The organism is Sphingomonas sp. M1A8_2b (assembly GCF_053345535.1).
Window position 1 is genome coordinate 109,257 of the sequence record NZ_JBKFAH010000001.1, and the last position, 111,592, is coordinate 220,848.

Consider the following 111,592-nt stretch of genomic DNA (forward strand, 5'->3'; position numbering starts at 1 on the left):
TTACGCAACCTACCGAACCGACGTTTTCTGATGGCTGGAATGATCACGCCCGAACGCATTGGCGAACTGATTGCCGAGGCTCCTGCATGGGCCAAGATCGGTCTGACGATGCCCAATGAACGCCTGCGCGAAGATGCACAGCGAGAGCTAGCGCAGCACGTTTACAGCGCGCTTTACCAACCCCTCAACACCGATACTCAGCAGCTTCGGCTACCGCTTTGACGTGGGCAACGTCCGTTTCCGATCGCTGAACGAGTTCAGCCGCGCCAGCGCGAATGTCGGGTGCATCTGCGGCTCGTGTGGTCACAAGGGGGTTGTTCACCGTGACTTGTTCGCCCGGTGGGCCTTCCTCAAGCGGGCGAATGTCTCGATAGAAAATCTGCCGGGATATTTACGTTGCACGAAATGCGGTGCGCGCCCGAGTCGTTTGGCCCCAACGCCTTTGCCTCCGACCGTGCCATCGTGGGGGACTGACGACTATTTCAAACGACTTCAACGACGATTGCGTGGGTAGGCCGACCGGCGCATGATCTTCGCATGAGCAAGGACCATACAGACGAACAGCACGCGCTAGAGTGCCAAGACCGCATAGAGACGATGACCGATGACGAGATACGTCGGGCTTACCTAGCTACCGACGGTGTTCCGGGACAGCAGTGGGTCGACCTTCTCACGGCAGCGATGGAAGCGCGCGGGATAGACGAGTAACCTACTGCAAATGCTGCACATTCTGAGCGTGTAATCTACCGCATGCTTGATCCGCGAAGGCGCCACGCTGGTGCAATCGGCCGCCGACATCCTCGAACAGATCCGCCCGTTCGACCCGCGCTCGGTCCGCTCGCCGATCGACGGCTACGCCTCGGCCCCTCCCGAAGACGCATCCGACGCCGACCGCCGCAGGATCGTCGACCTGCTCGGCCCCGTCCCGGTCACGATCGACGAACTCCTCCGCCAGTCGCATCTGAGTCCGGCCGTGGTCCAGACGGTCCTGCTCGAACTCGAGCTCGGCGGCCGGTTGGAACGTCATGCCGGCGGGCGGGTGAGTCTGACCTGAAGGTCACCTTTCGTCATGCCGTTTTTCACCCGCCCGTCACGCCCATGACAGGGAAGCGCTGCTAGCCGATCGCGCTGCTAGCCGATCACCAGGGCCAGCGCCGTGGATGAGCAGATGACCGATGCCCAAGGCGATCTTCTAGGCAGCGCTATCGTGCTTCTCAGCACGGCCCTGCTGCTCGTCGCGGTACACTTCGCCAGCACCGCCCAGGACAAGCGAAAAGTCCGATGGCTCACGACGCTGAGCATCATCCTGTCGATCGCAGGCGTGGCCATCGTGATCGTTACCTGACGACCGCTTTGGGAAGGTTTGCAGCCTGACCGCTTCCGGCGCTAAGTTCGCAACAGCGGACATCCCTGAGGCAGCTATGCGGCGTGAAATTTGGTTCTACAAAGTGCCGTGGAGTTACATTCCCTGCCATTGGAAAGGCTGGGCGGTCATCGTGGCCTGTGTTCTACCCGTGGGCCTCGGATCGAGCCTCGGAGTGTCGGCTCTCGATCATTTCGGCTACCCCGAAGCGGATTGGGTGCCGTTTCTGCTTCTGTTTTTGCCAGCTTGGATTTCGCTCCTCGTGATCGCGAAACGGCATAGCTGAACAAACGGCAGCTACTTGGAATGTGCCGAGGCGTGCCGACAGGTATCAATTGGGCGCTTTCGCCATACCTGCCATTCCCGAAATTCGATCGGATTCCGGGAATGGCCGGGTTTGGTGGGGAGCGGACATTCGCTTCTAGGCGAAGCACCCGTCAATAAGCAGGGCGAGAACGGGGCCATTGCCAACTTCCCGCCGCCGATAATTTACAAAGGCAGTGAAATCGATCAGCGCATCAAACTGCTCGGGACAGCGTCGCTTGAACTCTGCCGTGTCTACGATCGATAGAGTAAGTAGGTCGCCACTCGCAACCGGATTGGCAACCATCCCGCTCTCGGCGTCGTCCGCATAGGTGAGACAGTCGATCCACGCATTCATGTTGCGACCGTAGAATTGCGGAAACCCCAAAGCCTCATCAAACACGTCGTGAAAGGACTCCCAGTCTACAATTCGACTGGCAGGAATGATTACAATTTGGGTCTGTACCGCGCTGTCCATGCCAGCCGCTATACCTGGCCCAACCTTCGTCCGCTATTGGGCGGTAGCTGCCGTTAGACCGGACGCAGCTTGAGTGCCAAGGTGATCAGCAGCAATGATGCGCCGAGAAGCACGCCGACGACGACGCCTCTCACTACATCGGAAACTGCGGCCATCTGTAGGGTCGGAAGCGCGATGGGTACCATAGCCGCCGGAAAGATCGCTGCGATTGCGAGCCCCGGCCTCGCTGTCTTCTTCATAAAACAACTCCCTCGATGCAAAGCAACATGCGCCTGACGAGGAGTTGAAGTCCAGGGCCGGCTTATGACTGTTTGTGGGCGGACTCGGCCTCCGCCCCGCGCTGTCCTACACGAGCATTGCCGTTCATAGCGCGGAATACCCGGTCGCCCCGCTTCGGCCCTGATGCCGCTGCTACCAACGATCGGCAAACGCGCTTATTCGCAGGAGGACGCAAACCTGAAAGTCGCTCACGACCGCGCAGCCGGAAACGCGCCGCTTCGACTCGGCCGAGAAGCCGAGCATACTGCACGTACCCCTGGAAATCCCGCACCAGCGTCTGCACTTTCTGCACTTCACTCTGAACCAACCCCGGGTTGACGGCACCGCCCCTTCGTCCCCACCCTCGTACGCGTACACGTAAGGACCCCGGTTTCCCCATGCAGCTTGTCATCGTCGAATCGCCCGCCAAGGCCAAAACCATCGAGAAGTATCTGGGCAGCGATTACCGCGTCCTGGCCAGCTACGGCCATGTCCGCGATCTGCCACCCAAGGACGGTTCGGTCGATCCCGACGACGCCTTCGCGATGACGTGGGAGAATTACGCGGACAAATCGAAGCAGTTGAAGGCGATCACCGATCTCGCCAAGGTCGCCGACCGCCTGATCCTCGCGACCGATCCGGATCGCGAGGGCGAGGCGATCTCGTGGCACGTCCGCGAGGTCCTGCGGGCGCGGAAGGCGCTGCCCAAGGAAGTCGAGCGAGTCACCTTCAACGCGATCACCAAGGCGACCGTCACCGAGGCGATGAAGAACCCGCGCGAGCTCGACGACGATCTGATCGACGCCTACCGCGCCCGCCGCGCGCTCGATTATCTGGTCGGCTTCACGCTCTCGCCGGTGCTGTGGCGCAAGCTGCCCGGCGCCAAGTCCGCTGGCCGCGTCCAGTCCGTGTCGCTCCGTCTCATCGTCCAGCGCGAGCGCGAGATCGACGTCTTCAAGCCGCAGGAATATTGGTCGGTGACGGCCGAGATGGAGCATGACGGCACCGCGTTCACGTCGCGGCTGACGCAGTTCGAGGGTAACAAGCTCGACCGGCTCTCGATCGGCAACGAAGGCGATGCCCTGCGCGCCAAGCAGGCGGTGCTCGACGGCAATTTCTCGGTCCAGTCGGTCGAGACCAAGCCCGCCGGTCGCAACCCGCCGCCGCCGTTCACCACCTCGACGCTCCAGCAGGAGGCCTCGCGGAAGCTCGGCTTCTCGGCCGATCACACGATGCGGATCGCGCAGGGCCTCTACGAGGACGGCGCGATCACCTACATGCGTACCGACGGCGTGCAGATGGATTCGAGCGCGATTTCGGCAGCGCGTCTGGCCGTCGCGAACCGCTTCGACGCGAGCTATGTCCCCGACAAGCCTCGGCAATACCAGTCGAAGGCGAAGAACGCACAGGAAGCGCATGAAGCGATCCGCCCGACCGACTTCGGCAAGGACAAGGCCGGCGGCGGCGATCACGCGCGCCTCTACGACCTGATCTTCAAGCGCGCGCTGGCGAGCCAGATGGCGTCCGCGCGGATGGAGCGCACGACGGTCGAGATGGCCGACGGCACCGGCCGCAACATCCTGCGCGCCACCGGCCAAGTGGTGCTCTTCCCCGGCTATCTCGCGCTGTACGAAGAAGGCTCGGACGACTCCGCCGACGAGGACGCTCGCCGCCTGCCGCGGATGCGCGAAGGCGATGCGCCCGCCAAGAAGAAGGTCGACGCCGAGCAGCATTTCACCCAGCCGCCGCCGCGCTTTTCCGAAGCCTCGCTGGTCAAGCGAATGGAGGAACTCGGCATCGGCCGCCCTTCCACCTACGCCTCGATCATCAAGACGCTCAAGGACCGCGCCTACGTCCGCATCGAGAAGAATCGCTTCTTCGCCGAGGAGAGCGGGCGCCTCGTGACAGCATTCCTTGAGCGCTTCTTCGAGAAATACGTCGGCTACGACTACACCGCCGAGCTGGAGGAAGAACTCGACGACGTCTCCGGCGGCCGCGCGCAGTGGCAGTCGGTGCTCGACGCGTTCTGGCGCGATTTCAAGCCGCGCACCAACGAGGTGATGGAGCAGCAGCCGTCGGCGATCACCGCCGAGCTCGACACCTTCCTCGCGCCGTATTTGTTCCCGGCCAAGGCGGACGGCGGCGATCCCCGCCTGTGCCCGAACTGCGGCGAGGGCCAGCTTGCGCTGCGCGGCGGCAAGTTCGGCGCGTTCATCGCCTGCTCGAACTATCCCGAGTGCAAATACACGCGCCGCTTCGCACAGCCCGGCGGCGATGCCGAGGCGGATGCCGGCCCGTCGACTCTCGGCGTAGACCCGGAGACGAACCTGCCGGTCGAGCGCAAGTCGGGGCGATTCGGCCCATACATCCAGATCGGCGAGGGTGAGGCGCGCAAGATGGCGTCGATCCCGAAGGATATCGGCGAACTCGATCTCGAATGGGCGCTGAAACTGCTGTCGCTGCCGCGGACCATCGGCACGCATCCCGAGACCGGCGAGCCGATCACCGCGGCGATCGGCCGCTATGGTCCGTATCTCAAGCACGCGGGCAAATATGCACGGCTAACTTCGACCGCGGACGTGTTCGAAACGGGGATGAACGCGGCTGTGGTGAAGCTCGCCGAAGCCGCGGCTGGTGGTGGTCGCCAGCAGCGCGGCGCGCAGGCCCCGCTGAAAATCCTCGGCAATCACCCGCGCACCGAGGCCGAGATCAAGCTGATGGAGGGACGTTACGGTCCTTACGTCACCGACGGCACGACCAACGCGACGCTGCCCAAGTCGATCGAGAAGGACCAGCTGACGCTCGAGGAAGCGGCCTCCTTGATCGACGCGCGAGCGGCGGCGGCTCCGGCCCCGAAGAAGAAGAAAGCGCCCGCCAAGAAGCCGGCGGCGAAAAAGGCACCGGCCAAGGATGCGGCCGAGGCGAAGGCTCCAGTGAAGAAGGCACCGGCTAAAAAGGCACCCGCCAAGAAAGCCGCGCCAAAGAAGAAAGCGGAAGCCTAATTCCCCTCCCGCTCGCGGGAGGGGCTAGGGGAGGGACTGAAATACCCCACGAACGCGTCGTTCGCGGTGATCCCCTCCCCCAACCCCTCCCGCAAGCGGGAGGGGAGCCCTAGAATTAAGCAGCCCGCCGTTGCGTCAACTGCATCCAATCCCGCGCCGCGCGCTGCGCCACCGAGATCTCCCGCGCGGTCATGTCCTCGGCGATCTCCGCGCGACATTCCTGCGCCGCGATGTTCCCCGACACCGCCGCCAGGTTGAACCACTTGTGCGCCTCGATCAGGTCGAGGACGACACCCGACGTCCCCGTCGAATACACCATCCCTAGGTCGTAACACGCCCGGTCGTCGCCGCGCGCGGCATCCGCCAGTCGCCGTTCGATCAGAAAATTCGCGCTCTTGAGACTGCTACCCATGGTCTGCCCCCAATGTTCGTTGGGCAACCTTGCGGTGATTCTGGCTACGAATTGGTTAATGGGTTAATGTCGTTATTTTACAAACCGATCGCTCTATTCAATCGCGATGTTATCGATCAGCCGGGTGGCCCCCATCCGCGCCGCCGCGAGCAACCGTCGCGGGCGATCAGCCGCCGGGTTCTCGGTCAGCGTTTCGGCATCGGCTAGCGCGACGTAATCGATCGTGAACCCCGCGCCGACGAGCGTCGCGCGCGCATCCTCGAGCACCGAGTCAACGTCCTCGCCCTTTGAAATCGCCCGCGCCGCCACACCGAGCGCGCGCGGCAAGGCGATCGCCTGTTTGCGCTGCTCGTCGTCTAGATAGATGTTACGCGACGACATCGCCAAGCCGTCGTCGTCGCGCTGCGTCGGCACCCCGACGATATCGATCGCGAAATCGAGATCGGCGACGAACCGCCGGACGACGGCCAGCTGCTGGTAATCCTTCTCGCCGAAATACGCCGCGTCGGGCCCGACCTGGTTGAACAGCTTCGACACGACCGTCGCGACGCCGTCGAAATGGCCGGGCCGCGAGGCGCCGTCGAAGCCGTCGCTCACGCCCGAGACCCGCACGGTCGTCGCGAACCCGTCGGGATACATCGTCTCGACGGACGGCAGCCAGAGCAGGTCGCACCCGGCTTCGTTAAGCATCCGGATATCCGCCATCTCGCGCCGCGGGTAACGCGACAAATCCTCGTTCGGCCCGAACTGCGTCGGGTTGACGAAGATCGACGCGACGACTTTCGTCCCCGGTCGCTTCGCCGCCTCGATCAGCGCTACATGGCCGGCGTGAAGCGCGCCCATCGTCGGGACGAGCGCGACGCGCTGCCCCGCCGCACGGAAGGCGGCGACGCTTTCGCGCAACGCATTAAGGTCCCGGACGGTGTCCACGTGAAACTCCTACTCGATAAGTGCGGTCGCGGCTTCTATGAAGGGTGACAGTCTCGATCAATAAGGAAACGCGCGTTGGCCATGGGCCCTGACTCACCCCTAGCTTCGCCGCACGTGATCGTGTTCGCCAACGAGAAGGGCGGCACCGGCAAGTCGACGACCGCGGTTCACGTCGCGATCGCGCTCGCGGCCAAGGGTGCGCGCGTCGCGTGTCTCGATCTGGATCACCGCCAGCGCACCGTCGGCCGCTATCTCGACAACCGCGCCGAGACGATGAAGCGCAATGGCTCGGTCCTGCCGATGCCGCGCCACGCGACGCTGTCCGCGCAGACCGAGGACCAGTTCGAGGACCTGTGGCACTCGCTCAGCGAGGGCGCCGACTTCTTGGTGGTCGACACGCCGGGCCGCGACGATCCGTTCGCGCGCACCGCCGCCGCACTCGCGAACACGCTGGTCACGCCGATGAACGACAGCTTCGTCGACTTCGATTTGATCGGCCAGGTCGATCCCGAGACATATCAGGTGACCCGTCCGAGCTTCTATTCCGAACTGATCTGGGACGCGCGGAAACAGCGCGCACGCGCCGATGGCACGACGATCGACTGGGTCGTGCTGCGCAACCGCCTCCAGCACATCGAGGCGCGCAACATGCGCCGCGTGTCGGATGCACTCGCGCAACTGGCCAAGCGCGTCGGCTTCCGGATCATCCCGGGCCTCGGCGAGCGCGTGATCTACCGCGAGATGTTCCCCGCCGGCCTGACGATGATCGATGCGAAGGCGTTCGGCAGCATGGGCCTCGCGCATGTCGCCGCGCGCCAGGAACTGCGCGAGATGATGGCCGCGCTGCAGCTACCCGAGGTGGTCGCCGAGCGCGCACCGGACGTCGCTGCGTGAAGTGGATCGTCGCCGCGCTCTTCATATGGCTGGCATGGCATTACCTCCGGCCCAAGCCGAAACAGCGCGTGGTGACGGATGAAGCCGAAGCCCGCTCGATCCTCGGCATCGACAGCGGCGCAAACGCCGACGCGATCCGCAGCGCACACCGCCGCCTGATCGCCTCGGTTCACCCCGACCGCGGCGGCTCGACCGACCTGACCCGCCGAGTGAACGCAGCGCGCGACCTGCTGCTGAAGCGCGCGCGCTAAGCCGTTCTCCTGCGAACGCAGGAGCCCAGGGTCACGAACGCTATAACTTTTGGCTCTTGGGCCCCCGCTTTCGCGCGGGAACCGCAGTGAGACATAATCGTCGAGAGGCCCATGACCCACCAGTTCGATCCGACCTCGCTCCGCGAATACGACATCCGCGGGATCGTCGGCACAGCGCTCGGCCCCGCCGATGCCGTCGCAATCGGCCGAGGCTTCGCCACCCGCATCCGCGCCGCTGGCGGCCACCGCGTCGCGGTAGGTTATGACGGCCGCAACTCCTCGCCAGACCTCGAAGCCGCGCTCGTGTCCGGCCTCGTCGCAGGCGGGGTCGACGTCGTCCGGATCGGCCTCAGCACCTCGCCGATGCTGTATTTCGCCGAAGCGACGCTAGAGGTGGATGGCGGCATTCAGGTAACCGGCAGCCACAATCCCCCCGAGTATAACGGCTTCAAGATGGTGCACGCGCACGCGCCATTTTTCGGCGACGATATCCAGGGCCTGGCGGCGCTCGCGGCGTCGGGCGCCTGGAGCGAAGGGGCCGGCGACGTCACGACCGCAGACGTGCTCGACGCGTATGTCGACCGGCTGATGGCGGGATACGAGGGCGGCGCGTACCGGGTCGGCTGGGACACGGGAAACGGCGCCGCCGGCCCGGTCGTGGAGAAGCTCGTGCAGCGCCTGCCGGGTGAGCATCATGTGATCTTCGCCGAAGTCGACGGCAATTTTCCCAATCATCATCCCGATCCTACCGAAGAAGCGAACCTCGCCGATCTCAAGCGACTGGTCGCGGAGAAGCAGCTCGATTTCGGACTGGCCTTCGACGGCGATGGTGACCGGATCGGCGCGGTCGACGGCTCGGGACGCGTGATCTGGGGCGATCAGATTCTCTCCATTCTGGTCGAACCTGCGCTGCGCGAGCACCCCGGCGCGCCGATCGTCGCCGACGTGAAGTCCTCGCAGGCCTTGTTCGACCGAATCGCCGAGCTCGGCGGCGAGCCGGTGATGGCCGCGACCGGCCACAGCCTGATGAAACAGGCGATGACCCGCACCGGCGCGCCCTTGGGGGGAGAACTCAGCGGGCATCTGTTCTTCGCGGGCGACTATTACGGCTTCGATGATGCGCAGTACGCTGCGGTACGGTTGATTCGCGCGGTGCATCTGTCGGGCCGTTCGCTGACCGAGCTGCGCGATGCGATGCCGATGCTGGTAGCCACGCCGGACCTGCGGTTCGCAGTCGACGACGCACGGAAGTTCGCGGTGGTGGACGCGGTGATCGCGCGGCTGGAAGCCGAAGGTGTGGACCTGGACCTCACCGATGGGGCGAGGGTGACGACCGCCGACGGGTGGTGGCTCCTCCGCGCCTCGAACACGCAGGCGATGCTGACGGTGCGGGCTGAGGCGAAGGATCACGCGGCGCTCGATACGCTTCTGGCAGAGGTCGACGCGCAACTCGCGGCCAGCGGCGTTGTGAGATCGGTACCGTAACAAGGCCGCCACCCCGGCGAAGGCCGGGGCCCAGTTGGAAAGGTGGACATAACGAAGCGCTTCGCTCAGTTAGTTACGTTTCCCAACTGGGCCTCGGCCTCCGCCGGGGTGGTGTGCGTGACCAGGCTACACGCAAAACAGATGCATGACGCGAAACTCGCGACAAGCCGCGTAACGCAAACTAACCGTTCCCCCGCGACGGCGGGGGTCCAGGAATCCCAAACGCCGTCGCCTGGAACCCTGGACTCCCGCCTTTGCGGGAGAACGGGAGGGCGATTGACTCACCACCCCTCTCGCCTACCGTCGCGCCACCATCCCAAGGAGTCCCCACGTGGAGCGCCCAGTCGACGAATTCCGCTCCAGCACGCGGCGCTGGCTGCTCGGCAGCTTTGCCGGCTGGGGAACGCTGCTCGCGTGTCTGATCGGCGTCGGCTTCGTCCTGATCGGCGTCCGCTGGCTCAAGAACCGAAGCGCCTCCTACGAGATCACCGACCAGCGCCTGATCATCAAGCGCGGCATCCTGTTCAAGACGATCGACGAGATCGAACTCTACCGGATCAAGGACGTCCGGCTCGGCTATTCGCTGCTCAACCAGATGACCGACATCGGCACGATCATCCTCACCTCGACCGACCGCACGACGGCGGCCGGCGAGTTCACGTTGCGCGATATCCCGATGGCGCGCGATCGCCGCGAAGGCCTGCGCAAGCTCGTCGACCGCGCCCGCCAGCGCCGCGGCGTCCGCGAACTCGATATCGACCACGAGGACGCATACGCGCTGGATTAAGCGCGCTTTTGTCCCCACATGGCGGTCATGGCGCCCCCCTACCCCAAGCCCAAACCGCAACCGCAGATGATCCGGGTCGTCGACCTGGAGACCACCGGTTCGGCCCCGCCCGCGCATGGCGTCTGCGAGATCGGCTGGCAGGACGTCGCGCTCGGCGAGGACGGCCGCTGGGAGATCCACGGCGAGGGCGGCAGCCTGCTCGTCAATCCCGGCCGGCCGATCCCGCCCGTCACGCAGGCGATCCACCACATTCTCGACGAGCACGTCGCCGACGCTCCCTGGTGGCACGACTGCGCACGTCAGGTGCTCGACCCGTGGCCGCGTCGTTTGGCACTCGCCGCACACCGCGCGGATTTCGAACAGAAGTTCTGCACCCCCGCGCTCACCCGCGATGCCGAGTGGATCTGCACCTGGAAATGCGCGCTCCGGCTCTGGCCCGACAGCCCGAGCTTCTCGAACCAGGTCCTGCGCTATTGGCGCAAGCCGCACGGCATGGAGCATGAACGCGGCCTGCCCGCGCACCGCGCGTTTCCCGACGCGTACGTCACCGCATTCCATCTGCGCGACATGCTCAACGAGGCGAGTTTCGCGCAACTGGTCGAATGGTCGCGCGATCCGGGTCTTATCCCGCGCGTCCGCTACGGTCCCGATCGCGGCAAGGAATGGTCCGAGCTCGACCACGAGACGCTGATGGCGTTCCTGACCGATCGCGATCCTGACATCCGCTTCACCGCCAACCACGAGGCGGACCGGCGCAGCGGCGGGGGTCGCGTCGGCAAGGCCAGCGCGCAGGATCTGCTGCTGTAGATTAATATTATTCTGCTGGCTTTGTCGGGCAGTGTCACTGGCGTAACGATCCGGCCTCACCTACACGAAAATTCATGGTCGCCGTTCGCCTGAAACTGCCCTCGGAGGGGCGCGTCGCGCGCTGGCTGGTCGCGTTTATGACGCTCGGCTTCATCGCGCTCGCCGCCGCGGCGATCGCGATCGGCTGGATCACGGTCCGCAATCGCACCTTCACCGCGCAGATCCTGCACACGCAGGATGTCCGTCAGGCGATCGCCACGCTTCAGGTCCAGATGGAGCAGTCCGAAACTGCCCGCCGCGGTTATGTCCTGACCGGCATGCCACTGTTCGCGGCATCCTATGCGCGAACCTCGGGGCTGCTCGGTCCGTCGATCGACGGCCTGCGCTATCAGACCCGCGACAACCCACGCCAGACGCAGCGGATCGACCTGATTCGGCGTCGGCTCGATCGATTGCGCGCGTTGCGCGCCGAATCCATCGCGCTCGTCGCCGCCGGACGGATTGCGGAAGCGCAGCGCCGGTTCGCGGTCGACGCCAGCGTGCCGCTGATGCGTGGCATCCGCTATCGATTGCAGGCGATGGCGGCGGACGAAGTGCGCCTGCTCGCGATCCGCAGCGAACGCCAGCAACGCACCAGCGCGCTGTTCCTGTCCGTCGCCGGGGCCGCCGCAGTCCTGCTGCTGATCGTCGCGATCCTCGCGATCCTCGTGATCCGCCGCTACACCTCGGATCTCGGCACCTCGCGCGACAAACTGCGCGATCTCAACGAGACGCTCGAGGAACAGGTCGCGACGCGCACCGCCGATCTCAGCCTCGCGAACGAGGAAATCCAGCGCTTCGCCTATATCGTCAGCCACGATCTGCGCAGCCCGCTGGTCAATGTGATGGGCTTCACCGCCGAACTCGCGACCGCCGCGACACCGCTCGCCGAACTGATCGACCGGGTCGAGGCCGACGCACCGCATTTGCTGACCGAGGACGCGAAGCTGGCAGCGCGCGAGGACCTGCCCGAGGCGATCGGCTTCATCCGCACCTCGACGCAGAAGATGGACCGGCTGATCAACGCCATCCTGAAGCTGTCGCGCGAAGGTCGTCGCACGATCACCCCCGAATTGATCGATCCGGCGCAACTGGTCGACTCGATCATCGGCTCGATCCAGCACGTCATCGACGATCGCGGCGCGGTGGTGCGCGTCGAACGGCCATTCCCGTCGCTAGTCTCCGACCGACTGGCGCTCGAACAGATCCTGTCGAACCTGATCGAGAACGCGACCAAGTATCTGAAACCCGGTCGTCCCGGCGAGATCGTCGTCAGCGGTATCACCCAACGCGGCCGCGTCATCCTGTCGGTGGTCGACAATGGCCGCGGCATCGATCCCCGCGATCATCAGCGCATCTTCGACCTGTTCCGCCGGTCGGGCGCGCAGGATCAGCCCGGTGAAGGCATCGGCCTCGCGCATGTCCGCGCGCTGGCCTATCGTATCGGCGGCACTATCGACGTGCAGTCGACCCTGGGCGACGGTGCCACCTTCCGACTGAACCTTCCCACCGAATTGACGACGCAGGATATCAAGGCATGAACCAGCATCAGACCGTCGGCATCGTCATGATCGAGGACGACGAGGGCCATGCCCGCCTGATCGAAAAGAATATCCGGCGTGCCGGTATCCTCAACGACATCAAGCACTTCACCGACGGCACCAGCGCGCTCGACTTCCTGTTCAACGCCGCCGATGGTCCCGCGAAGAGCGGCCCGGCGATGATCCTGCTCGATCTCAACCTGCCCGACATGAGCGGCACCGACATTCTCGCGCGGATCAAGGCGGAGGGCAGCCCGTTGCGGCGTACGCCCGTCGTGGTGCTCACCACGACCGACGACAAGATCGAGATCGAGCGGTGCTACGACCTCGGCTGCAACGTCTACATCACCAAGCCGGTGAACTATGAGAGCTTCGCGCAGGCGATCCGACAGCTCGGCCTGTTCCTGTCGGTGATCCAGGTTCCCGACGTCGAGAGCTGATGCCGACGTCCGCCGCCTTGCCCACGAGTGTTCTCTACATCGACGATGACGCCGGTATCCGGCGGCTGGCGGCGCGCGCGCTCGAACGTCGCGGCTACCGGATGACGGTCGCCGAGACCGGCGCAGAGGGCGTGGTCAAGGCCGCCGCCGAGCGCTTCGACCTGATCGCGGTCGATCACTACATGCCCGGCATGGACGGCCTCGAAACGCTCGACGCGCTGCGTCGGCTGCCGGATCCGCCCCCCGTCGTCTACGTCACCGGCTCGGAGGAAGGCCGCATCGCGGTCGCCGCGCTGAAGGCCGGTGCCGCCGATTATGTCGTGAAGACCGTGGGCGAGGACTTCTTCGACCTGCTCGCCGCATCGTTCGAACAGGTCCGCGCCCGGTCGCTGCTCGAACAGGCAAAGGCCTCCGCCGAAGCCGATTTACGCGCCAGCAACGCGCGGCTCGAGGCGTTACTCGGCGAGGTGAACCACCGCGTCGCCAACTCGCTGCAACTCGTCTCGGCGATGGTGCGGCTCCAGGCGACCGCGCTCACCGACCCGTCCGCACGCGAGGCACTAGAGGATACGCAGCGCCGCATCCAGGCGATCGCGCAGGTCCACCGCCGACTCTACACCAGCAACGATGTCGAGAGTGTCGACATGCAGGAATATCTGGGCGCGCTGGTCGACGAGCTTGCCGAGACCTGGTCGACCGAAGCCTTGCCGCGCGCGCTCAGCCTTGCCGCCGAGCCGATCCGCTTGCCCACCGACCGTGCCGTCTCGCTGGGCGTGATCGTCACCGAGCTCGTCACCAACGCGTGCAAATACGCCTACCCGACCGGCGGCGGCGAAGTCCGCGTGGCGCTGCGCCGGGTCGACGACGACGCGTTCCTGCTGGCGGTCGAGGACGATGGCTGCGGCCTGCCCGAAGACGCGACGCCGCGCGGCACCGGCCTCGGCACGAAGCTCATCCGGGCGATGGCGCAGAGCCTCCAGTCCATCGTCGAGTACGACCCGGCCCACATCGGAGTCCGCGCCACCCTCCGCGCGGCCGTCAACTAACGCCGGTTCGCTGCGGCGCTTAGTTCGCGGGCTCCGACAGCGGAGCGAATCGTGCCACCTGATGGCCGACCAGACGCAGCTGCTCGATCACCGCGGGATCGTTCGCGCCGCCTTCGTCGTCGAACTTGGTGATCTGCGTGTTGATCGCGGCGGCGAACGGCGTCGGCCAGCCCCGCAGCGCGTGGACGATCGAGCGCAGCGCGGCGATCGTGCTCCCGGTCGCCTGCCAGCCATACGCCGTCGCGATCAGCCCGACCGGCATGTCCGCCAGATACGATCGCTCGGGATCGCGCGCGGTTTCCTCGAGCAGGTCGAGCGCGTTCTTCACCACGCCGGAAATGCTGCCGTGATAGCCTGGGCTCGCGATGATCACCGCCGACGCCTCGCGGATCGCCGCGACGAACGCCTGCTCGTCGGGGGTGCGCGTCGCCGCCTTCGGATCGTAGAGTGGCAGGCGCGCCATGTCGGCGCCGCCAAACATCCGCGTCCGATACCCCTGCTTCTCGACCGCATCGAGTGCGATCCGCAACGCACGCTCGGTCGACGAGACGCCGCCGATCGTGCCGCCGATGCCGACGACCAGCGGCAGGACGGGCGGAAGAGTTTCGGGAGCGGCCACGGTTTCATCCTGTTCGAACGTCATCGACACGCTCTTCCCCGTTTCGCCGCGCGATGACAACCGGGCTTGGCGAGTCTACGCGTGTTCGCCACGCGCTGCTGTCGGTCAGCGCGCAGACAGGTTAAGCTTGTACAGAGACTTGCCCGAACTGTCGTATGATTATAATACACTTGATGTCCGCCCGCTTGGCCGACCCGCTGGAACGTCCCGATGCGCCCCGACCCCTTCGACCCCAACCGTTCCAGCCAAAACTCGGGCAGCGACCGCGAGCCCTATGCCTATGAGCGCGAACGGCTGATCACCGAGCGCGAACGCCTGCGCCAGAAATACGAGCGCGATCGACTCGACGACGATCCCGAGCCTTATGATCGCGATCCTGCCGCCGGTTACGTCGCGCCGCGCATACCGCGCCGCCGCCGCCCGATCGGTCGCTGGATCCTGCGCGGCCTGGGCATCGGCATCGTCCTGCTGGTGATCGCGATCATCTGGCTGGCGATCACCGCACCGCTGTCGAAGTCGCTGCAGCCGCCGACCCCGCCCTCGATCACGCTGACCGCGGATGACGGCACGCCGATCGCGCGGCGCGGCGCGATCATCGGCAAGCCGGTCGATGCGGCCAAGCTCCCGCCGCACGTCACGCAGGCGTTCCTCGCCATCGAGGACCGGCGTTTCTATTCGCACTGGGGCATCGACCCCCGCGGCATTGCGCGTGCGGCTTGGGCGAACATGGGCTCGGGCGGCGTCCGCCAGGGCGGCTCGACGATCACGCAACAGCTCGCGAAGAACGCGTTCCTCGATTCGGATCGTACCGCGACGCGGAAGATCCGCGAGGCGATGATCGCCTTCTGGCTCGAGGCATGGCTGTCGAAGGACGAGATCCTGTCGCGCTATCTCTCGAACGTCTATTTCGGCGACAACACCTACGGAATCACCGCGGCGGCCAAGCATTATTTCGGCCGCACCCCCGACAAGCTGAACGTGGGGCAAGCGGCGATGCTCGCCGGCCTGGTCAAGGCACCCTCACGCCTAGCGCCGACCTCCAATCTTGAAGGCGCACGCAAGCGCGAGGCGGTCGTCGTCGGCGCGATGGTCGACGCGGGCTTCCTCACCAAGGCGGAGGGCGACGCGGTCCAGCCGCAGCGCGTGCTCGGCAGCCGCCCGTCGCAGCTCCCCAATGGCACGTACTTCGCCGACTGGATCCTGCCCGAAGCGCGCGACCAGGCCGGCGAGGTCAAGACCGAGGCGACCGTCCAGACCACGCTCGACCCGCGGTTACAGCGCGCAGCAGAACGCACCGTAGCGCGCGCGGGTCTGCGTCAGGCACAGGTCGCGCTCGTAGCGATGCGTCCCGATGGCCGCGTGGTCGCGATGATCGGCGGCAAGAACTACGCGAAAAGCCCGTTCAACCGCGCCACGCAGGCCCGCCGCCAGCCCGGCTCGACCTTCAAGCTGTTCGTCTACCTCGCCGCGATGCGCCAGGGGATGACGCCCGATTCGACGATCGAGGACCGCCCGGTGACGATCGGCGACTGGACCCCGAAGAACAGCGACGGCCGCTATCAGGGCACGATCACGCTGCGCCAGGCGTTCGCGCGCTCGTCCAACGTCGCCGCCGCACGGCTGACGCAACAGGTCGGCGTCAAGGCAGTGATCAAGGCGGCGCGCGATCTCGGCATCTCGACGCCGATCCCGAGCGAGGCGACGATCGGCCTCGGCACCTCGACCGTATCGCTGCTCGAACTGACCGCCGCCTATGCCGCGATCGCGCGCGAGCAATATCCGGTCCAGCCGCGCGGGCTCGCCGACGTGCGCGAGAAGGGCTGGTACCAGTCGCTGACCGGCGGCGCGACCGAGATGCCCTCGAAGATCCACGACGAGATGCTCGACCTGCTGGCGGCCTCGATCCGCACCGGCACCGGACGGCAAGCAAATCTGACGGTCGACGCGTTCGGCAAGACCGGCACGACGTCGGACAACAAGGACGCGCTGTTCGTCGGCTTCGCACGCGACCTGGTGGTCGGGGTGTGGGTCGGCAACGACGACAATTCGTCCAACCCGGGGCTATCGGGCGGCGGTATCCCCGCACGGATCTGGCGCGACTTCATGCAGTCCGCGCTGGGCATCGCACCGATCGCGGCGCCTGCTCCGGCGGTCGAGGAAGTCGATCCGGATGCGCTGCCGGCGGACGAGCAGGAGAATTCCATTCTGCCGTTGGGGGGCGAGATCGAGGGCCTCGGCTTCAACCTGAAGATGGGCGAGGACGGCACGATCTCGGTCGGCCCTTCCCGCCGCGACCGCGAAGAAGGCCCGCCGCCACGCGATGATCGCAGGCCGCCGGAACAAGAGCCTGGAGCTTACGAGGGGCAGTAGTCCGGCGATCGTGTGCTCACCACCACCCCGGCGAAGGCCGGGGCCCAATTGGAGAGGTTGCGGTAACGAGGCGCAGTCCTTCGCCATCTAAGGCCCCCAATTGGGCCCCGGCCTTCGCCGGGGCGGAAGAGTGGAGTCGTAGCCTCAGCCCAGCCCCCCGTTGACGCCACCACCGCAGCGCAGCATGTCCTCCCCATGCGCTTCTTCTCCGACAACGCCGCCACGATCCACCCGCACGTCATGGCCGCGATCGCTGCCGCCGACACGCTCGACACCGCCTATGCCGGCGACGCGTGGAGCCAGCAGCTCGACGGCCGCCTGTCGGAACTGTTCGAGACCCGAGTCGCCGTCCTCTGGGTCCCCACCGGCACCGCCGCCAACTGCCTCGCGCTCGCCGCGCTCTGCCCCCCGCACGGCGGCATCGTCTGCCACCGCGACGCGCACATCCAGAACGATGAGGGCGGCGCCCCCGAATTCTACACGCATGGCGCCAAGCTGTTCCTCGCCGACGGCGACGGCGCGAAGATGACGCCGGACACCATCCGCACCGTCATCGACGCGATCGCCGACGACGTCCACCGCGTCCAGCCGCACGCGATCTCGATCACCAACGCCACCGAATATGGCCGGGTCTACCAGCCGCACGAAGTCGCGGAGATCGGCGCGCTGGCCAAGGAGCGCGGGCTCGGCTTCCACATGGACGGCGCGCGGTTCGCCAATGCGATGGCGCGCGTCGGCTGCTCGCCCGCCGACATGACGTGGCGCGCCGGCGTCGACGCGCTGAGCTTCGGCTTCGTCAAGAACGGCGCGATGAGCGCGGAGGCGCTGGTCTTCTTCAAGCCCGACCTCGCCGCCGTCACGCAATACCGCCGCAAGCGCGCAGGGCTATTGTTGTCGAAGGGCCGCTACCTCGCCGCACAGATCCTGGCCATGCTCGACGACGATCTCTGGCTCGCCAACGCCAAGGTCGCCAACGACGCCGCCGCCAAGCTCGCCACCGCCGCAGGCAACCGCCTCGTCCACCCGGTCGAGGCGAACGAAGTCTTCCTCCGCGCGACGCCGGAAGAAGCTGCAGCCCTCCGCGCGAAGGGCTTCGACTTCTACGACTGGGCAGCCGGCGAAATCCGGCTCGTTACCGCGTGGGACAGCCCGGCGGACGCAGTCGGCCTGCTCGCCGACGCGATCCGGGAATTATGACCCCCGGCCCAACCGATCCTCCCCAGTCGACTCGTGCGGCGGTGCTGATCCCGTTCGGCATCGTTACGCTGATCTGGGGTTCGACCTGGCTCGTCATCCGCGACCAGATCGCGGTGGTGCCTCCGAGCTGGTCGATCAGCTACCGATTCCTCGTCGCCAGCATCGCGATGGCGATCTACGCGGGCGTAAAGCGCGAGAGCTTCCGATTCGACGCGCGCGGCTACGCGTTCGCGGCGGTGATCGGCATCGCGCTGTTCACGTTCAACTTCAACTTCGTCTACCGCGCCGAGCATTACGTGACCTCCGGCCTAGTCGCGGTGGTGTTCGCGCTCCTGCTCGTCCCCAACGCGATCTTCGGCCGCATCTTCCTCAAGCAGCGCCTCGGGCGACAGTTGATGGTCGGGTGCGCGGTGGCGATGGCGGGCGTCGCGTTGCTGTTCGTCAACGAGGCGCGGGTCGATCCGCACGGGCCGCGCTCGGCGACGATCGGCATCGTCCTGACGCTGTGCGGCGTGATGGCCGCGTCGGTCGCCAACGTCATCCAGGGCAGCGCGTTCGCCAAACGCTATCCGATGGCCCCGACGCTCGCGATGGCGATGCTGATCGGCGCGAGCCTCGACGCGGCGTTCGCCTGGATCACCACCGGGCCGCCGGTATTCGAGCCGCGCTTCGGCTATGTCGCGGGCATCCTCTATCTCGGCGTGTTCGCCTCCGCGCTCGCCTTCCCGCTCTATTTCAACGTCATCCGCGCGATCGGCCCGGCCAAGGCGGCCTATTCGGGCGTCATCGTACCGGTGATCGCGATGCTGCTATCGACGATCTTCGAGCGCTATCACTGGTCGACGCTGGCGGTCGCCGGCGCAATATTGTCCGGCATCGGCCTCGTCATAGCCCTCAGCGCGCGCAGACCGGCACGGTAGTCGGGCCAGGCAGGCGTCCAGCCGAGCACGCGCTTCGCCTTGCCGTTCGCCACCCGCCGGTTCTCCTTGTAGAAACCGCGCCCCATCGCCGACAATTGCTCGAGCGTGACGAACGCCGGCGCGGGCATGCCGAGCAGCATCGCGGCATACGTCACCACGTCGTTCTGCGAGGCGGGCACATCGTCCGCCAAGTTATACGCCCCCTCCGGCGCATCGAACCCGGCAATCACGCCCGCGCCGATATCGTCGACATGCGCGCGGCTGAACACCTGCCCCGGCTGCTCGATCCGGTGTGCCTTACCGTCTCGCACCCGGTCGAGCGGCGAGCGACCCGGACCGTAGATCCCCGGCAGCCGAAACACCCGCGCGCCGATCGCCAGCCAGTCCGCATCCGCTGCCGCGCGGGCGCTCCGCCGGCCACCACCGGTCGGCGCGGTCTCGTCGACCCAGGCACCTTGAGCATCGCCGTACACTCCGGTCGACGACAGGTATCCGAGCCACGCCCGCGTCCGCAGCAACAGTGAGCCGTAGCCGACGAGCACCGGATCGACCTCGTCCACCGGCGGCACCGAAGACAGGATATGCGTCGCCGCCGCGATCTCCGCCGTCACCGCATCCGTATCGTCGAACCGAAGCGTACCGCCGCGACCGTCGCGCGTGGTGCCGACGACATGCCAGCCGTCAGCGGACAACCGCTCCGCGATCCGCGACGCGGTGTAGCCGAGACCAAAGACCAGCAACCGGCTCATCGCGCCACCGCCGCGCCAGCCATCGGCCCCTTATACAACGTCCCGAAATAATCGCCGGCATTCCATACCGGCCGCTGCGCCCCATCGGCGATCTCGCGCGCGATGCGGTAGTTCGCGTCGACGAACCGCACGCCCTGATCCCACAGGATCGGCTGCGTCAAATCGTCCGACGGCTTGTGGTAATTGTTCGCCATGAAATACGCGACCGCGGCCTTGCCCGGCCCCTTCTGACCCGGCCACAGGAAGACCGACGGGATCCCCTTCTGGACGAAGCGGAAGTGATCCGAGCGGACGAAGATGCCCTCCTCCGGCATCGGATCGGGCGACAGGCCGACGCCGATCGCCGCCACCGCCTTCTGCACGATCGGACCGATCGTCGAGCGCTCGGCACCGAACACCACCATGTCCTCGAACTTGTACGTCAGGATCGGCATATCGAGGTTCACGTCCGCGACGATCGAGGTCAGCGGCACGGTCGGGTGATTGGTGAAGTAATCGCTGCCGACCAGTCCCTTCTCCTCGCCGGTGACCGCCAGGAACATGATGGTGCGCTTGGGCGCCTGCCCGCTGGCCGTGAAGCGCTTGGCCTCCTCGATCAGGCTGGCGATGCCGATCGCGTTGTCGAGCGCGCCGTTGTTGAGCGCGTCGCCCTTCACGGGCTTCGTGATGCCGATGTGATCGAGATGCGCGGAGAGCACGACGACCTCCTTGCCGACCACCGGATCGCTGCCCGGGATCACGCCGACGACGTTGCTGCTCGCGGCAGGCACGAAGCTCGTCTTGGTCGCGACGGTCAGCGTACCGACCAGCGGCACCGCCTTGAACTTCGCGTTGTCGCGGTCCGCCTGCTTCACGATCCGGCTCCACGGCGTCTTCGCACCCGCGAACAGCTTGGCCGCGCCGGCCATGCTGACCGTCCCGAGCGACGGCGCGCCGGGCGCTTCGACCCTGCCGGTGCCGTCGGGGTTCGCCCACGTCATCCGCGGCGTCGCATAGGAGTCGGCCAGCTTGGCGAAGGTCCGCACCTTGGCCGAGCGCGGGCTCTCCAGCGTGATCACACCGACCGCGCCCTTTGCCTGCGCGATCGCCGCCTTGGTGCCGCCCGAGCCGAAGAACGCGCGTTCCTCGCCGCCGAACCGCGCGGGCGATCCGCCAAAATACGCCACGATCTTGCCGCGCACGTCGACGCCCTTGTAGTCGTCCTGACCATATTGCGGCGCGTCGATGCCGTAGCCGACGAACACGACGGGCGCCGACACGCTGGTCTCCGCCTTCGCGCCGTTCGCGGCGGGCACGTAATCCTCACCGAACACGAGCGGCTGCGCAGGCCCGCGACCGGTCCAGACGAAATCGCCCTTGCTCGCCGCCTTGTACGACACGAGCGGCACGGTCTGGAGATACCCGCCCAGATCGCCACCGGGACGAAGCCCCGCCGCATAGAATTGCGCGGCGACATACTGCGCAGCGATGTCGAACTCGGGGCTGCCAGCCTCGCGCCCCTTCATCGCATCCGACGCGAGAAACATCACATGCGCCTTCATCGATGCCTGATCCGCCGGCAGCGGCGCGGCGAGCTTGGCGTTCAACTCGGCCGTATTCGGCGCGGTCACCGGAACCGGCGCGGGGGCAGCCTGGGGCGCAGTCTGTGCAAGGGCAGAGGTAGAAAGCGCGAGCACCGCGAGCGCGCCGATAGGACGATACATCCGGAAATCCTTGCAAAGGGAACGTGTTGCAGCGGCGTAGCATCCACCGTCACCCGCGCAAGCTTTGGGGCATGGAGCAAAGACCTTCTCTGCAGAGAAGTACCACCCCGGCGTAGGCCGGGGTCCAGTTGGGAAACGGTGCTGACGCAGGATGCGTTCCATTACTGCAACCTCACCAACTGGACCCCGGCCTCCGCCGGGGAGGTGCAAGTGATCGAACCGCACGGCCCAAGCTTTGGCTAGCGGTGGGCGGGCACGGCCCTATATTCGCAGACATATGCTCGACATCCAGAACAGTCTCGCCCACCCGCTCGTCATTCGCCGCGAGGACTATACCCCGCCCGAGTGGCTGGTCCCAGAGACGAAACTGGATTTCGACCTCGATCCGTCAACCACGCGTGTAACGGCAACGCTGTCGGTGACGCGCAACGGCGATCACGCCGCACCGCTCCGGCTCGACGGCGCCGGGCAAAAGCCGCTGTCGGTCACGGTCGACGGCGTCGCGATCAACGACTGGCGCATAGACGGCGAACAGCTCGTCATCCCACTCACCGGCGCCGCGCATATCGTCGAGACGCAGGTCGAGATCGCACCTGATCGCAATACCCAGCTGATGGGACTCTACGCCTCGGGCGGTAACCTCTGCACCCAATGCGAGGCGGAAGGCTTTCGCCGGATCACCTATTTCCCCGACCGCCCCGACGTGCTCAGTGTCTATTCGGTCAAGATGACCGCCGACAGGAAGCACTTCCCCGTGCTGCTCGCGAACGGCGACCCGATCGCACAGGGCGATCTCGACGACGGCCGCCACTGGGCGACCTGGCACGACCCCTTCCCCAAACCCTCCTATCTGTTCGCACTGGTCGCCGGCGATCTCGCGGTGAACCGCAGCAGCTTCACGACGATGTCGGGCCGCGAGGTGTCGCTCGGCATCTGGGTACGCGAGGCCGACCTGCCCAAGACCGACCACGCGTTGAAGGCGCTCGAACTCGCGATGGCGTGGGACGAGACCACCTATGGCCGCGAATACGACCTTGACGTGTTCAACATCGTCGCGGTCGACGATTTCAACTTCGGCGCGATGGAGAACAAGGGCCTCAACATCTTCAATTCGCGCTACATCCTGGCCGACCCGGATACCGCGACCGACTACGACTACGACGCGATCGCCGCGGTCGTCGCGCACGAATATTTCCACAACTGGTCGGGCAACCGGATCACCTGCCGCGACTGGTTCCAGCTGTCGTTGAAGGAAGGCTTCACCGTCTACCGCGACCAGGGCTTCTCCGCCGACCAGGGTTCGCGCGCGGTCAAGCGGATCGAGGACGTCCGTGGCCTGCGCGCCTCCCAGTTCCCCGAGGATGCAGGTCCCCTCGCGCACCCGGTACGGCCTGAATCATACCAGGAGATCTCCAACTTCTACACCGCCACGATCTACAACAAGGGCGCCGAGCTGATCCGGATGATGGCCGCGATCCTCGGACCCGAGGGTTTCCGGGCGGGCACCGACCTGTATTTCGACCGCTACGACGGCACGGCGGCAACCTGCGAGGATTTCGTCACGTCGATGGAGGAAGGCGGGAACATCGATCTCACCCAGTTCCGCCTCTGGTATTCGCAGGCCGGCACCCCGCGCGTGTCGGCCAGCCTGTCGCAGGACGGCGACCGCGCGACGTTGCGGCTCGCTCAGCAGGTGCCCGCGACGCCCGGCCAGCCGGTGAAGTCGCCGATGGTCCTGCCGTTGCGGATAAAGCTGTTCGGCGCGGAGTCGGGCACGCCGCTGACCGACGAGCGCCTCGTCCTGTTCGACGACACGCTCGATACGGTCATGTTCGAGGGCCTCGCCGAGCGTCCGGTGTTGTCGATCAACCGCGGGTTCTCGGCCCCCGTGGTGGTCGAGAGCGACCGCACCCCCGCCGATCTCGCCTTCCTCAGCGCGCACGACGACGATCCGTTCGCGCGCTACGAGGCGATGCAACAATTGATGCTCGATACGCTCGTCGCATCGGTCGAGGGGCGCACGGACCATGAGGCGGTGATTGCAGCGGTCGCGAACACGCTCGACAACGCCGATCTCGATCTGGCGTTCGTCGCGGAGGCGGTGTTGCTGCCATCGGAGAGTTTCATCGGCGATCAGATGGCTGTCGTCGATCCCGAAGCAATCTTCCGCGCTCGCGAGGCGCTGCGTCGCGATCTCGGCACGCGGCTCGAAGCGCAATGGCGGCAGGCGTACGCACGTGGCGAGGGTCAGCCTTATGCCTACACGCCCGAGGGCAAGGGCATCCGTCGCCTGCGGACGGTTGCACTCGGCTATATAGCAGCGAGCGGCGCGGCGGATGCAGCCGACCTTGCTTTTGCCCAGTTCGATTCGGCCGACAACATGACCGACCGGATGGGTGCGCTCACAACGCTGGTCAGCAGCACATCCGACATCCGGACCACTGCGCTCGATATCTTCTACAGCCAATATTGCGATAATCCGCTGGTGCTCGACAAGTGGTTCCAGGCGCAAGCGCAGTCGTCGCGCGACGATACCGGCGCGGTCGTTGCCGCACTGGCGGAGCATGCCGACTTCACCCTGACCAACCCCAACCGCGCGCGCTCACTGATCGGTGCGTTCGGGGCGAACCAGCGCGCGTTCAACAACGCCGATGGGAGCGGCTATCGGTTTCTGGCCGACCAATTGATCGCGCTCGACCGGTTGAACCCACAAACCGCGGCGAAACTGCTGCCGCCGCTGGGCCGCTGGCGCCGGTTCGATGCGGGTCGGGCGGGGCTCATGCGCGCGGAACTAGAGCGAATCGTACGGACGCCGGGGCTGTCGAAGGACCTGTTCGAACAGGCCTCGAAAAGTCTGGAGGGCTGAAACGGATCTGATCCTCCCCCGCAAGGGGGAGGTGGCTGGCACTTGCCAGACGGAGGGGGAGGCAAGCGATCACCGCTGTTGCGACGTCCTCCCCCTCCGTCACCTTCGGTGCCACCTCCCCCTGGCGGGGGAGGATCAAAAGCTACACCTCCTACCGACGTTTCGCGAAGAACTGCCGCAAGATCCCCGCCGCCTCGGTCTCGGCAATTCCCGCGTAAATCTCAGGCCGGTGATGACAGGTCAGTTGCCCGAAAAACCGCGGTCCATGCTCGACCGCCCCGCCCTTTGCATCCGCCGCCCCATAATAGAGCCGTGCGATCCGGGCATGCGCGATCGCCCCGGCGCACATCGCGCACGGCTCCAGCGTCACCCAAAGGTCGCATCCCTCGAGCCGGTCACTCCCCAGAACCAGAGCCGCCGCGCGAATCGCCTGGATCTCGGCATGCGCAGTCGGGTCGTTCAGCGCGCGCGGTGCATTCGCGCCGACAGCGATGATAACGCCGTCCTTAACGACAACGGCGCCGACCGGGACCTCCCCAGCCAGCGCCGCATCGCGAGCCGCGTCAAGCGCGCGACGCATGGGTTCGGGTACAGGGAACATGCCTCAGGCCCTGCCCCGGCGCCCGCCCCGCGTAAAGATCAGTTCGGTGCCTGGCTGTTACCCGGCTTCTCCACGTTGATCGTCGGGACGGCGACCGTCTTGTTCTCGGTGCCGAGCGTGACCTTGGCGACGTCCGCCTGGAACTTTGGCGCCTGGACGACGCCCTGGCGGGTCTGATCGATGTTGATGATCCCGAAATACATCAGGCCGACCACGACCAGCACCGCGATCGCGACGAGTGACAAGAGCGTACGCATGGGACATCCCCTTTTATTGAACAGTTCGATAACGTAACAACGTCGTCGATCACGGCAGGTTGCACAACCGCCTTGACGTGAATCGGTTGACGAAAGCCGGCGTGCCAGCTATCCGCGCGCCTTTCCGGGGTTCCTCCCGACACTTGAATAGGTAATCACATGTCGCGCATTTGCGAACTGACCGGCAAGGGCCGGATGGTCGGGAACAACGTCTCCCACGCCAACAACAAGACCAAGCGCACGTTTCTGCCGAACCTGCAGAACGTCACGCTGATCTCCGATTCGCTCGAGAAGGGCGTGAAGCTGCGCGTCTCGACGCATGGCCTGCGCACTGTCGAGCACAATGGCGGCCTCGACAACTGGCTGGTGAAGGTCTCGGACGACAAGCTGTCGCTCCGCGTTCGTCGCCTGAAGCGCGAAGTCGTCAAGAAGATCGCAGCCTCGGCCGTCGCCGCCTAACAGCGACGTCCAGTACGATCACCGCGGCCCGCCCTGCACTTCGCAGGGCGGGCCGTCGGCGTTTCGGGATGCAAGATGTGCGGGATTATCGGGTTTCGGATCTGTTCCCCACCACCCGTCACCCGAAGGAAAGCTGGAGTGTCGTGACGCTTTTCCCACGGTGAGATCCCGGCTTCCGCTAATGCTGGAGGTCAGGTCCGTCGGCTTACCGTTCCAACCGGAACTTCAGCAGCAACGTCCGCTGAAGAAACATCTGGTTATCATCTGACACGATCCACACAATCGTCTTGCCGTCCTCGATCGTCGTGTCGATTCCTTCGAAATTGTCGTGGATCAGCGGCGCGTCGATCGTTGCGATCAGACGGCCGCGCGCGATTCGCCCTGCCGCCACGTCCCTAGCGACAACCCGCGAGATCCGGTTCGACCAGCGAAAGGGCAGGCTGAATCCCCGATCGAGTACCAGCAAGTCGCCGTTCGGCAGCGCGGTGACGTCCGACGGATCGTAGCGACCATAGGGTTCGTAGGCGAAGCGTTGCGGCGCCCCGGTCCGCGTCGGATCGCCTGCGAAGATCAGCGCCTGCCGCGTGTGCAGCCGCTCGTCTTCCGAACGGTTCCAGTCCGGCGGACGCACATGCGCCTCCTCGCTGATGACCACGAACCGTCCATCCGGCATTCGCGCCATCGACTCAGCCCCACCATTGGCCGGCCATTTTCGCATCGCCTCGGGATTTACGCGGGCCTCGTAGCCCGCGAAGCCGGATGCGTAGCGCCAGATCGCATTGCGATATTCGAACCCGACCCAGATCTGCCCGGTCTGCGGATCGATCGCCATCGATTCGCTGTCACGGTCGCCTTTTTCCCAGCCGATACCGGGCCCGGCGGGCAGGTTGGTAAAGGCGATGCGGTGCGGTTGCCAGTCTGCGCCCATGTCGAACTGGACGATATTGCCGCCGTCGCTGAGCAACGTGAAACGATCGCCCTTTGCAGCAGCGGTCACATCGAGCGACGAGAATCCACCGAATGCCGGGTCACGGCTGTCGAGCGCGACGCCGCCCAAATACGTCAGGTCACCAATCCGAACATGCCGCGGATTGCTGCGATCGAGCATGACGCGCGTCGCCGTGAGCTGCGGGCGATCGCCAAGCAGATCGAGCCGCGCTTCGCCCGACCAGGTCGGGACGATCGTATAGACGCTGACACCGACGAACAGGATGGTGAGCAGGCGCCGCATCCTGTCCTAATAGGGAGTCGAGCGCGTCGCGAAAGCATGAACCGCGGATAACGGGCGCATTCAGGCTCGGCTCAAAGCGAATCAGCCATAAGCGTCTCATCGAGGATGGAAGCACGGCCACCGCCGCCGCCGAAATCCCCAACGGGAGACGCACGATGTTCAAGACTTTTACCCTCGCCGCCAGTGCCCTCGCATTGGGTGCGACCGCCCTCGTTCCCGCCGCCGCCGATGCGCAGCGCTGGGGCCCGCGCTACGAGCGTGGCTACGATGGTTATCAGGACGGATATCGCAATGGCGGCTACGATCGGGGCTATCGCGAATATCGCGGAAACGATCGCCGCTACTACAACGCCCGCAGCCGTCGCGGGTGCGACAACACCGGCGGCACGATCATCGGCGCGCTCGCCGGCGGCCTGCTCGGTCACACCGTCGCAGGTCGTGGTGATCGGACGCTCGGCACCCTGCTCGGCGCAGCGGGTGGTGGCCTCGCCGGCAACGCGATCGATAAGTCGGACAACCCCGGCTACTGCCGTCGATAAGCCCGACTGAGCCGACCGGCGACGGCAGTGTCGTCGCCACGTCCGGCTAAGACCAACCAGTTTCCCAGTTCCCTCGCGTAGCGTATCGAGGGCGAGGGCCGGCTTCCCGTACGGGAGCCGGCCCTTTGTTCGTCTGCAGTTCGGCAATACCGGCGCCGATAGCGGAGCCCCCCACCCCGTCATCCTGACGAAAGTCAGGATCCGGGGTAATCAACACCGTCGATCGTGGCTCTGGGTCCTGACTTTCGTCAGGATGACGGTGGTCAATGGATCAAGCGATCCGCTCAGGCACTTCCGCCGCATCCTCGGCAATCGCCGCATCAGGCGCCACCGCCTCCCAGGGGAACACGAACCAGTCCTTGGTAGCCGTCCGATCGATAACACGCGCGCTATAGTCGATTCGCTCCGCCGAACTGACGTTGTCGATCAGCATCGCAAACCGCACGGCACCCTCGACGGCACCCGCCTTGGCCAGCGCACCACGCAGATGCGTGATCGTCCGCCCCGAATCATTGATGTCGTCGACAAACAGCAACCGCTCGCCTGTCCGCGTCCGCGCGGCGAGTTTTACGAGCGGCTCGTCGGCGAAGTCCTTCACCTGACTCGAATAATCGACCGACAGCGTCGGCAGCCCGATCGCATGGCTGAGGAAAACCGCCGGCACGAGCCCGCCGCGGCCGATGCCGATGATGTAATCGGGTTTCCACTCGGTATCCTCGACCAGCTTGGCGGCAAGGATGTGGATCGCGGCAACGAATTCGTCCTGCGGGATGGGGGTGAAGATCGGCATTCTCACACGTTACCGGCTTGCCGTTGCGAGAGCTAGCCGTTCTCCTGCGAAAGCAGGAGCCCAGGGTTAAAGGTGCAACGATCGTAACCCTGAACTCCCGCGTTCGCATGAGAACACAACTCAGATCGTCTCCAGCGCCTGCTCGAAATCGGCGATCAGATCGTCCGGATCTTCCACCCCGATCGAGATGCGGACAAGATTGTCCGTAATCCCCAGCGCCTGCTTCCGCGCATCGGGCACCGAAAGATGCGTCATCCCGGCCGGATGACTCGCCAGAGTCTCGGTCCCGCCGAGTGACACCGCCAGCTTGGCGATCTTCAACGCGTCGAGGAACGCGAAGCTCTCCCGCTCGCCGCCCTTCAGGTACAACGAGAAGGTAGACCCACCGCCGGTGCAATGACGACGATAGATGTCCGCCTGCCGCTCCATGCCCGGCTCGTCCTCGAGGAAACCGAGATACGCGACCCGCTCGACCTTCGGATGATGCCGGAGGAAGCCGCAGACCTTCGCCGCATTCTCCCCCGCCCGGCTCATGCGCAATTCTAGCGTCTCCAGCGACCGCAACAGCATCCAGGCCGTGTTCGGATCGGTAATCGTGCCGATCGTGTTGCGCATCGTCCGGATCGTGTTGATGTGCGCCTTCGTACCGAGCACGCCGCCCGCGACGAGATCCGAATGCCCGCCGACATATTTCGTCAGCGAATACACGACGATATCCGCGCCGTGCTTCAGCGGCTGGAACCAGAGTGGCCCGAGGAACGTGTTGTCGATCGCGATCGGTGGCTTCTCGCCCTTGAAGATCGCGTCACGGCTGGCTGCGACCGCCTCGACGTCGACCAGCGCGTTGGTCGGGTTCGCCGGGCTTTCGAGATATATCAGCGCGACATTGCCGGTCGCGGCTTCGGTCATGACCTTATCGATCTCTTCACGAGTCGCACCCGCCGGGAAATCGAGCCACTTCACGCCGAACTTGCCGAGCACGCGGCCTATCAGCGTCTCGGTCGCAGCATATAGAGGCCCGGAATGGACGATCGTGTCGCCCGGCTTGACCATCGCGAGGAACAGCGTGGCGATCGCCGACATGCCCGACGAGAAGGCGAGTGCATCCTCCGCCTCTTCCCAGACGCCGAGACGATCCTCGAGGATCTCCTGGTTCGGGCCGTTGAAGCGCGAATAGACGAGGCCTTCGGCCCCGCCCGGACGCTTGCCGGTGACGCCTTCGAAGTGACGCTTGCCCGCCGCCGCGTTGGGGAAGACGAAGGTCGAGGTGAGGAAGATCGGCGGCTTCAGCGAGCCCTCCGAAAGCGACGGATCATAGCCGTGGCCCATCATCAAGGTCGATGGCTTCAGTTTGCGGCCACCGATCTTCTCGACCTCGGGCTTGGGCGCGACGCGCGCGGCGACGCCGGTCAGGTCTGCTTCGGTTTCGGCGGGGATGGCGCCGGCGTTATTCGGGGTATCGGACATCATTGGCTCCTGCGTGGCCCGTCTGGCGCGGGCCGATGTGCGGAGCCTAAACGAGCGATGCGGGATTTGGGACCCGTTACAGTCCTCCGTTACAGGCCGATGATGCTGATCTGGCGACCGTAAGAGGGCTCGCTGCGATGGGTCGCGCGGCGATAGCTGAAGAAGCGATCCGCGTCGGTGTAGGTATCGAGCCCGAGCGCCTCGATCCGGCCGATCCCGGCGACTGCCAGACGGCTGACGACATAGGCTTCGAGATCGAACTGGTAATGGTCGACCCGGCCATCGGCGAAGAAGCGTTCGTTTTCCGGATCCGCCTCGCAGAACCGGCGGATGAAGGCGTCGTCCACCTCGTAACTGGCGCGCGCGATGCACGGCCCGACCGCGGCGACGATCCGGCCGCGGTGCGCGCCGATCGCTTCCATCGCGAGGATCGTCGCATCGGTCACGCCGCCGAGCGCGCCCTTCCAGCCGGCATGCGCGGCGGCAACGACGCCGGCTTGCGCATCGGCGAACAAGACCGGTGCGCAATCCGCGGTGAGGATGCCGAGCGCGAGGCCGGGTCGGTTGGTGACCAGCGCATCGGCGTGCGGGCGGAGAGCGTCGTCGAACGGTTCGATCACCGTCACCGCGTCGGCGGAATGAACCTGATAGAGACCAACTAGGCGTGCGCCCGGTAGGACCGCTTCGCTGGCGAGGCGGCGATTTTCGGCGATGTTTGGGGGGCTATCGTCCGAGCCGATGCCGACATTGAGGCTCGTATAGGCACCGGTCGAGACGCCCCCGCGACGACCGAGAAAGCCGTGCGGGATGTCGCCGAGCGCCTTCGCGCGGATGATGTCGATGGTCACAGCGACCACCTCACCCATCCATCCAGCCCGGCGAAGGCCGGGGCCCAATTGGGAAACGCTACCGAAAAAGCGCTGAGCATCGTTACCGCAACCTCCCCAAATGGGCCCCGGCCTTCGCCGGGGTGATACTGAATCATCACAATACGAGCTTCATAATCCGGTCATCATCGGGCTGCTCCCCAACCATGAACACATACCGACCGATCTCGACGAACCCGTACCGCTCGTAGAACCGGCGCGCCCGGTGGTTGTCCACATACACGCTGAGGATCATCTCCGTCCTTGCGTCCGCCCGCGCGGTATCGATCGCCCAATCCATCAACGCAGGACCGACGCCGGCCCCGTGCTGGTCGCCGCGCACGTAAAGCTGGTGAAGTTCGATTGCCGTAGCAGGCCAGTCACCCGGAAACGCCACCGGCCCGAGCTTGGCGAATCCGACGATCGCCCCAGCCTCGTCTACCCCGACCCGCACCGTATAGGCGGGGTCGAACAGCTGAGCCGGCAGTCCCGTCTCGCCGAACGTCTGGTCGAGGAAAACGGCGAGGTCTTCGGGGCGGTACAGCGTGCCGAACGTGTCGGTGAACGAGCGCTTCGCCATCGCGGCGAGTTCGGGTCCGTCCGCCGGGATGGCATCGCGATAGGCGATCATGCGCCCGCACCCGAAAACGCCGCCGGGGTCGGCCAGGACGGCGCAGTGATCGCCAGCGCTTTGAAGAGTGTTCCCATCTCGTCCATCAACCTCCTCCGATCGGCAGCCAGTGCTTCCGCCCGCGCGGGCGCCCCCTTGGCGAGCGCGGATGTCCGCGAATCGATCCCGAGCGCACCGAGCAAATCGCGCTGCGTGACCGGCCCCCACGCGACCGCGCCCTCGGTCTGCGCGGCGGCGGCGAGCGTGGTGAAGTCGACATGCGCGGTGAGGTCGTGCTCGCCGGGCGCCTCGAACGGGTTGGCGAACGCGTGGCCGCGCACCGCCTGCAGACTGTCGCCGAGCGCAGGGCCTTCATAGCCGTAATCGATCGCGATCAGCGCGCCGCCCTGCGTGGCGATTCGCTGGGCGAGGCCGCGGACGATCGTCACGGCCGCGGGCGAGGTTTCGAGGATCGAGCCGGCCGGCGCATCGCGAAACGGTTCCGGGATCACCGCGGCGGGCAGCGGCTTGCCCGCGATCGGCAGGAACAGCAGGTCCTGCGCAGCAACGAGGCGTTCGTGCCACTCCTCGCGCTTCACCAACTGGCGGATCGGCAGCGCATCGAAGAACTCGTTGGCCACGGCGATCAGCGGGCGATCGGTCGGAAGCGTGTCGATCGTATCGTGCCAGATCGCGGCGGGGACACGTTCGGTTTGCGCCTTGCGGAGGGCGGGACTCGTTTCGACGAAATGCATGGGGGGCGTGAGCCCAGCCTTCGCCATCGCCCGCGCGGCGTCGGCGGCGAGCGTCCCACGACCCGGGCCGAGTTCGACCCACGCTGCATCCGGGCGACCGGCGCGGTCCCACAGGTCGGCACACCACAGGCCAATGAGTTCGCCGAACATCTGGCTGATCTCGGGCGCAGTGGTGAAGTCGCCGCCCGCTCCCAAGGGATCGCGCGTCGCGTAATAGTGCGCGTTGGCGGCGGCCATATACTGCGCGACGGGGATCGGGCCTGCGAGCGCGATTGCTCGAGCAAGCCGTTCGGGAAGGGCGGTGTCGATTCCCCTTCCGCTTGCGGGAGGGGTTAGGGGAGGGACTGGATTATCTTTGGCCATGACATTTGCGGCCATGCCCTCCCCCAACCCCTCCCGCAAGCGGGAGGGGAGTCAGGCGACGCTCGCCGTCCCCGCGATCGGCTCGACCCGCACCCGACGCTTGGCCGAGGTCGCCACCAGATAGGCGCCGCCAAGAATCATCGGCACGCACAGCCACTGCCCCATGTGCAGCCCGGTATGCTCGGCAAAGGCGCGCAGCTGCGAATCGGGTTCGCGGAAGAACTCGGCCGTGAACCGCGCCAGGCCGTAGCCGAGCACGAACAGACCGACGAGCTTGCCCGGGTCATAGCGCGCCTTGGTCTTCCAGAACGCGAACCAGAGCAGCGCGAACAGCAGAATGCCCTCCAGCCCCGCCTCGTAAAGCTGGCTTGGGTGACGCGCCGGCTCGACCATGCCGAACGGCACGGTGCGCTCGAAGATGATGCCCCAGGCGACGTCGGTCGGCTTGCCCCAGAGCTCGCCGTTGACGAAGTTCGCGAGCCGTCCGAAAAACAGGCCGAAGGGTACGCAGCACGCAATATAATCGTGCACGCGGAGCCAGTTGAGCTGGTGCTTCCGCGCGAACAGGATCAGCCCGATCGACGTCCCGATCACGCCGCCATGGAACGACATGCCGCCGTCCCACAGCCGGAAGATCCGCAGCGGATGCAGGAACATCTCGGGCGCGTAGAAAATCACATAGCCGAGCCGCCCGCCGAGGATGATGCCGAGCGTCGCGTAGAACACCAGGTCGTCGGCATGCCGCCGCGCCATCGGTGCGCCGGGCTGCGCGAGCAGCTTGAGCAGATACCACCAGCCGAGCAGGATCCCGCCGATATAGGCAAGGCTGTACCAGCGCAGCGTGAAGAAGCCGATCGAGAAGACGTCGGGGCGGAGCCCCAAATCCTCGAAGCGGATGTGACTGCCGACGGCGGCAGAGATGGTCGACAGGATCAAAGGCTTTTCCCTAGGCGTTCGCCCCTGCATAAAGAGCGGCAGTGATAAGACCAAGGGCGATAAGCCGAATAGGAGAGCGATATGCGGACCGAGCTCGATGCAGCTATGGATTCGACGATGGCGGCGCTGACCGCTGAGGGTGGCATGCTGGCGCTCGGATCGGTCGAGCGGTTTGGTGTGACGCTGCCCACGATCGCCGCCGCGCCGCCCGCGCTCAGCTATTATTTCGCGCATTACGCCAACGAGCATCGCGACGCCGTGTTTATCGTTTCGGGCGACGAACGACTGACGTTCGGCGAAGTCCATGCCGCCGCCGAACGCGTCGCACGCGCGCTTGTGAGCGGGTACGACATCGCAAAGGGCGACCGCGTCGGGATCGCGATGCGCAACTCGCCGTCGTGGATCGTCCTCTACATGGGCATCGTCATGGCCGGCGGCGTCGCGACTCTGCTCAACGGCTGGTGGCAGGCGGAGGAGCTGGAAACGGCGATCGGCGAGGTCGATTGCACACTTGTCTTCGCCGATCCGCCGCGGGTGAAGCGTCTCGCGCAGATCGCAGCCTTGCGTGCGCCGGTAGTCGAAATCGACGATTCGCGACTGCTTGCCGAAGCTCTCGCGCAGGTCTTGGCAAAAGACGACGACACCGCCGACCTGCCGTTGCTCGGCCCCGAGGATCATGCGACGATTCTCTTTACGAGCGGCTCGACCGGCCAGTCGAAGGGCGCGCTGTCCGAGCATCGTGCGATCGTGCAGGGCATCTTCAACTATCTCGGCCAGGCGATGATGATGGTCGGCATCGCCACCGCGCAGGGCAATCCCCCGGTCGGGCAGCCGGTCACGCTGCTGACGATCCCGCTCTTTCACATCACCGGTGAAGTGCCGGTGTTCCTCCAGAGCTTTGCGATGGGGCGGAAACTCGTGCTGATGCCGAAATGGGATGCGGGCGAGGCGATGCGGCTGATCGAAGCGGAGGGCGTGACCTATTTCGTCGGCGTTCCTCTCATGAGCTTCGAGATCCTCAACCACCCCGATCGCGCGAAGTACGACCTGTCGACAGTCACCGATTTCGCCGCGGGCGGTGCGCCGCGCCCGGTCGACCATGTCCGCCGGATCGACGCGGAGATGGGCGGAAGTGCGCCGCTGATCGGTTACGGCCTGACCGAAACCAACGCGGTCGGCACCGGCAACTGGCGGAGCAACTACCTCGCCAAGCCCAATTCGGCCGGACGGGCGGGTGCCCCGTTGGTCGACCTCGCGATCCTCGACGATGCCGGGCACCCGGTCGACCAGGGTCAGCGCGGCGAGGTGTGCATACGCTCGATCTGCAACTTCAAGGAATATTGGAACCGCCCCGACGCGACCGCCGCCGCCTTCACGTCCGACGGCTATTTCCGGACCGGCGACATCGGCTATCTCGACGAGGACGACTATCTGTTCATCGTCGACCGCAAGAAGGACATCATCATTCGCGGCGGCGAGAACATCTCGTGCCAGGACGTCGAGGCCGCATTGTACGAGCATCCGGCGGTCGCGGAGGCTGCCGTGTTCGGGTTGGCCGACGAGCGATTCGGCGAAGTGCCCGGCGCGGTAGTGGTCCCTCAGGACGGCGAAACGCTGACCTCGGACGACCTGACCGCGTTCCTTCACCAGCACATCGCCGCGTTCAAGATACCGCAGCGGATCTGGATTTCCACCGAACCGCTCCCCCGACTCGGCACGGAAAAGATCGATAAGGTTTCGCTCAAGGCCACCTACCGAGCGCAGGCCTGACTTCCCTCGCCCCTTCGGGGAGAGGGAGGGAGGAGCCGTAGGCGACGGAAGGGAGAGGGGAGTGAGTCTCCGGGACGCGCCTTGAGACCCACCGCCCCTCATCCGACGCTTCGCGCCACCTTCTCCCCGAGGGGGAGAAGGACTAGGGATCGACGACATGATCAGCAGGCGCAGCATACTCGTCGGCGGCGGCGCGGGGATCGGCCTGGTGGTCGCCTGGGGTCTCTGGCCGCGAACCTACGCGCCGAACCTCGTCGCCAACCCCGGCGAAACCCCGTTCGGCGCATGGCTCAAGATCGGCACCGACGGCCACATAACCGTCGCCGTCCCCCAGGTCGAACACGGCCAGGGCGTCTACACGACCCTCCCCCAGATCGTCGCGGACGAGCTCGGCGCGGACTGGCGCACCGTCGGCATCGAGCCCGCGCCGCTTAACCCGCTCTACGCCAACCCGGTCGGCACGCACGACCTGTTCGAGGGGCTGTTCGATCGCCTGCCAAAGAGTATCGCCAGCGCGCCTATGCTGACAGGCGCCTCCAGTTCGATCCGAATGTTCGAACAAGCCTGCCGCCAAGCCGGCGCCGGCGCCCGTGCGCTGCTGTGCATGGCGGCGGCGAAACGCTGGGATGCCGACTGGACCGCGGTGAATGTCGATGCCGGGTTCTGCACGCATGCAGGCAAACGCATCCGCTTTGCCGACCTTGCCGAAGACGCGGCGACGTTCACGCTCCCCGATCCGCTACCGCTCGGGATTCAGGGTGCCGGCAAATTGGCGGGGACGTCGGTGCCGCGGATCGACGTCCCCGCGAAGGTCGATGGCTCGGCGAATTTCGCCGGCGACGTACGGCTCGCGGACATGGTCCATGCGGCGATCCGCCAAGGGCCAGTCGGTGGCCGGCTGGTGAAAGTCGACCGCGCCGCCGCCGATCGAATCCGAGGCGTGCTGTCGGTGGTCGAGAACCCGCGCTGGGTGGCAGCGGTCGCGACGACGGGGTGGGCGGCGCAGAAGGCACTCGATGCGTTGGCGCCGCGGTTCGAGAATGCCGGCCCCCTCCCCGATTCGGCGTCGATCGACAAAGCGCTGGACGCTGCTCTCGCTGGCCCCGGCACGCGAATGGCGTCGACCGGCGATGTCGCCGCGACGTTCCAAGGTGCCAATCTCGTCACCGCAACGTATCGCGCTGGTCTTGGGCTGCATGCGGCGATCGAAACGCGTAGCGCGACCGCATCCTTTTCGAACGGCCGACTGGAACTGTGGCTGGCGACCCAGGCACCGGGTCTGGCCCGCGCCGCGGCGGCTCGCGCGGCCGGCCTAAACGAAAATGCTGTCGTCGTGCATCCGATGCTGGTCGGCGGGTCGTTCGGAGCTGCGCTCGAGCATGATGTCGCCGAACAGGCCGCCGTGCTGGCGGTGAAGTTGCGGCGTCCCGTCAGCCTCGTCTGGTCGCGCGGCGAGGAATCATTGCACGATCGATACCGCGCGCCGGCCGGTGCGAAGATGGCTGCACGGCTCGCGCCGAACGGTGCGATCATGGGGTGGAGCGCGAACATCGCCGCGCCTGCAACCGGCGCCGAAATAGCGCGGCGGATGATGCCGGGACTTGCGACCGAAGCCGCGCTGATCGGCACGAAGGGCGACCGCTACGCCGTGGCAGGCGCAACGCCCGCCTATCGCATCCCGGCCTACACGATCGACTATCACCCTGCGGAGATCGGCATACCGACCGGTCACCTCCGCGGCGGCGCGCATGGCTACACCGCGTTTTTCACCGAATGCTTCCTCGACGAACTCGCGCGGGTCGCCCAGTCCGAACCGATGTCGTTCCGCATCGGCATGCTCGGCGGCGAACCGCGACTCGCCCGCTGCCTGTCGACCGCGGCGGCGCTTGGCGGCTGGAATGGCGGCGTGGCGGGCAGCGGTCAGGGGCTTGCGTGCCATGCCTTCCGGGGCAGCTACATCGCGGTGATGGCCGAGGCCCATATGGGTGCGGACCGACGGCCGGTGATTGACCGCCTCGTCGCCGCGGTCGATTGCGGCGTGCAGATCAACCCCGATATCGTCCGACAGCAGATCGAGGGCGGGCTGATCTTCGGCATGGCATCAGCAGTCGGCGCGTCGACCGGATTTACCCGCGGACTCGCCGACGCACGCGGTTTCGACACGATCGCATTGCCCCGGCTGGCCGACACGCCCGACATCACCGTCGAACTCATCCACAGCGAGGACGCGCCCGGCGGGGTCGGCGAACTCGGCGTTCCCGCGGTCGCACCGGCGATCGCCAACGCGCTCTTCGCGTCAACGGGCTTTCGCATCCGTCATTTGCCTTTAAGACCAGCATCATGACCTTGCCCCCCGATCATCCGCCGATCCCCAAGCCGCGTATCGGCGTTTTGCTGATGAACCTCGGCACGCCCGATGGCCCCGATGCGAAATCGGTGAAGCGCTATCTCGGCGAGTTCCTGTCCGATGGCCGCGTCGTCGAAATTCCGCAGATCGCGTGGCAGCCGATATTGCGCGGTATCATCCTGAATACGCGGCCGAAGAAGTCGGCACACGCCTATGCGCAGGTCTGGCGCGAGGATGGCTCGCCACTCGCCGCGATCACCCGGTTGCAGGCAGCCGCGTTGAAGGACGCGTTCGGGCCCGAGGTACTGGTCGACTGGGCGATGCGCTACGGCAATCCCTCGATCGCCGACCGTCTGACGGCGATGAAGGCGGCGGGCTGCGAGCGCATCCTGCTCGCGCCGCTCTACCCGCAATATTGCGCAGCGACGACCGCGACCGCGAACGACAAGGCGTTCAAGCATCTCGCTGGCCTGCGCTGGCAGCCGGCGATCCGGACTTTGCCGCCGTATTATGACGACGCGCTCTATATCGATGCGTTGAAGGAGTCGCTCGAAGCGGGCCTCGCGGCGCTCGATTTCACGCCTGACGCTATTGTCGCAAGCTTCCACGGCATGCCGAAGCGGACGTTGCAGCAGGGCGATCCCTATCACTGCCATTGCCAGAAGACCGCGCGGTTGCTCGGCGAACGGATGGGTCGCGAGCTGACGATCGCATTCCAGTCGCGATTCGGGCCGCAGAAGTGGCTCGGGCCCGCGACCGACGAGACGCTCGTCGCGCTCGCCAAGGCCGGCAAGACCAAGATCGCGATCTTCGCGCCCGGCTTCTCGGCCGACTGTCTCGAGACGCTCGAAGAGCTGTCGATCCGCGGTCGCGAGAGCTTTGAGGAGGCGGGCGGCACGCATTTCGCCTATTTGCCATGCCTCAACGACAGCCCCGTCGGCGTCGAAATGCTGCGCAGCATTTTGGCGCGCGAGCTTGAAGGATGGATACGCCCAAGTTAACCTCGCTCAAAATCTACGAGGAGAGAGACTGATGGCACGCGTCGCAATTGTAACGGGTGGTACGCGTGGCATCGGCGAGGCGATCAGCCTGGCGCTCCAGGACATGGGCCTGACCGTCGCCGCAACCTACGCCGGCAACGACGCACGCGCGAAGGAGTTTACCGAGCGCACGGGCATCGCCGCATACAAGTGGGACGTGGCCGATTACGACGCATGCCAGGCGGGTTGCGCGCAGGTCGGCGCTGAGCTGGGCGACGTCGATATCGTCGTCAACAACGCCGGCATTACCCGTGACGGCACCATCCTGAAGATGACATACCAGGATTGGAAAGAGGTGATCGACACCAATCTCGGCGGGTGTTTCAACATGGCCAAGGCGGTGTTCCCGGGCATGCGGACGCGCAAATGGGGGCGGATCGTCAACATCGGCTCGATCAACGGACAGGCCGGGCAGTACGGCCAGGTGAACTATGCCGCGGCGAAGTCCGGCATCCACGGGTTCACCAAGGCCTTGGCGCAGGAGGGCGCGCGCGCGGGCGTGACGGTGAACGCGATCGCGCCGGGGTATATCGATACGGACATGGTGGCGGCGGTGCCGGCCGACGTTTTGGAGAAGATCGTGGCCAAGATCCCGGTCGGGCGGTTGGGACAGGCTACCGAGATCGCCCGTGGCGTTGCGTTTCTGTGCTCGGAAGAGGGTGGGTTCGTTACCGGGTCTACGCTGAGCATCAATGGCGGTCAGCACATGTACTGACGGGCGCAGGCGCGGCAACGTCCGCGCCAATGCCCGCGAGCGAAGCAAAGCGGGCAGCGCCCGGCACGGCCGGCGGGTCGGCTAGGCCGAACCCGTCCGACGGCGGCCTTGCCGGCGGCGCTGGGTAGATGTCTACCGGGCTACCAAGGACGGTCTTGCTTGATCCTGGGCCCCGCGTTCGCGGGGGAACGAGGAAGCGTGCTGGACCAGAGCCACAGCGTCCGCGCTGAACAAGGACGCCACCGCAAAACGCCCGGCAACCTCCTCCCTCTCCCCTTCGGGGAGAGAGTCGGGGTGAGGGGCAGTTTCAAACGCTGTCGCCCGTGGCTACCCCTCACCCAACCCTCTCCCCGGAGGGGAGAGGGCTACCCCGCATAATCACCCGTCGCTAGCGCGCTCGATATCCGCGCCGACCGCGCTCAGCTTTTCCTCAAGCCGCTCATACCCGCGGTCCAAGTGATACACGCGACCGACCGACGTCTCGCCGTCCGCCGCCAGCCCGGCCAAAATCAAGCTCATCGATGCGCGCAGATCGGTCGCCATCACCGGCGCGCCGACCAGCTTGTCGACGCCGCGCACCACCGCTGTCCGCCCGCGTACCTGGATATCGGCGCCCATCCGCGCCAGTTCCGGCACATGCATGTAGCGATTCTCGAAGATCGTCTCGGTCAGCACGCTGGCGCCGTCCGCCTTGCACAGCATTGCCATGAACTGCGCCTGCATGTCGGTGGCGAAGCCGGGATAGGGCGCAGTCGACAGCGTCAGCGGCTTGAGCACGCCGCCCGATGCGACGCGGACGCCATCCTTGGTCGGCGTCACCGAGACGCCCGCCTCGACCAGCGCATCGAAGGTTGCGCCCATGTCCGGCATCGCCACGCCGATCAGTTCCAGGTCGCCGCCGGTGATCGCCGCCGCGCACGCATAACTGCCCGCCTCGATCCGGTCGGGCATCACTGCATAAGTCGCGCCGTGCAGCCGGTCGCGGCCTTCGATCGTCAGCGTCTCGGTGCCGATCCCGTCGATCGACGCGCCCATCGCGACCAGGCAGTTACACAGGTCGACGATCTCGGGCTCGCGCGCGGCGTTCTCGATTATCGACGTGCCCTTGGCGAGCACCGCCGCCATGATGACGTTCTCGGTCGCGCCTACCGACACGATCGGGAAGCGGTAGCGTCCGCCCGGCAGGCGCCCGCCCGGCGCTGTCGCCTTCACATAGCCGGCCGCCATCTCGAGTTCGGCACCGATCGCCTCGAGTGCGCGCAGATGGAGGTCGATCGGACGGTTGCCGATCGCACAGCCGCCCGGCAGCGACACCGTCGCCTCGCCGCCGCGCCCGAGCAGCGGCCCGAGCACGAGGATCGAGGCGCGCATCTTGCGGACGATATCGTAGGGCGCCTCGGTCGAGGTCAGATTGCCCGCGCGGATCGTCATCACCCGGCCGAAATCCTCGGGCCGCGTGCCCTGGATCGCGGTCGATGCACCAAGCTGGTTAAGCAGATGCCCGAAGCCGTCGACGTCCGCGAGGCGCGGCAGGTTGCGCAGCGTCAACGGTTCTTCGGTCAGCAGCGCGCAAGGCATCAGCGTGAGCGCGGCGTTCTTCGCACCGGAAATGGGCAGGCGCCCGGACAGGCGATTGCCGCCGCGAATGAGAATACGGTCCATCCCGGGTGTCTATCGCGGCTGGCGTTCTGCGCAAGGGCCCCGGACGCCTCGTAACGACGGACAGCCCGCATCGTAGGATCGCCAACCCGCGCCTCAGCGCGACCCTTACACCCCCGCTTGATCGACTTTAATGCGCGGGAATCATAGCTTTGCTCTGTGGGGTCTCGAACATGGGGGACCTTTACAGAGTGCCGGACAGCTGCTTCGCCGACCGCGTCGGCGATCTCATCGACTTGTCGGTGAATGAAAGGGCCGCACTCGCGCGGTTCGAGGAGCGTCCGCGTGAGCTGCGCCGCGGTGCCGTACTGCTGCGGGAGAACGACCCGCAAAGCGAACTGTTCATCCTCCAGCGCGGCATGGCGATGAGCTATGTGCTGCTCGACGACGGATCGCGCCAGATCCTTCGGTTTCTCTATGCGGGTGACATGGTCGCCGTGTCAGCGCTGGTGTATCGCGATTCGCCCGAGACGGTGGTCGCGCTGACCGACTGCACCGTCTGCGCCTTCGACCGATCGGCGATGACCGCACTGGTTACCGATCACCCGCGGCTATCGGCGATCATCATGGTGATGAATCAGATGGAGAAGGTCGCGTTGACCGATCGTCTGGCAGCACTAGGCCGGACGTCGGCCAAGGCGCGGATCGCCGCGCTGCTGATCGAGATGCGCAACCGGTTACGCGTCCGCGATCAGGCGATGCAGAACAGTTTTACGCTCGGTCTGACGCAGGAGGAGATCGGCGACGCGACCGGGCTGACCGCGGTGCACGTCAACCGGATGCTGCGCCAATTGGAAGAGGATGGGTTGATCCGACGCGAGGCGGGTCGCGTGTCTTTGCTCAACGAGACGATGCTGGCGCAGGCGGCGAATTATATCGACCGGTTCGACGGGCTCGACCTGCGCTGGTTGCCGCCCGCTCGGTAAGGCACAGGTATCAGGCCTTTTCGAGCGTGCACTGCAATGGGTGCTGGTTCTGCTGCGCGAAGTCCATGACCTGCGACACCTTGGTCTCGGCGACCTCGTAGCTGAACGTCCCGCACACGCCGACACCCTTCTGGTGGACGTGGAGCATCACACGCGTCGCGGCCTCCATATCCATGCGGAAGAAGCGCTGGAGACACAGGACCACGAACTCCATCGGCGTGTAGTCGTCGTTGAGCATCAGCACGCGGTAGGGCGTCGGCTGTTTGGTCTTGGCGCGGGTCTTTGTCGCGACACCCGCGCCGGTGCCACCATTACCGTCTTCACCGCCGTCATCTCGGCGCTCGGCCATCCGCTCGGGAGTCGTTGTGTCTAGGGTCAAAAGCATGCTGCCAAAATATGGCATCACCGGGGGCAAGGGCAAGGGGGCGCCCCGCCAACGCACGCGAAAAGCGCAAACGTAAAAAGGGGCAGCCGTCTCGCGACGACCACCCCTTTCCCTACGCGTTACTCAAAAAAGTGACGCTGCCTACAGGCAACGCCAGATCGGCTCAGGCCGGGATCTTCATCGCGTCCTTGGCGACCGCGACGCGGTTCGAGATCGGCTGGGCGAACTCGCCGAACATCTTGAGCATCCGCTCGGTCGAGCGCGAACCCTCGGCGATCATCGTGTCGAACGCGGTGCGCGCATAATCGCTCTGCAACTTCATGAACTCGGCCGGCGACTTGGCGGCGGCGAGCGTCTTGGCGGCTTCGGTCGCGCTCTCGAACGAGGTCTTCGCATAGTCGGCGACTTCCTGGCCGAGCGCTTCGACGTTCTTTGCGGCGATCTTCGACGATTCAACCAGCGCCTCGACGTTGCCCTTGCCGAATGCGGTCACGTCCTCGACCATCTTCGCCGACTTCTCCATCGCGCCCTTGGCCTGCTCGCTGAACTCGCTGGTCGTGGTGCCGCTGAACCCGTTGGTGAACAGGGCCTTGGTCTTTTCGGTGATGCTCTGGATCGTGTCCATCGTGGCGTCCTTCGTTTCGCTAGCTGGGATCCCCGTTGGCGCAGTCGCCAGATTCGGGGCGGGAGTCTCTGGTTGCGGCGATACAAAAGCAGCCGCGGGAGGTGTGTCGATCGCCGGCGTCTTGGCGACCGGCCTGGGTGCCGGTTTTGCCGGCTTGGCGACGGTCCGACGAGCCTTCGCGGTGGCGACAGGCTTCGAACCGGCCTTGGCCGTCCGTTTCACGATATCCACCATCCACGCACCTCTCTTCGGAGTTATGTCGTGGTCCCTGATACACGATTCGCGGCGTCGCACAACGAAATTGTGCACTGCACCATGACGTTAACGGAAGGGAGCGCTACCGGCTTTTGACGTACTCGCCAGGCGCATCGCCGAGCACCGCGAGGGACCCCCTGCCCGGACACCTAACCCCTTTGACTGCAACGGTTTTCGGATCGATCGCGCGGACCCATTCGACCCAGTCCGGCCACCAGCTTCCCTTGGTCTCGGTCGCCCCCGCAACGAAGTCCTCGAGCGTCGTATGCGCCGAGGGATTGGTCCAAAACTGATACTTGCCCGCCGCCGGCGGGTTCACGACTCCGGCGATGTGGCCCGATCCCGCCAGCACGAACTTCAGCGGTCCCGCGAACAGCTGGGTCAGCTTCCACACGCTCTCGGCCGGCGCGATATGATCCTCGCGACCTGCTTGGACGTAAGCGGGCGTCGTCACCTTGGTGAGATCGATCGGCGTACCGTCCACCGTCATCGTGCCCGTGACCAGCAGATTGTCGCGGTAGAGATCGGTCAGATAGCTCAGATGCCATTTCGCTGGCAGGTTGGTGGTGTCGCCGTTCCAGTGAAGCAGGTCGAACGGCACGTAATCCTGCCCCAGCAGATAATTCTGCGTGACGTAGTTCCAGATCAGGTCACGCCCGCGCAGCAAATTGAACGTCGTCGCCATGTACCGCCCGTCGAGGAACCCCTCGGGCGACAGCGACGCGACCATCTTCAGCTGCTCGTCGTCGATGAAATGCTGCAGCTCGCCAGCCTGCGCGAAATCGACCTGGGCTGTGAAGAACGTCGCGCTCGCCACCTTTTCCGCCTCGCCGCGCGCCGCCAGCAGCGCGAGCGTCGCCGCCAGCGTCGTGCCCGCCACGCAGTACCCGATCGTGTGCACCGCCGGCACCTTCAGCGCAGTCCGCACCGTATCGATCGCGTCGATCTGCGCGGCGATATAATCGTCCCAGACGATGTCCTTCATGCTCGCGTCGGCCGATTTCCACGACACCATGAACACCGTGATGCCCTGCTCGACCGCCCAGCGGATGAAGCTCTTCTCGGGCGTCAGGTCGAGGATGTAGAACCGGTTTATCCACGGCGGGAAGATGACCAGCGGCGTCGCCAGCACCTTGTCGGTGGTCGGGCTGTACTGGATCAGCTCGTAGAGCGGCGTGCGTTTGACCACCTTGCCCGGTGTCATCGCCAGGTTGCGGCCGAGCTCGAACGCGCCGTCGGGGGTATGCGTCACCTGCCCGCGGGCAAGATCCGCCATCATGTTCTGCAGACCTTTGAGCAGATTCTCGCCGCGCGTCTCGATCGTCTTCTCGATCACCTGCGGGTTGGTCAGCGCGAAATTGGTCGGGCTCATCGCATCGACGAACCCCTTGGTTGCGAACCGCAACTGCTCCTTTTGGCGAGGGTCGAGCCCGTCGATCGCCTCGACCCCGCGGAGCATATGGTAGCCGATCAGCTGATAACTCTGCCGGATCAGATCGAATACCGGTTCGCGCCACTGCGGCGCCTTAAACCGCTTGTCGGTGACGGGCGCGGGTTCGGGCACCTTGGCGGGATCGAGGAAGCGCTGCCACAGCGTCAGGCTCTCGGTCCAGAAATCGCGCGCGCGCTCCAGCGTGGCGGGGTCGGTGAAACCCGGGATCGCCGGGATCGCCTCGGGCTTGGGCTGCATCGCCGCGAGCCCCTGCTCCATCATCATCTGCTGCGCACGACCCATCACCCAGGTCCAGTGCTGGAGATCGGGCAGGCTCGGAGTAGGAGGAGTTTCGGCCATGACGTCCTCTGCTTTTTCCGGAGCTTACCGCAGGTATCGGCCAAGCGGAAGGACGACGCTCGACAAGCCCGCTGCCTGCACCATCCCTCCCGTCATCCTGACGAAAGTCAGGACCCAGAGCCACAAACGCCAACGCCCGTAACCCTGGGTCCTGACTTTCGTCAGGATGACGGAGGATGTGTGGCGTCGCTCGTCTGCCTCCAGCCCGAATACCCCAGCTTTCGCAGCCGCGACGAATGAGGCGGATGACGCCTCCCCTCACCTGCGGTACAGCACCCGCTCCTCCAGCATGAGGCCGATCATGTCCGAAGACTTCTACCGCATCAAACGCTTGCCCCCCTATGTCATCGCCGAAGTGAACGCGATGCGGGCGGCGGCGCGCGCGGGCGGGGAGGACATCATCGATCTCGGCATGGGCAATCCCGACCTGCCGCCCCCCGAGCACGTCATCGAGAAGCTCGTCGAAGTCGCGCGCAAGCCGAGCGCGCACGGCTATTCGCAGTCGAAGGGCATCCCAGGCCTGCGGAAAGCACAGGCGAACTATTACGGCCGCCGCTTCGGCGTCGACGTCGATCCTGAGACCGAAGTCGTCGTCACGATGGGCTCGAAGGAAGGCCTCGCGAGTCTCGCCACCGCGATCACCGCGCCCGGCGACGTCGTGCTCGCGCCAAACCCGTCCTATCCGATCCACACCTTCGGCTTCATCATCGCCGGCGCGACGATCCGTGCGGTCCCGACCACGCCCGACGAGGCGTATTTCGAGAGCCTCGAGCGCGCGATGGCGTTCACCGTCCCCGCGCCATCGGTGCTGGTGATGGGCTATCCGTCGAACCCGACCGCCGAAGTCGTCGACCTCGCCTTCTACGAGCGCGTCGTCGCGTTCGCGAAGAAGCACAAGCTGTGGGTGATCTCCGACCTCGCCTATTCGGAGCTCTACTATGACGGCAAGCCGACGCCCTCGATCCTCCAGGTGCCGGGCGCGAAGGACGTCGCGATCGAGTTCACCTCGCTCAGCAAGACCTATTCGATGGCCGGCTGGCGGATGGGCTTCGGGGTCGGCAACAAGACGCTGATCGCGGCGATGACGCGGGTGAAATCGTATCTCGATTACGGCGCGTTCACGCCGATCCAGGCCGCTGCCTGCGCCGCGCTCAACGGCCCGCAGGACATCGTCGAGCGCAACCGCCAGCTTTATCACAAGCGCCGCGACGTACTGGTCGAGAGCTTCGGCCGCGCTGGCTGGGATATCCCGAGCCCTCGCGCGAGCATGTTCGCCTGGGCACCGCTGCCTCCCGCCCTCGCGCACTTAGGTAGCCTTGAGTTCACCAAACAATTGCTGACTCACGCGCACGTCGCCGTTGCCCCAGGTGTCGGCTACGGGGAAAACGGCGAGGGCTATGTGAGGATCGCGATGGTCGAGAACGAACAGCGGCTCCGCCAAGCGGCGCGCAACGTGAAGAAATACCTCGCGAGCATGGGCGTCAACACGCCCGCGCGCGGCGCCGGCTGACCCTCACCGGCGTGGATATCAATCCGTTATATTCGGTGGCCGGCGTACTCGTCGGCCTCATCGTCGGGCTGACGGGTGTCGGCGGCGGATCGCTGATGACGCCATTGCTGGTACTAGTCTTCGGCTTCCACCCCGCCACCGCAGTCGGCACCGACCTGCTCTACGCGTCGGCGACCAAGACGGTAGGCACGACGGTGCATGGCTGGCGCGGCACGGTCGACTGGAGCGTGGTGCGCCGGCTCGCGACCGGCAGCGTCCCTGCGGCGATCGCGACGTTGCTCGTGCTCAACCATCTCGGCGAGAAATCGTCCGACACCGGCCACGCGATTACCGTCGTGCTCGGCGTGACGCTGATCCTGTCGGCAGTCGCGACCTTCTTTCGCGGCAAGATCGTCGCGTGGCTGACCCCCCGCGTGGGCACCGTCGGCGGCGAGCGCCAGGCGATGCTGACGATCCTGCTCGGCGCGGTGCTCGGCGTGCTCGTCTCGCTGACATCGGTCGGCGCCGGCGCACTCGGCATGACCGCCCTCCTGATTCTCTACCCCACCCTCCCGATCAACCGGCTGGTCGGTTCGGACATCGCGCATGCGGTGCCGCTGACGTTGCTCGGCGGGATCGGCCACTGGATCCTCGGCTCGGTCGACGTCGACTTGCTGGTGTCTCTGCTGATCGGCTCGATCCCCGGCATTATCGTCGGCAGCCTGATCGCCACGCGCGTCTCCGACCGCGTGCTGGTGCCGGTGCTCGCGACCGTGCTGGCGCTGGTTGGCGTGAAGCTGATCTTCTGACATGCGGCCCGGCTTCGCCTTCTCCACGCGACTCCGCGTGCGCTATGCCGAGATCGACGGGCAGAAGATCGTCTTCAACTCCCGCTATCTCGAATATGCCGACGTCGCGGTCACCGAGTTCTGGGAATGGACCGGGATCGCCGAGGCGCTACCGGATGTCTGGCCGACCACCGAGTTCAACGTCCGCCGGACCGAGATCGATTACCTCAAGCCGTTCCGCCTCGGGGATACGGTGGAGACGTTCGTGCGGATCGAGAAGCTCGGCACGACGAGCCTGACGAAACGCTTCGAACTCGCGCATGCGGAAACGGGCGAACTGCATACGGTGATCACTATGGTCAGCGTCCACGTAGATCTTGAGACGGGGCGCCCCGTGCCCCTGCCGGACGCGATCCGTGAGGTGTTGGAAGCATTGCAATTGTCATCCTGACACCACCTCCGTCATCCTGACTTTCGTCAGGATGACAGAGTGAGGCTTTACTCCGCCGCCTCAGCCGCCACGCCATCCTCGGCAACATCCCCAGGCAGCGCCCAGATCAGGTCGCCCTTCCCCAGCACGCGCCCATCATGCGACCGCACCGAAACCGGCTGCAATGGCCGTCGATCGCGCGCGTCGACCAGGATCGGGAACGCCGGCACGCACGTCTCCCACCGCTCGCCCCATTGCCTAAGCGCGATCATCGTCGGCAGCAGCGCGAACCCCTTGTCGGTCAGACCATAAGCGATCTTGCGCCGATCCTCCGGGATAGGCTGGCGCGCGAGGATGCCGTGCTCGACCAGCCGCGCGAGCCGGTTCGCGAGGATGTTCCGCGCAATGCCGAGTTCCGACTGGAACTCCTCGAAATGATGCAGGCCGTTGAACGACGCGCGCAGGATGAGGAACGACCAGCGCTCGCCCATCGCTTCCAGCGCGGCGGGAAGGCTGCATTCCAGCAGGGGTTCGCGCAACTTGCCCATGGCGTCCTCCGTATTGGACAGAGACTCTACCGCATAAATCCGACTGGCGAAACGCCCGCTCGCGAGACGACGAATGTTTTAAGTTGCAACTCGAAACTAATATGATAGGTATCAATCAGAAACCTTTCTGAGGAGTCTGTCGATGTCCTACCTGACCCGCGCGCTGTCGCTCGCTGCAATCGCCCTGCCGACCAGCATCGCCGCGCTTCCGGCATCGGCCCAGACCCCGATCAACTATTATGTCGCGGTTCCCGCGGTCGCGCCGACAAGCACGCGGCTGATCACCAACGGCACGCCGTGGCGCTGGGAAAACGCTGCGTTCGTGTCGAGCAAGGCGCCACAGCGCGACGTGATCCTGTGCGCCGCGGTCGCCAAGCGGGTCGGGACACTCACCAGTTTCGCGGTCGCCGGCAAACCCTATGACGCCGAGACGCTCGCAACCTGCAACGCACACGCGAAATAACGAGGAACTTGTTGCAAAAGGGCGCATTCCGGCCCCATCAAGGCGCCGTGCTGCGCCAATATGAACTGGTCGATCGCGTCCTCGACTACGATCCCAACGCCGATGAGGCGCTATTGAACCGCGCCTATGTGTTCTCGATGCAGGCGCACGGGAGCCAGAAGCGCGCGTCCGGCGACCCGTATTTCAGCCATCCGATCGAGGTGGCGGGCATCCTCACCGACCTTCACCTCGATGCCGAGACGATCGCCACCGCGATCCTCCACGACACCATCGAGGATACGGTCGCGACGCCCGAGGAGATCGAGCGGCTGTTCGGCGCCTCGGTCGCGCGGCTGGTCGACGGCGTGACGAAGCTTTCGAAGATCGAGGCGCAGACCGAGAACGAGCGCGCTGCGGAAAACCTGCGCAAGTTCCTGCTCGCGATGTCCGACGACATCCGCGTGCTGCTGGTCAAGCTTGCCGACCGCCTGCACAACATGCGGACGCTGCACCATATCGCCAAGCCCGAGAAGCGCCGTCGCATCGCCAAGGAGACGATGGACATCTACGCGCCGCTCGCCGAGCGGATCGGCATGTACGAGTTCATGCGCGAGATGCAGTCGCTGGCGTTCGAACAGCTCGAGCCCGAAGCGTCGGAATCGATCAACCGCCGCCTCGAACAGCTGAAAAAGGGCGACGGCGACCGCATCGCCAAGATCGCGTCCGGGCTGAAGCTGGTCCTGTCGCGCGCTGGGGTCGAGGCGGACATCTCGGGCCGCGAGAAACATCCCTATTCGATCTTCCGAAAGATGTCCGAGCGACACATCAGCTTCGAACAACTGTCCGACGTGATGGCGTTCCGCGCAATCGTCCCGACCGAGGAGGATTGCTACCGGACGCTCGGGATCATCCACCAGCGCTGGCCGATGGTCCCGGGGCGGTTCAAGGATTATATTTCGACGCCCAAGCGCAACGGCTATCGCTCGCTCCACACCTCGGTGATCCACGCCGACAGCGCGCGGATCGAGATCCAGATCCGCACCGCCGACATGCACGCGCAGGCCGAATTCGGCCTCGCAGCGCACTGGGCGTACAAGCAACAGATCAACGGCAGCGACCGGCAGGTCAGCTGGATTCGCGACCTCGTCGAAATCCTCGACACGGCGGAGAGCCCCGAGGAGCTCCTCGAGCATACACGAATGGCGATGTACACCGATCGCATCTTCGCGTTCACGCCGAAGGGCGAGCTGATCCAGCTGCCCAAGGGCGCGACCTCGATCGACTTCGCCTACGCGGTACACACAGATCTCGGCGACCAGGCGGTCGGCGCAAAGGTCAACGGCCGGGTGGTGCCGCTGTCGACGGTGATCGAGAATGGCGACCAGGTACAGATCCTGCGCTCGAAGGGCCAGTCGCCGCAGCCGCAATGGCTGAACGTCGCGACAACCGGCAAGGCACTCGCCGCGATCCGCCGGCATCTGCGCCACAAGGAGCGGGTCGAGCAGATCGCGCTCGGCCAGACCCTGTACGACGACATCGTCACGCGGCTGCCCGCGCAGATCGGAGCGGATGCGCTGACGCTGGCATTGAAGCGGCTGAAACTGCCCGACGACGCGTCGCTGATGGTCGCGATCGCGCGGCGAACGCTGTCGGACGCCGCGGTGATGGAGGCGCTGATGCCCGGTTCCGGCGGCGCGGACGTCATGCATGCGCTGGCGCCGCAATCGAGTGCAATCTCGATCAAGGGGCTGACCCCAGGCGTCGCCTATGATCTCGCGACATGCTGTCACCCGGTGCCGGGCGACCGCATCGTCGGCCTGCGGCGGCCGGACGCCGGAATCGAGGTGCATGCGATCGACTGCCGCGTGCTGGGGGAACTCGCCGAGCGCTCGGAGAACGAGACCGACTGGGTCGATGTCGCATGGGGCGATGCGACGGAGGGTGCGGTCGCGCGGATTTCGGTGATGGTGAAGAACGAGCCGGGCTCGCTCGGCATCGTCTCGACGATCATCGGCGGGCACAAGGCGAACATCATCAACCTGCGACTCGATACGCGCGACAAGAGCTTCCACACCAACGAGATCGACGTCGAGGTGCACGACGTGCAGCAGCTGATGCGGCTGATGGCCGGACTGCGTGCGGCCGATGCGGTGCATACCGTGGAGCGGGTGTAGAAACTTCTGTCGATGACGGCGGGCGCGGCGGACGCTAGACGGGGGCGATGAACCGTCCGTCCCTTTCGATCGTCGTGCCCTGCTATAACGAGGCATCGTGCCTCGACATCCTCCACGCGCGCATTTCCGGCGCGGCCAAGGTCGCGGTCGGCGACGATTACGAGATCGTCCTGATCAACGATGGCTCGCGCGACGACAGCTGGGGCGTGATGCAACGCCTCGCCGCCGCCGACCCGCGGCTGGTCGCTATCAACCTGTCGCGCAACCACGGCCACCAGCTCGCCCTGACCGCCGGCCTGGACCTGTGCGCAGGCGAGCAGATCCTGATCATCGACGCCGATCTCCAGGATCCCCCCGAACTCCTGTCCGACATGCGCGCGGCGATGGCGGCGAGCCAGGCGGACGTGGTGTATGCGGTGCGCCGCCAGCGCGCGGGCGAGACGGTGTTCAAGAAGGCGACCGCTGCCGCCTTCTACCGCCTGCTGACCCGGATGACCGAGACACCGATCCCGCTCGACACCGGCGACTTCCGCCTGATGAGCCGGCGCGCGCTGGATGCATTCCTGTCGCTTCCCGAGCAGGCGCGCTTCATCCGCGGGATGGTCGCGTGGATCGGCTTCCGCCAGGTGCCGTTCCCCTACGACCGCGCCGAGCGGCTGGCGGGCGAGACGAACTACCCGCTGGCAAAGATGATCCGGCTCGCGTTCGACGCGGTCACCGGTTTTTCGACCGCACCGTTGCGCTTCGCGAGCCATGCAGGACTCGCGCTGACCGGCGTGTCGCTGCTCCTGTTCGTCTACATCGCGATCGGCTGGCTGTCGGGCAGCGCGGTGCAGGGCTGGACCTCGACGATGCTCGTGACGGTGTTCCTGGGCGCGGTGCAGATGTTCGTGCTGGGGATGATCGGGGAATATCTCGGGCGGCTGTACGTCGAGTCGAAGCGCCGGCCGCTGTATATCGTCGCGGATGTGGCGGGGCCGATCCAGGGGAAGGCGACCTTGGGGTTCCGCGCGGAGCCGGTGGACGTGGTGCGGTTACCTGACGGCTCCCTTCCCGTCCGCCCTGAATAACCATTGCCTATCCAACCATCACATCCCGGCGATCACACCACCCCGGCGAAAGCCGGGGCCCAGTTGGAAAGGTCGCAGTAACGAACCGCACCCGAAGTTAGCGACGTTCCCCAACTGGGCCTCGGCCTTCGCCGGGGTGGTGCTTCACCCCCGACGCACGGAATTTACCGCCAATCCTCCCCTTGCAGGGGAGGTGGCAGCGCATAGCGCTGACGGAGGGGTGACCCGCCCTCGATAGGGAGACACCCCTCCGTCGCTACGCGACACCTCCCCTTCAAGGGGAGGATCGAAGGCTTATCGCGGCACCGCCAACGTCACGATCGAAACACCAAGCGTCATCGGCATACGCCCCACCAGATGCCGCTCAAGCCGGAAGATCTTCTCGAAAAGCGCATTTACTAGCTTCGGCGGGGGTGAATCGTCGCTGTCGTCGCGGCCCGAAAGGCGGCCGGCGATCCGGGCCGCCGCCGCCAACGGGAACAACAGCGAGTTGAAATAGCCGAGCTTTTCGGGCTTCAGGCCCGCCGTCTCGATCGCTGCCTTGAGCGTGGCCTTCGAATAGCGGCGGTGATGGTGGTTCACGGTGTCGTGCGCGCTCCACATCCACTGGTGCGCGGGGACCGCGATCAGGATCTTGCCGCCGGGCGCGAGGCAATCCGCCATCGCCTTCAGCGCGGCGACGTCGTCCTCGATATGCTCGACCACATCGAGCACTGCGATCAGGTCGTAATGCGCGCGGGGTACGCCGGGGAGTTCGGGCAAGGGGGCCGCGCCGACCGGCTTGCCGAGGCGCTCGCTGGCGATCTCGCGCGCGGCGGGATCGATCTCGATCGCGTCGATGCTGCCGAACGCGGCGAGCATCGGCAGGTTGTGGCCGGTGCCGCAGCCGATCTCGAGGATCTTCGCATCCTTCGGCAACGCGCCGTAGCGGGTCAGGTAATCGGCGAGGATGTCGCGGCGCGCGCGGTACCACCAGTGGGTGGAGTCGTGGGCGGCCATCCGGTCGTAGACGATGCGGTCCATCAGTAAGTCGTCCAGTTCGTTGGCAGCATCAGTTGAAAACCCAGAGACGGTTGAGCACGAAACTCACGATCGCCGCGAGCAGCACGGCGGGGATGAGCGGGATCCACGGGTGCAGGTGGAACACCGCGGTGCCGACCCACGTGATCAGCGCGTTGAGCGCCAGACCCGCACCCTGGACGATCACGAACTTCACATGCCGCCCGGCGCCCGGCTCCTTGGCGTGCCCCTTGAAGCTCCAGCGGCTGTGCAGGAAGAATCCGACCACGACGGCGACCACGAAGGCGAACGGCACCGCCGCCACCGCCTGACGTGGCGGAAAGACATACGCGGTCAGCGGCAGGTAGACGAGCGAATACACCACGCTGGAAATCCCGCCGGCGATTCCGAAGCGCACGAGCTGGCCGAGCACGCCGCTCGCCCGCATCTGCTCCATCTGTCGCCAAATCGCCTGCATGCCCGCCTTGTTCTTTACCCTCCGGCGATCGCGCCGGTGCCTTGTTCTTTACGGACACCGCGATAGAGCGACGCTTGAGATACGCCCGCGCATCTAGAGTGCGTGCGGGCTGGAGGAAAGCGTTTTGGATCAGGCACCACTTCAGCGGCGGACGTTGCTGGACGAACTCGATCGGCATTGGATCGCGTTGACGCTGCTCGCCTGGGTGGCGGTGGCGGCGTGGTCGATGTTCGATCGCTGGGGCCAGATCCGCTGGCTGTCGCTCGGCGATACCGACGACAACATGCGGCTGATGCAGGTCCGTGCGCTCCTGGACGGCCAGGGCTGGTACGATCTGCGCAACTATCGGATGAACCCGCCGGTCGGGTTCGATATCCACTGGAGCCGCATCGTCGACCTGCCGATCGCCGGGCTGATCCTGTTCTTCCGCCTCTTCACCAGCAACAGCTGGGCGGAGCGGCTCGCCTGCGGGATCGCGCCGTTGCTGCCGCTGTCGATCGCGATGCTGGGCATCGGCGCGACCGTACGGCGGCTGATCAGCCCTTACGCGTGGCCCCTCGCGGTCGTGATCATGGTCGGCGCGACGGGCACGATGCTGATGTTCATGCCCGAACGGATCGATCATCACGGCTGGCAGCTCGCCATGCTGAGCCTGACGGTGGCGGGGCTGTGCGATACGAACGGGCGTCGCGGTGGCGCGATGGTCGGGCTCGCCAGCGCGGTGTCGCTGTCGATCGGGCTCGAGCTGTTGCCCTATGCGGCGATGGCGGGGGCGATCATCGCGCTGCGCTGGGTGTGGGATCGGTCGGAGGCCGAGCGGCTGTCTATCTATGCGCTGACGCTCGGCGGCGGCAGCACGCTGGGGTTCGCGCTGTTCGCGTCGAACGCCAACCAGGCGATGCGCTGCGATGCGCTGACGCCGGTATGGCTGAGCGTGATGATCGCGGCGGGGATGCTGCTGTTCCTGCTGGCGCGTTTCGGTCCGGCGTCGCGGGGCGCTCGGCTGGCGCTGGCGGTTGTTGCGGGTGCGGCGATCGTTGCGGGCTTTGCGCTGGTGTTCCCGCAATGCCTGGGGCGGCCTGAGGGGATTTCGCCCGAGCTGCAACGCAACTGGCTGGACAATGTCCGCGAGGCCAAGCCGATCTACAAGCATAGTTTCCGCGTCGGGTTCGCGCTGGCGACGCTACCGATCATCGGGCTGATCGGGGCGATCCTTGCCGCCTGGCGTGCGCGTCGCGACGACCGGGCCGTTGGCTGGGCGGCAGTCGCGCTGTTCACGGCGTTCGCCTGCGCGATGCTGCTGTGGCAGGTTCGCGCCGGACCGGCGGCGCAGTTGCTGGCGATTCCGGGGGCGACCGCGCTCGGGTGGCTGATCCTGCCGCGGCTGCTCGGCAACCGGTCGGTGGCGGTCCGCGTGCTGGGGACGGTCGGTGCGTTCCTGATCGTGTCGGGTCTGTTTGCCGGGATGGTGATCCAGTATTTCCCGATCGACCGGCCGAAGCCGTATGAGAAGCGCGTCAACATGGCGACCGGCAATTGCCTGCGGACGACCGTGCTGCTCGCGCTGAACAAATACCCTGCGCAGACCGTGTTCACCTTCGTCGACATGGGGCCGCGGCTGATCACGATCACGCATCACGACGCGGTGGCGGGGCCGTATCACCGCAACGGCGATGCGATCCTCGACGTGCAGCATGCGTTCGGCGGCACGCCCGATCAGGCGCATGCGATCATCAAGCGGCATGGCGCGACGATGCTGCTGCTGTGCCCGAACGCGGCGGAATCGACCAACTACAAGGCGCGCAGCCCGAAGGGGTTCTATGCGCAGATGGCGAATAACGAGGTGCCGGCGTGGCTGACCCCGCTACCGCTGCCGGCGAAGTCGCCGTTGCGGTTGTTCAAGGTGGACTGAACCGCACCGCCGTCATCCTGACGAACGTCAGGATCCAGAGCCATTGGCGATACCGCTCTTGGCTCTGGATCCTGGGTCAAGCCCAGGATGACGTGGAGTTAGCGCAGCACCTCGGTCAGGCCGTCGATCACGAACTGCACCGCCAGCGCGGCCAGCAGCACGCCGAGCAGTCGCGTGATCACCGCCTCGATCTTCGCGCCGAGGATTCGCATGATCGGGCCGGCGGCAAGCAGTGCGACCAAAGTCAGCAGCAGGATCGTCACCATCGCGCCGAGCACAACAGCCGAGCGCTCGAGCCCGCTGTTGCGGCTCATCAACAGCATCACCGACGCGATCGAGCCGGGGCCAGCGATCATCGGCATCGCCATCGGGAAGATCGAGACGTCCTCGACCTCGGGATCGCTCGCCACCTTGGCGGCACGGTCCTCACGGCGCTCTGTGCGCTTTTCGAACACCATTTCGAGCGCGATCAGGAACAGCATGATGCCGCCGGCGATGCGGAAGCTGGCGAGGCTGATGCCGAGGCCCTTGAGCAGCGCCTCGCCAAACAGCGCGAACACGAACAGGATCGCCGCCGCCACGCCGACCCCGCGCATCGCCATCGCGCGCTTCTGCACGGTCGAGGCACCGGCCGACAGACCGGCATAGATCGGTGCGCAACCGGGCGGATCGATGACGACGAAGAACGTGATCAGCGACGAGATGTAGAGCTCGATCACAGGCCCGTCCGATCCAGCGCGGCCTCGTCGATGGCGACGCCTTCGCGACGCCCCGCCGAGACCAGCGTGTTGCGGAGCAGGCACGCGATCGTCATCGGCCCGACGCCGCCCGGCACCGGCGTGATCGCGCCTGCGACCTCGACCGCGCTCGCGAAATCGACATCGCCGACGAGGCCGGCATCGGTGCGGTTGATGCCGACGTCGATGACGGTCGCGCCGGGTTTCAGCCAATCGCCCTTGATCATCTCCGGGATACCGACCGCCGCGACGACGATGTCCGCGCGGCGGATGTGCGCGGGAACGTCCTGCGTGCGGCTATGGACGACGGTGACGGTGCAGCTTTCGCGGAGCAACAACTGCGCCATCGGCTTGCCGACGATGTTCGAGCGACCGACGACGACGGCTTCGAGCCCGCTCAGCGACGGCAGCACGCTCTTCAACAGCATCACGCAGCCAAATGGGGTGCACGGTACGAAGCCGGGCAACCCTGTCGCGAGTCGCCCGGCGTTAATCGGGTGGAAGCCGTCGACGTCCTTGTCGGGGTCGATCGCGGAGATGACCGCCTGCTCGTCGATATGCTTCGGCAGGGGCAACTGGACGAGGATACCGTCGATGGTCGGATCGGCGTTGAGCGTCGCGACCAGCGCGAGCAGGTCTTCGGCGGGGACGTCGGCGGGGAGGCGGTGCTCGATGCTTTCCATCCCGGCTTCGCGCGTCGCCCTGCCCTTCGATCGGACATAGACGTTCGAAGCGGGATCCTCGCCGACCAGCACGACGGCGAGGCCGGGCTCGCGGCCCGCTTGTGCTCGAAAGGCGGTGACGCCGTCTGCGATACGGGCCCGGAGGCCGGCGGCGAAGGCCTTGCCGTCGATGATGGTCGCGCTCATGCCCGCGGCCCATAGAGCGCGGACGCGATTTCCGCCAGTACGGTGGAGTCGCCGGCGATGTGCAGGCGCTTCAGGCGCGCGGTTTCGCCGGAGACGATCGTTACCGCGCGCTTGGGTACGCCGAAGGTCTTGGCGACGAGCGCGACCAGCCCGGCGTTCGCGGCGCCATCGACGGGCGCCGCCGCCAGCCTCGCGGCGAAATGCTCCGCGGTTCCGGCTGCCAGCGCATCGCGACCGCCACGCGGGGTCACCCGGACGGCGATGGCGAGGCCGTCATCGACCGCGCGCCAAGCTGCCGGCCCGATCAATAGGCCGCGACGAGGTAGTTCTGCGCGATGTTCGGGATGACGATGTTGGTCAGGATGTAGAGGATCAGCAGCACGACCAGCGGCGACAGATCGAGCGCGCCGAAATCGGGGAGCACGCGGCGGATCGGGCGATAGAGCGGCTCGGTGATCTTCTGCAGCGCATTCCAGACCGTGCGGACGAAATCGCTGTGCGTGTTGATGACGTTGAACGCGATCAGCCACGACAAGACTGCCTGGATGACGATGACCCACCAGACTAGGTTGAGCAGCAACTGGACGATCTGAAGAAGGGCGATCAAGGCAAGGGTCTCCGCTGGTGTGGTCCGGATATAAGGTAGCCGAGGGAGAACTAGAAGGCCTGTGGTGTCCCTGGCCAGCGCGCGACAATTTGAGCCGCACCAACCGCCCTCAAGTCTCCGTCATCCTGGGCTTGACCCAGGATCCAGAGTCACGAAGGCTACCGTGTGTGGCCCTGGATCCTGACTTTCGTCAGGATGACGGGAGTGGGGAGACCTTGGCGCCCCTTACCGCGTCCGCCCGATGGCGCTGACCAGCGTGCCCGCGCCCTGCTTGGTGAAGATCTCCAGCAGCATCGCGTGCGGCACGCGGCCGTCGATGATCACCGCGGCATCGACGCCCGATTCGACCGCCGCGACGCAGGTGTCGAGCTTCGGGATCATGCCGCCGGTCACCGTGCCGTCGGCGCGCAGTTCGGCGATCCGCGCGGGATCGAGGTCGGTGAGCAACTCGCCGTCCTTGTCGAGCACGCCGACGATATCGGTCAGCAGGAAGAAGCGCGCGGCGCCCATCGCGGCGGCGATCGCGCCGGCCATCGTGTCGGCGTTGATGTTGTAGGTGTGGCCGTCGGCACCGATGCCGATCGGTGCGATCACCGGGATGATGTCGGCGGCGATCAGCGTGTCGAGGATCGTCCGGTCGACCGCGATCGGCTCGCCGACGAAGCCGAGGTCGACGTGGCGCTCGATCCCCTGGAGCTTGTCGGGCTCGCGACCGTGACCGACTTTCTGCGCGAGGACGAGGCCTGCGTCCTTGCCCGATATGCCGACCGCGCGGCCGCCGGCCTGGCCGATCCAGCCGACGATTTCCTTGTTGATCGACCCCGCCAGGACCATCTCGGCGATCTGCGCGGTCTCCGCATCGGTGACGCGCAGGCCGTCGACGAAGCGCGATTCGACGCCGAGCCGCTTCAGCATCGCGCCGATCTGCGGGCCGCCGCCGTGGACGACGACCGGGTTGATGCCGACCGCTTTGAGCAGCACCATGTCCTCGGCGAAATCGCGCTGGAGCTCGGGATCGCCCATCGCGTGGCCGCCGTACTTCACGACGAACGTCTTGCCGGCATAGCGCTGCAGATACGGCAGCGCCTCGGTGAGCGTTTCCGCCTTGGCGAGCAGGGCGGGATCGGGCGTGTGATCGGTCATGCCGATCCCTTAGCCAGTCGAGGGGGGTAGCGAAAGCATCACCAAGTCCGTCATCCTGACGAAAGTCAGGACCCAGGATCACGAACGGCGTCTCTGGTGGCTCTGGGTCCTGACTTTCGTCAGGATGACGGAGGGAGGTGTCAGGGTGACGGAAGGGGTCAGACCCGGTCCAGGCGCCGCCCGAGCTTTACGAAGAACGTGATCATGAACGGCACCAGCACGATCGACAGCACGACCTTGGTGAGCATCTGCCCCTCCATCAGCGCGACGATCGGCCGTTCACCCAGGAACGAGATGGTGATGAACAAGATGGTGTCGATGATCTGCGAGATGATGCTCGCGATCATGCCCCGGAGCCACACCAGCTTGCCCTCGCCGCTGCCGACCTGTCCCGACAGCTTCGAGAAGATCAGCACGTTGAGCGTCTGCGAGATGCCGTAGGAGATCAGCCCGGCGATCATCATTCGCGAACTTTGTCCGACCACGATCGGGAACGCGTCGACTGCGGGCGGGTACATCCCCGGATCGTGCGGCAGCGCCAGCACCAGGTGGATCAGCGCCGCGGACACCAGCAGCGGGATGAACCCCAGGCGGACCAGGAACGTCGCGGTCTTCTGGCCGTGCAGTTCGGAAATCGCGCTGCTCAGCACCACCAACAGCAGGAACCCGAAGATCCCCGCCTCGACCGCGAGCGGGCCGAGCGCGACCTGTTTCACCCCCAACACGCCGGCGATGCACACCATGCCGCCGTACAACACCGAGAAAACGAAGAGCGAACGCGGGAACGCGGGAAGTGGTTTGTCCATCGCGCGGGACGCTAGCGAAAACCGCCGCCCCGTCAAATGACTAGCGCCCCTCAAATAACTGGCGAGCGCGGCCCGCCCGTGTCATGTCCCGCCCTTGCGCGGCCGGGGGGCGGCGCGTGTCAGTCAAAAATGCAGGGCGTCCATGGAAAGACTAGTCATCGGCCTTGCAGGCATCGCCGTCATCCTCGGCATCGCCGTGCTGCTGTCGAGCGACCGCCGTGCGATCCGCCTGCGGATCGTCGGCGCCGCGTTCGCGTTGCAGGCCGGGATCGCGGTGCTTGTCCTGTATTCGAGCTTCGGCAAGGTCGTGCTCGGCGAGATGTCCGGCGGGGTCGCCAATTTGCTCGGCTACTCGCAAAAGGGCACCGAATTCCTGTTCGGCAAGATGGCGACCCCCGAGATCGGCGGGCAGAGCTTCGCGATCGCTGCGCTGCCGGTCATCATCTTCTTCGCCAGCCTCGTCTCGATCCTCTATTATCTCGGCATCATGCAGTTCGTGGTGCGCTGGGTCGGCGGCGGGATAGAGAAGGTCATCGGCGTCTCAAAGGTCGAATCGCTGTGCGCCGCGGCGAACATCTTCGTCGGCCAGAGCGAATCGCCGCTGGTGATCCGGCCGTATCTCGCGGGGCTGACCCCGGCGCAGCTGTTCACCGTGATGACCAGCGGCATGGCCGGCGTCGCGGGCACGATCCTCGCGGCGTATGCGTCGATGGGCATCCGGATCGATTACCTGCTCGCGGCGAGCTTCATGGCGGCGCCGGGCGGCATCCTGATGGCGAAGATCATCATGCCCGACCGCGTGATGCCGCCCGAGGGCGAACTCGCGCTCGGCGATCTGCCGGGTGAATCGTCGGCCGGCGAACCGATGCCGCAAGCCACGCACGACGAGGAAAAGCCCGCCAACCTGATCATGGCCGCAGCCCAGGGCGCGCAAACCGGCGTGCGCCTGGCCGTCGCGGTCGGCGCGATGGTGCTGGCATTCGTGGCGCTGGTGGCGCTGGCGAACGGCCTGCTCGGCGGGCTCGGCAACATGATCGGGCTGCCGGGGCTGAGCTTCCAGGGGCTGCTCGGCTATGTCTTCGCGCCGATCATGTTCCTGCTCAACGTGCCGTGGAGCGAGGCGGGGATCGCCGGCGGACTGTTCGGGCAGAAGATCGTGCTGAACGAGTTCGTCGCGTACATCTCGCTCGGCACGCAGCAGGGGCTAAGCCCGCGGACGATCGCGGTCATCACCTTCTCGCTGTGCGGCTTTGCGAACTTCTCGTCGATCGCGATCCAGATGGCGGTGACCGGCAGCCTTGCGCCGAACCAGCGGCCGATGATCGCCAAGCTTGGCCTGCGTGCGCTCGCGGCGGGGAGTCTGGCCAACCTGATGTCGGCGGCGCTTGCGGGTCTGCTGATCGGCTGAACCGTCCGTCCGTCATCCTGACGAAAGTCAGGACCCAGGGTAACAAGCGCTGCCCTTCGTGGCTCTGGGTCCTGACTTTCGTCAGGATGACGGAGGGGTTGAGATGACGGAGGGGTTGAGATGACGGGACTGGGATTACACGGCACCTAAACGCAATCGGGCCCGTCACCTTTCGGCAACGGGCCCGACGCCACTGCCGCGTAATAGAACGCGGCAGCTATCTCGCGTGATGGCCTGATTACGGCAGCATCACCGTGTCGATGACGTGGATCACGCCGTTCGACTGCGTGACGTTGGCGATCGTGATCCGGCCCTTGTGGCCCTTGCCGTCCATGATGCCCCAGCCGCTGCCCGCCTTCATGAACATCAGCGGCTCGCCCTGCACGGTCGTGTAGGTCGCGGTGCCGCCGTTCGCCTTCGCCTTGGCGGCGATATCGGCGGCGGTGATCGTGCCGGGGACGACGTGATAGGTCAGAACGCTGGCGAGCTGCGCCTTGTTCTCGGGCTTGAGCAGCGTGTCGACGGTGCCGGCCGGCAGCTTCTTGAACGCCGCATTGGTCGGCGCGAACACGGTGAACGGACCCGGGCCCGACAGCGTCTCGACCAGGCCGGCGGCCTTGACCGCGGCGACCAGCGTGGTGTGGTCCTTCGAATTGACGGCGTTCTCGACGATCGTCTTGGTCGGATACATCGCGGCGCCACCGACCATCGGGTTGGTCTTGGCGGCGACGATCGCGCTACCGCTGGCGGCGACGGCGACGGCGACGATCGCGGTACGGAAAATGGTGTTCATGGCTTCTCTCCAGATACGCCGGTCGTCCGACGCTTCTGCGGGAGATACGGACGCGATTTGAGAAGGATGCAGCGAGCGGTCAGATCGTCGCGAGCAGCCCCACCCACGCGGCGACCTCGTCGTCGTAGCGCCGTACGACCACCAGATCGCTGGCGGTCGCGGTGTCGAGATCGACCTCGACCGAGCCACTCCATTCGAACGTCGCATTGCCCGACAGCGTCACCATCGCCGCGTCGCTCGCCTCGGCACGAACGAGCCCGCCCTTGTTGAAGACGGTCGTCGGCGTGTCGTACGCGATCCGTCCGGTCAGGCACGCGGCATAGGTCGACGCCGCCATCGCGCTGCCGCAACTGTCGGTCAGACCGACCCCGCGCTCGAACGTGCGCACGAACAGATCCGCGCCGCGCACCTCGACGAAACTCACATTCGCGCGATTGGGCAGCCAGGCGGGTGCTGCCTCGCAGGTTTCCCCGACGCGGACGAGTTCGGCCTCGTCGATGCTGTCCATGAAGCTGACGAGATGCGGGTTCGGCATCGCCACCGCGGTAAACGCGCGCGCAGTCGGCAAGCCTGCGATCGGTGCATCGACGATCCGATCGGTACCGACAGACAGCGGCCACGCGGCGACGTCGAGCGACGCGGGCCCCGCGATCTCGCGCACAGTGAACACACCGGGCGCGACATCGGCATCGTGGACGACGACCGCATCGCTCGTCTTCAGCAGCGCGGTGGCGGACTCGGTGCCGGTCGCGGCAAATCCCGCACGTGCAACGCAGCGCAGGCCGTTGAGGCACGTCTCCGACTCGCTTCCGTCCGAATTGAACATGCGCATGCCGAACGCGCGGTCGTCGTCGCCCGCCGTCAGCAGCAGCAGCCCATCGCCGCCAACCGGCCCCGCGCGATCCGCGAGCGCCCGCGCGACCGCCGCCCAGGCCTTATCGCCAAGCGTCGACTCGCGCGCGTCGATCAGCGGAAAGTCGTTACCGGAACCATGACATTTGACGAGATCGAAGCGCATGCCGCCCATCTAGTCACGGGTGTGGGCCAAAGCGAGCGCCTAACGGATGCCGTAATGTGCCGCGAGCCGATCGAGCGCGAGCGTCAGCACCAGCCGTCCCGCGCGGACCGGCCACGCCAGCGCCTTCTCCGCCGCGGGCAACCCCTCCCCTGCACACACCACGCGCCAGAGGATATCGGCAAGCCCGGGACCCGCCGTCGCGAGCGCCTCGTCGAACCGCCGCTTCGCCGCGATCTGCGCCGAGGTCGGGTCGAGGCCGTCATGGCCCCCTCCATCGACACGTTCCGCCCAGCGCATCGTGACACTCGGTGCGATCGATGCGCGTTCGTAATCCGCCCGCAACCGCTCCCCCGCCTCGAACTGCCGCGCATCGATCAGCCCGCGCGATCGGAGCCAGCCAAGCGGCGACTCGGCGAGATTGACCGTGACCATGCGGCCGCGGCGCGCGCCGGGGGCCTGCGACACCCCCTCCGAATCGATCGACCGTTCCACCAGTTCGCGCATCCGCCATCTCCCGTTGCACGGGACGGTTGCCATATCGGCGTGGTTGTAGGACAGCGGAATAACCCATCTGGTTTGGAGTCCTCCGATGATCGCATGTCAATGATCACCGCCATCCGTGAAGTCCGTCGTGCCAAGGGGCTGACGCTGGAAGACGTCGCCCGCCGCTGCGATCCTCCGACGACGGCGCAGACGATCGGCCGCCTGGAAACAGGCACGCGCACCGTGTCGATCGGCTGGCTCAACCGAATCGCCGCGGCACTGGGTGTCGAAGCGTCCGATCTGGTGACCTTGCCCGCCCGGACCGATCTGCCCGTCGCCGCGATCCTCGACGGCCGCGGTGCCCACCCCCCGCGGCGCACCACGACGGCACCACCGCCCCAGGTAGCGCCGGGCCAGATCGCGATCACCGTCGCGAACGGTACGGGCGATTACCGCGCGGGCGACGTGATCTGGGCGACGACGCTGGGGCCCGATGACTTCGCAACCGCGCTCAACCGCGACGTCCTTGTCCCCCAACCGGCCGGAAGGTTCGCAATCGGACGCCTGACTGGATGTGACGGCGGCGCGACCGTCTTGCCATCGGGCGCAGGCACGCAGTCGCTGACCATCGCCGACCCGGCCTGGATCGCGGTCGCCGTGCGGTTGATCCGCGAACTATAGGGGGTGGTGGGCGATGACGGGCTCGAACCGCCGACATTCTCGGTGTAAACGAGACGCTCTACCAACTGAGCTAATCGCCCCCTCTCGGGTGAGCGTGCGATGCCAAAGCGAGACGGCCGGGGCAAGCTAAAAGGGCGCGGACCGTCACGGAATTCGCAGGTCGGCACCCCGTGTGGCCACGATATACCCGCGCATCGCCTCGCTCGCGCGGTTCGACAGCACCATGAACGCGCGTCGCCGATCGTGCATATCGGGACGACGTTCGAACAATCCGGTGTCGGTCATCCGCGCGATCCAGCGCAGCGCGGTGGTCGGCGCGACCGCCGCGGCGATGCACAGGCTCGACACCGAGACCCGGCCACGCTCGAGTTCGGCGGCGTAGAGATCGAGCAGCATGTCCCAACCCGGATCCTCGAACAGCGTCGCGCCAAAGAACTGGTCGCGCAGCCGGCGAGCACGGATCGCGCGGCGGACATCGGCGGCGCTGGGTTCGCTCATCGCAGGCGGCGCGCCGTAACGGCTGGTCCGATCGCCGACGATCGGCGGCGCGGCCGCATCGTCGTCGATCTCGGCGCGGGTCAGGCGCGCCAGCACTTCGGCGATCCGCGCGACCTCGCTGTTCAACCGTTCGAGCCGGGTGCCATCGGTTTCGCGCGAGACGTCGAAGACGCCCGCCGGGCTGCGCGCCTGTTCGGCGGCGACGACGATCGCGCCGACGCAATCGCCGACGGTCGGATCGACCAGCAGGATCGTCCCGCCACCCAGCGTCGCCGCGGCGACCGCGTCGATCTGATCGGCGGCCAGCGCGACGACCAGCCCGGCCTCCAATGTGGCGACCCACGCGACGATCTGTGGCAGGCGCTCGGCGAGCACTGCCGGATCGACCCCAGCCGCCTCTACGAGGACAATACGCGGTACCGCCTGCTCGTCCAACGGCAGGCGCCAGTCGAGACGCCGGACGATCCGCCCACCCATCGCCGACAGCGCCGCTGGCAAGCGATCGAGCGCGTGGTCCGCCGCGACCAGGATCGCGTCCGTCCGGGTATCGTAGCGTATCTCGGCAGGCTGTCCGTTCATCGTCGTCATGAAGGTCTCCGCGGTATCGCGAAGACTAACCTCGATCATGCCGATAGTTACACTCGAACTGGATCGAGTTCCGTTCGAGTTTCGGTGGCCCGCATCAAGAGGATCAGTCGAGCGCCTTGACGATATCCTCGACCATCTTCTTCGCGTCCGCGAGTAGCATCATCGTATTGTCGCGGTAGAACAGGTCGTTATCGACACCGGCATAGCCGACGCCGCCCATCGATCGCTTGATGAACAGCACGGTCTTGGCCTTTTCGACGTCGAGCACGGGCATGCCGTAGATCGGCGAGGACTTGTCGGTCTTGGCGGCGGGGTTGGTCACGTCGTTCGCTCCGATCACGAACGCGACGTCGGTCTGCGCGAACTCGCTGTTGATGTCTTCCAGCTCGAACACGTCGTCATACGGCACGTTCGCCTCCGCCAGCAGCACGTTCATATGCCCCGGCATGCGGCCCGCGACCGGGTGGATCGCGTATTTGACGCGCACGCCCTCGGCCTTCAGCTTGTCGCCCATCTCGCGGAGGACGTGCTGCGCCTGCGCGACCGCCATGCCGTAGCCGGGGACGATGATCACTTGCTCCGCCTGGCTCATCAGGAACGCGGCATCCTCCGCCGAGCCACGCTTCCATGGGCGATCGCTGGCCGCAGCCGGACCGCCGGCATCGGACGACTGGCCGAAGCCGCCCGCGATCACGCTGATGAAGCTGCGGTTCATCGCGCGGCACATGATGTAGCTCAGGATCGCACCCGAACTGCCGACCAGCGCGCCGGTGATGATCATCGCGCTGTTGTGGAGCGTGAAGCCCATCGCCGCCGCCGCCCAACCCGAATAGGAATTGAGCATGCTGACGACGACCGGCATGTCCGCGCCGCCGATCGGGACGATCAGCAGGAAGCCGATGACGAAGCTCAGCAGCGTTATCGCCCAGAAGATCCACGGTTCCTGATTGGTGACGAAATACGCGATCAGGCCGAGGATGCCGGCGAGCAGCGCAATGTTGATGACGTGGCGGCCGGGCAGCATGATCGGCTTGCCGCCCATGTTGCCGTTGAGCTTCAGGAAGGCGATGACCGAGCCCGAAAAGGTGATGGCGCCGATTGCGACGCCGAGGCCGAGTTCGATCCGGCTGACCGGGTGGATGACGGCGAAGGGCTGGCCGATCATGGGCACGACGAGGTCGGAAATCCCGAACGCCTGCGGGTTGAGATACGCGGCGACGCCGACCAGCACCGCGGCGAGGCCGACAAGCGAATGGAAAGCGGCAACGAGCTGCGGCATCGCGGTCATCGCGATCCGGCGTGCGGTGACGAGGCCGATCGCGGCGCCGACGCCGATCGCCGCGAGGATTTCGACGACGGTGACCCAATCGATTGTGCGCACGGCTATCGCAGGCCCGGCGTCCGAAACAAGAACATGCTGAACGACGGGCACATGCGTCACCAGCGTCGTGACCACTGCGATCGTCATGCCGATGATGCCGAAGCGGTTGCCGCGCTGGCTCGACGCTGGGCTCGACAACCCGCGCAACGCGAGGATGAAGCACACCCCCGCCACCAGATAGGCGAGCGATGCCCAGGGGCTGACCGTCAGTTCATGCATCGTCCATTCCCCCTAATCCTCCCCTGCAAGGGGAGGTGTCGCGCAGCGACGGAGGGGTGACGCGCTCTCGATAGCGCGATACCCCTCCGTCAGGCTGGCGCCTGCCACCTCCCCTTGCAGGGGAGGATCGTATGTCGACCGCCGACTCAGCCCTTCGCAACGGGCCGTTCCTTCTTCTTGTACATCGCCAGCATCCGCGCGGTGACCGCAAAGCCGCCGAAGATGTTGATGCTCGCCAGCACCACCGCGAGCAGCCCGAGCGCCTTCGCGACGCCCGACCCGGCACCGATCGCCCCCAGGACCGTCGGCGCCGCGGCTGCGATCAGCGCGCCGACGATGATCACCGACGAGATCGCGTTGGTCACCGCCATCAGCGGCGTGTGCAGCGCAGGCGTGACCGCCCACACCACGAAATACCCGACGAAACACGCCAGCACGAAGATCGACAGGATCGCGATAAAGTCCATTTCATTCCTCCTGCGTGGCGAGCCGCTCGACGGCAAGCGCCACGATACCTCGAACCATGGCGTCGCAATCGTGGAAAATCTCGACGGCGGGAATACGCAGAACGGCGATGCCACGTCCTTCGAACCAGCGATCGCGCGCAGCGTCGCGCGCTGGGCGATCACCAAAGCCATGCGCTTGGCCGTCGACTTCGATGATCAGGCGCGCGGCATGACAATAGAAGTCCGCAACGTACGGACCCAACGGATGCTGTTTCCGAAACTTCAGGCCGGCCGGTCTTTCCCGCAATGCGAGCCACAATGCGATCTCGGGCGGAGACATCGCGCCGCGGAGCTGCTTGGCCAGCGCTCCAGTCGATCCCGTACCTTGCAGCATCTCAAATCCTCCCCTTGCAGGGGAGGTGGCAGGCGCCAGCCTGACGGAGGGGTGTCGCCTGTAGTGATAGCGCGCACGATAACGATCGGCGATACCCCTCCGTCGCGCCAAGGCGCGCCACCTCCCCTTGCAGGGGAGGATCGATTATCAAGACAGCAGCCTTGGGTTCACGATCCTGCCGCCCTGCGTCAGGCGGATCGCGTCGCCGATTTCCGCGTCGAGCACGGGCTTGCCCGCCTCCTTGTCCCAGAAGGCGTTGAGGAAGTTGAACAGGTTGCGCGAGAACAACGCGCTGGCGTCTGCCGCGAGGCGGGACGGCACATTACGGTGGCCGACGATCTTGACGCCGTTCACCACGACCACTTCGCCGGCGACCGAACCCTCGACGTTACCGCCCTGTTCGACCGCGAGATCGACGATCACCGAGCCCGGCTTCATGCTCGCGACTTGGTCCGCGGAAATCAGCCGCGGCGCGGCCCGCCCCGGGATCAGCGCGGTGGTGATGACGATGTCCTGCTTGGCGATATGCCCCGAGACGAGCTCGGCCTGCGCCGCCTGGTATTCGGGCGACATCTCGCCGGCATAGCCGCCCGCCCCTTCGCCTTCGATCCCGGCGACGTTCTCGACGAAGATCGGCTTCGCGCCGAGCGACTGGATCTGCTCGCGGGTCGCGGCGCGCACGTCGGTCGCCGACACCTGCGCGCCCAGACGCCGCGCGGTCGCGATCGCCTGCAAGCCCGCCACGCCGACGCCCATCACGAACACCTTGGCCGCCGAGATCGTCCCCGCAGCGGTCATCATCATCGGAAAGGCACGGCCATATTCGGCGGCCGCGTCGAGCACCGCCTTGTAGCCCGCCAGATTCGACTGCGACGACAGGATGTCCATCGACTGCGCGCGCGTGATGCGCGGCATGAACTCCATCGCCAGCGCTTCGTAGCCCGCCGCGGCATAGGCCTCGATCCGCCCACGCCCGCCATCGGGACCGGCGCCAAAGGGATTGAGGCTCGCGACGATCCATGCCCCCGGGGCAACGCCGCCCAGCGTCGCAGCGTCCGGGCCCTGCACGCCCAGCACGATATCCGCGCCCGCCAGCGTTGCCGCACGGTCGCCGACGGCCGCGCCCGCATCCGCATACGCGGCATCGGCGATCGAGGCGGTCTCACCCGCCCCAGTCTCCACAGCGAGCGTAGCTTCCAGCGCAATAAATTTCTTCACCGTTTCCGGCGTCGCGGAAACCCGCCGCTCGCCGTCCGCTTGCTCTTTCAGGACGGCGATCTTCATGCCGTTACGAGATCAGCCAGATGACGAGCGCGACGACCAGCGCGCACCCGACCGCGCCCCATTTCATCATCCCCGTCACGCTCGAATAGGTCGCGACGTGCGCCTTCATGTCCCCGTTGCCGGCCATGGTTCGTGCCCCAATCCTCTGAGTGCCATCCTCTACGGCGACGACCTTAACCGGCACATGCGGTATCGCCAAGCCCGGCTGAATACCCTCTTTAAGTCGCTCTTTACTCGACTACGCTATTGCACGTACCGGAACGGGACAGGATTCGTCGATGACGCGCAACGGGCAGCGCCTTCTATTGCTGATCGACGACGAGCCCGCGCAGCGACGGCTGGTCGCCGCGCTCGCCGCACGTGGTGGGTGGCGGGCGATCTTCGCGACCGATGGCGAGATGGCGATCGCGACGCTCGGCACGCAGGACGGGATGCAGCTCGACGCGATCGTGCTCGATCACTGGACACCCGACGCCGATGCGACGGGGCTGATCGCGGCATTGCGCGAGCGCCGGCCCGCCTTGCCGATTTTGATGCTGACCGCCAACGGATCGGTGTCGCACGCCGTCGCGGCGATGCGCGCTGGCGCCACCGACTTCCTGGTCAAGCCGCTCGCGCCCGACCGGTTTCTCGCCGCACTCGACGCGGCGGTGGGCGGCGCGTCGACCGGCGAGCTGCGCCCGCTGACCGAAAAAATTCCCGCACTGCTCGGGTTCGACGAGATCGTCGGATCGTCGCCCGATTTTCGTGCCGCGCTCGCGATCGCCGCCAAGGCCGCGCGGGCGCGCGTGTCGGTGCTGCTGGAAGGCGAGATCGGCGTCGGCAAGGACGTCATCGCCGAAGCCATCCATGCCGCCTCGCCCCGCGCCAAGAAACCGATGATGAGCGTCAGTTGCGGGGCGATCTCGGCCAACCTCGTCGAATCGGAGCTGTTCGGCCACGAGATGGGCGCGTTCACCGGTGCATTCGAGCGCAAGATCGGCCGCTTCCGCGATGCCGATGGCGGTACGCTGTTCCTCGACGAGATAAGCGAAATGCCACTCGATGCGCAGGCGAAGCTTCTGCGTGTCCTCCAGACCGGCGAAGTCCACGCGATCGGTGCGCGCCATCCGCACGACGTCGATGTCCGCGTCATCGCCGCCAGCAACACGCCCTTGCTCGAAGAGGTCGAGGCCGGGCGATTCCGCGAGGATCTGTACTACCGGCTCAACGCGGTCCAGGTGACAATCCCGCCGCTGCGCGAACGGACCGGCGATATCCCCGCGCTCGCGCGCCACCTGCTCGCGCGGATCGCCGAACAACCGGGGCTGCGACCGCTCGGGATCACCGACTCCGCGCTGGCCCTGTTGGTGCAATATGACTGGCCGGGTAATGTCCGCCAGTTGCAGAACGCACTCTTCCGCGCCGCCGTGCTGTGCGAGGAGGCGGCGCTGACCGAAGACGATTTCCCGCAGATCGCCGCGCTGGGCACTCGGCGGCGGACACCGGCGACGGTCGCGGCCGGCGGCGGCGGCGTCACGCTGTTCCGCCCCGACGGCAATCTTCGCGCGCTGGACGAGATCGAAGCCGATGTCATCCGCCTGGCGATCGGCCATTACCGCGGCCGGATGACCGAAGTCGCGAGACGGCTCGGGATCGGCCGGTCGACATTGTACCGCAAGCTCGGCGAACTGGGCATCGACAACGCCGCGTGAGGTGCTGACGAGGGTTCGACGGCCTGCCGCCCCAGTTTCGAGGACGCGGTGGATCGTCGCCGGTGCTCTCTTCCGTTGGAGCCGTTCAGCTTCGCTATCGTACAGGGTGTCGGGCATCGATCAGCGATGCCTGCAGGAGAATATGATGCGGTCCCTAGTTCCGGTTGCATTCCTTTTCACCGCCGTAAGTTTCAGCGCCGTTGGTGCGGGTGCCCATGCCCCGCAGTCCCAATACCCGAGCTGCGACCTGACGGCGCAACATGCCTTGAAAAGCCCCACGGGCGGCAGCATCACGGATGCCAGGCAGGCTCACATCTCGATGCGAGCGAATATCCTCGAAGCGGACCTCGGCACCGCCCGCAAGGCGCGCCGCTTGACGCAAAGTGAGACCGAGCGCCTGTTCAAGCGGGTCGAGAATGTCCGCCATGCCACCAACCGCTTCGTGAAAAAGCAGGGCTTCCTGAGCGCTGCGGAGCGGGCCAGTTATGACCGGGAACTGGACGCGGTCGCGATGCGGATTTGCCGTTGATAAACGAACAGGGTTCTCCGCTCGCGGGGAGCGGAGGACCCCGTTACATTACCACAGCACGCCCTTGACCGGAGTCATCGGCTCGGGTGCGGGGTCGCCGATCGACTGGAGCAGGTCGATCTCGATCGTCCGGCACATCGCGTTCAGCGGCACGTCGTGGATCGTGTCCGCGAACGGATCGACCAGGTCGTCGCCGATCTGCAGCACCGCGAGAAACATCAGACCGGCGATGGTCGAGCCGACCGGGGTCGCATAGCCCAGCGATTCGACCAGGCCGATCGGCAGCAGCACGCAGAACAGCCGGGTGAACAGGCTCGGAAAGAACCGGTACTGGTTGGGCAGCGGCGTGTTCTTGATCCGCTCCATGCCGCCCTGGGCGTTGGCGATATCGACCAGGATGCTCTCGAACTGGGTCTGCTGGATCGTATCGATCCAGCCGTTGCGGCGCGCGATATCGATCCGGCGGCCGGTTCCGTCGAGCAGCCCGTTCGCGATATTGGTCCGCTCGAGCGCGAACGACGCCTCTTCCTTCGACAGGAAGCGCAACACCTCGGGTGCGACGGGCTGTTTACGCAACTGACAGCGGAGCGCGTTCACATAGGCGATCTGGCGGAGAACGATGGTCCGCTTCATGTCGTGCCCCTCGGGCTCGGGCAGCATGTTGCGGGCCATACGCGCGAGACTGCGCGAGGCATTGATCATCAGCCCCCACAGCCCGCGGCTTTCCCACCAGCGCTGGTAGGCGGAGTTGTCGCGGAAGCCGAGGAACAGCGCCAGCGCCGTACCGAACAACGTCAGCGGCAGCGCGGGGGCGTGAAACGGCAGGACGTAATAGGTGATCGTGACTATCACGTCCCAGACGAACAAGCCGAGCAGCGGGCGCCAGACCTCACTCAGGATCTGGCTGAGACGGGGCGTAGCAGTGACGATCAAACGAAAACTCCCTAGCTTAATCCGCGTTTAATGCGCGAAAAGCCGTTTCGCTGCAATGCAGCGGCGATCAGCCCCCGACCAGCGACTGATCGCGCAGGCCCCGCCAGATTTTCACCGCCTGCACCGTCTCGGCGACATCATGGACGCGCAGGATCTGGACGCCCGCCTCCGCGCCTTTCAACGCCAGCGCGAGCGATCCGGCGAGGCGTTGGTCGACCGGCGCTTCGTTCGAGAGCGCGCCGATTAACCGCTTGCGACTCGCGCCGAGCATGATCGGACAGCCCAGACCGTGGAAGAGCGAGAGGCCGTTGAGCAGCGCGAGGTTCTCGGCGAGCGTCTTGCCGAAGCCGATGCCGGGATCGACCATGATCCGCGATCGGTCGACGCCCCCCGCGACGACCGCAGCGATGCGGGTTTCGAGCCAGTCGAAGACGTCGGTCAGGACGTTGGCGTAGCCGCCATCGCCGTGACCGCCTTTGCTGGGGTCGGGCGAGTGCATCAGGACGACCGGGCAGCCGCTTTTCGCAACGACGTCCAGCGCGCGGTCGTCCCAGAGGAGCGCGGCAACATCGTTGACGATGTGCGCGCCTGCGGCGAGCGTTGCTTCCATGACGGCGGCCTTGCGGGTGTCGACCGAGACGATCGCACCGGCGCGCGCGAGGCGTTCGACGACGGGCACGAGCCGCGCGATCTCGTCGCCTTCCCAGACCGCGGCGGCACCGGGGCGGGTCGATTCGCCGCCAACGTCGATCAGCGTCGCGCCGGCGGCGGCCATGTCGATGCCGGCCGCGGCGGCGGCGGCGGGGTCGTCGACATGCTTGCCGCCGTCGGAGAAGCTGTCGGGGGTGACGTTGAGGATGCCGGCGACGATCGGCTGGTCGAAACGCAGCGTGCGTTCGCCGAGCTGGAGGGGCGCGCGGGGGGCGGTGATGGCGGCGTGGAGGTGCGTGGCGCGCTCGCCCAGCGTCGCGACATCGGCGACGGGGATGGTGCGGCGGGCGCGGGCTTCGGTCACCTCGTAGGCGGCGAACCATTGCAGGCCGCCCGCGAGGCGCGCGACGCTACCGTCTTCGTGGCCGATCGGCGTGTCGACGAACTGGACGGGGCGGAGGTGGAGGTTGGTCATGATCTATTCGCTACGATCTTTCGTCACCCCGGACCTGTTCCGGGGTCCACCGTTCCGCATATCCAACGACTGTGATTTCGCGGAACCGTGGATGCCGGAACAAGCCCGGCATGACGAGGGCTTCAGACCGTCGTCGCCAGCAGATACGTCTGGCGGAGGTCGTCGATCGGTTTCAGCCCCTTGTCGCTTTCGTAATGCCAGAAGCTCCAGCCGTTGCAGGCGGGGGCGTTCTGGAGCGTCGATCCGAGTTTGTGGATCGAGCCGATCGTGCCGCAGTCGCTAAGCAGCGAGCCGTCCGCGCGAACCGTGGCGCGCCAGCGGCGTTTCGCGTCGGTCAGCAGCGCGCCGGGGGCGAGATACGCGTTCTCGACCAGCACGCCGAACGCGACCTTGGGCTGCGTGCGCGGGCTCATCATCGTGGCTAGCGCGGACTCGTCCAAGGGAAGCGCTGCCTCGATCCGCTCGTGCGCGGCTTCGATGTAGTCGCCCTCGCGGTCGATCCCGATCCAGCTGCGGCCAAGGCGTTTGGCGACCGCGCCGGTCGTGCCGGTACCGAAGAACGGGTCGAGCACGACGTCGCCGGGCTTCGTACACGCCAGCAGGATGCGGTAGAGCAGCGCCTCGGGCTTCTGCGTGGGATGCACCTTGGTGCCGTTCTTCTTGAGCCGTTCGGCACCGCCGCAGGTCGGGAATTCCCAGTCGCTGCGCATCTGGAGCTCGTCGTTGAGCGTCTTCATCGCGCGGTAGTTGAAATGGTACTTTGCCTTCTCGCCCTTCGACGCCCAGATCAACGTCTCGTGCGCGTTGGTGAAGCGCGTGCCCCGAAAATTCGGCATCGGGTTGGTCTTGCGCCAGACGATGTCGTTGAGGATCCAGTAGCCGAGATCCTGCACCGCAGCGCCGACGCGGAAGATGTTGTGGTAGCTGCCGATGACCCAGAGCGAGCCGTCGTCCTTGAGGATGCGGCGCGCTTCCGCGAGCCAGGCGCGGGTGAAGCGGTCGTACGCGGCGAAGGTGTCGAACTTGTCCCAGTCGTCGGTGACCGCGTCGACGTGGCTGCCGTCGGGGCGATAGAGTTCGCCGCCGAGCTGGAGGTTGTAGGGCGGGTCTGCGAAGATCATGTCGATCGACTTCGACGGGAGCGCCTTCATGCGCTCGATGCAGTCGCCGCGCAGGATCTGGTCGAGCGGAAGAACGGCTTGGACCGCCGGCTCTGCTATCTTCTTCACCGCCCGTGGCCGCGCGATCGTGTCGATCAAACCCATGATTTCCGCCCCTTGTCGGTGGCCATAGCGTCGAAATTGTCCGACTCCGTCAAGCAAACAATCGTTAACGGCGTTGTGTCGGGATTCCGTGGATGCGACCAACCGAGTCGCCTGCGCCCAGATGTTGAGTCGTGGGAGACGCGCGGCTCAAGCCCTTGGGGTGTGGCGCGAAAGACTCAGCTGGTCGTTTCCTTTGCGAAAAGATCGCCGCGAGCCTGATAGGCGGCGGCGACGGGGGCGAAACTGCGGCGGTGAATCGGCGTGGGGCCGTGTTCGCGGAGCGCGCGCATGTGATGCGCGCAGCCATAGCCCTTGTTCGAATGCCAGTTATATTCGGGATGGACGTCGGCGGCGGCGATCATGATCAGGTCGCGCGTGTGCTTGGCGACGATCGAGGCGGCGGCGATCGACAGCGATTTCGCGTCGCCGCCGACGAGGGGGGTCGCGGGGTAAGTCCAGCGGGGCAGGCGGTTGCCGTCGACCAGGACGTGGCCGGGGGCCTGGCCAAGTTCGACCGCCAGCGCGTCGACCGCGAGCGTCATCGCCTTCATCGTCGCCCAGTAGATGTTGAGCGTGTCGATTTCCTCGGGCTGGACGATGCCGATGCCGACGATCGCGCAGCCCTTCAGGCGCGCGCAGAGCCGTTCGCGCTCGGAGGCGGAGAGCTTTTTGGAGTCGTCGATGCCGCGGGGTACGCCTTTTGGCGGCAGGATCACGGCGGCTGCGACCACAGGCCCGGCGAGCGGTCCGCGGCCGGCTTCGTCGACGCCGGCGACGGGGCCGACGCAGAGCTTTTCGTGTTTCATGCCGGGCATTGGCGGTCTTTCCACTGGTCGAACGGGCTGGTGCCGAGGGCGTGCCCCATCGGGCCGTGCCCTGCGCCCAGGCCCGGTGCATTGGCAAGCGCGGCGCGGACGAACGCGATGGCGCGGTCGGTGGCAGCGTCGAGCGTCATGCCCTGGGCGAGCCCTGTCGCGATGCCGCTGGCGAGCGTGCAGCCGGTGCCGTGCGCGTGGCGGGTTTCGATGCGGGGGTTGGTCCACAGGGTTTCGGCCGCGTCGGTGACGAGGCGGTCGGTGACGTGGGGGCCTTCGGCGTGGCCGCCTTTTATGAGGACGGCGGGGCCTAGTGCGCGGATTGCGGCTTCCCCGCCGAGCGCTGCGAGTTCGGGGAGGTTGGGGGTTACGAGCGTGGCGATCCGCATGAGGCGGGTGAAGGCGGCGATGGTGGCGGCGTCGGCGAGGACGGAGCCGCTGGTTGCGATCATCACGGGGTCGAAAACGATGGGGATGCTTGAACTTTGAGGACAGCCCGCCCCCCCTTGTTCTCCCGCGAAGGCGGGAGTCCAGTCTGGGCTCCCGCCTTCGCGGGAGAACAAGGAAGTCAGGTAGTCGGCAACCGCATTGGCGGTGTCTGCCGAGCCGATCATGCCGATCTTTATCGCATCCACACCGATGTCCGAGACGACCGAATTGATCTGCGCGAGCACCATGTCGGTCGGGATCTGATGGACCGCCTGCACGCCGAGCGTGTTCTGCGCGGTGATCGCCGTTACCGCGGTCGTCGCGTGCCCGCCGAGCATCGTCACGGTTTTGATATCCGCCTGGATTCCGGCGCCGCCGCCAGAGTCCGAGCCGGCTATTATGAGGATTCTGGCGGTCATCGGAGGTCGGCCGGAAAAGTGAAGTGCAGGAAGTGCAGACGCTGGCGCGGTTTCTTGGCGGAGCCGTTTGGGGTGGCTGAGCGGGGTTTGGCGCGGTTGGCGGTCATATGCTGGGCTATGCCATACCTGGTGAGATGTAGGACAGCGGTATGCCCCTCCTTAACCACCCCGGCGGAGGCCGGGGCCCAATTGGGAAGGCCGAAGTAACGGAGCGATGCCCTTGGTTAGCACCGTCCCCCATTTGGGCCCCGGCCTTCGCCGGGGTGGTAGAAGGGGTTGAGGTGGCCGAAAGGAGCTAGGTGGCGCCTAATCGAACGGCGCCTAGTGCCGCCTGCCCGCTGCCGGCTTTTGCGGTGGCGCTTCGCCAAGCCTCGTCGGCCGGTCGAGCAATTCCCCGCCGCAGTTCGGACAGCGTTCGTCGAGCGCGTCCGCGCATTCCGCGCAGAAGGTGCATTCGAACGAGCAGATGAATGCGCCTGGCGCGTCGGCCGGAAGCTCGGTGGTGCAGCGTTCGCAGATGGGGCGCATTTCGAGCATCAGGCGGCGGCCTTTCGCACCGCGTCGCAGATGCGGTCGACGACCTGTTCGACCTGCGCGGGGTCGTCGCCTTCGGCCATCACGCGGATCACCGGCTCGGTGCCCGACGGACGGATCACGAGGCGCCCCTTGCCAGCGAGTTCGGCTTCGGCGTCGGCGATCACCGCCTTGACCGCGTCGTGATCGAGCGGTTTGCCGCCGGCGAAGCGGACGTTCTTGAGCAACTGCGGCAGGGGCTCGAAGCGGTGGAGGACTTCGCTGGCCGGGGCGCCCGAGCGCTTGACCTCGGCGAGAATCTGGAGCGCCGCGACGAGGCCGTCGCCGGTGGTCGCGTAATCGCTGAGGATGATGTGGCCCGACTGTTCGCCGCCGACGTTGTAGCCGCTGGAGCGCATCTTCTCGAGCACGTGGCGATCGCCGACCGCGGTGCGGACGAGGCCCAGCCCTTGCGCGGCGAGATGGCGTTCGAGGCCGAGGTTGGACATCACCGTCGCGACCAGCCCACCGCCTGCAAGCCGCCCCTGCCGTGCCCAGCTGGCGGCGATCGTCGCCATGAGCTGGTCGCCATCGACGATCGTACCGGTCTCGTCGACCACGATCAGCCGGTCCGCATCGCCGTCGAGCGCGATGCCGATATCCGCGCCGCTGGCGACCACCGTCTCGGCAAGCGCCTGCGGTGCGGTCGAGCCGACGCCGTCGTTGATGTTGGTGCCGTTGGGGGTGACGCCGATCGCGACGACGTCCGCGCCGAGTTCCCACAGTGCCGACGGTGCGACCTTGTAGGCGGCACCGTTCGCGCAATCGAGCACCACGCGCATCCCGTCGAGGCGGAGATTCTCCGGGAAGGTCGACTTGGCGAAATGGATGTACCGGCCCTGCGCGTCCTCGATCCGGCGCGCGCGGCCGATCTGGTCGGAGGGGACGAGCGGGATGTCGCCGTCGATCAACGCCTCGATCGCTGCCTCGGCTTCGTCGGACAGCTTGTAGCCATCGGGTCCGAACAGCTTGATGCCGTTGTCCGCATACGGATTGTGGCTGGCGGAGATCATCACGCCGATATCCGCGCGCATCGACTGGGTGAGCATCGCCACCGCGGGCGTCGGCATCGGGCCGACCATCACCACGTCCATGCCGACGCTGGTGAAGCCCGCGACCAACGCCGATTCGAGCATGTAGCCGGACAGCCGCGTGTCCTTGCCGATGACGACGCGGTGGCGGTGGTCGCCGCGCAGGAAGTAGGCGCCCGCCGCCATGCCGACCTTCATCGCCATCTCTGCCGTCATCGGCGAGACGTTGGTGGCGCCACGAATGCCATCGGTGCCGAAGTATTTTCTTGCCATCGCGTCCGCTTTCCGTCCCGTATCGGTGTCCGATCCGTTTGATAGCGCGGTACATCACGAAGGGCGAGCATGTCGCAGACTACACGGATACTTGCCGCCCTGATCGGCGGCATCGCGATCGGCATCGCCGCGGCGGCGTGGTCGCCGGCGAATGCGATCGCGGCGACGGCGGTGACCCAGCCGATCGGCTCGGCGTGGCTACACGGCTTGCAGATGGTGATCGTGCCGCTCGTCGTCGGGCTGCTCGTGACCGGGATCGGCGCGACCACCGAGGCCGCGCGCGCCGGGCGGATCACGGTGCGGGCGATGGTGATGATCGTCGTCATCCTGTGGAGCACGACGATCATGTCCGCGCTGGTCATGCCGTTGATCCTGGATGCCTTTCCACTGCCGCGCGCGTTAGGCGCCGCGTTGCGTGCCGCACTGACGGGTGCTGCGCCGGTCGGGCCGGTGCCGGGGATCGGCGCGTTCTTCGACACGATCGTGCCGACCAACATCGTCGCCGCCGCCTCCAGCGACTCTTTCCTGCCGCTCACCGTCTTCGCGCTGACGTTCGCCTTTGCCGTGACGAAGCTGCCCGACGATCGCCGGCGCATCCTGACCGGCTTCTTCCAGGCGGTGGTCGATGCGCTGCTGATCATCATCACATGGGTGCTGAAGCTCGCGCCGATCGGCATCTTCGCGCTCGCCTACGGGGTCGGTGCGCGCACCGGGACGGCGGCGTTCGGCGCGCTTCTGCACTATATCGTCTGCGTCTCGGCGATCGGGTTCATCGTCCTGCTGTCCGCCTATCCGATCGGGATGATCGGCGGCCGCGTCGGCTTCGGCCGGTTCGCACGCGCGGTCGCGCCGGCGCAGGCGGTCGCGATCAGCACGCAGTCGTCGCTCGCCTCGCTGCCGGCGATGCTGAAGGCGTCGACCGATCTCGGCGCGTCGCCCGCTACCGCCGGGATCGTCCTGCCGCTGTCGGTCGCGGTGTTCCGCGCGACCAGCCCGGCGATGAACCTGGCCGTCGCGCTGTACGTCGCGCACTGGCTGGGGCTGCCGATCGGGCCGGGGCAGATGGCGGCGGGCGTGGCGACCGCGGCGATCACGACGATGGGGTCGATCTCGCTGCCCGGCACGATCAGCTTCGTCGCGTCGGTCGCGCCGGTGGCGCTGGCAATGGGCATCCCGCTCGAGGTGCTGGGTCTGCTCATCGCAGTCGAGACCATACCCGACCTGTTTCGCACCGTCGGGAACGTGACGATGGACACCGCCGTTACCATCTCCGTCGCAGCGCGGTCCGATCGCGGCGGCGCACAGGAGAATTCCCATGAAGTATCGCACGCTCGGCCCTGATTTCGAGGTTTCCGCGCTCGGGCTCGGCTGCATGCCGATGGCCGGCATCGGCAAGGGCATGTACGGCGAGGCGAACGCCGACGAGAGCATCGCCACCATCCACCGCGCGATCGACCTGGGCGTGACGCTGTTCGACACCGCCGAGATCTATGGTCCGCTGGTCAACGAGGAGCTGCTCGGCAAGGCGATCCGGGGCAAGCGCGACGGCGTCGTGATCGCGACCAAGTTCGGCTTCCGCTATGACGAGAACGGGATGACGGGGGTCGATTCCACGCCCGCCAATGTGCGGCGGGCGTGCGAGGGATCGCTGAAGCGGCTCGGGGTCGAGACGATCGACCTGCTGTACCAGCACCGCGTCGATCCGGGTGTGCCGATCGAGGATACGGTCGGCGCGATGGCGGACCTCGTTCGCGAGGGCAAGGTGCGGCATCTCGGGCTGTCGGAGGCTGGGCTCGATACGATCCGGCGTGCCGCGGCGACGCATCCGATCGCGGCGTTGCAGAGCGAATATTCGCTGTGGGAGCGGGACGTGGAGGATGAGATCCTGCCGTTGTGCCGCGAGTTGGGGATCGGGTTCGTGCCGTATTCGCCGCTCGGGCGGGGCTTCCTGACGGGGCAGATTACTGCGCGGTCGGATCTGCCCGAGGGCGATTACCGGCGGAATGATCCGCGGTATTCGGAGGAGAACTTCGCCAAGAACATGGAGATGGTCGCGGTGGTGAAGTCGATCGCCGATGTGCATGGGGCGTCGCCGGCGCAGATCGCGCTCGCGTGGCTGCTGGCGCAGGGCGACGACATCGTGCCGATCCCGGGGTCGAAGCGGCGGGTTACGCTGGAAGACAGCATGAAGGCGGCGGATATCACGCTAACCGCGGACGATCTGACGAAGCTGGATGCGGCGGCGCCTCGGGGTGGGACGGCCGGGCCGCGGTATGGCGAGAAGGCGCTGTCGATGACGCGGATCTGACGTCTCCCCTCCCGCTTGCGGGAGGGGTCGGGGGAGGGGCGTGCCTCATGGACCGGACGCCGGTACGTACGTCGCGCCCTCCCCTAACCCCTCCCGCAAGCGGGAGGGGAATTTTGCGTCAGCCCCGCGGGACCTGTTCGCCGCGGGTGTCGAGGCCGGCGGCACCCGGCTCGCCGAGTTCGTTCTGGCCCGCCATTGCGTGATCGACCGCGCCCATCTGGTCGAGATGCATCAGCTTCGTGACGAACGGCGCGAGGACCAGCACGACCACGCCGATACCGATCGCGACCCAGCCGATCCGGCCGTACACCTCCAGGACGCGCTCGACGCCCGCGCCCTCGCCGCCGGTCGCCTGCGCGATCAGGCCGGCGAGGAAATTGCCGCCCGCGGTCGCGAGGAACCACGTGCCCATCATCAGCCCGGTCATGCTCGGCACCGACAGCCGCGTCATCGACGACAGCCCGATCGGCGAGAAGCAGAGCTCGGCCATCGAGTGGAGCATGTAGAGCAGCACGACGAAAATCGCCGGGGTCAGGCCCTGTGCCGGCGCGCCGAGCGTCAGCACGAAGAAGCCGGCGCCGACCAGGATCAGGCCGATGCCGAACTTGAACGGTGCGCTCGGCTCGAACCCTGACTTGCCGAGCCTGGTCCAGAGCGCCGCGAACACCGGCGCCAGCGTGATGATGAAGAACGGATTGACCGATTGGAACACCGAGGCGGGGATAGTCCAGCCGAACACGACGCGGTCGACCGACTGGTCGGTGTAGACGTTGAGCGACGAGCCGGTCTGTTCGAACAACGCCCAGAACAGCGGCGCGAGCGCGATCAGGAACAGCGCCGCGAAGATCCGGTCGCGGTCGACGCGCGGCAGCTTGGCGACCGCGGTCCACAGGATGTAGCCGACGGTGACGAGCGACGCGACGATCAGCGCGGTGCCGACGACGCCCTGGCTGCGCACCAGCCACCACGACACGGCGACGCCGACGATCCCGCCGAGATAGATCAGCCATTCGATCGACAGCCCGCCAACCGGCCTCGACGCGAGCACGGCGGCGTCGGGCGCTTCGCCGACACCGTGCAGCTCGCGCTGGAACAGGATGAACATGACCAGCCCGAGCGCCATGCCGATGCCCGCCGCGCCGAAACCGTACGACCAGCCGACCGTCTCGCCGAGGATGCCGACCGCGATCGGGCCGACGAACGCGCCGGTGTTGATCCCCATGTAGAAGATCGAGAACGCCCCATCGCGCCGCATGTCCTCGCGCGCGTAGAGCTTGCCGACGAGCACCGAGATGTTCGCCTTCAGGAAGCCGGTGCCGACGATGATGAAGGCGAGACCGAGGTAGAAGCCGTTGAGTGCCGCGCCCTGCACGCCCTGCGGCGCCTCGACGATCGCCAGCAGCAGATGGCCGAGCGTGATGAAGATGCCACCCGCGAGCACCGCTTTGCGTGGCCCCAGGAAGCGGTCGGACAGATAGCCGCCGATGATCGGCGTGATGTACACCATCGAGGTATAGGCGCCGTAGATCGCGTAGGACGGCTCATCGCCGAACAGGAAATGCTTGGTGAGATACAGCACCAGGATCGCGCGCATGCCGTAGAACGAAAATCGCTCCCACAGCTCGACGAAGAACAGCATGAACAGCCCGCGCGGGTGCCCGAAAAAGGTCTTCGCATCGGCGGGAACGCCGCCGCCCCTGCTCGCTTTGGCGTTAGCGCTGGCCATATTGCAATGATGCTCCAATGATCGCGCCACTGCCGGGCGCGTGTTGGCGCGCAACCTAGCGGCAAAGCCCGGCCTGTAAATATCGCACATCAGGGCTTATCTGCCGCGTCATGCTCAACGACCGTTCCACGCCGCTCTCGCTGCTCGCCACCCGCCGCTCGGGAAAGCCGCGCGACCTGATCGCGCCCGGCCCCGATTCCTATCAGCTGGCGACGATCCTCGAGATCGCGGCGCGGACGCCGGATCACGGCAAGCTGGCGCCGTGGCGGTTCGTCGTCGTGGGCGACGAACGCCGCGTGGCGCTGTCGGCGCTGATCACCGACGCGTACCTCGCCGAGCGGCCCGACGCGTCGCGGCTGGAACTCGAGTCGCTCGACCAGTTCGCGCATCAGGCGCCGACCCTGGTGGTGGTCCTGTCGTCGCCGAAGGAAAGCAAGATTCCGGTGTGGGAACAGGAGTTGTCGGCGGGCGCGGCGTGCATGAACCTGCTTCATGCGGTCCATGCCGAAGGGTTCGCGGGCGGCTGGCTGACCGGCTGGGCGGCATTCTCGGACACCGTGCGCGATGCGTTCGGGTCGGCATCCGAGCGGATCGCAGGCTTCATGTTCATCGGGACACTGTCCCGCGCGCTCGACGAGCGTCCCCGCCCCGATATGGCACGCCTCGTCTCGCACTGGGGATCGTGAGACTCGACTAATCGCCTAATTGCTGTATTAGAACAGCATGACAGCGCTCAGCAGCGACGATAGCCCCGTATACATCCGACTCCGCAGCACGATCGCGGCGGGAATCCTGCGTGGCGACTACCGTGCGGGCGATCAATTGCCGTCGGTACGCGCGTTCGCGGCCGAGCAGGGTGCGAACCCGCTGACGGTCGCCAAGGCGTATCAGAGCTTTCAGGATGACGGCTATGTCGAGGTCCGGCGCGGCGTCGGGATGTTCGTGCTGCCGGGCGCGGCGGAAGCGCTGCGGGTGGCCGAGCGCGAGAATTTCGTGACGACGCAGTGGCCGCGGATTTTGGGGCATATCGATCTGCTGGGGCTGGATGCGCACGACCTGCTGGAGCGCGAGCGGGCCTGATCGGTCGCGAGCGATGCATTTCGCGTTCTCCTGCCCCCTGCGGTCGTGCTGCCCCTCCCCCGTTCGTCCTGAGTAGTCCTCGAGTAGGCGCGAAGCGGCGTATCGAGAGGACGTATCGAAGGACAGGTTGGCGCGCGGAACCCATGCTTCGATACGCACCCTCGATGCGCTGCTGACGCAGCTACTCGGTCGCTACACAGCACGAACGGAAAGAGGGGCGGAGACCGGAGGAGGTCAGAAGCCCAACCAGGGCTTCAGAAAATCCTTAGCGCCGCGACATCCTCGACGCTCAGGTCGATCCCGAACAACAGGCTCATGCGGATGCGGTACACGCGCGGGTCGGTGATCTCGCCGACGGTCGTGTCGGTCCCCGAGCGCCGGCGATAATTCCGCCCGACCAGCGACGCGAAGCCGTTCGGCAGGACGATGCTGGCGATCGCGGTGTGCGTGAAGCGGCTGGACGGGGCGGTCGAGGTCCAGTGGTTCGACTGGGCTAGATCCGCGTCGAACACCTGCGCCAAGGTGAAGCTGTATTGCGGCTGGAAGCCCTCGCCCGATCCGCGGCCGTCGGTCGTCATGGGATCGCCGTCGCGGAACAGCATCCAGCCTTGCTCGGTCGATTCCAGCCGGAAGCGCGCGCCGTCGGGCGCTGTCGCCTCGGCGCCGTCGGCGAGCGGGACGACCGGCGTGTAGCTGCCGCCGAAGCCGGTGTCGGCGATCCAGTCCTGCCCGTCGATCGTCACCAGCGCAAAGGTGTGGGTCAGCGGTGGTACGTCGGTCGCGGCGAGCCAGACGCGCGCGAGCAAGGGCCGCGCGGTGAAGCCGAGGTCGGCGAGCGCATCGAGGAACAGCCGGTTATGCTCGAAGCAATAGCCGCCGCGGCGCGCGGTGACGAGCTTGGCGAACACCGACCCGCTGTCGATCGCGATGCCGCGGCCGAGGACGACGTCGAGATCCTCGAACGGGATGGCGAGCCGATGCGCTAGTTGCAGCCGGCTTAGGCCGATCGAGTCGAGCGTCGGACGCGCGGGCATGGCGATGCGGTGGAGATAGGCGTCGAGGTCGAACATCTTTCGGGAAGGTCCTTGGTTGCTGGTCCCCCTTACCGTTCGTGCCGAGCAGCCGTCGAGTGGGGCGGAGGCGCATCTCGAGTTGACGGGCTATCCTGATCCTCCCCCGCCAGGGGGAGGTGGCACCGAAGGTGACGGAGGGGGAGGAACTCGAAATAGGGGTTATCCCTTGCCGCCCCCTCCGTCTGGCAAGCGCCAGCCACCTCCCCCTGGCGGGGGAGGATCGAGGATTGCGTTACCGAGGCCGCCCGCCGTCCACCGCCCGCCGTCCACCGCTCGCCGGTCGATAGCGCGTATCGCTTTCACAAACGCATCCACCCCGGCGGAGGCCGGGGCCCAATTGGAACGTCGGATGTAACTGGGCACCGCGCTGATCATGACCGTCCCCCCATTGGGCCCCGGCCTCCGCCGGGGTGGATGCCGTCCCCGGAGTGGATGCCATCGCATGAGTGGATGCCGTCGCCGGAGTGGGTGCCGTCGCCGGGTAGGTGCGCGTGTGCGAACGGCAAGAGCGTTCGTCAGCCTTCGCTGGGACGACGGACGCTCCTACCGTGCTCGCTCAGGCCGCGAAGAGTTCCGGCTCGATCGAGTAGAGCACCGCCGCGCTGGCGTTGGCGGCCGCGTTCAGGCCCATCGCCTCGGGGACGATCTGATCCAGATAGAAGCGCACCGCCGCGGTCTTCATCCGGCCGAAATCGTCGGTGCCGGCAACCCCACCCTGCCGCTCCATCAACCAGCCGCAGGTGGCGACCGACAGCATCGTCAGGAACGGATAGCTCGCGGCGAGCTTGTCGTCGGCGTCCGCGGTGGCGAGTCTGCGCCCGATCGCTTCGCAGGCGTCGACCAGCGCGAGCAGGCGCTCGTCCTTCGCCTCCGCGCGGATGTCGGCGATCAGCGTGGCGAACGCGCCGCCATTGTCGAGGCCGAGTTTCCGCCCGACCAGATCCGCCGCCTGGATGCCGTTGGTGCCCTCGTAGATCGGCGTGATGCGGGCATCGCGGAAATACTGCGCGGCGCCGGTTTCCTCGACATAGCCCATGCCGCCATAGACCTGGATGCCGAGCGACGCGACTTCGTTGCCGAGATCGGTGCCGTGCGCCTTCGCCAGCGGCGTGACGAGTTCGAGGCGGTTGCGCGCGGCGTGGTCGCCGAGATTGGCGCGATCGACCTGTCCCGCCGCGTAATAGACGAGCGCGCGCGCCGCCTGCGTCTGCGCCTTCATCCGCATCAGCATGCGGCGGACGTCGGGATGCTCGACGATCTTGACCGAGTCCTTGTTGGGCGAACCGGCGCGCGCCGACTGGACGCGGTCGAGCGCATAGGCGACCGCGCCCTGCGTCGCGCCCTCGGCGACCTGGACGCCCTGGAGGCCGACGTTGAGGCGCGCATTGTTCATCATCGTGAACATCGCGCGGATGCCGCCAAGCTCCGCGCCGATCAGCTCGCCGATGCAGTCGTCGTTGTCGCCGAAGCTCAAGACGCAGGTGGGGGACGCGTGGAGACCCATCTTGTGCTCGATCGAGACGACGCGGACGTCGTTGAAGTCGCCCGGCGTGCCGTCTTCCTGAAGGCGGTACTTGGGGACGAGGAAGAGTGAGATGCCCTTCGTACCCGCCGGGGCGCCCGGTGTCCGCGCAAGGACGAGGTGAACGATATTCGGCGCCATGTCGTGATCGCCGAACGAGATGTAGATCTTGGTGCCCTTGATGCTCCACTTGCCGTCACCGAGGGGAGTCGCCGTCGCACGGAGCGCGCCGACGTCGGAGCCCGCCTGCGGCTCGGTGAGGTTCATCGTGCCGGTCCATTCGCCGGTCGCGAGATGGGGGAGGTAGAGCGCCTGCTGCTCAGGGGACCCGTGGTGCTGGAGCGCCTCGATCGCACCGACGGTCAGCGTCGGGCAGAGCGCGAAGCCCATATTGGCCGAGCCCAATGTGTCGAGCACCGCGGTCTGGATCGCGAACGGAAGGCCCTGACCGCCCCATTCCTCTTCGACGCCGATCGTGCCCCAGCCACCCTCGACATAATCCTTGTATGCCTGCGCGAAGCCGTCGGGCATGACGACGCCGTCGGGGGTCCACTTCGCGCCGACGGTGTCGCCGGCGCGGTTGAGCGGGGCCCATTCGCCGGCCGCGAGCTGCCCGACGCCTTCGAGCACCGCATCGACGACGTCGTCGCTGGCGGCGGCATAACGTTCGGTCGCGGCGAGCTCGCCGATCCGGACGACATGATCGAGCACGAAACGCTGTTCGGTGGTTGCTGGAGTGAAGGCCATCGCATCCTCTTATCGCTACGGTTTGGACCCGCTATACGCCTTGAAAATGACCCGTCCACACCCTCGAATTTTACCCTACGGCACGGCCGCGATCGCCGAGGCGGCTGCGCTGATTCGCGCCGGGGGACTCGTCGCGGTGCCGACCGAGACGGTGTATGGGCTCGCGGCGGACGCCACCAATGCCGAGGCGGTGGCGCGGATTTATGCCGCGAAGGGCCGCCCGAGTTTCAATCCGCTGATCGTGCATGTGGCGGATCTGGCGGCGGCGGAGCGGATTGCGGTGTTCGATGCGGATGCGCGCGCGCTGGCCGAGGCGTTCTGGCCGGGGCCTTTGACGCTGGTGCTGCCGGTGCGGGGGGATTCGGGGATCGCTTCGCTGGTGACGGCCGGGTTGGATACGATCGCGATCCGGGTGCCGCGGCATCGGGCGATGCAGGGGTTGATCGCGGTGTCGGGGCGCCCGTTGGCGGCGCCTTCGGCCAATGCGAGCGGGGGGATCAGTCCGACCACGGCCGCACATGTTGCGGGAAGTCTGGGGGGGAACGTGCCGTTGATCCTCGACGATGGGGCTACCGAGGCTGGACTGGAGTCGACGATCGTGGCGGGGCGGACGGTGCTGCGACCAGGGCCGATCACCGCCGAAACTCTCCTAACCCACCTCCAACACCTCCCCGGCGAAGGCCGGGGCCCAATCGGAACGTCGGATGTAACGGAGCGCGACCTGCGTCATGACCGTCCCCCAATTGGGCCCCGGCCTTCGCCGGGGGGGAGTGAGGGTGCGGTCACTGCGCCGGGGCAGCTTGCGAGCCATTATGCTCCCAAGAAGCTGCTTCGGCTGAATGCGACCGAGGCAGGGTCGGACGAATGGTTGATCGGGTTTGGCGAAGTGCTGGGCGACGTGACGCTATCCGCTTCGGGAAACCTGATCGAGGCCGCTGCCAAACTGTTCGACCTGCTTCACGCTGCGGATGCGAACTCAAGCGTCCGCCTCGCCATCGCGCCGATCCCGACCCAAGGCATTGGCGAGGCAATCAACGACCGTTTGCGCCGCGCCGCTCACCGATAATCCGTTCCCCCGCGGAGGCGGGGGTCCAGAAGCCCAGTCGGACTGCGGTACTTAGCTGGGCCCCCGCGTCCGCGGGGGAACAACTGATCTAGCGTTACGGAACTACCGTTACGCGTTCACCGCCGCCTTCGACCGCGCCGCAAAGCTTTTCCGCAGCTTCTGCAGCTTGGGCGGAATGACCGCCATGCAATACGGGTTCGAGCGGCCCGACGTCTCCCAGTAATCCTGGTGATAGCCCTCGGCCTCGTACCACGTATCCATCGGCTCGATGGTCGTGACGATCGGCTTGGGCGAATCCGCCTGAGCCCGCTGCAATGCCGCTTCCATCTCGGCCTTCTGCGCGTCGTCCGCCGGGAACATCGCCGAGCGGTACTGCGTGCCGACGTCGTTGCCCTGCCGGTTCAGCGTCGTCGCGTCGTGCGTCGCGAAGAAGATGTCGAGCAGGTCGCCGAGCTTCAGCTGCTCGGGGTCGAAGCCGATCCGGATCGCCTCGGCATGCCCGGTGTCGCCACCGCAGACCTGCTTGTAGGTCGGGTTGGGCACGTGCCCGCCGATATAGCCGCTCTCGACCGACTCGACGCCGATCACATCCTTGAACACAGCCTCGGTGCACCAGAAGCAGCCGCCGGCCAGCGTTACATATTCCGTCATCACGATCTCCTTTCTCCCAAGATAGGAAGTCGCTACCGCGCAACAAAGAGGAGACGCGCATGATCGACGGTAAGGTGATGGTCACCGGAGGCGCCGGCTATATCGGCAGCCACGCGGTACTGGCGTTGCTCGACGCGGGCTACGAGGTCGTCGTGATCGACAACCTCGTCACGGGATTCGACTGGGCGGTCGATCCTCGCGCGGCACTCGTCGCGGCCAACGTCGCCGACGATGCGAAGGTGCGCGCGGCGATCCGCGAGCACAACGTCCGCGCGATCATGCATTTCGCCGGCTCGGTCGTGGTGCCCGAATCGGTCAGCGATCCGCTCAAATATTACCGCAACAACACCGCCGCCAGTCGCGCGCTGATCGAAAGCGCGGTGGTCGAGGGCGTGCCGCACTTCATCTTCTCGTCGACCGCCGCGACCTATGGCACGCCCGAGAAGGTGCCTGTCGCGGAGGGCGATCCGACCGTGCCGATCAACCCCTACGGCATGTCGAAGCTGATGACCGAGGCGATGCTGCGCGACGTCGCGGCGGCACACCCGATGAACTACGCGGCGCTGCGGTACTTCAACGTCGCCGGCGCCGATCCGCAGGGGCGCAGCGGCCAGTCGACGGTCGGCGCGACGCACCTGATCAAGATCGCGGTCGAGGCCGCGACCGGCAAGCGCGGCCATGTCGGCGTCTACGGGACCGATTTCGACACGCCCGACGGCACCGGCGTGCGCGACTACATCCACGTCACCGACCTGGCCGCCGCGCATGTCGCCGCGCTCGACGTGCTGATCGCCGAACCAACCAGGAGCCACACGCTCAACGCGGGTTACGGCAAGGGATTCTCGGTGCTCGACGTGCTCGATGCGGTGGACAAGGTCACCAACCGGACGATCGAACGCCGTCTCGAAGGGCGTCGCGCGGGCGATCCGGCGATGCTGATCTCGGACAACCACGCGATCCTCGCGACGCTCGACTGGACCCCGCGCCACGCCGATCTCGACGGGATCGTCCGCGATGCGCTGGCGTGGGAGCGCGCGCTGGCGGAGAAGGGCCGGTGAGACTCCGCTCGCTGCTGTTCGTGCCGGGCGATCGCCCCGAGCGGATGGTCAAGGCGCTCGGGCTGGGCGCGGACGCGTTGATCCTCGACCTGGAAGATTCGGTCGCGCCGGGTGCCAAGGTGGCGGCGCGCGAACACGTCGCGGCGTTCCTCGCAGAGCCTCGAACGATGCCATTGTTCGTGCGGATCAACCCGCTCGATTCGGGGCTGGCGGACGACGACCTCGCGGCCGTGCTCTCGGCCAATCCGGAGGGCATCGTGCTGCCGAAGGCGGAGGGCGCCGTGAGCCTCGCCGCGCTCGATGCCAAACTGAGCGGCAAGATCGCCATCCTGCCGATCGCGACCGAGACGCCCGCGGCGATCTTCGCGCTCGGCAGCTATGGCAGCGTCACGGACCGGCTCGTCGGGCTGACCTGGGGCGCGGAGGACCTGCCCGCTGCGATTGGCGCGGCGACCTCGCGCGAGGCGGACGGATCGTACACCGCTCCGTATCAACTCGCCCGCTCGCTGACTCTGTTCGGCGCACATGCCGCGGGGGTGGCGGCGATCGAGACGGTCTATCCCGATTTCCGCGATCTGGACGGACTCGCCGCCTATGCCGCGCGGGGGCGGCGTGACGGGTTTACGGGGATGATGGCGATCCACCCGAGCCAGGTGCCGGTGATCAACGCGGCGTTCACGCCGTCGCCCGGAGAGTGCGCGCATGCTCAGGCGATCGTCGACCTGTTCGCCGCCAATCCGGGTGCGGGTGCGCTTCAGTTGGATGGCAGGATGGTCGATGCGCCGCATCTGAAGGCGGCGAAGGCGTTGCTAGCGCTCGCCGCCGATTGAGGTGCGCACGCGGGCAGTCGCCAGCCACCACGCCAGCGCCCAGAGCGTGCCGAAGCTCCAGCCGGCCAGCACGTCGCTCGGCCAGTGGACGCCGAGATAGACCCGGCTGCACCCGATCGCACCGACCAGCAGGATCGCGACGATGAGCATGTACGCCCGCGTCGCACGATCCCTCGTCACCTGCGAGGCAAGGCCGGCCAGCGTCAGATAGACGATCGCGCTGTTCGCCGAATGCCCGCTGGGAAAGCTCATATGCGTGACGGTGACCAGGTGCGTGACGATGTCGGGACGCGGGCGCGCGACGTGCGTCTTGACCAGCTCGACGACGAGATTGCCGCTGACGCTCGCCGCGACGATCGCGAGCGCGGTCAGCCAGAGCCGTTGGACGATCAGTAACCCGGTGACGATCACCACGACGATCGTCAGGACGATGCCGCCGCCGAGCGCGGTGACGTCGGCGGCGACCTTGGGCAGCCAGGACGGGCCACCCCAGGTGCGCAGGCCGAGGATGATCGAGCGATCGAACGCGAACGGCCAGTGATCGACCGCGAGACCGACGAGCAGGATGAGGACGATGCCGACGGCCGCGACCGATGCGCCGGCGAGAACCGCGGGCACATGCCGGCGCTCGCCCTGTTCGGGCGTACCGTCGATGGTGGGTCCGCCGGGGCTCGAACCCGGGACCTCTCGATTAAAAGTCGCTTGCTCTACCAACTGAGCTACGGACCCCCGCCATCGTGGACCGCGCACCTAATCGCGTGGCCGCTTTCGGTCAACCGATTGCGCCAGTTGCCGTATCGTTCGCCCGGTCAGCGGATCGCGCCATTTCGGGACTAGGCTTGAGAGGGGGCCGAGCACGAAGTCACGGGTGCGGAAGGCGGCGTGCGGGACGGTGAGTCCCGGCGACGACCAGGCACCACCCGACCAGAGGACGATGTCGAGATCGATCACGCGGCTGCCCCAGCGGCGGCCGGGACGACGACCGAAGCTGCGTTCGATCCGTTTGAGGCGGACCAGCAGCGCGGCGGGGTCTTCCAGCGTTTCGATCAGCACGACCGCGTTGGCGTAGCGGCGGTTCGAGGGACCTAGCGGCGCGCTCGCTACGGTTGGCGACCGGGCCACGACATCGCCCAGCGCCTCCACCGCCGCGGCGATCTCGCGCTCGGGGGCGCCGTGTCGGCCGCGTCGGTTCGAACCGAGCGCGATCACGTAGGTGGTTGCGGCCTGCGCGATCGGCGGGAGCGGGGTTGCAGGCGACATTTGGTCCGCCTAGCGCACTCCGATGGATTCCACACCGTACACCACCGCGCTTTCCGAAAACGTCGAAGAGGCCGGCGAGGTCGACGTCACGACCGTCTTCGCACCCGTCTCCGCGCTGCCCGAAACCGAGCCGTCACGCGACTGTCCGCTCTGCCCGCGGCTGGTCGGGTTGCGCGAGTCGTTGCGGACCGAGTTCCCGACTTGGTGGAACGCGCCCGTCCCGGCGTTCGGCGATCCGGCCGCGTGGCTCGGCATCATCGGCCTCGCGCCGGGGAAGCATGGCGCGAACCGGACCGGACGCGCGTTCACCGGGGACTATGCGGGGCAGTTCCTGTACGAGACGCTCGGCCGGTTCGGGCTCGCCACCGGTACCTACGGCGCGAAGGCCGAGGACGGGCTGGCGCTCGACGGCGCGATCATCCTCAACGCGGTGAAGTGCCTGCCGCCCGAGAACAAGCCGACGCCGGAGGAGATCCGCACCTGCCGCCCGTTCCTGGAGACGCAGGCGGATGCGGTACCAAGCGCGCGCGTGTTCGTGGCGCTGGGGCATATCGCGCACCAGTCGGCGGTGAAGATGCTGGGCGGGCGGCTGCCCAAGGCGCGGTTCGCGCATGGGGCGGAGCATGTGATGCCCGACGGTCGCGTGCTGATCGATAGCTTTCATTGCTCGCGGTACAACGTGAATACGGGTGTGCTGACGGCGGAGATGTTCGACGCGGTGTTCAAGCGGGCGCTGGAGTTGCGCGAGACGGTTTGAAACGGGAGGGCGGTATTCGACCGCTCGATCCTCCCCCGCCAGGGGGAGGATTGGCCGGCTTCTACTCGATGACCCAGGGCTCGCCGGCTTCTGGCGTACGGAAGCGGTTCGCGGCGATATGCTCGCGAACCAGCGCTGCGCGGAGGTGGTCGGGCGGTTCGTTGATACCTTCGGACGTCAGCTCGAACGTGCCCCAGTGGACGCCGATCGCATACGCCGCGCCGAGCTGTTCGAACGCCGTCACCGCCTGATCCGGGCCGATGTGATTGTCGGTCTCGTGCCCGGCGAAATGATACGCGCCGATCGGCAGGATGGCGAGGCGGACGGGCCCTGCCGCTCGTGCTTGGCTCGCCCAGCGCATGTCGCCCGGCCCGGTGTCGCCCGCGAAATACAGGTTGCCGCCGGGGAGCGTCACGGTGAAGCCTGCCCATAACGTCTTGTCGCGGTCGCCGGGGTCGTATTCGCTCCAGTGATGCGCGCGCTCGACGATCACGTCGATGCCAGGACGCAGCGCCACCCGCCCGCCCCAGTCGCGCGCGACTGCGCGGACGCCGTTCCGGGCGAGGATCTGGTCGTTGCCGAGCCCCGTCACGATCAGCGGCTTGTCGCGGTGCCAGAGCGTTCGCATCGCACGCATGTCGAGGTGGTCGCGGTGGTCGTGACTGAGCAGGATCAGGTCGATCTTCGGCAGGTCCGCGAGGCGGACGCCGGGTTGGCGGACGCGCTTCACGCCGAGGAACTGGACCGGCGACGAGCGCTCGAGCCACATCGGATCGGTCAGGATGTTGAGCCCCTGGGTCTGCACCAGCACGGTCGAATGGCCGATCCAGGTGACGCGCATCGTCCGGCCCTCGACACGCGCGGGTGGGCGCGTCGGGGTCACGGGGACTTCGGGCCAGGTGCGGTAGGGCGGCTTCACCAGATTGCGGAGCAGCGCGACCGGGCCCTGCTTCTGCTCGCCGATGCTGCCCTGCACGCCGTCCGGGTTGAAGAAGCGCTGTCCGTTGAAGTGATCGCTCGGCGGGACTGTCTTTACGGACGGCGTCGCGCAGCCGGCGAGGAGCGCTAGAGCGGGCAACATCGAGCGGGGGCGGATCATGGCGCGCTGACGAATATGTCACCCGATCATCAGGGTCCAGTCACGCGCGAAGGGTCTCAGCGGATGGTACCGACGATTGCGAGGTGCGCGGGTTGCACGAGCAGCTGTCGGAAGAGCGCGCAGCCAGTGGGGAGGCGTTCGACCAGCGGATCGCTTTATTTACCGCGATCCTGGCGACGTCGGCAGCGGTGACCAGTTTTCTCGGCGGGCATACGCAGAACGAGGCGCCGCGCCACAAGAACGAGGCAGTGCTGATCAAGGCACAGGCATCGGATGCGTGGTCTATTACCGGCGGAGGATCTGAAGCGGCATATCGCCGAGATGGAGGTCGACATCGCGCAGCCCGGTTTCGATGCGACGCAGAAGGCCGCCCCATTGCGGGGTAGACGGGGAGACGGGAGTCTCGATGCAGCCTTTCGCCACCCCCGCGCACAAATATTTGCCACCACGCCACCGCGACCGCTATGTCCCGCGGCCATGACAAACATCATGCCCGCACCCGCGCCGAAGCCCTGGATCATGGGGATCGCGCCGTACACGCCCGGCCGCTCGACCACCGACGATGGCCGCACCGTGATCAAACTGTCGTCGAACGAAAATCCGCTCGGCACCAGCCCTGCCGCGAAGGCCGCGTTCGATGCCGCCGACCGGACGCTGGAACGCTATCCCGACGCCGGCGCGACCGCGCTGCGCGAGGCGCTGGCGGCGCATTACGACCTCGATCCGGCACGCGTGATCTACGGCACCGGCTCGGACGAGATTTTGCATCTGGTCGCGGGCGCCTATGCCGGCCCCGGCGACGAGATCATCCACGTCCGCTACGGTTTCGCGGTCTACGAGATCGCCACGCGCCGCGTCGGGGCCGAGCCGGTGATCGTCGACGACCGCGACTATGCGACCGACGTCGACGCGATCCTCGCTGCGGTCACCGAGCGCACCCGCATCGTGTTCGTCGCCAACCCGAACAACCCGACCGGCACGTTCACGCCGCGCGCGGAAATCGCGCGGCTGCATGCCGGCCTGCCGAAGTCGGTGCTGCTGGTGCTCGACCAGGCCTATGCCGAATATCTGTCGCCCGAGGAGGACGATGCGGGCCTGGCGCTGGCGATGACCGAGGCGAACGTGCTCGTCACGCGGACCTTCTCGAAGATCCACGGGCTGGCGGCGGAACGGATCGGCTGGGGCTATGCCTGCGCGCCGATCATCGACGCGATGCACCGCATCCGCGCCCCCTTCAACGTGACCACCGCAGGCCAAGCCGCCGCTGTCGCCGCCATCGCGGACACCGCCTTCGTCGACGCAACGCGCGCGCACAACGATACCTGGCGCGGCTGGTTCGTCGAGCAGGTCGGGCAGATGGGCAATGCCGGGCTTCGTTGCGTGCCGTCGAAGGCGAACTTCGTGTTGGTGCTGTTCGAGGGCACGCTGACCGCCGACGCCGCGTATCACGGGCTGATGGAAGCGGGCTACATCGTCCGCTGGCTGCCCGGCCAGGGCCTGCCCAATGCGCTACGCATCACGATCGGCACCGAGGAGGAAACGCGCGGCGTGACCGCGGCACTGCGCGCGCTGGTCGAAGCCGCCTGATGCTGCCGTTCGCGCGCGTCACGATCATCGGGCTGGGGCTGATCGGCTCGTCGGTGGCGCGCGCGGTCCAGGCGACGATGCCGACGGTCCGCATCACCGGCTACGACGCCGACGAAAGCGTGCGCCAGACGGCCGACCGATTGGAGTTCTGCGATGATGTCGCAGGCTCGGCCGGGGCGGCGGTGATCGACGCCGACCTGGTGATCCTGTGCGTCCCGGTCGGCATCATGGGCGATGTCGCGCGAGAGTTCGCGGCCGAATTGCCCGCCGACGCGGTCGTCAGCGACGTCGGCAGTTGCAAGGCGGAGATCGTCCGCGCCCTGACAGAGGCGCTGCCGAACGCGCTCGTCATCCCGGCGCACCCGGTCGCCGGCACCGAGCGCAGCGGCCCAGAAGCCGGGTTCGCGACGCTGTTCCGGCATCGCTGGTGCATCGTCACGCCACCCGAAGGCGCCGACCCGGTCGCGATCGAGCGCGTGTCGGAGTTCTGGCGACGGCTCGGCGCGCAGGTCGAGACGATGGCGCCCGAGCATCACGACCGCGTTCTCGCCGTCACCAGCCATCTGCCGCACCTAATCGCCTACACGATCGTCGGTACCGCGGGCGACCTGGAGGAAGTGACCCAGTCCGAAGTCATCAAATACTCCGCCGGCGGGTTCCGCGACTTCACGCGGATCGCGGCGTCGGACCCGACGATGTGGCGCGACATCTTTCTCAACAACCGCGAGGCGGTGCTCGAAATGCTCCAGCGTTTCTCGGAGGATCTGAGCCATCTCCAGCGCGCGATCCGCTGGGGCGACGGCGATGCGCTCCACGATCTGTTCACCCGCACCCGCACGATCCGCCGCAGTATCGTCGAGCAGGGCCAGGACGACGACGTCCCGGATTTCGGCCGCACGCACGATTGAGGGGCGCTCCGCTCTACTTAAACGGTACCACCCCGGCGTAGGCCGGGGTGTCGACCGCTTGGTCTAGTCCAGCGCGTTCATCGCCGCATGGACACGCTGCTCGGCCTCTTCGCGTGGTAAGCCCGGCGGCACCACCTCGCCGAATCGGAAGGTGATGACGCCCGGCAGCTTGGGGCCCTTCTTCGGCCACACGAGCCCGCTGTCGCAGGCGATCGGCACCGTCGGCATCTTCAGCGCACGATAAAGCCCGGCGAAGCCCGGCTTCAGCGGCGGATGCTCGCCCGGCAGAACGCGCGTCCCTTCGGGGAAGATCAGGATCGAGCGTCCCGTCGACTTGGCCTCCCCCGCTTCGCGCATCATGCTCCGCAACGCCTTCGCCGACGCTTCGCGGTCGACGACGATCGCCCCGTATTTGCGCGCTGCCCAGCCCCAGGCCGGGATATCCGCGAGTTCGCGCTTCAACACGATCGCCGGGCCGTCGAGCAACGCCTGCAATTCGAGCGTCTCGAACATCGCCTGGTGCTTGCACGCGTAGAACGCCGGCTCGGTCGGCCGAATCCCCTCGATCCGGATATGCACGCCGAGGATCACGCGCGCGCACCAGCGGTGGAATCGCGTCCACAGCGTGGCGTGCGCGATCACCGCCTTCGATCCGAACAGCGCCGAGATCGGCACGGTCACCACGATCGGCACCGAGATCATGTAGAAAACGAGCATGAACGCCCAGTTGCGCAACCAAATCATCCGCCAAATCCAATCCACAACGCGATCCGGCGAAGGATCAACTTGTTATATTCGTTGACCAACGTGCCCAGCCGCGGCGTGCCGCCCACGCCGTCGCCGAGGATCACGACGTCCTTGCCGAGCGCCGCCGCCAGTTCCATCCGCGCTCGCGCCAGATGCCAGTCGGACGTCACCAGCCGCACCGAGCGGTACTGGTGGACGCGAACCCAGCGCGCAGTCTCCTCGGCGTTCGAACGCGTGTCGACCGCATCCGCGCCGAGATCGATACAGCAGGCGAACAGCTTCGGCGATGTCCGGTATTCTAGCGCGAGGTCGATCGGCCGAACGCCTGGCGCAACGCCGGTGACGAGCATCCGCTTCGCCTGGTGATCGCGCAGCAAGGCGATCCCGCGATCGATCCGCCCTGCCCCACCGGTCGGCACGACGATCGCATCCGACGTAAATCCGTCGAGCGGCTTGGGTAGCATCAGCATGAACAGCGCAAAGCCCAACGCCCAGGCGAGTCCCAAAACCCCGAGGAACCGGACGATCACAGGACGTGCCTCAGCGCACGGACGATCGTCACGCGCGCCGCGAGCACCGCAAGGACCACGAACGCGACCGGCAACAGCGCAAGAACCACCCAGTCGACCCCGCCGAGCGTCACGCCGCCGAGCAGTTCCGAGCCCAGCCCGTGCAGCCGGATACCGATGAAGCCGACCACCAGCAGCGCCGCAACGCCGCCGCCTACCCCACCAATCGTCGCATCGAGCGCGATCCGCCGCTGGAACAGCCGCGCAACCTGAAGATCGGTCGAGCCGAGCATGTGCATCACCGCGATCGTCGCGCGGTGCGTCTCCAGCCCCGCGCGCGCCGCCAGCACGACGACCGCAGCAGTCGCGCTCGCCATCAGCACCACCAGCGCGAGTGCGAGCACCGTCAGCCAGCGCATCACGTCGTTGACCGGCGACATCCAGCTTTCGTGGCGGTCGACGCGGACGGTGGGACCGAGCCGGCGCACCGCGGCGGCCACGCGCATCGCGGCGGTCTCGTCATGGTCGGCGAGATCGACATCGATCATCGCCGGAACCGGCAATTGCGGATCGGCGCCATCCGACCCCATCCAGGGCTGCAGCAACCGGGTCAGCTCGGCGCGATCGACCGGCGTCGCGGTGGCGACCGCCGGCATCGTCCGCAGCGCCGCCAGTACGTGCGCGGCGGCGGCATCACGGTGGACCGGGTCACCATCGACGATCTGCACAGTCAATCGCCCCGCCAATTGCCGATCGAGCAGCCGCGCCGCACCCGCCGTCGCCAAACCCAATGCGGCGGCGAGCATCGTCAGAAACAGCATGATCGCCATCACCCACGTCATCGCGCGAAGCCCGCCCGCTTCGTCGAGCACACGCCGTTCGGCCGACGACCGCGCCCTGGCCACCCTCATGAATCGGGCCGCGTCGGTGGATAGCGCAGCGCGCCGGTCGGATCGAGCAACCGGCCGCGATCGAGCCGCATCATCTGCGCGCCCGGGATCCGGCCGAGCAGGTGGAAGTCGTGCGTGGCGACCACCACCGTCGTGCCGAGCTTGTTGAGCGATTCGAACAGATGCAGCAGCCGCTCGGCCATGTCGGGGTCGACGTTGCCGGTCGGCTCGTCCGCGACCAGGATCTCGGGCCGCGCGATCACCGCACGGGCGATCGCGACGCGCTGTTGCTCGCCCCCCGACAGAGTCGCGGGGCGCGCATCCGCCCGGTCCGCAAGGCCGATCCAGGCGAGCATCTCCCGAACCGCCTGGACGATATGGGTCTCGGGCATGCCGGCGACGCGCAACGGCAGCGCGATATTGTCCCAGGTCGACAGATGCGGCACGAGCCGGAAATCCTGGAATACCACGCCGATCCGCCGGCGAAATCCCGGCAGGCGATCGCGCGACAACATCACAGCGTCCTCGCCGAACAGCCGGATCACGCCGCGCGTCGGGCGTTGCGCCAGATATAGCAGCTTGAGCAACGAGGTCTTGCCCGCGCCGCTCGCGCCGGTCAGGAAATAGAACGCACCACTGCGCAGCGTGAAGCTGACGTCCGACAGCGTTTCGGGCGCGGAGTCCGATCCGGTACCGTATCGCAGGCCGACATTTTCGAATTGGACGATATTCGCCATGACGTGGTTGCGCCCGCTCTCGCCCGCTTGATGCCCGTCCAGCCGCTTTCGCATGAAAGCCGGGGCCGCTTCAAGCTTGCCACCGATACGGACCGCGTGCTTATTCGCCGCTAGAACGGTCGCGCTCCGGCGGCCGCTGGTGAAGCGTGCCCATGATCCTCCAATGCCCCGAGTGCAGCACCCGCTATCTGGTGCCCGACAGCGCGATCGGGACCGACGGCCGGACCGTGCGCTGCGCCAATTGCCGGCACAGCTGGTTCCAGGCGCCCGCGCCCGCGCCCGCCACCGACATCGCCGTCGACCTGCCGGAACCGACGCCGCTCGCCCCGGCGCCAGCGCCGCTCGCACCCTTGCCGCGTTCGCCGATCGCAGACGCGCCCGAGCGATTCGCGCCCCTTTCGGCTGCGGCGCCGGCAGAGCCTGCGCCCAAGCCCGAACCCGAACCCGTCTTCGTGGCGCCGACCTATGCCGCGGTCGCCGAACAACCCCCCTTCCGTCCGCGCGTCAACACGACGCGGCGCTGGACGATCGTCGCGGTGATCGCCGGGCTGCTGATGCTGCTCGCGGCGGGCGCGATCGTCTATCTCGGTGCGCCGGGCGTGGCCGCGAAACTCGGCATCGGCGTCGCCACCGACGAGAGCCCGCTGCGGCTGCGCGACAATCCGATCGAGCGGCGCGAACTCGACAACGGCTCGGAGCTGTTCGCGGTCAGCGGCCAGGTGACCAACCCGTCCGACCAGCGCCAGCGCGTGCCCGACATCCGCGCCGAACTCCGCGATGCGCAAGGGCGGCTGGTGTACAGCTGGACGATCACCCCGCAGCAGCGGACCTTGGCACCCGGCGGCGCGATCGATTTCAATTCGGCGACGCTGAACGTGCCCGCGAATTCGAAACGGCTCGAACTCAGCTTCGCGGGCGAGGCCACCCGGTAGAGCGACATCGGCGCTGGATGACGACTTTATCGCAAAGGCCGTTGCACAGCGTTCAAACCCTTGCTAGTGGCGCTCGCCTACCAGACACCGGGTTCGCCCGGCGAAGTTTCATGGGCGGCCATGGCGGAACTGGTAGACGCGCAACGTTGAGGTCGTTGTGGGCGAAAGCCCGTGGAAGTTCGAGTCTTCTTGGCCGCACCATTTTTCCTGTAGATCCGGATCATCCCTTTCCAGGGGCACCCCTTTTGGTGCGCCGCATCGTCTTGCCGGGCGTTGCGCGCGGTGGAGGTAACGCATGAGTTCGATCGACGACACGATCATCGAGACGCCCGAGGGGCCGATGACGTTTGCCCAGTGGAAGAAGAAGAACCCGGTCCAGCTGCCTTCGCGACGGACCAAGGGGAAGAAGCTGCCCAACAAGGTGAAACTGACCACCGACGAGAAATAGCGGTGGCTGTTCCCCTTCCGCTTGCGGGAGGGGTTAGGGGAGGGGCTGGACTATCGTAGGCCGCGGCGTTCGCGGCCATGCCCTCCCCCGACCCCTCCCGCAAGCGGGAGGGGAGACGTCAATGCTCCTCCGGACTCCACGACCCCTGCCGTGCGCGAATCATCCGCGCCTGGAATTTCACCCGCTGCAAATAGGTCGCCTCGTCGAGCCGCCATTGCCGGATCGCCTGCGTCGCCAGCGTCTCGATCAGCGCCTCGCTGGTCGCTGCATCCTGCTTGGCGAATTCGCGCGCGAGCTCGCCGACGCACGGACCGTGATCGGTAAAGTCGCGCGGCGGCATCATCGGTGGGGCCTGGCTCGGTGTCGGCATACGTCTCTGTCCCCCTTTGATGTCAGCGCCGCCCGAACAGCGCGCGCGTGGCGCCGCCGATCGTGGTCTGGTCGAATTTCAGCCGCATCGTCACGTACGGCCCCTGCCGCGTGTAGCGGTCGTCCTCGAAATCGCGGTCGCGGTAGCCCGACACGTTGTAGCCCGCGGTCAGCCACATGTTCTGCGCCGGCGACACGCCGGCCGACGGCCCGCCGCTCCATGACCAGGCGCCGCGCGACCACGCGTGCTGCACCGATCCGCTGACGCCGATATCGAACCGCGTGCCGACGTCCTGGCGCAACTCGAACCCGGTGACATCGATATACCCGTCATAGGTGTCGTCGGCGAACCGCCCCGCGACGTATTTCGCGCCGTAATACACCGTCGCCTCGGTGCCGTGGCCAAGCCCTTCCGGACCGGTACGATAGTTGACCGCGAGGTTGTTGATGATCCGCGACGTCACCTGGTCGCCCGCGCCATAGGCCGGCACGCCGAGCGCGTTGGAGTCCGTGAAGCCCGCATCCGCGCTCTCGTGCCGCAGTTCGAGCCGTTCGAGCACCGACCAGCGGCTGTCGAGGGGGCGGAGGGCAAGGGCGGCGTCAGCGGTGGCGTAAGTCGCGACCGCGCCGGTCCTGTCCTTGATCGTGTAGGCCTTGATGCTCGACGCGAGCGTCTTGCCCTGCCCCAGCGTGCGGAGGAAATTGGTGGTGATCCCCCAGCGATCGCCGCTGTCGGCGTTGCGGTATTCCAGGCGTCCGTTCACCGACCAGCGCGCCTGGCGATAGGTCGCGCCGATCGTGGCCGCCGCGTAATCGCCATTGGTCTGGTCCTGCCCGACATAGCCGCCCGAGGTGACCGGCTGGAACGCGTTGACCACCGCGCCGGTCGGGATCTGCCCCTTGATCGTGTTGCTGGCGTCGAGCGTACCATCGACGGTCCAGTTCTTGCCGAGCGGCACCGACTGGCTGAGGCCATATTGCGCGTAGGTCCGCGCGCCGTTCTCACCGATCGCCTGCTGGTTGAGCGTGCTCATCAGCTTGGCGCCGGTCCAGGGCGCAACATCGACGCCGAACTGCTTGGTATGCGCGACATAGCCGTCGCCGTTCGCGATCTCGTAGCCACCGATCAGGCGGATGCCGGGCCTGATCCGGTAGGCGAGCTGGATCTGGTGGCGAACCGGGAAGTCGACGCTGTCCTTGTCGCCGCCAGGGGCGAACTGGGTCTGGCCGGTGAGCGTCAGCTTGTCGCCGAACAGCACCTGCGTGCCGCCGAGCGTGAGCAACCGGCTGTCGCGATCCTTGCCGTCGATGCCGCGATCCGCCGCATACTGGCCGCCGACGAAGATCGTACCGGTGTCGCGGCGATATTCGATCCGGACGTCGGCGGCGGTCCGGTTGCCCGCGCTCTCGAGCTGCTGCTGGTGCCAGACGAGGCCCGTCACGCTGATCCGGTCGGTCAGGCGCAGCCGTCCGTCGAGCCCGAATTTGCGCGTGCCGGCCTCGACGAAATTCTGCTGGCCGACGCCGAAGGCCGCATCCTGCTGGCGGGCATAGGCGAGCAGGTCGAGCTTGGTGCCGTGGTGATCGACCTCGGCGAGATAGGCGAGCCCCTGCCCGAGCCCGCCGCGACCGCCCTTGGCAATCTCGCCGCGCAGTTCGGTGCTGGCGCCGACGCGGGCCTTGATATCCGCACCGAGCACAGTCGCGTTGGTGCCGACGGTCTCGTCGCGGATGACGGCGACGCCGACCTCGACCCGGTCGTTGGCCAGCTTGGTCGCGACGCGCGCGGCGGCGGCGAGTTTCGCGGACTTGCCGCCCTCGACTTCGTAATCCGCGACGATGAAGACCGGGTTGAGATTGCTGTCACGGCTGAGGATCGGCTGGCGGAAGCGCACCGTGCCCATCGCCGTGTCGATGTCGTAATCGATGTGCCGCGTCAGCTGGGTAGTGGCAACGATCAGCTCGGAGCGGAACCGATCGCGCGTCTCGAGCCGCAACTTGTCGCTGTTCGGCACGATATCGCGCCCCGACAGCCGGTACGGACCGCTCAGGCCGTTGCCCTGGATCTCGTCGCGCGAATACAGCGTGTCGGTGTTGGCGGCGAACCCGGTCGCGCGGATCCGCTTGCCCTCATAGGCGGCCTTCACGCCGTTCAGCGTACGGTTGTAGCGGGTCAGCTGCGCATCGGTGAAGCCGGTCTCGAAATCGCCGAACAGCGCGTAGAATTCGCGACGCTCGAGCCGCAGGTACAGCTTGCGCCGGGTCGCCGCGTCATAACCCTGGCGCGAGCCATCGCCATAGACGGTGTAATAGCGATCGGGGTCGATCGTGCCGAGCAGGCCGCGATCGGGATCGTATTTGCGGTCGCTGTCGTAGGCGATGGTCGCCAGCCACGAGCCCTTGACGCGGCCCTTGGCATAGAAGGCGAGCTGGCCATCGGTGACGACGCTGCCCCGCTGCGACCGCGGCAGGCCCGACTGGCGCTTGCTGAGCATGTCGTAGCCGAGCGAGCCCGCGCCGAACCCGACCACGACCCAGCCCTTGGCCGACGCCGCAAGCCAGGCGCGGATCTCGTTGCGATGGATCACCTTGTCTTCGGTCAGCGAGACGATCGCGTGCACGGCACCGGCCTGCGTGGTGGGCTGGAGCGCGATGAAGGCGAGGCCGTCGTCGCCGACCACCTGCGCAGTCGTCGACGCGCGTTCGCGTCCGGCGAGCTGGCGGCCCTGCTCGAGTTCGGCCTCGATCGCGGCGGTATAGGGCTGGTCGACGGTGAACGGCACGAGCGTGCCGGCGCGGACCGGGCGGCCGGTCTTGTCGGTGACGCGCACCGCGATCAGCGGGCGGGTGAGGCCATCGGCGACCAGCCGGCTGCTGGCCGCGTCGAACACCGCGCGGACGCCCGCACCGGAATAATACACGACGCGCTGGAGGGTCTTCACGACGCTGCCATCGGCGGCGAGGATGCGCGCGTCGAGGCGATTGTCGCCGTCGATCAAGGGGATACCGGTCCAGCGCGACACAGCGACATCGGTGCCGTCGCGCGTGTCGGTGCCGTCGAAGGCGAGTGGCTCGACCTGCTTGCCGTTGATCGTAAGCGCGACGCGCTGGCCGGGCATGTGCTTGATGACCGCACGGACGATCGGCGCGCGCGGGTTGTGGCCGACGGTCGGAAACAGCCAGTCGATACCTGGGGCCTGGCCAGCGCCCAGCCAGTCGCGGCTGCCCGCGGCGGTGGCGTCGTCGAGGATCGCGACGGGGAGCGCGGCGTTCGCAGCGGCGGCCTTGCCGGTCGGCTTGAGCTGGAAATCGACGCGCTTGAGCAGGCCACCGTCGCCCTCGACGAAGCGCGAGATCGGGCTGTTGGCTTGGCGCGTGTCGATGTCGCAGGCGACCGGCGCGTGCGTCGCGGGGATGCTCGACGTATCGATCTGGACGACGTGGCGCCCGGCGCGGACGCCCTCGAAATGGTAGAGTCCGTCGCGATCGGTCGAGACGAACGTGCCGTCCTCCATCAGCAGGCGGATTCCGGGCACGCCCTTGCGCTTGTCGACCGGATCGCCGCAATTCCCCTCGGTGACGCGGCCGATGATCGTCATCGCGTCGGTGAACAGCAGCGGGCGCAGCCGGACCGAGGCGGCGGCCTCGTTGCTGGTGACGCTGCCCTGCCCGACGACGCGCGCGCGGTTGAGCGCTTCGCCGGTCGGCGCACCCGGTGCGATGCTGACGACGTATTTAAGGTCGGTGGAGGCTCCGACGGCAAGCAGCGGAATCGCGAAGTCGAGCGTGCGGCCGTCGGACGACACGGTCGGCTCGTCACCACCCCGCGCCGAATTGCGTTCGTAGCGCAGGCCTCTCGGCAACGTATCGGCCACGTGGAGTCCGCGCGCAGGCACCGTGTCACGGTTGGTGATGTGGAGCAGATACTGGACGAAATCGCCCGGCGACGCCTCGCGCACCGACGCGGTCTTGGTCAGCAGCAACATGCCCGCGCTGGGGGCGTCGAGCGGGATATCCGCCGAGAAGGGCTCCGGCGTCGACAGCGTGAACGTGTCGCCGAAGCTGGCGTCCTTGAGGATGAACGGCGCGCCCTTCGGGTCCTTAAGCGCCGCCAGGGCCGTACGGTCGGCAGTCGAGGGCGCGACATAGGTGCCCGGCGGCGCGACTTTCAGCGCGTAACGGCCCGGCGTGGTCAGCGGAAAGCGATAGCGTCCGGTCTCGCCCGGATAGACGCGCCCGCTGGCATCGGTGACGCTCTCGCCCGTCACCATCGTCGAGGGGTAGCGGCTGACGCCATCGTCGCCGAACACTGTGGCCGGCTGACCCGCCTCGTCGACCAGCGACACGGTGGCGCCGTCGACCAGCGCGCCGGTGCGCGAATCGAAGGTATAGCCGGCCGGATCGATCAGGATCGACGCGGTCGAGGCGAAGCTGAACTCGTCCTCGGCGAAGCTGAGCGTGATCTTAGCGCCGCGCGTACGCACTTCGCAGGGTTCTAGATCGGCGTATCGACCGGTTTCGGTCGACGGAACGCCACCGGCGAAGATGCCGCTGTTGGGCGTGGTTTCGGTCAACGTCAGCGTGACGGCGTTCTGGCCGATATTGGCGGTGATGATCGACGTTTCGCGGACCGCGGGATCGTGATTGCCGGCCTGGTTGTCGAGCACCAGGATCATGTCTTCCTTGACGTCGAGCGCGGCGACCTTTGGCGCCGCCGCGAAGGTCGCTCCGTCGATCGGCGCGGGGGTGAAGACATAGGTCGGGGCGGTCTGGCATTTCGCGCCGGTGAAGGCGTAATTGGCGGGTGCCAGGCGGAAGGAGAGCGTCGTCGGACGCTTGCCACGGTTCACGTCGAGCGACACCGTGTTGGAGGGGACGGCGCGCGTACCGGAATCGCTGCCCGAATCGTCGAACGACAGGGTTGCCGTATTCTCGACACGGATCGTCTGCGCCATTGCCGATGCCACGCCAAAAGCGAGCCCGAGCAGCAGCGTCGAGAGGAGAGCGCACAGGCGCAGAAGGCAGCGTCGGCTGGACATAAGGGGCCAGGTCCCGGCACGCGTCGGCACGCGCCGGGATCGGTCGTTCCTTGTTCGCGAGGACTGGGGTTTAGTTGATCGTCACGCGGAAGGTCGCCGCGACCGATGTCCCGCCGAGCAACACCGGGATCGTCGCATTCACCGTCTTCGTGTTGATGTTGAACGAGCCGGTGTAATTCACCACGGGCACGGTCACCGATCCATCGTCCGCCAGCGGGACGCCGCCGACGATTCCCGTCAGCAGGCACGTGCCACCCAGCGCGATCGCGCCGATCGCGATCGAGTTGGTGACATAGGTGGTGTTGGGCGGGATGATGTCGGTCAGCACGACATTGGACGCCGGCGTCCCGACCGTGCCGTTGTTGACGATCAGGCAATATTGCACGACCGCGCCCGGGATCGCCTTTGGTGAGACGGCCAGGTTGATCGGATCGTTCAGCACCAGTTGCGACTTGGCGACGCTCAAGGCGACATTGCGCGTGGTGATCTCGTAGCCGAGCGACGCGCGGCCCTGTCCGTTCAGCGCGACGTCGAGACCAAGACCGTCCGAATCGTTGTCGGCAAAGACCACGTCGACGACATTGTCGTCGTTCGGCGCGACGCTGGGCGCCAACGGCAGGCCCTGCGCGGCTCCATCGCCCCCCGCCGCGACCTGTGCAATCAGCGTGATGCCGGCGAGGACGTTGGCCTGATTGTTGGGGATGTCGGCGACGATGAATACGATCGCCGACTGATCGGCACCGAGTTCGTTGATGTAGGTCGCGGTATCGGTGCCGGCGTCATACGTGCCGTTGCCGTTCGAATCGACGTAGATGTGGATATTGGTCACGTCGAAATTGTCGCCGGTGAACAGGTTCGTGATCGGCGTCTGGCTGGTCGACAGCAGGAAGTCCTGCGTGCCGTTGGTATTGTTGGTGACCTTAAACGTCGTCACCGCCGCGGTCTGGCCGATCGCGACCTGCGTGTTGTTCGCCTGGTTGGCGATCACGGTCAGGTTGACCTTGCGATCGACCACGAAGCTCACCGCATTCGACGTCGCGCTCTGCTGGACGCCGTTGACGGTGTAGCTCGCTTGCGCGGTGTTGGTGACGGTCGTGCCGGCGGCGGTGCCGGCGGGCCCCGGCGCCTGCGCGTTTGCGGTGCCGGCCATCGTACCGGCGGACACGATGGCGGCCGTACCGGCCAACAACGTGCGTATTACCCCTTTTGCGAACATCTCTTAGTTTTCCTTATGTGTGTTTAGTCAGGCGTGATGGGTGGGAGGAGATCATTTCAGGACGGCCTGGAACGCGAATTGGCCTTGCGAACCGGCCGGTATCGGCTTCGCAATCCGCCACCGGACGCTGGTGACATCGTTGGGCCCCGCAGCGCGCGCGCTGCCGTCGAGGCTGCGGACGCGCAGCGTGTCGAGCGCACCGAACGTCGTGCCGTCGACCGACACGTCGGGGGCGGGCGAACCGGGATTTGCCGATCGATACGAGATCGCCGCCGGCAGCGGGTTCGCCAGCACGACGTTGGCCAGCGGCTGCTTGCCGGTGTTGCGATAGGCGAGGACGAAGATGACCTTGTCGCCCGGCATCACCTTGGTCGGCTTGACCAGCGTGATCCGCGTGGTGCCGTCGGCGGCCGCGCTGCGGCTCTCGACGAGGATGCTGCTCGTTACCTGCAGCGGTCCTTCGGCGGCGGAAACGGCGGCGGTGCCGATGGAGACGGTGGTCACCATCAGCACGGCGGCAATCATCGGATGCGTGATCATAGTCGGACTCCTCATTGGATCTTGGTCTTGAACTGGACGGTGTGGACGGAGGCGGCGGCGACCTGGCCGAGCGCGACGGCGATTCCGCCGGCTGTCGAGGTCCCGCCAGCAGCCGAGGTGCCGCCATCGAAGCGACCCGCGTCGCCGTCGCCGCGATCGGTCAGCGCGGCGCCGTCGAGCGTCAGGCTGCCGGGGACGAACACGGTACCTTCGGGGATCGGATCGACGATCCGCACGCCGGTCACCGCGTCGGTGAACCGCGCCTCGAGCGTGTAGGTGATGACTGCATCGCGGACCGCGTTCTGCGATCCGTCGGCGGCCATCACGGACTGGCTCTTGACCAGGGTCGGACCGGCGATCGCGGTCGTCAGCGGCACCGCGACGCGCGCGATCGCGCCGGTCGGGCCGACGACCGCATCGCCACCGCCGTCGCCCAGCCCCGCATAGGCGCTGCCGGTATCGCCCGATCCGGTCGTCGATTGCGCGGTGACGGTCAGCGTCGCGGTCGCGGTACCGCCTGAGGAATCGGTCCTGACCAGGATTGCCAGCAATTTGATCGACTGGCCGGGTGCCAGGACCGGGGTCCTGCCCTCGGCGGGCGCGCGATCCTTGGCGGGATCGTAGAGGCCGTCGCCGTCCGCATCGATCACCAGCGCGCTGACGCCGAACGCGCCGGGCGACACGCTCGCGGCGATCGTGAAGGCTTCGTTGCCGTTATCCCGGTTGGTCAGGGTCAGCGGGACGACCGTCGGCTGCGGCTTGACGACGACGGCGCCCTGCCCGTTGCGGACCAGCGCCACGTCGAGCCGTTCCGCGACGATGATCGTGACCGTGTTGGACACCAGAGTCTGCGCGCTACCGCCCAGATCGAACCCGAGCCCGGCGGTATTGACGATCGGCGTCCCCGCCATCGTCTGCCCGACCGGATTCTGCCCAGCCGGATTCTGCCCAGCCGGATTCTGCCCAGCCGGATTCTGGCGGTCGGCGGTCTGGCTCCAGGCGGAACCCGGCGCGAACAGGCCGGCAGCGCCGGCGATCACCGCATACGCAGCGACGGCAGCGGCCGATCGGCGCTGTCCTCTGCTTGCGAATGCTTGATGATGCCGGCTCATTTGTTCCCCCAAATATTTTCGTCGGGAACAAAAATGCGTCTCAGCGCTTAATCAAATCCTACAAAATCAAATCGACTAAATGGATCGCGTATTTTCGCGATTATTCAGCTGAAACGACATCCGGTTTGTTTGAATTTTACAGAAATGCGCGGTGTTAACCGTGTTCTGGTTTGATTTAATTTGCGATGTCGCGATCGTAGGAATTATACGATCTAGTCGTAGTCGATTCACGCGGACTTTTTGAAATTTGTCGCCGGTTCGAATCGCGTGTTTCAAGCGTGACCGATAACGCCCCCTCGCCGCGCGGTAATGCGCTGTTAAACGGCGAAACCACGGTCCGATCTAGCGGCGTTTAAGCGCCCGCAAATAGGCTTTCATCGCCTGATCGCCGGTGTGACTGAGCGAGATTTCGACGCGCCGCCGATCGGTGGGATCGATCACGCGGTCGATCAGCTTCAACTTGTGGAGATGTTCGATCCAGCGCTGCGATGTGGTCACCGGTGCATCCGACATGCTGACCAGCGCCTTGATATTCATCGGCAGGCGTTCGTCGCGCGAGACGAACAGCGCCAGCATCATGTCCCAGGCCGGCTCGTGGAACAGTTCGCCCGGCAGGAACTGGCGGCGCATCCGTCGTTCCTGCAACACCATCTGGGCATGGTCGACGAGCGCAGCTTCGTTCGGGTCGTCGTCCGCAGGTGCCTGTTCGGCCGCATGCGCGACCCGTCCGTTGAATTCCTCCGCAACGGCCGACAGTTTGGCAGTGAGGTCCTTGATCAGTTCCACTACGGACTCGTTCTTCACTAAAGACTCCCGTCGTTCATCAAGGATGAGACAACATCTGCCGGCTTGCCCTTGCTGCGACGCGGAACCGCCACGACAGGACAGGTCGAACGAAGAGCCATTGTCTCCTTCCCCGGGAATATTTCAACCGAATCCTTTGCAAATGGGTAACAGACCGTGAAATACGTACAAAAGTTACGCTATATCTACTTCATTTTGAACCTATCTATACTGTCATCAACCAATCCGTTTTGGTTTTGTTTTGGTTCTAATCGTCCCGTTTCGAAACTCTGCCACTAACGGTGGATAGTATACAGTTATGGCGGATTACGAATTTGTCCGCTATCGCAAGCCGGCCTCGCCATTCGTCGTGGCGTCAGGCCCTTTCGCAACGGAAGTTCGATCATGAATGCGTCCAGCATATACGCGCAGTTGCAGGATGCCTGCCGGGCTCTCGACGCCGCGGAGGATCATGCGGTCGCCGCGTATGTCGAATGGGCGATGACCCTGCTCGCGGAGAAATACGGTCTTGCCGACGACCGCGTCGGCGCGGCCGCTACACCCGATCGCGCGCGCTGACCCGTCTTTCCGACGCGTACGCAAGACCGATCGGCCGATCCGACCGAAGTATTTCTCGGTATCTCTCTGGAGCACATGCGGATTATCGTCGACAGCACCGTCTATAAACACCGACCGTGCGTTGAGTGGTCGAATCGCGTGCCATCCTGCACGAACCAAAGGACGTCGTGCCCGCTGTCATGCCAGCTTCTTCTCCCGCCTTCCTGAACGCCGTCGGCACCGCAGTGCCCGATCACGATATCCACACCGCGTTCATCGCCTGGGCGCGCAATCGCACCGATGCGCGATCGACCAAGGTGTTCGACCGAATGGCATCGCGGTCGGGGATCGCGCATCGCTGGTCGGTGCTGCCACCGACCGCCGACGGGGGCTCGCCGGTCGACGAAGCCGGCTTCTACGCCGCCGAACCGCATCCCGGCACCGCCGCCCGCATGACGCTGTACGCGCGGCACGCGCCCGACCTGGCGATCCGCGCGATCGAGGCGTTGCGCGCGAAGATCGCCGTCGAGGGTATCACGCATCTGGTGGTGGCGAGCTGCACCGGCTTCGTCGCGCCGGGCATCGACCAGATCATCGCGCGCCGGCTAGGCCTGTCGCCGAGCGTCGAGCGGCTGCTGATCGGCTTCATGGGCTGCTACGCGGCCGTCGTCGCGCTGCGTAGCGCGCGCCACATCGTCCGCTCCGAGCCCACGGCCCGCGTCCTAGTCGTCACGGTCGAGCTTTCGACGCTGCATCTCCAGCCGGCCAACGACATCGAGCCGTTGCTGGCGATGCTCCAGTTCGGCGACGGGGCCGCGGCCGCGCTCGTCACGGCGGACGCGACCGGGATCGAACTCGGCACGCCGTTCGCCGCCGCTCTGCCCGACACCGAGGCGTTGATTCGCTGGGACGTCACCGATGCCGGGTTCGCGATGCATCTGTCGGGCGAGGTGCCGGCGCGGATCGCCACCGCGCTGGCCGACACCGCGTTCCGCACGATCGTCAGCGACGGCCTGCCGCCCGAGACGATCGACGGCTGGGCGGTGCATGCCGGCGGGCGCTCGATTCTCGATGCGGTCGAGCATGCGATGCAGCTGAAACCGGAAGCACTCGAGGCGTCGCGGCGGGTGTTGGCGGAGAACGGCAACATGTCGTCGGCGACGCTGATGTTCGTGTTCGAGCGCCTGCTGGCGGGGCCAAAGATCGCGCACGGCGTCGCGCTGGCGTTCGGACCCGGTCTCGCAGCGGAGGGCTTCGGATTTCGGAGCGCGGCATGAGCCTCGCCACGCGCAGCCAGGCCGAAGAGCTGATGGACGCAGACGATCTCGACGCCGCGACCTATGCCGACGTGGTGGGCGATCTCGCGACCGTGAACACCGTCACGATGGCGCGCCGCCCCACGCTCGAATTCCTTACGCAGGCGACCAAAGGGCGGAAACGGGTCCGGGTGCTCGATGTCGGCTTCGGCGACGGCGACATGCTGCGCCGGATCGCGCGCTGGGCCGAGGCGAACGGCATCGAGGCGGACCTGGTCGGCGTCGATCTCAACCCGCGCAGCGAACAGGCCGCGCGCGCGCATGGCGGTGCCACCGACGATATTCGCTACGTCACCGGCGACTATGCCGATCTCGCCGACGAGCCCTGGGACGTGATCGTCAGCAGTCTCGTCGCGCATCACATGACGCACGACCAGCTGGTCGCCTTCCTGCGGTTCATGGAGGCGCATGCGAGCGCGGGGTGGTTCGTCAACGACCTCCACCGCCATCGCTTCGCGCATTGGGGCTTCCCGATCCTCGCCACGCTCGCGCGCTGGCACCGGATCGTCCGGCATGACGGCACGCTCTCGATCGCGCGCAGCTATCGCCCCGACGAGTGGCCGCCGATCCTCGCCGAAGCCGGGATCACCCAGGCGAAAGTGCGCCGCGTCTTTCCGTTTCGGTTATGCGTCGAACGCCTGCGCTGATCGTCGGCGGCGGGCTCGCCGGGGCCGCGACCGCGATTCAGCTCGCGCGCGCGGGCCTGCCGCATCTGCTCGTCGAGCGATCGCGCGAGACGGGCGACGCGATCTGCGGCGGGTTCCTGAGCTGGCGCACGCTGGAAACGCTCGCCGGTCTCGGCATCGATCCCGATCGGCTCAACCCGGAGCGCGTGACGCGCGCCCGCATTTTCGCCGGAACACGCCGCGTCGATGCCGTCCTGCCCCGTCCGGCGGTGTCGGTTTCGCGGCATCGGCTCGACACGGTACTGCTCGCCCAGGCGGCAAGGCTCGGCACGCCGATCGAGCGCGGGGTCAGCGGGCGCGAGATCGACGACCGGACGGTCCGCACTGCCGATGGCGCGTCGATCGCGGCCGATGCGCTGTTCCTGGCGAGCGGCAAGCACGATATTCGCGGCACCGCGCGGCCCGAGGACGCGCGCGG

Annotated in this window: 113 protein-coding genes, 3 tRNA genes and 1 pseudogene (2 of these 117 only partly in view); 53 read left to right on the forward strand and 64 right to left on the reverse strand. The window is 66.5% G+C overall.

Going from position 1 to position 111,592, the window contains the following annotated elements:
- The 4 genes and pseudogenes from ACLBWL_RS00590 to ACLBWL_RS00605 form a co-directional block, all read left to right on the forward strand.
- Nucleotides 1–31, forward strand: the final stretch of a protein-coding gene (locus ACLBWL_RS00590) for a hypothetical protein (protein ID WP_447789290.1). 191 nt of this gene lie to the left of the window's left edge; the window shows 31 of its 222 coding nt (coding positions 192–222); the start codon falls outside the window, past its left edge; it ends in the stop codon at nt 29–31.
- An 8-nt stretch (nt 32–39) separates the two neighbouring features.
- A complete protein-coding gene (locus tag ACLBWL_RS00595) occupies nt 40–222 on the forward strand; it encodes a DUF6771 family protein (RefSeq protein ID WP_447789291.1) in 183 nt (60 codons plus the stop codon).
- Between the two features lie 532 nt (nt 223–754).
- Nucleotides 755–1,054: pseudogene (locus tag ACLBWL_RS00600) on the forward strand (DprA-like winged helix domain-containing protein); the annotation flags it as partial.
- 114 nt (nt 1,055–1,168) lie between these two features.
- Nucleotides 1,169–1,345 (forward strand): hypothetical protein, encoded by a 177-nt coding sequence (locus tag ACLBWL_RS00605; RefSeq protein WP_447789293.1) that lies wholly within the window; start codon nt 1,169–1,171, stop codon nt 1,343–1,345.
- A 439-nt stretch (nt 1,346–1,784) separates the two neighbouring features.
- Here ACLBWL_RS00605 and ACLBWL_RS00610 read toward each other — a convergent pair whose 3' ends face one another.
- Both ACLBWL_RS00610 and ACLBWL_RS00615 read right to left on the reverse strand, forming a co-directional pair.
- Nucleotides 1,785–2,144: a barstar family protein gene (locus ACLBWL_RS00610; protein WP_447789295.1), complete on the reverse strand. Its 360-nt coding sequence runs from the start codon at nt 2,142–2,144 to the stop codon at nt 1,785–1,787.
- Between the two features lie 53 nt (nt 2,145–2,197).
- Nucleotides 2,198–2,383, reverse strand: coding sequence for a hypothetical protein (locus tag ACLBWL_RS00615; RefSeq protein ID WP_447789297.1), 186 nt, complete (start codon nt 2,381–2,383; stop codon nt 2,198–2,200).
- Nucleotides 2,384–2,800: 417 nt separating this feature from the next.
- On the opposite strand from ACLBWL_RS00615, the gene topA reads away from it, so the two are divergent.
- Nucleotides 2,801–5,404 (forward strand): type I DNA topoisomerase, encoded by a 2,604-nt coding sequence (gene topA, locus ACLBWL_RS00620; protein WP_447789299.1) that lies wholly within the window; start codon nt 2,801–2,803, stop codon nt 5,402–5,404.
- 115 nt (nt 5,405–5,519) lie between these two features.
- Here the strand turns inward: topA and ACLBWL_RS00625 are convergent, their stop codons facing one another.
- Together ACLBWL_RS00625 and panC are read right to left on the reverse strand one after the other, a co-directional pair.
- Nucleotides 5,520–5,816: a hypothetical protein gene (locus ACLBWL_RS00625; protein WP_447789301.1), complete on the reverse strand. Its 297-nt coding sequence runs from the start codon at nt 5,814–5,816 to the stop codon at nt 5,520–5,522.
- Between the two features lie 93 nt (nt 5,817–5,909).
- Entirely contained in the window at nt 5,910–6,746 is an 837-nt protein-coding gene (gene panC, locus ACLBWL_RS00630; protein WP_447789303.1) for a pantoate--beta-alanine ligase, read from the reverse strand.
- Between the two features lie 81 nt (nt 6,747–6,827).
- On the opposite strand from panC, the gene ACLBWL_RS00635 reads away from it, so the two are divergent.
- The 8 genes from ACLBWL_RS00635 (at nt 6,828) to ACLBWL_RS00670 (ending at nt 14,036) form a co-directional block, all read left to right on the forward strand.
- Nucleotides 6,828–7,640, forward strand: a complete 813-nt coding sequence (locus tag ACLBWL_RS00635; protein WP_447791921.1) for a division plane positioning ATPase MipZ — start codon at nt 6,828–6,830, stop codon at nt 7,638–7,640.
- On the forward strand, nt 7,637–7,891 hold the full coding sequence (locus tag ACLBWL_RS00640; RefSeq protein WP_447789305.1) for a DnaJ domain-containing protein: 255 nt from the start codon (nt 7,637–7,639) through the stop codon (nt 7,889–7,891). The genes ACLBWL_RS00635 and ACLBWL_RS00640 overlap by 4 nt, the downstream gene beginning before the upstream one ends.
- Nucleotides 7,892–8,002: 111 nt before the next feature.
- On the forward strand, nt 8,003–9,376 hold the full coding sequence (gene pgmG / locus ACLBWL_RS00645; protein WP_447789307.1) for a phosphoglucomutase/phosphomannomutase PgmG: 1,374 nt from the start codon (nt 8,003–8,005) through the stop codon (nt 9,374–9,376).
- 331 nt (nt 9,377–9,707) lie between these two features.
- Nucleotides 9,708–10,163, forward strand: coding sequence for a PH domain-containing protein (locus ACLBWL_RS00650; RefSeq protein WP_447789309.1), 456 nt, complete (start codon nt 9,708–9,710; stop codon nt 10,161–10,163).
- A gap of 27 nt (nt 10,164–10,190) precedes the next feature.
- Nucleotides 10,191–10,970 (forward strand): exonuclease domain-containing protein, encoded by a 780-nt coding sequence (locus ACLBWL_RS00655; RefSeq protein ID WP_447789310.1) that lies wholly within the window; start codon nt 10,191–10,193, stop codon nt 10,968–10,970.
- Between the two features lie 74 nt (nt 10,971–11,044).
- Nucleotides 11,045–12,550, forward strand: a complete 1,506-nt coding sequence (locus ACLBWL_RS00660; RefSeq protein WP_447789312.1) for a sensor histidine kinase — start codon at nt 11,045–11,047, stop codon at nt 12,548–12,550.
- Entirely contained in the window at nt 12,547–12,990 is a 444-nt protein-coding gene (locus ACLBWL_RS00665; protein WP_447789314.1) for a response regulator, read from the forward strand. Before ACLBWL_RS00660 ends, ACLBWL_RS00665 begins: the two co-directional genes overlap by 4 nt.
- Nucleotides 12,990–14,036, forward strand: a complete 1,047-nt coding sequence (locus tag ACLBWL_RS00670; protein WP_447789316.1) for a sensor histidine kinase — start codon at nt 12,990–12,992, stop codon at nt 14,034–14,036. Before ACLBWL_RS00665 ends, ACLBWL_RS00670 begins: the two co-directional genes overlap by 1 nt.
- Before the next feature lie 19 nt (nt 14,037–14,055).
- Here the strand turns inward: ACLBWL_RS00670 and ACLBWL_RS00675 are convergent, their stop codons facing one another.
- The gene (locus ACLBWL_RS00675) at nt 14,056–14,679 is read right to left on the reverse strand and encodes an NADPH-dependent FMN reductase (protein WP_447789318.1); all 624 of its coding nucleotides are present in this window, start codon (nt 14,677–14,679) and stop codon (nt 14,056–14,058) included.
- 186 nt (nt 14,680–14,865) lie between these two features.
- Between ACLBWL_RS00675 and ACLBWL_RS00680 the strand changes: the two genes are divergently transcribed.
- The 3 genes from ACLBWL_RS00680 (at nt 14,866) to ACLBWL_RS00690 (ending at nt 19,142) form a co-directional block, all read left to right on the forward strand.
- On the forward strand, nt 14,866–17,025 hold the full coding sequence (locus ACLBWL_RS00680; protein WP_447789320.1) for a transglycosylase domain-containing protein: 2,160 nt from the start codon (nt 14,866–14,868) through the stop codon (nt 17,023–17,025).
- 195 nt (nt 17,026–17,220) lie between these two features.
- Entirely contained in the window at nt 17,221–18,222 is a 1,002-nt protein-coding gene (locus ACLBWL_RS00685) for a threonine aldolase family protein (RefSeq protein ID WP_447789322.1), read from the forward strand.
- Entirely contained in the window at nt 18,219–19,142 is a 924-nt protein-coding gene (locus ACLBWL_RS00690; protein WP_447789323.1) for a DMT family transporter, read from the forward strand. The genes ACLBWL_RS00685 and ACLBWL_RS00690 overlap by 4 nt, the downstream gene beginning before the upstream one ends.
- Here the strand turns inward: ACLBWL_RS00690 and ACLBWL_RS00695 are convergent.
- Both ACLBWL_RS00695 and ACLBWL_RS00700 read right to left on the reverse strand, forming a co-directional pair.
- On the reverse strand, nt 19,055–19,891 hold the full coding sequence (locus ACLBWL_RS00695; protein WP_447789325.1) for an NAD(P)-dependent oxidoreductase: 837 nt from the start codon (nt 19,889–19,891) through the stop codon (nt 19,055–19,057). The genes ACLBWL_RS00690 and ACLBWL_RS00695 overlap by 88 nt on opposite strands.
- Complete coding sequence (locus ACLBWL_RS00700; RefSeq protein ID WP_447789327.1) at nt 19,888–21,594, reverse strand: M28 family metallopeptidase; 1,707 nt, start codon at nt 21,592–21,594, stop codon at nt 19,888–19,890. The genes ACLBWL_RS00695 and ACLBWL_RS00700 overlap by 4 nt, the downstream gene beginning before the upstream one ends.
- Before the next feature lie 277 nt (nt 21,595–21,871).
- Between ACLBWL_RS00700 and pepN the strand changes: the two genes are divergently transcribed.
- On the forward strand, nt 21,872–24,460 hold the full coding sequence (pepN, locus tag ACLBWL_RS00705) for an aminopeptidase N (protein WP_447789328.1): 2,589 nt from the start codon (nt 21,872–21,874) through the stop codon (nt 24,458–24,460).
- A gap of 151 nt (nt 24,461–24,611) precedes the next feature.
- On the opposite strand, the gene ACLBWL_RS00710 is transcribed toward pepN, so the two are convergent.
- Nucleotides 24,612–25,040 carry a nucleoside deaminase gene (locus tag ACLBWL_RS00710; protein ID WP_447789329.1) on the reverse strand — a complete coding sequence of 143 codons (429 nt, stop codon included), beginning with the start codon at nt 25,038–25,040 and terminating at the stop codon, nt 24,612–24,614.
- A 59-nt stretch (nt 25,041–25,099) separates the two neighbouring features.
- Nucleotides 25,100–25,318 (reverse strand): hypothetical protein, encoded by a 219-nt coding sequence (locus tag ACLBWL_RS00715; protein WP_056066373.1) that lies wholly within the window; start codon nt 25,316–25,318, stop codon nt 25,100–25,102.
- Between the two features lie 159 nt (nt 25,319–25,477).
- Between ACLBWL_RS00715 and rpmB the strand changes: the two genes are divergently transcribed.
- Entirely contained in the window at nt 25,478–25,777 is a 300-nt protein-coding gene (gene rpmB / locus ACLBWL_RS00720; RefSeq protein WP_447789332.1) for a 50S ribosomal protein L28, read from the forward strand.
- A 205-nt stretch (nt 25,778–25,982) separates the two neighbouring features.
- Here the strand turns inward: rpmB and ACLBWL_RS00725 are convergent, their stop codons facing one another.
- Nucleotides 25,983–27,008 carry an esterase-like activity of phytase family protein gene (locus ACLBWL_RS00725; RefSeq protein ID WP_447789334.1) on the reverse strand — a complete coding sequence of 342 codons (1,026 nt, stop codon included), beginning with the start codon at nt 27,006–27,008 and terminating at the stop codon, nt 25,983–25,985.
- A 155-nt stretch (nt 27,009–27,163) separates the two neighbouring features.
- Between ACLBWL_RS00725 and ACLBWL_RS00730 the strand changes: the two genes are divergently transcribed.
- Nucleotides 27,164–27,547, forward strand: coding sequence for a glycine zipper 2TM domain-containing protein (locus ACLBWL_RS00730; RefSeq protein ID WP_447789336.1), 384 nt, complete (start codon nt 27,164–27,166; stop codon nt 27,545–27,547).
- Nucleotides 27,548–27,818: 271 nt separating this feature from the next.
- On the opposite strand, the gene ACLBWL_RS00735 is transcribed toward ACLBWL_RS00730, so the two are convergent.
- The 6 genes from ACLBWL_RS00735 to lgt form a co-directional block, all read right to left on the reverse strand.
- Nucleotides 27,819–28,337, reverse strand: coding sequence for a phosphoribosyltransferase (locus tag ACLBWL_RS00735; RefSeq protein ID WP_447789338.1), 519 nt, complete (start codon nt 28,335–28,337; stop codon nt 27,819–27,821).
- Between the two features lie 120 nt (nt 28,338–28,457).
- Nucleotides 28,458–29,804 carry a cystathionine gamma-synthase family protein gene (locus tag ACLBWL_RS00740; protein ID WP_447791923.1) on the reverse strand — a complete coding sequence of 449 codons (1,347 nt, stop codon included), beginning with the start codon at nt 29,802–29,804 and terminating at the stop codon, nt 28,458–28,460.
- 89 nt (nt 29,805–29,893) lie between these two features.
- On the reverse strand, nt 29,894–30,652 hold the full coding sequence (gene pgeF, locus ACLBWL_RS00745; protein WP_447789340.1) for a peptidoglycan editing factor PgeF: 759 nt from the start codon (nt 30,650–30,652) through the stop codon (nt 29,894–29,896).
- 136 nt (nt 30,653–30,788) lie between these two features.
- Entirely contained in the window at nt 30,789–31,301 is a 513-nt protein-coding gene (locus tag ACLBWL_RS00750) for an N-acetyltransferase family protein (RefSeq protein WP_447789341.1), read from the reverse strand.
- A complete protein-coding gene (locus ACLBWL_RS00755; RefSeq protein WP_447789343.1) occupies nt 31,298–32,398 on the reverse strand; it encodes a class I SAM-dependent methyltransferase in 1,101 nt (366 codons plus the stop codon). Before ACLBWL_RS00755 ends, ACLBWL_RS00750 begins: the two co-directional genes overlap by 4 nt.
- Nucleotides 32,399–32,449: 51 nt before the next feature.
- A complete protein-coding gene (lgt, locus tag ACLBWL_RS00760; protein WP_447789345.1) occupies nt 32,450–33,364 on the reverse strand; it encodes a prolipoprotein diacylglyceryl transferase in 915 nt (304 codons plus the stop codon).
- Nucleotides 33,365–33,415: 51 nt separating this feature from the next.
- On the opposite strand from lgt, the gene ACLBWL_RS00765 reads away from it, so the two are divergent.
- From ACLBWL_RS00765 to phbB, 4 genes are all read left to right on the forward strand, one after another.
- Nucleotides 33,416–35,104 (forward strand): class I adenylate-forming enzyme family protein, encoded by a 1,689-nt coding sequence (locus ACLBWL_RS00765; protein ID WP_447789347.1) that lies wholly within the window; start codon nt 33,416–33,418, stop codon nt 35,102–35,104.
- Between the two features lie 157 nt (nt 35,105–35,261).
- Nucleotides 35,262–37,448 carry a molybdopterin cofactor-binding domain-containing protein gene (locus ACLBWL_RS00770; protein WP_447789348.1) on the forward strand — a complete coding sequence of 729 codons (2,187 nt, stop codon included), beginning with the start codon at nt 35,262–35,264 and terminating at the stop codon, nt 37,446–37,448.
- The gene (gene hemH / locus ACLBWL_RS00775) at nt 37,445–38,452 is read left to right on the forward strand and encodes a ferrochelatase (RefSeq protein ID WP_447789350.1); all 1,008 of its coding nucleotides are present in this window, start codon (nt 37,445–37,447) and stop codon (nt 38,450–38,452) included. Before ACLBWL_RS00770 ends, hemH begins: the two co-directional genes overlap by 4 nt.
- A gap of 31 nt (nt 38,453–38,483) precedes the next feature.
- Nucleotides 38,484–39,206: an acetoacetyl-CoA reductase gene (gene phbB / locus ACLBWL_RS00780; protein ID WP_447789352.1), complete on the forward strand. Its 723-nt coding sequence runs from the start codon at nt 38,484–38,486 to the stop codon at nt 39,204–39,206.
- A 378-nt stretch (nt 39,207–39,584) separates the two neighbouring features.
- On the opposite strand, the gene murA is transcribed toward phbB, so the two are convergent.
- Nucleotides 39,585–40,868 (reverse strand): UDP-N-acetylglucosamine 1-carboxyvinyltransferase, encoded by a 1,284-nt coding sequence (gene murA / locus ACLBWL_RS00785; RefSeq protein ID WP_447789354.1) that lies wholly within the window; start codon nt 40,866–40,868, stop codon nt 39,585–39,587.
- A gap of 188 nt (nt 40,869–41,056) precedes the next feature.
- On the opposite strand from murA, the gene ACLBWL_RS00790 reads away from it, so the two are divergent.
- Entirely contained in the window at nt 41,057–41,791 is a 735-nt protein-coding gene (locus ACLBWL_RS00790; protein WP_447789356.1) for a Crp/Fnr family transcriptional regulator, read from the forward strand.
- Between the two features lie 10 nt (nt 41,792–41,801).
- On the opposite strand, the gene clpS is transcribed toward ACLBWL_RS00790, so the two are convergent.
- From clpS to ACLBWL_RS00805, 3 genes are all read right to left on the reverse strand, one after another.
- A complete protein-coding gene (clpS, locus tag ACLBWL_RS00795) occupies nt 41,802–42,140 on the reverse strand; it encodes an ATP-dependent Clp protease adapter ClpS (RefSeq protein WP_447791925.1) in 339 nt (112 codons plus the stop codon).
- Between the two features lie 199 nt (nt 42,141–42,339).
- Nucleotides 42,340–42,801 carry a phasin family protein gene (locus ACLBWL_RS00800; protein WP_447789358.1) on the reverse strand — a complete coding sequence of 154 codons (462 nt, stop codon included), beginning with the start codon at nt 42,799–42,801 and terminating at the stop codon, nt 42,340–42,342.
- A 337-nt stretch (nt 42,802–43,138) separates the two neighbouring features.
- Nucleotides 43,139–44,848 (reverse strand): PHA/PHB synthase family protein, encoded by a 1,710-nt coding sequence (locus ACLBWL_RS00805; RefSeq protein WP_447789360.1) that lies wholly within the window; start codon nt 44,846–44,848, stop codon nt 43,139–43,141.
- 301 nt (nt 44,849–45,149) lie between these two features.
- Here ACLBWL_RS00805 and ACLBWL_RS00810 point away from each other — a divergent pair, with 301 nt between their 5' ends.
- Genes ACLBWL_RS00810 through ACLBWL_RS00820 form a run of 3 tightly spaced genes read left to right on the forward strand, consistent with a single transcriptional unit; the run spans nt 45,150 to nt 47,576 of the window.
- Nucleotides 45,150–46,358 (forward strand): LL-diaminopimelate aminotransferase, encoded by a 1,209-nt coding sequence (locus ACLBWL_RS00810; RefSeq protein ID WP_447789362.1) that lies wholly within the window; start codon nt 45,150–45,152, stop codon nt 46,356–46,358.
- Nucleotides 46,359–46,369: 11 nt separating this feature from the next.
- Nucleotides 46,370–47,146: a sulfite exporter TauE/SafE family protein gene (locus ACLBWL_RS00815; RefSeq protein ID WP_447789364.1), complete on the forward strand. Its 777-nt coding sequence runs from the start codon at nt 46,370–46,372 to the stop codon at nt 47,144–47,146.
- Between the two features lies 1 nt (nt 47,147).
- A complete protein-coding gene (locus ACLBWL_RS00820) occupies nt 47,148–47,576 on the forward strand; it encodes an acyl-CoA thioesterase (protein WP_447789366.1) in 429 nt (142 codons plus the stop codon).
- Between the two features lie 47 nt (nt 47,577–47,623).
- Here ACLBWL_RS00820 and ACLBWL_RS00825 read toward each other — a convergent pair whose 3' ends face one another.
- Nucleotides 47,624–48,103 carry a winged helix-turn-helix transcriptional regulator gene (locus tag ACLBWL_RS00825; RefSeq protein ID WP_447789368.1) on the reverse strand — a complete coding sequence of 160 codons (480 nt, stop codon included), beginning with the start codon at nt 48,101–48,103 and terminating at the stop codon, nt 47,624–47,626.
- Nucleotides 48,104–48,245: 142 nt separating this feature from the next.
- Here ACLBWL_RS00825 and ACLBWL_RS00830 point away from each other — a divergent pair, with 142 nt between their 5' ends.
- From ACLBWL_RS00830 to ACLBWL_RS00840, 3 genes are read left to right on the forward strand one after another with little or no spacing between them, the layout of a single operon-like run.
- Nucleotides 48,246–48,566, forward strand: coding sequence for a CC_3452 family protein (locus ACLBWL_RS00830; RefSeq protein WP_447789370.1), 321 nt, complete (start codon nt 48,246–48,248; stop codon nt 48,564–48,566).
- Nucleotides 48,567–48,613: 47 nt separating this feature from the next.
- The gene (locus tag ACLBWL_RS00835; RefSeq protein WP_447789372.1) at nt 48,614–50,719 is read left to right on the forward strand and encodes a RelA/SpoT family protein; all 2,106 of its coding nucleotides are present in this window, start codon (nt 48,614–48,616) and stop codon (nt 50,717–50,719) included.
- A gap of 47 nt (nt 50,720–50,766) precedes the next feature.
- Complete coding sequence (locus tag ACLBWL_RS00840; RefSeq protein ID WP_447789373.1) at nt 50,767–51,789, forward strand: glycosyltransferase family 2 protein; 1,023 nt, start codon at nt 50,767–50,769, stop codon at nt 51,787–51,789.
- Nucleotides 51,790–52,083: 294 nt separating this feature from the next.
- On the opposite strand, the gene ACLBWL_RS00845 is transcribed toward ACLBWL_RS00840, so the two are convergent.
- Together ACLBWL_RS00845 and ACLBWL_RS00850 are read right to left on the reverse strand one after the other, a co-directional pair.
- The gene (locus ACLBWL_RS00845) at nt 52,084–52,812 is read right to left on the reverse strand and encodes a class I SAM-dependent methyltransferase (RefSeq protein ID WP_447789375.1); all 729 of its coding nucleotides are present in this window, start codon (nt 52,810–52,812) and stop codon (nt 52,084–52,086) included.
- Between the two features lie 28 nt (nt 52,813–52,840).
- Complete coding sequence (locus ACLBWL_RS00850) at nt 52,841–53,266, reverse strand: GtrA family protein (RefSeq protein ID WP_447789377.1); 426 nt, start codon at nt 53,264–53,266, stop codon at nt 52,841–52,843.
- A 124-nt stretch (nt 53,267–53,390) separates the two neighbouring features.
- Between ACLBWL_RS00850 and ACLBWL_RS00855 the strand changes: the two genes are divergently transcribed.
- Entirely contained in the window at nt 53,391–55,178 is a 1,788-nt protein-coding gene (locus tag ACLBWL_RS00855) for an AcrB/AcrD/AcrF family protein (RefSeq protein ID WP_447789379.1), read from the forward strand.
- 98 nt (nt 55,179–55,276) lie between these two features.
- Here ACLBWL_RS00855 and ACLBWL_RS00860 read toward each other — a convergent pair whose 3' ends face one another.
- The 6 genes from ACLBWL_RS00860 to ACLBWL_RS00885 form a co-directional block, all read right to left on the reverse strand.
- Entirely contained in the window at nt 55,277–55,897 is a 621-nt protein-coding gene (locus tag ACLBWL_RS00860) for a MarC family protein (RefSeq protein WP_447789381.1), read from the reverse strand.
- Nucleotides 55,894–56,784: a bifunctional methylenetetrahydrofolate dehydrogenase/methenyltetrahydrofolate cyclohydrolase FolD gene (folD, locus tag ACLBWL_RS00865; RefSeq protein WP_447789383.1), complete on the reverse strand. Its 891-nt coding sequence runs from the start codon at nt 56,782–56,784 to the stop codon at nt 55,894–55,896. Before folD ends, ACLBWL_RS00860 begins: the two co-directional genes overlap by 4 nt.
- A complete protein-coding gene (locus ACLBWL_RS00870) occupies nt 56,781–57,092 on the reverse strand; it encodes a DUF167 domain-containing protein (protein WP_447789385.1) in 312 nt (103 codons plus the stop codon). The genes folD and ACLBWL_RS00870 overlap by 4 nt, the downstream gene beginning before the upstream one ends.
- Nucleotides 57,089–57,391 (reverse strand): YggT family protein, encoded by a 303-nt coding sequence (locus ACLBWL_RS00875; RefSeq protein ID WP_060526004.1) that lies wholly within the window; start codon nt 57,389–57,391, stop codon nt 57,089–57,091. Before ACLBWL_RS00875 ends, ACLBWL_RS00870 begins: the two co-directional genes overlap by 4 nt.
- Nucleotides 57,392–57,616: 225 nt before the next feature.
- Nucleotides 57,617–58,534 carry an acetylglutamate kinase gene (gene argB, locus ACLBWL_RS00880; RefSeq protein WP_447789387.1) on the reverse strand — a complete coding sequence of 306 codons (918 nt, stop codon included), beginning with the start codon at nt 58,532–58,534 and terminating at the stop codon, nt 57,617–57,619.
- A 158-nt stretch (nt 58,535–58,692) separates the two neighbouring features.
- Nucleotides 58,693–59,340, reverse strand: a complete 648-nt coding sequence (locus ACLBWL_RS00885; protein WP_447789389.1) for a queuosine precursor transporter — start codon at nt 59,338–59,340, stop codon at nt 58,693–58,695.
- A gap of 142 nt (nt 59,341–59,482) precedes the next feature.
- Here ACLBWL_RS00885 and ACLBWL_RS00890 point away from each other — a divergent pair, with 142 nt between their 5' ends.
- Entirely contained in the window at nt 59,483–60,748 is a 1,266-nt protein-coding gene (locus ACLBWL_RS00890; protein ID WP_121886372.1) for a NupC/NupG family nucleoside CNT transporter, read from the forward strand.
- Nucleotides 60,749–60,986: 238 nt separating this feature from the next.
- Here ACLBWL_RS00890 and ACLBWL_RS00895 read toward each other — a convergent pair whose 3' ends face one another.
- The 3 genes from ACLBWL_RS00895 to ACLBWL_RS00905 form a co-directional block, all read right to left on the reverse strand.
- Entirely contained in the window at nt 60,987–61,541 is a 555-nt protein-coding gene (locus ACLBWL_RS00895; RefSeq protein WP_447789391.1) for a fasciclin domain-containing protein, read from the reverse strand.
- A gap of 79 nt (nt 61,542–61,620) precedes the next feature.
- Entirely contained in the window at nt 61,621–62,559 is a 939-nt protein-coding gene (dapF, locus tag ACLBWL_RS00900; RefSeq protein ID WP_447789393.1) for a diaminopimelate epimerase, read from the reverse strand.
- A 39-nt stretch (nt 62,560–62,598) separates the two neighbouring features.
- Complete coding sequence (locus ACLBWL_RS00905) at nt 62,599–63,063, reverse strand: DUF6456 domain-containing protein (protein WP_447789395.1); 465 nt, start codon at nt 63,061–63,063, stop codon at nt 62,599–62,601.
- A gap of 99 nt (nt 63,064–63,162) precedes the next feature.
- Between ACLBWL_RS00905 and ACLBWL_RS00910 the strand changes: the two genes are divergently transcribed.
- Nucleotides 63,163–63,723, forward strand: coding sequence for a helix-turn-helix domain-containing protein (locus ACLBWL_RS00910; protein WP_447789397.1), 561 nt, complete (start codon nt 63,163–63,165; stop codon nt 63,721–63,723).
- Between the two features lie 4 nt (nt 63,724–63,727).
- Here ACLBWL_RS00910 and ACLBWL_RS00915 read toward each other — a convergent pair.
- From ACLBWL_RS00915 to ACLBWL_RS00945, 7 genes are all read right to left on the reverse strand, one after another.
- Nucleotides 63,728–63,803 (reverse strand) — tRNA-Val (locus tag ACLBWL_RS00915).
- Nucleotides 63,804–63,867: 64 nt separating this feature from the next.
- A complete protein-coding gene (locus tag ACLBWL_RS00920; RefSeq protein WP_447789399.1) occupies nt 63,868–64,848 on the reverse strand; it encodes a hypothetical protein in 981 nt (326 codons plus the stop codon).
- Between the two features lie 64 nt (nt 64,849–64,912).
- Nucleotides 64,913–66,409, reverse strand: coding sequence for an NAD(P)(+) transhydrogenase (Re/Si-specific) subunit beta (locus ACLBWL_RS00925; RefSeq protein WP_447789401.1), 1,497 nt, complete (start codon nt 66,407–66,409; stop codon nt 64,913–64,915).
- 146 nt (nt 66,410–66,555) lie between these two features.
- Nucleotides 66,556–66,876 (reverse strand): proton-translocating transhydrogenase family protein, encoded by a 321-nt coding sequence (locus ACLBWL_RS00930; protein WP_187503849.1) that lies wholly within the window; start codon nt 66,874–66,876, stop codon nt 66,556–66,558.
- A gap of 1 nt (nt 66,877) precedes the next feature.
- Nucleotides 66,878–67,249 (reverse strand): endonuclease domain-containing protein, encoded by a 372-nt coding sequence (locus ACLBWL_RS00935; RefSeq protein WP_447789404.1) that lies wholly within the window; start codon nt 67,247–67,249, stop codon nt 66,878–66,880.
- A 147-nt stretch (nt 67,250–67,396) separates the two neighbouring features.
- Nucleotides 67,397–68,533, reverse strand: a complete 1,137-nt coding sequence (locus tag ACLBWL_RS00940) for an NAD(P) transhydrogenase subunit alpha (protein WP_447789406.1) — start codon at nt 68,531–68,533, stop codon at nt 67,397–67,399.
- Nucleotides 68,534–68,537: 4 nt separating this feature from the next.
- Nucleotides 68,538–68,660, reverse strand: coding sequence for an aa3-type cytochrome c oxidase subunit IV (locus ACLBWL_RS00945; RefSeq protein ID WP_082441508.1), 123 nt, complete (start codon nt 68,658–68,660; stop codon nt 68,538–68,540).
- A gap of 151 nt (nt 68,661–68,811) precedes the next feature.
- Between ACLBWL_RS00945 and ACLBWL_RS00950 the strand changes: the two genes are divergently transcribed.
- A complete protein-coding gene (locus tag ACLBWL_RS00950) occupies nt 68,812–70,227 on the forward strand; it encodes a sigma-54-dependent transcriptional regulator (protein WP_447789409.1) in 1,416 nt (471 codons plus the stop codon).
- 142 nt (nt 70,228–70,369) lie between these two features.
- Nucleotides 70,370–70,756, forward strand: a complete 387-nt coding sequence (locus ACLBWL_RS00955; RefSeq protein WP_447789411.1) for a hypothetical protein — start codon at nt 70,370–70,372, stop codon at nt 70,754–70,756.
- 48 nt (nt 70,757–70,804) lie between these two features.
- Here ACLBWL_RS00955 and ACLBWL_RS00960 read toward each other — a convergent pair whose 3' ends face one another.
- The 7 genes from ACLBWL_RS00960 to glmM form a co-directional block, all read right to left on the reverse strand.
- Nucleotides 70,805–71,689, reverse strand: a complete 885-nt coding sequence (locus tag ACLBWL_RS00960; protein ID WP_447789413.1) for a bestrophin family protein — start codon at nt 71,687–71,689, stop codon at nt 70,805–70,807.
- A 67-nt stretch (nt 71,690–71,756) separates the two neighbouring features.
- Entirely contained in the window at nt 71,757–72,815 is a 1,059-nt protein-coding gene (folP, locus tag ACLBWL_RS00965; protein WP_447789415.1) for a dihydropteroate synthase, read from the reverse strand.
- Between the two features lie 122 nt (nt 72,816–72,937).
- Entirely contained in the window at nt 72,938–74,080 is a 1,143-nt protein-coding gene (locus ACLBWL_RS00970; RefSeq protein WP_447789417.1) for a DNA methyltransferase, read from the reverse strand.
- A 176-nt stretch (nt 74,081–74,256) separates the two neighbouring features.
- Complete coding sequence (locus tag ACLBWL_RS00975) at nt 74,257–74,895, reverse strand: ribonuclease HII (RefSeq protein WP_447789419.1); 639 nt, start codon at nt 74,893–74,895, stop codon at nt 74,257–74,259.
- Complete coding sequence (gene thiD, locus ACLBWL_RS00980; protein ID WP_447789421.1) at nt 74,883–75,743, reverse strand: bifunctional hydroxymethylpyrimidine kinase/phosphomethylpyrimidine kinase; 861 nt, start codon at nt 75,741–75,743, stop codon at nt 74,883–74,885. Before thiD ends, ACLBWL_RS00975 begins: the two co-directional genes overlap by 13 nt.
- A gap of 321 nt (nt 75,744–76,064) precedes the next feature.
- Nucleotides 76,065–76,280, reverse strand: coding sequence for a DUF1272 domain-containing protein (locus ACLBWL_RS00985; protein WP_447789423.1), 216 nt, complete (start codon nt 76,278–76,280; stop codon nt 76,065–76,067).
- On the reverse strand, nt 76,280–77,620 hold the full coding sequence (glmM, locus tag ACLBWL_RS00990; RefSeq protein ID WP_447789425.1) for a phosphoglucosamine mutase: 1,341 nt from the start codon (nt 77,618–77,620) through the stop codon (nt 76,280–76,282). Before glmM ends, ACLBWL_RS00985 begins: the two co-directional genes overlap by 1 nt.
- A gap of 69 nt (nt 77,621–77,689) precedes the next feature.
- Between glmM and ACLBWL_RS00995 the strand changes: the two genes are divergently transcribed.
- On the forward strand, nt 77,690–78,961 hold the full coding sequence (locus ACLBWL_RS00995) for a dicarboxylate/amino acid:cation symporter (protein ID WP_447789427.1): 1,272 nt from the start codon (nt 77,690–77,692) through the stop codon (nt 78,959–78,961).
- Complete coding sequence (locus tag ACLBWL_RS01000) at nt 78,936–79,928, forward strand: aldo/keto reductase (protein ID WP_447789429.1); 993 nt, start codon at nt 78,936–78,938, stop codon at nt 79,926–79,928. Before ACLBWL_RS00995 ends, ACLBWL_RS01000 begins: the two co-directional genes overlap by 26 nt.
- 118 nt (nt 79,929–80,046) lie before the next feature.
- Here ACLBWL_RS01000 and ACLBWL_RS01005 read toward each other — a convergent pair whose 3' ends face one another.
- Entirely contained in the window at nt 80,047–81,654 is a 1,608-nt protein-coding gene (locus ACLBWL_RS01005) for a peptide MFS transporter (RefSeq protein ID WP_447789431.1), read from the reverse strand.
- A gap of 110 nt (nt 81,655–81,764) precedes the next feature.
- Here ACLBWL_RS01005 and ACLBWL_RS01010 point away from each other — a divergent pair, with 110 nt between their 5' ends.
- Both ACLBWL_RS01010 and ACLBWL_RS01015 read left to right on the forward strand, forming a co-directional pair.
- Nucleotides 81,765–82,340, forward strand: coding sequence for a nitroreductase family protein (locus ACLBWL_RS01010; RefSeq protein WP_447789433.1), 576 nt, complete (start codon nt 81,765–81,767; stop codon nt 82,338–82,340).
- 37 nt (nt 82,341–82,377) lie between these two features.
- The gene (locus tag ACLBWL_RS01015) at nt 82,378–82,734 is read left to right on the forward strand and encodes a GntR family transcriptional regulator (RefSeq protein ID WP_447789435.1); all 357 of its coding nucleotides are present in this window, start codon (nt 82,378–82,380) and stop codon (nt 82,732–82,734) included.
- Nucleotides 82,735–82,988: 254 nt separating this feature from the next.
- Here the strand turns inward: ACLBWL_RS01015 and ACLBWL_RS01020 are convergent, their stop codons facing one another.
- Together ACLBWL_RS01020 and ACLBWL_RS01025 are read right to left on the reverse strand one after the other, a co-directional pair.
- The gene (locus ACLBWL_RS01020; protein ID WP_447789437.1) at nt 82,989–83,804 is read right to left on the reverse strand and encodes an arylamine N-acetyltransferase family protein; all 816 of its coding nucleotides are present in this window, start codon (nt 83,802–83,804) and stop codon (nt 82,989–82,991) included.
- A gap of 559 nt (nt 83,805–84,363) precedes the next feature.
- On the reverse strand, nt 84,364–86,076 hold the full coding sequence (locus tag ACLBWL_RS01025; RefSeq protein WP_447789439.1) for an acyl-CoA dehydrogenase: 1,713 nt from the start codon (nt 86,074–86,076) through the stop codon (nt 84,364–84,366).
- A 46-nt stretch (nt 86,077–86,122) separates the two neighbouring features.
- On the opposite strand from ACLBWL_RS01025, the gene ACLBWL_RS01030 reads away from it, so the two are divergent.
- Nucleotides 86,123–87,142 (forward strand): L-threonylcarbamoyladenylate synthase, encoded by a 1,020-nt coding sequence (locus ACLBWL_RS01030; RefSeq protein WP_447789441.1) that lies wholly within the window; start codon nt 86,123–86,125, stop codon nt 87,140–87,142.
- 108 nt (nt 87,143–87,250) lie between these two features.
- Here the strand turns inward: ACLBWL_RS01030 and msrA are convergent, their stop codons facing one another.
- Nucleotides 87,251–87,793 (reverse strand): peptide-methionine (S)-S-oxide reductase MsrA, encoded by a 543-nt coding sequence (msrA, locus tag ACLBWL_RS01035; protein ID WP_447789443.1) that lies wholly within the window; start codon nt 87,791–87,793, stop codon nt 87,251–87,253.
- Between the two features lie 59 nt (nt 87,794–87,852).
- Between msrA and galE the strand changes: the two genes are divergently transcribed.
- Nucleotides 87,853–88,851 (forward strand): UDP-glucose 4-epimerase GalE, encoded by a 999-nt coding sequence (gene galE / locus ACLBWL_RS01040; RefSeq protein WP_447789445.1) that lies wholly within the window; start codon nt 87,853–87,855, stop codon nt 88,849–88,851.
- Nucleotides 88,848–89,681, forward strand: a complete 834-nt coding sequence (locus ACLBWL_RS01045; protein WP_447789447.1) for an HpcH/HpaI aldolase/citrate lyase family protein — start codon at nt 88,848–88,850, stop codon at nt 89,679–89,681. The genes galE and ACLBWL_RS01045 overlap by 4 nt, the downstream gene beginning before the upstream one ends.
- Here ACLBWL_RS01045 and ACLBWL_RS01050 read toward each other — a convergent pair.
- The 3 genes from ACLBWL_RS01050 to folK form a co-directional block, all read right to left on the reverse strand.
- On the reverse strand, nt 89,661–90,299 hold the full coding sequence (locus ACLBWL_RS01050) for a phosphatase PAP2 family protein (RefSeq protein WP_447789449.1): 639 nt from the start codon (nt 90,297–90,299) through the stop codon (nt 89,661–89,663). The two genes, ACLBWL_RS01045 and ACLBWL_RS01050, sit on opposite strands and share 21 nt — an antisense overlap.
- 35 nt (nt 90,300–90,334) lie before the next feature.
- A tRNA-Lys gene (locus ACLBWL_RS01055) sits at nt 90,335–90,410 on the reverse strand.
- A gap of 21 nt (nt 90,411–90,431) precedes the next feature.
- On the reverse strand, nt 90,432–90,941 hold the full coding sequence (gene folK / locus ACLBWL_RS01060; RefSeq protein WP_447789451.1) for a 2-amino-4-hydroxy-6-hydroxymethyldihydropteridine diphosphokinase: 510 nt from the start codon (nt 90,939–90,941) through the stop codon (nt 90,432–90,434).
- A 22-nt stretch (nt 90,942–90,963) separates the two neighbouring features.
- Here folK and ACLBWL_RS01065 point away from each other — a divergent pair, with 22 nt between their 5' ends.
- A complete protein-coding gene (locus ACLBWL_RS01065; protein WP_447789453.1) occupies nt 90,964–91,698 on the forward strand; it encodes a uracil-DNA glycosylase in 735 nt (244 codons plus the stop codon).
- Nucleotides 91,699–91,759: 61 nt separating this feature from the next.
- Here the strand turns inward: ACLBWL_RS01065 and ACLBWL_RS01070 are convergent, their stop codons facing one another.
- The gene (locus ACLBWL_RS01070; RefSeq protein WP_447789455.1) at nt 91,760–92,797 is read right to left on the reverse strand and encodes an MBL fold metallo-hydrolase; all 1,038 of its coding nucleotides are present in this window, start codon (nt 92,795–92,797) and stop codon (nt 91,760–91,762) included.
- Between the two features lie 83 nt (nt 92,798–92,880).
- Between ACLBWL_RS01070 and ACLBWL_RS01075 the strand changes: the two genes are divergently transcribed.
- The 3 genes from ACLBWL_RS01075 (at nt 92,881) to ACLBWL_RS01085 (ending at nt 95,292) form a co-directional block, all read left to right on the forward strand.
- Nucleotides 92,881–93,183: a DUF4337 family protein gene (locus ACLBWL_RS01075; protein ID WP_447789457.1), complete on the forward strand. Its 303-nt coding sequence runs from the start codon at nt 92,881–92,883 to the stop codon at nt 93,181–93,183.
- 103 nt (nt 93,184–93,286) lie between these two features.
- Nucleotides 93,287–94,384, forward strand: coding sequence for a histidinol-phosphate transaminase (gene hisC, locus ACLBWL_RS01080; protein WP_447791927.1), 1,098 nt, complete (start codon nt 93,287–93,289; stop codon nt 94,382–94,384).
- The gene (locus tag ACLBWL_RS01085) at nt 94,384–95,292 is read left to right on the forward strand and encodes a prephenate/arogenate dehydrogenase family protein (RefSeq protein ID WP_447789459.1); all 909 of its coding nucleotides are present in this window, start codon (nt 94,384–94,386) and stop codon (nt 95,290–95,292) included. Before hisC ends, ACLBWL_RS01085 begins: the two co-directional genes overlap by 1 nt.
- A 63-nt stretch (nt 95,293–95,355) precedes the next feature.
- Here ACLBWL_RS01085 and ACLBWL_RS01090 read toward each other — a convergent pair whose 3' ends face one another.
- From ACLBWL_RS01090 to ftsE, 4 genes are read right to left on the reverse strand one after another with little or no spacing between them, the layout of a single operon-like run.
- Entirely contained in the window at nt 95,356–96,036 is a 681-nt protein-coding gene (locus ACLBWL_RS01090) for a lysophospholipid acyltransferase family protein (protein WP_447789461.1), read from the reverse strand.
- Nucleotides 96,033–96,569: a YdcF family protein gene (locus ACLBWL_RS01095; RefSeq protein ID WP_447789463.1), complete on the reverse strand. Its 537-nt coding sequence runs from the start codon at nt 96,567–96,569 to the stop codon at nt 96,033–96,035. The genes ACLBWL_RS01090 and ACLBWL_RS01095 overlap by 4 nt, the downstream gene beginning before the upstream one ends.
- Complete coding sequence (locus ACLBWL_RS01100) at nt 96,566–97,459, reverse strand: cell division protein FtsX (RefSeq protein ID WP_447789465.1); 894 nt, start codon at nt 97,457–97,459, stop codon at nt 96,566–96,568. Before ACLBWL_RS01100 ends, ACLBWL_RS01095 begins: the two co-directional genes overlap by 4 nt.
- Nucleotides 97,456–98,175, reverse strand: coding sequence for a cell division ATP-binding protein FtsE (gene ftsE, locus ACLBWL_RS01105; RefSeq protein ID WP_447791929.1), 720 nt, complete (start codon nt 98,173–98,175; stop codon nt 97,456–97,458). The genes ACLBWL_RS01100 and ftsE overlap by 4 nt, the downstream gene beginning before the upstream one ends.
- A gap of 152 nt (nt 98,176–98,327) precedes the next feature.
- Between ftsE and ACLBWL_RS01110 the strand changes: the two genes are divergently transcribed.
- From ACLBWL_RS01110 to ACLBWL_RS01120, 3 genes are all read left to right on the forward strand, one after another.
- Nucleotides 98,328–99,107 carry an MJ0042-type zinc finger domain-containing protein gene (locus tag ACLBWL_RS01110; protein ID WP_447789467.1) on the forward strand — a complete coding sequence of 260 codons (780 nt, stop codon included), beginning with the start codon at nt 98,328–98,330 and terminating at the stop codon, nt 99,105–99,107.
- Nucleotides 99,108–99,221: 114 nt separating this feature from the next.
- Nucleotides 99,222–99,308 (forward strand) — tRNA-Leu (locus tag ACLBWL_RS01115).
- 94 nt (nt 99,309–99,402) lie between these two features.
- Nucleotides 99,403–99,555 carry a hypothetical protein gene (locus ACLBWL_RS01120; protein ID WP_175518116.1) on the forward strand — a complete coding sequence of 51 codons (153 nt, stop codon included), beginning with the start codon at nt 99,403–99,405 and terminating at the stop codon, nt 99,553–99,555.
- A gap of 118 nt (nt 99,556–99,673) precedes the next feature.
- On the opposite strand, the gene ACLBWL_RS01125 is transcribed toward ACLBWL_RS01120, so the two are convergent.
- The 6 genes from ACLBWL_RS01125 to ACLBWL_RS01150 all read right to left on the reverse strand — a co-directional run bounded on the left by ACLBWL_RS01125 (nt 99,674) and on the right by ACLBWL_RS01150 (nt 108,635).
- Nucleotides 99,674–99,925 carry a hypothetical protein gene (locus tag ACLBWL_RS01125; RefSeq protein WP_447789470.1) on the reverse strand — a complete coding sequence of 84 codons (252 nt, stop codon included), beginning with the start codon at nt 99,923–99,925 and terminating at the stop codon, nt 99,674–99,676.
- Nucleotides 99,926–99,947: 22 nt separating this feature from the next.
- Nucleotides 99,948–104,963, reverse strand: coding sequence for a hypothetical protein (locus ACLBWL_RS01130; protein WP_447789472.1), 5,016 nt, complete (start codon nt 104,961–104,963; stop codon nt 99,948–99,950).
- Between the two features lie 70 nt (nt 104,964–105,033).
- Entirely contained in the window at nt 105,034–106,128 is a 1,095-nt protein-coding gene (locus tag ACLBWL_RS01135; protein ID WP_447789474.1) for a hypothetical protein, read from the reverse strand.
- 102 nt (nt 106,129–106,230) lie between these two features.
- Nucleotides 106,231–106,719 carry a hypothetical protein gene (locus ACLBWL_RS01140; RefSeq protein WP_447789476.1) on the reverse strand — a complete coding sequence of 163 codons (489 nt, stop codon included), beginning with the start codon at nt 106,717–106,719 and terminating at the stop codon, nt 106,231–106,233.
- An 11-nt stretch (nt 106,720–106,730) separates the two neighbouring features.
- Nucleotides 106,731–107,831 carry a hypothetical protein gene (locus tag ACLBWL_RS01145; protein ID WP_447789478.1) on the reverse strand — a complete coding sequence of 367 codons (1,101 nt, stop codon included), beginning with the start codon at nt 107,829–107,831 and terminating at the stop codon, nt 106,731–106,733.
- Between the two features lie 342 nt (nt 107,832–108,173).
- Nucleotides 108,174–108,635: a hypothetical protein gene (locus tag ACLBWL_RS01150; protein WP_447789480.1), complete on the reverse strand. Its 462-nt coding sequence runs from the start codon at nt 108,633–108,635 to the stop codon at nt 108,174–108,176.
- Between the two features lie 384 nt (nt 108,636–109,019).
- Here ACLBWL_RS01150 and ACLBWL_RS01155 point away from each other — a divergent pair, with 384 nt between their 5' ends.
- The 4 genes from ACLBWL_RS01155 to ACLBWL_RS01170 all read left to right on the forward strand — a co-directional run.
- Nucleotides 109,020–109,193 carry a hypothetical protein gene (locus ACLBWL_RS01155; RefSeq protein WP_447789482.1) on the forward strand — a complete coding sequence of 58 codons (174 nt, stop codon included), beginning with the start codon at nt 109,020–109,022 and terminating at the stop codon, nt 109,191–109,193.
- Between the two features lie 179 nt (nt 109,194–109,372).
- On the forward strand, nt 109,373–110,449 hold the full coding sequence (locus ACLBWL_RS01160; RefSeq protein ID WP_447789484.1) for a type III polyketide synthase: 1,077 nt from the start codon (nt 109,373–109,375) through the stop codon (nt 110,447–110,449).
- Nucleotides 110,446–111,135: a methyltransferase domain-containing protein gene (locus ACLBWL_RS01165; RefSeq protein ID WP_447789486.1), complete on the forward strand. Its 690-nt coding sequence runs from the start codon at nt 110,446–110,448 to the stop codon at nt 111,133–111,135. Before ACLBWL_RS01160 ends, ACLBWL_RS01165 begins: the two co-directional genes overlap by 4 nt.
- Nucleotides 111,114–111,592, forward strand: partial view of an NAD(P)/FAD-dependent oxidoreductase gene (locus tag ACLBWL_RS01170; RefSeq protein ID WP_447789488.1) — the 5' end (the start) only. It continues 610 nt past the right edge of the window; the window shows 479 of its 1,089 coding nt (coding positions 1–479); it begins with the start codon at nt 111,114–111,116; the stop codon falls past the right edge of the window. The genes ACLBWL_RS01165 and ACLBWL_RS01170 overlap by 22 nt, the downstream gene beginning before the upstream one ends.

Coding starts and splice junctions, on each gene's coding strand:
- ACLBWL_RS00595 (WP_447789291.1), top strand. CDS start 40: ATGATCACGCCCGAACGCATTGGCGAACTGATTGCCGAGGCTCCTGCA.
- ACLBWL_RS00605 (WP_447789293.1), top strand. CDS start 1,169: ATGACCGATGCCCAAGGCGATCTTCTAGGCAGCGCTATCGTGCTTCTC.
- ACLBWL_RS00610 (WP_447789295.1), bottom strand. CDS start 2,144: ATGGACAGCGCGGTACAGACCCAAATTGTAATCATTCCTGCCAGTCGA.
- ACLBWL_RS00615 (WP_447789297.1), bottom strand. CDS start 2,383: ATGAAGAAGACAGCGAGGCCGGGGCTCGCAATCGCAGCGATCTTTCCG.
- topA (WP_447789299.1), top strand. CDS start 2,801: ATGCAGCTTGTCATCGTCGAATCGCCCGCCAAGGCCAAAACCATCGAG.
- ACLBWL_RS00625 (WP_447789301.1), bottom strand. CDS start 5,816: ATGGGTAGCAGTCTCAAGAGCGCGAATTTTCTGATCGAACGGCGACTG.
- ACLBWL_RS00635 (WP_447791921.1), top strand. CDS start 6,828: ATGGGCCCTGACTCACCCCTAGCTTCGCCGCACGTGATCGTGTTCGCC.
- pgmG (WP_447789307.1), top strand. CDS start 8,003: ATGACCCACCAGTTCGATCCGACCTCGCTCCGCGAATACGACATCCGC.
- ACLBWL_RS00655 (WP_447789310.1), top strand. CDS start 10,191: ATGGCGCCCCCCTACCCCAAGCCCAAACCGCAACCGCAGATGATCCGG.
- ACLBWL_RS00660 (WP_447789312.1), top strand. CDS start 11,045: ATGGTCGCCGTTCGCCTGAAACTGCCCTCGGAGGGGCGCGTCGCGCGC.
- ACLBWL_RS00665 (WP_447789314.1), top strand. CDS start 12,547: ATGAACCAGCATCAGACCGTCGGCATCGTCATGATCGAGGACGACGAG.
- ACLBWL_RS00670 (WP_447789316.1), top strand. CDS start 12,990: ATGCCGACGTCCGCCGCCTTGCCCACGAGTGTTCTCTACATCGACGAT.
- ACLBWL_RS00675 (WP_447789318.1), bottom strand. CDS start 14,679: ATGACGTTCGAACAGGATGAAACCGTGGCCGCTCCCGAAACTCTTCCG.
- ACLBWL_RS00680 (WP_447789320.1), top strand. CDS start 14,866: ATGCGCCCCGACCCCTTCGACCCCAACCGTTCCAGCCAAAACTCGGGC.
- ACLBWL_RS00685 (WP_447789322.1), top strand. CDS start 17,221: ATGCGCTTCTTCTCCGACAACGCCGCCACGATCCACCCGCACGTCATG.
- ACLBWL_RS00690 (WP_447789323.1), top strand. CDS start 18,219: ATGACCCCCGGCCCAACCGATCCTCCCCAGTCGACTCGTGCGGCGGTG.
- ACLBWL_RS00695 (WP_447789325.1), bottom strand. CDS start 19,891: ATGAGCCGGTTGCTGGTCTTTGGTCTCGGCTACACCGCGTCGCGGATC.
- ACLBWL_RS00700 (WP_447789327.1), bottom strand. CDS start 21,594: ATGTATCGTCCTATCGGCGCGCTCGCGGTGCTCGCGCTTTCTACCTCT.
- pepN (WP_447789328.1), top strand. CDS start 21,872: ATGCTCGACATCCAGAACAGTCTCGCCCACCCGCTCGTCATTCGCCGC.
- ACLBWL_RS00710 (WP_447789329.1), bottom strand. CDS start 25,040: ATGCGTCGCGCGCTTGACGCGGCTCGCGATGCGGCGCTGGCTGGGGAG.
- ACLBWL_RS00715 (WP_056066373.1), bottom strand. CDS start 25,318: ATGCGTACGCTCTTGTCACTCGTCGCGATCGCGGTGCTGGTCGTGGTC.
- rpmB (WP_447789332.1), top strand. CDS start 25,478: ATGTCGCGCATTTGCGAACTGACCGGCAAGGGCCGGATGGTCGGGAAC.
- ACLBWL_RS00725 (WP_447789334.1), bottom strand. CDS start 27,008: ATGCGGCGCCTGCTCACCATCCTGTTCGTCGGTGTCAGCGTCTATACG.
- ACLBWL_RS00730 (WP_447789336.1), top strand. CDS start 27,164: ATGTTCAAGACTTTTACCCTCGCCGCCAGTGCCCTCGCATTGGGTGCG.
- ACLBWL_RS00735 (WP_447789338.1), bottom strand. CDS start 28,337: ATGCCGATCTTCACCCCCATCCCGCAGGACGAATTCGTTGCCGCGATC.
- ACLBWL_RS00740 (WP_447791923.1), bottom strand. CDS start 29,804: ATGTCCGATACCCCGAATAACGCCGGCGCCATCCCCGCCGAAACCGAA.
- ACLBWL_RS00750 (WP_447789341.1), bottom strand. CDS start 31,301: ATGATCGCCTATCGCGATGCCATCCCGGCGGACGGACCCGAACTCGCC.
- ACLBWL_RS00755 (WP_447789343.1), bottom strand. CDS start 32,398: ATGGCCAAAGATAATCCAGTCCCTCCCCTAACCCCTCCCGCAAGCGGA.
- lgt (WP_447789345.1), bottom strand. CDS start 33,364: ATGCAGGGGCGAACGCCTAGGGAAAAGCCTTTGATCCTGTCGACCATC.
- ACLBWL_RS00765 (WP_447789347.1), top strand. CDS start 33,416: ATGCGGACCGAGCTCGATGCAGCTATGGATTCGACGATGGCGGCGCTG.
- ACLBWL_RS00770 (WP_447789348.1), top strand. CDS start 35,262: ATGATCAGCAGGCGCAGCATACTCGTCGGCGGCGGCGCGGGGATCGGC.
- hemH (WP_447789350.1), top strand. CDS start 37,445: ATGACCTTGCCCCCCGATCATCCGCCGATCCCCAAGCCGCGTATCGGC.
- phbB (WP_447789352.1), top strand. CDS start 38,484: ATGGCACGCGTCGCAATTGTAACGGGTGGTACGCGTGGCATCGGCGAG.
- murA (WP_447789354.1), bottom strand. CDS start 40,868: ATGGACCGTATTCTCATTCGCGGCGGCAATCGCCTGTCCGGGCGCCTG.
- clpS (WP_447791925.1), bottom strand. CDS start 42,140: ATGGCCGAGCGCCGAGATGACGGCGGTGAAGACGGTAATGGTGGCACC.
- ACLBWL_RS00800 (WP_447789358.1), bottom strand. CDS start 42,801: ATGGACACGATCCAGAGCATCACCGAAAAGACCAAGGCCCTGTTCACC.
- ACLBWL_RS00805 (WP_447789360.1), bottom strand. CDS start 44,848: ATGGCCGAAACTCCTCCTACTCCGAGCCTGCCCGATCTCCAGCACTGG.
- ACLBWL_RS00810 (WP_447789362.1), top strand. CDS start 45,150: ATGTCCGAAGACTTCTACCGCATCAAACGCTTGCCCCCCTATGTCATC.
- ACLBWL_RS00820 (WP_447789366.1), top strand. CDS start 47,148: ATGCGGCCCGGCTTCGCCTTCTCCACGCGACTCCGCGTGCGCTATGCC.
- ACLBWL_RS00825 (WP_447789368.1), bottom strand. CDS start 48,103: ATGGGCAAGTTGCGCGAACCCCTGCTGGAATGCAGCCTTCCCGCCGCG.
- ACLBWL_RS00830 (WP_447789370.1), top strand. CDS start 48,246: ATGTCCTACCTGACCCGCGCGCTGTCGCTCGCTGCAATCGCCCTGCCG.
- ACLBWL_RS00840 (WP_447789373.1), top strand. CDS start 50,767: ATGAACCGTCCGTCCCTTTCGATCGTCGTGCCCTGCTATAACGAGGCA.
- ACLBWL_RS00845 (WP_447789375.1), bottom strand. CDS start 52,812: ATGGACCGCATCGTCTACGACCGGATGGCCGCCCACGACTCCACCCAC.
- ACLBWL_RS00850 (WP_447789377.1), bottom strand. CDS start 53,266: ATGCAGGCGATTTGGCGACAGATGGAGCAGATGCGGGCGAGCGGCGTG.
- folD (WP_447789383.1), bottom strand. CDS start 56,784: ATGAGCGCGACCATCATCGACGGCAAGGCCTTCGCCGCCGGCCTCCGG.
- argB (WP_447789387.1), bottom strand. CDS start 58,534: ATGACCGATCACACGCCCGATCCCGCCCTGCTCGCCAAGGCGGAAACG.
- ACLBWL_RS00885 (WP_447789389.1), bottom strand. CDS start 59,340: ATGGACAAACCACTTCCCGCGTTCCCGCGTTCGCTCTTCGTTTTCTCG.
- ACLBWL_RS00890 (WP_121886372.1), top strand. CDS start 59,483: ATGGAAAGACTAGTCATCGGCCTTGCAGGCATCGCCGTCATCCTCGGC.
- ACLBWL_RS00895 (WP_447789391.1), bottom strand. CDS start 61,541: ATGAACACCATTTTCCGTACCGCGATCGTCGCCGTCGCCGTCGCCGCC.
- dapF (WP_447789393.1), bottom strand. CDS start 62,559: ATGCGCTTCGATCTCGTCAAATGTCATGGTTCCGGTAACGACTTTCCG.
- ACLBWL_RS00905 (WP_447789395.1), bottom strand. CDS start 63,063: ATGCGCGAACTGGTGGAACGGTCGATCGATTCGGAGGGGGTGTCGCAG.
- ACLBWL_RS00910 (WP_447789397.1), top strand. CDS start 63,163: ATGATCACCGCCATCCGTGAAGTCCGTCGTGCCAAGGGGCTGACGCTG.
- ACLBWL_RS00920 (WP_447789399.1), bottom strand. CDS start 64,848: ATGATCGAGGTTAGTCTTCGCGATACCGCGGAGACCTTCATGACGACG.
- ACLBWL_RS00925 (WP_447789401.1), bottom strand. CDS start 66,409: ATGCATGAACTGACGGTCAGCCCCTGGGCATCGCTCGCCTATCTGGTG.
- ACLBWL_RS00930 (WP_187503849.1), bottom strand. CDS start 66,876: ATGGACTTTATCGCGATCCTGTCGATCTTCGTGCTGGCGTGTTTCGTC.
- ACLBWL_RS00935 (WP_447789404.1), bottom strand. CDS start 67,249: ATGCTGCAAGGTACGGGATCGACTGGAGCGCTGGCCAAGCAGCTCCGC.
- ACLBWL_RS00940 (WP_447789406.1), bottom strand. CDS start 68,533: ATGAAGATCGCCGTCCTGAAAGAGCAAGCGGACGGCGAGCGGCGGGTT.
- ACLBWL_RS00945 (WP_082441508.1), bottom strand. CDS start 68,660: ATGGCCGGCAACGGGGACATGAAGGCGCACGTCGCGACCTATTCGAGC.
- ACLBWL_RS00950 (WP_447789409.1), top strand. CDS start 68,812: ATGACGCGCAACGGGCAGCGCCTTCTATTGCTGATCGACGACGAGCCC.
- ACLBWL_RS00955 (WP_447789411.1), top strand. CDS start 70,370: ATGATGCGGTCCCTAGTTCCGGTTGCATTCCTTTTCACCGCCGTAAGT.
- folP (WP_447789415.1), bottom strand. CDS start 72,815: ATGACCAACCTCCACCTCCGCCCCGTCCAGTTCGTCGACACGCCGATC.
- ACLBWL_RS00970 (WP_447789417.1), bottom strand. CDS start 74,080: ATGGGTTTGATCGACACGATCGCGCGGCCACGGGCGGTGAAGAAGATA.
- ACLBWL_RS00975 (WP_447789419.1), bottom strand. CDS start 74,895: ATGCCCGGCATGAAACACGAAAAGCTCTGCGTCGGCCCCGTCGCCGGC.
- thiD (WP_447789421.1), bottom strand. CDS start 75,743: ATGACCGCCAGAATCCTCATAATAGCCGGCTCGGACTCTGGCGGCGGC.
- ACLBWL_RS00985 (WP_447789423.1), bottom strand. CDS start 76,280: ATGCTCGAAATGCGCCCCATCTGCGAACGCTGCACCACCGAGCTTCCG.
- glmM (WP_447789425.1), bottom strand. CDS start 77,620: ATGGCAAGAAAATACTTCGGCACCGATGGCATTCGTGGCGCCACCAAC.
- ACLBWL_RS00995 (WP_447789427.1), top strand. CDS start 77,690: ATGTCGCAGACTACACGGATACTTGCCGCCCTGATCGGCGGCATCGCG.
- ACLBWL_RS01000 (WP_447789429.1), top strand. CDS start 78,936: ATGAAGTATCGCACGCTCGGCCCTGATTTCGAGGTTTCCGCGCTCGGG.
- ACLBWL_RS01005 (WP_447789431.1), bottom strand. CDS start 81,654: ATGGCCAGCGCTAACGCCAAAGCGAGCAGGGGCGGCGGCGTTCCCGCC.
- ACLBWL_RS01010 (WP_447789433.1), top strand. CDS start 81,765: ATGCTCAACGACCGTTCCACGCCGCTCTCGCTGCTCGCCACCCGCCGC.
- ACLBWL_RS01015 (WP_447789435.1), top strand. CDS start 82,378: ATGACAGCGCTCAGCAGCGACGATAGCCCCGTATACATCCGACTCCGC.
- ACLBWL_RS01020 (WP_447789437.1), bottom strand. CDS start 83,804: ATGTTCGACCTCGACGCCTATCTCCACCGCATCGCCATGCCCGCGCGT.
- ACLBWL_RS01025 (WP_447789439.1), bottom strand. CDS start 86,076: ATGGCCTTCACTCCAGCAACCACCGAACAGCGTTTCGTGCTCGATCAT.
- ACLBWL_RS01030 (WP_447789441.1), top strand. CDS start 86,123: ATGACCCGTCCACACCCTCGAATTTTACCCTACGGCACGGCCGCGATC.
- msrA (WP_447789443.1), bottom strand. CDS start 87,793: ATGACGGAATATGTAACGCTGGCCGGCGGCTGCTTCTGGTGCACCGAG.
- galE (WP_447789445.1), top strand. CDS start 87,853: ATGATCGACGGTAAGGTGATGGTCACCGGAGGCGCCGGCTATATCGGC.
- folK (WP_447789451.1), bottom strand. CDS start 90,941: ATGTCGCCTGCAACCCCGCTCCCGCCGATCGCGCAGGCCGCAACCACC.
- ACLBWL_RS01065 (WP_447789453.1), top strand. CDS start 90,964: ATGGATTCCACACCGTACACCACCGCGCTTTCCGAAAACGTCGAAGAG.
- ACLBWL_RS01070 (WP_447789455.1), bottom strand. CDS start 92,797: ATGATCCGCCCCCGCTCGATGTTGCCCGCTCTAGCGCTCCTCGCCGGC.
- hisC (WP_447791927.1), top strand. CDS start 93,287: ATGCCCGCACCCGCGCCGAAGCCCTGGATCATGGGGATCGCGCCGTAC.
- ACLBWL_RS01085 (WP_447789459.1), top strand. CDS start 94,384: ATGCTGCCGTTCGCGCGCGTCACGATCATCGGGCTGGGGCTGATCGGC.
- ACLBWL_RS01090 (WP_447789461.1), bottom strand. CDS start 96,036: ATGATTTGGTTGCGCAACTGGGCGTTCATGCTCGTTTTCTACATGATC.
- ACLBWL_RS01100 (WP_447789465.1), bottom strand. CDS start 97,459: ATGAGGGTGGCCAGGGCGCGGTCGTCGGCCGAACGGCGTGTGCTCGAC.
- ftsE (WP_447791929.1), bottom strand. CDS start 98,175: ATGGCGAATATCGTCCAATTCGAAAATGTCGGCCTGCGATACGGTACC.
- ACLBWL_RS01110 (WP_447789467.1), top strand. CDS start 98,328: ATGATCCTCCAATGCCCCGAGTGCAGCACCCGCTATCTGGTGCCCGAC.
- ACLBWL_RS01120 (WP_175518116.1), top strand. CDS start 99,403: ATGAGTTCGATCGACGACACGATCATCGAGACGCCCGAGGGGCCGATG.
- ACLBWL_RS01125 (WP_447789470.1), bottom strand. CDS start 99,925: ATGCCGACACCGAGCCAGGCCCCACCGATGATGCCGCCGCGCGACTTT.
- ACLBWL_RS01130 (WP_447789472.1), bottom strand. CDS start 104,963: ATGTCCAGCCGACGCTGCCTTCTGCGCCTGTGCGCTCTCCTCTCGACG.
- ACLBWL_RS01140 (WP_447789476.1), bottom strand. CDS start 106,719: ATGATCACGCATCCGATGATTGCCGCCGTGCTGATGGTGACCACCGTC.
- ACLBWL_RS01145 (WP_447789478.1), bottom strand. CDS start 107,831: ATGAGCCGGCATCATCAAGCATTCGCAAGCAGAGGACAGCGCCGATCG.
- ACLBWL_RS01155 (WP_447789482.1), top strand. CDS start 109,020: ATGAATGCGTCCAGCATATACGCGCAGTTGCAGGATGCCTGCCGGGCT.
- ACLBWL_RS01160 (WP_447789484.1), top strand. CDS start 109,373: ATGCCAGCTTCTTCTCCCGCCTTCCTGAACGCCGTCGGCACCGCAGTG.
- ACLBWL_RS01165 (WP_447789486.1), top strand. CDS start 110,446: ATGAGCCTCGCCACGCGCAGCCAGGCCGAAGAGCTGATGGACGCAGAC.